This window comes from Acinetobacter sp. (assembly GCF_045628685.1).
In the GTDB taxonomy this organism is placed as follows: Bacteria; Pseudomonadota; Gammaproteobacteria; order Pseudomonadales; family Moraxellaceae; genus Acinetobacter.
Genome location: NZ_JAZQPV010000127.1, coordinates 1 through 91,966 on the forward strand (window position 1 = coordinate 1; position 91,966 = coordinate 91,966).

The following is a 91,966-nucleotide window of genomic DNA, read 5'->3' on the forward strand; positions in this document are numbered from 1 at the left end:
GACTGTACAACCTTATGGCAGCACTTTTATAATCATGAACGACCTCATATGTCAGTTGATGGTAGGCCACCCAATTTTAAACAATGATAAGGGCTTTGGATTTTCTACCTATTAACTCAATTAAAAACGGGGGTATTACCATCTCATTCATATCAAATTTAATATCAATTTGCTGAATAGTACTTTGATTATACATAAGTCCATTGTTATTCATTCCTGTGTATGTTTATGTTCAAATACATAAAATTCGAAAAGTATTGAATAGATCAGGAAGAAATCATGTCACAAGCTAACATGCAGCAAGTCATCATCACAGAACCGGGCGGGGTGGATAAACTTGCCTATGAAACTGTTGCTGTACCCACAGCACAAGCAGATGAAGTATTAGTCAAAGTGCATGCTTTTGGCATTAACCGCCCAGACATCTTGCAACGCCAAGGCTTGTATCCAATGCCTAAAGGCGTAACACCTGTACCAGGTTTGGAAGTGGCAGGTATTGTTGAATCGATAGGTAGCGATGTCACTAAATTTAAAGTGGGTGACAAGGTGTGTAGCTTAACCAACGGCGGCGGTTATGCAGAATATTGCGTTGTACCTGAAAGCCAAACATTGACCATTCCTGAAGGCGTAAGCTTTACTCAAGCGGCAGCCATTCCTGAAACCTTCTTTACCGTGTGGGCTAACGTGTTCCAGATGGGTAAAGCCAAAGCAGGGGAAACGGTACTGGTTCATGGTGGTGCAAGCGGGATTGGTACGACGGCATTAATGTTGTGCAAATCACTTGGTATCAAAACTTTTGCAACTGTGGGTACTGATAAAAAAGTTGCTGCCATTTCAGATTTAACCACAGCCATTAACTACAAGACTCAAGACTTTGAACAGGTCATTAATGAGAAAACCGACAATGGCGGTGTAGACGTTATTTTGGATATGGTTGGTGCACCATACTTGGAACGTAACCTGAATTTATTACGTCGTGATGGTCGTTTGGTCTATATCGCCTTCTTGGGTGGTGCAAAAGCCAAAGACGTGAAACTTGGTCAAATCATGATGAAACGTCTGACCATTACCGGCTCAACCATGCGTGCACGTACCACAGCTGAAAAAGCGGAGATCGCTCAAGGCTTGCAAGAAACCGTTGCACCCTTATGGACAAAAGGTGAATGTCTGCCAATGATCTATAAGACATTTAAGTTTGACCAGATTCAAGAAGCACATGCCGCTATGGATACTGGTGAGCATGTTGGAAAGATTGTGGTGGAAATCATCTAACTATTCCATCTTTGAATAAAGAAAAGCCAACAGATGTTGGCTTTTCTTTTGCATGAAATAAGATAAATAATTTAAATTAAGTGATTAAAAACAGTAAATAAGTTTTAAAAAATGGTAAAAGGTGCCAAGCATTTGACACAACCTGTCAAAACAAGAGAGTAAATTGGCACTTAAGTTAAATCTGACCAAATCATTTGGTTTTAATTGAAAAATCACGCAACAGAGGGAATGTATGATGAAAATATTGTCAGCTCCATATACCCATGCCCACAGCTTTCGTGCCTTAAAACGCCTACATAAAGCCATTATTCGTAATCAGGTGCTACGTTCTGATCTGCATAAGCTTTATCAAGCCATGCTTCATTTAGAACGCTATGTAGAACGCCTTAATCTTAAAAGTTATAAAAAATCATCCCGCACTTCGCGTTAAATCGTGAGTTACAATCACTCTCTATTAGCCTTAAGTAGAATTAAATATTTGAAACTTTGGTTTTGTTAGTCTGTATAATTTTTTCATAATTTAAAAGTTTTGAGCATTTTATGCACTGTGCTGTAAAAGCACAAAGAGGGGATTTATGAAGGTTAATCCTTCAACGCATGAGCGCCTTGCGGAACGGTTGGCATGTATTTTAACTAAATTAAATGTAGGGCATCAGTTAAGCGTACAAGAGCTGGCGCGTGAGTTTCAGGTCAGTAATCGGACTATTGAGCGTGATTTTGATCGACTAAATTCCTATCTTCCTTTAATGCAGGAGGCGAAAACAAAAAAATTCTATCTCGAGTCTTCTTATCTCGGGCGTTTCAAGTTACAGGATATTAAAAATTTTGCACAATTGTCGGGAATTAATGACCTTTATCCGTCTTTGGATATCTCGTTTTTAAGAGAGTTATTTGATAATCGTGCCAATCTGGTCTTTTCTGCCAAAGGCTACAACTTTGAAGATGCGACGCAGTATGCCGAACACTTTAAGGCGCTGACGGGCAGTATTCAAAAAAGACAGCAAATCGCGTTGTTTTACAGAGGTCAAATTCGGATTGTAAAACCGTATCGGTTGATTCATCACATGGGTAACTGGTATTTGGCAGCTGTACGCAAGCTAGAGCTGCGTGTTTACCGTCTGGGCCGTATTGAGAAAATTATCTGTAGCAATCGGCTTTCACAGTTTGAACACGATCAGGCTGTTCTGCAGCAATTAATAGATGAAGATGGCATCTGGTTTCAGCACGAAAAACAGGAAGTGATTTTATCTGTACATCCCGATGTCGCAATTTATTTTAAGCAACGCAGAATTTTTCCCGAACAGACGATTTTAGATGAATCGGAAACAGGGGGATTACTCATTAGCTGTCATATTCGGCATCAGAAACAGTTGAATCCATTGGTACGTTACTGGATTCCTTATCTGAAAATTGTTAAACCTAAACATTTACAGCAAGAGCTGGATGATAGCTTGCAAGGCTATTTGAAAGAAGCTCAGTAATAAATAACTGCAAAAATGAAATAGCAAGAAGTCTGGAAGAAATTCCAGACATAAAAAAACCAGCATTAAGCTGGGTTTTTTATTGCACCATTTTAAGAAGTATTAAAATGGTGCCCGAGGCCAGACTCGAACTGGCACGCTTTGTGGGCGGGGGATTTTAAATCCCCTGTGTCTACCGATTTCACCACTCGGGCATTTTACAAGATTGGAGGCGGAGGTCGGAATCGAACCGGCGTACACGGAGTTGCAGTCCGCTGCATGACCACTCTGCCACCCCGCCATCTCTTGGTGATGCACATATTAGCAATCTTTGAAAAAAAAACAATACTATAAATAGTGTATATGCACATAAAAACGGCATATAGAATAAAATTGGCTAAATAATCATGTATTATTTGCAAAATTGATTCATATCAACACTTGGAGATGTGCCGTGGCATTAGTTTTAGATGGTCGTGCATTGGCGAAGCAAATTGAAGCTGACTTGTTAACTCGCGTTGAAGCGTTAAAAGCGAAAACAAATCGTACCCCTATTCTTGCGACTATTTTGGTAGGTGACGATGGTGCATCTGCAACTTATGTACGGATGAAAGGCAATGCTTGCCGCCGTGTCGGTATGGATTCGTTAAAAGTTGAATTAGGCAAAGAAACCACGACTGAACAGTTGCTGGCTGAAATTGAAAAATTAAATGCCAATCCAGATGTTCACGGTATTTTGTTGCAACACCCGGTACCCGAACAAATTGATGAACGTGCATGTTTTGATGCAATTTCTCTTGCTAAAGATGTTGACGGTGTCACTTGCCTTGGCTTTGGCCGTATGGCAATGGGTGAAGTAGCTTATGGTTCCGCTACTCCTGCAGGCATCATGACCATTCTTAAAGAAAACAATATCGAAATCGCGGGTAAACATGCAGTTGTTGTGGGGCGTTCTGCAATTTTGGGCAAACCAATGGCTGCAATGCTTCTTGAAGCAAATGCAACAGTAACAATCTGTCATTCACGCACGCAAAACTTAGCTGACTTTGTTAAACAAGCGGACATTATTGTGGGTGCGGTAGGTAAAGCTGAATTGATCCAAAAAGACTGGATTAAACAAGGTGCCGTGGTTGTTGATGCCGGTTTTCATCCACGTGATGGTGGCGGTGTGGGTGATATTCAATTGGGGGGCATTGAAGACGTTGCTTCTGCTTATACCCCAGTTCCAGGTGGTGTAGGTCCAATGACCATTACCACTTTGATTCGTCAAACTGTTGAAGCTGCTGAAAAAGCTTTAGGTTGATTCATATGGATGTTCCTTCTCCCTCAGGGAGAAGGTTAGGATGAGGGGGCTTTTAAAAATGATCCTCTCCCTAACCCTCTCCTTTTAAAGGAGAGGGAGTTTTCATTATGATTTAAGACTCATTTTAGAAGATTGTATTTCTTCATATCTCAATTTTAAAACGAATAAAAAGTCTAATGAGCTGTACTTTTCAATTTCCTAAAGCGCCTGAGCATCTTCTTCAAGCTTTGCATGATGTGATTCCTGGTTGTGAGCTGCTGGTGCAGCAATTGCCTGAAACACCTATTTCACTTTGGCTGATTCCACCTGTATTTCCAACCGATCGTCTAGATGATGAAGTTATTCGTCGCATCTGGAACGATACACCGTACTGGATTTTCTGTTGGGCATCTGGGCTTGCGATGGCACAGTGGCTGCTTGCAGAGCCGCATCAGGTCAAAGACAAGGTCGTACTCGACTTTGGTGCAGGATCGGGTGTGGTCGCGATTGCAGCGAAAATGGCAGGGGCTAAACGCGTGATCTGTTGTGATATCGATAAAGTCAGCTTGGATGCCTGTCGCGCCAATGCTGAGTTAAATGAAGTAGAGCTTGAATATCTGGATGATTTGTATAAAGCAGAACAGGTTGATGTGCTGCTTGCAGCGGATGTTTTATATGACCAGTGCAATCGTTTTTTCCTGGATGAGTTTTTAAAATTTTCATCTGAGGTGTGGGTTGCAGACAGTCGAGTGAAAAATTTCAGTCATCCAAAATATCAAAAATTAGATGAACGAAGTGCCACGACTTGGCCAGACTTGGATGAATCTAAAGAATTTAGAAATGTCAGTTTTTATAAGACGCTGTAAATAACGTCTTTTTATTTAACCCTTCATTTAAAGCAATTAAGAGCAAGTATAACGAACTACGCTTAAAGTGGTTGGACGGGCTTCTAGAGCTTCGCGAGTCGCCAGATCTTCCGTGTTGTGTAGGTCAGGGGTATTGCTTAAGCTCACACTGGTGCGACTTTGGCCGAGTTGACGACTAAATTGTGGCGTTTGTATAACTGGATTAGCAATTTCACTAATGCTTAGAATATCAAGTTTATACTGTTTGTCTGAACCCAATACTTTTTGACAAGCACGTTGTAATTTTCTTTCGTCCACTTGTTGGTTTTGACGACCTGCTAAAGTATAAGCCAGAGTTGCTGAGTTGGATGACTGGCTTTCAATCTGATAACCAACATTTCCATTGTATTCACTCGGTGTACTTTGACAGGCAGTAAGTCCAAGCGTTATAAAACCTAAGCCAAGTAATTTATAGGTATTGTTCATCTTTAAAAGTTCCCAGCGTTATTATTGTATTCAGTATGCCATAAGCCTGCTTTTTTAACGATGTGATCAAGCCGTATATCCAATAAAAAAGCTTTCCAATTGTGACAATTTAGAACGCTTTTTAAAATAACTATTTAACTCAGTATAATGGGCTTAGTCATTGGTAAGCATGTTGTATTTTTTGGTGTCTTTGATAAATACATAGGTAATGAGAGACAAGCCAGTCATGAAGCTAATGGAGTAAAAAAGTAGTTTTTCTGCCCTGCATTTTAAAGCTCAGCGCAACAAGTTCTGCTGTACCATCATCAAGTTGTGGTGCTGCAACCTGTGAAGATGAGCCTGTCACAACATTTTTCCAAACCATGTAGGCAAAAACACATCCTGTTAAAATTGTGCGAGACGAAAAAAAATTAAAAAAATATATTTTGGTGTGGGATATAGAAATGAATTTTTTATAAGTACGTACTACGCCCACGTTTTGACATGTTTATTCGACTTTTAGGCTAGATGCTGGGTTGTTTCGACTATTTAATTCATTTAATTTATTATTTTTAATAAATTAAATAGAAAAACAAAAAAGCCTTTTTGTAGTAGAAAGGCTTTTAAAAGTGACTTTAGATTAATGTTCTTTAATTTCTGAATAGTGTTTTGTATCTTTCATAAAGATATAAACAATCAATGAGATAAAAATTAAAATAGTGACATAAATAAAGTACCAAGACTCATGTCCTGCTTCTTTAAAGCTGAGTGCAAAAAATTCTGCTGTTCCGCCAAAGAGCGTATTGGCCAAGGCATAGGGAAGCGCAACCCCTAATGCACGGATATGTGCAGGAAATAGTTCGGCTTTCACTACAGCATTAATAGAGGTATAGCCTGTAACAATCACTAATCCGGCTAAACAGATCCAGAATGCAGACCAGTAGTCTTGGGTTTGGCCTAATTTATCAAACAGGAAATAGGTAAATAAGACACCGAGTACCCCAAAGGAAATCATCAGCGGTTTGCGTCCAATTCTATCCGACAAAGCACCTGCAAAGGGTTGTAAACACATGAAAAGAAACAGGGCCAATGTGGTGATTTGCGTGGCTTCAGGCTTGCTAAACCCAGAAGTATTGACCAGATATTTTTGCAGATAAGTGGTGTAGGTATAGAAGGCCACCGTACCGCCAGCGGTTAAAAATAACACCGTAAATGCCTGTTTGGGGTAATGCTTAAATAGCGCAAACATACTCGATTGAGGCTGGGTTTTATCTTGTTGTGCATTTTTAAAAGATTGGGTTTCGAGCAGTCCACGACGAATATAAAACACGACAATCGCTAAACACGCCCCGATAAAGAATGGAATGCGCCACCCCCAATCATGTAGTTGTTCTTCAGTCAGTAAAAATTGCAAAATTAGTAGTACGCATAGTGCGGTAAGCTGACCGGCAATTAAAGTTACATACTGAAAACTTGAAAAAAAACCACGTCGGTTTCTTTCTGCCATTTCACTTAAATAGGTGGCACTGGCACCATATTCTCCACCCACGCTTAAGCCCTGAATGAGTCGGGCAACCACTAAAATAATGGGTGCAAATATCCCGATTTGATCATGGGTAGGGGAGACCGCAATCATGAGGGAACCAATACACATGAGCGTTACAGAAAGAGTAAGACCTGATTTTCGTCCTTTTTTATCCGAGTAAATCCCCATGATCCAGGCACCAATCGGACGCATTAAAAAGCCGACCGCAAAAATTGCGGCAGCTTGAAGTAATTGTGCAGTTTGACTGCCTGCGGGAAAGAAGGCGTGAGCAAAATATAAGGTAAAGGCGGCATAGACATACCAGTCATACCATTCCACCAGATTACCTGCTGAACCACCTAAAATGGATTTGACCCTCGTTTTGGTATCCAGAGTTACTTGAGGCGTATTTTGTTCAATCATATGTGCAAGTCCATTTTGTTATTGTTGATAAATGTTAGACCTATTGTTTTAACGGTATAAGCGTAGGAGTTTTTAGTTTTGTATGAAAAGTGTGCAAAATTTAAATAATTGAAAGTGAAGTAATTGGATTAATAGTTGGATTGATGACTTGAATCTTAAGTTTATTTTTATGTTTATACCCCCGGTTGTTATTTTATATTCATCCTACTCACCCCTGATTTCTAAGTGTCATTTCATTTTAAATGGTGTTAAGTTGCCTAGAACAACAAATTTAAGTCAGCTGTTTTATAAGATTAGAGGAGGTGGTCATGCAAGTGAATCATCCGGTCTATGATGTGGTTGTGGTGGGTGGAGGTATCAATGGTGTGGGTATTGCGGTCGATGCTGTGGGGCGAGGATTATCTGTATTTTTATGTGAAAAGGATGATCTAGCCAGCCACACTTCCTCTGCGAGCAGTAAGCTTATTCATGGCGGTTTGCGTTATCTTGAGTATAAGGAATTTCGTTTAGTTCATGAAGCGCTGGTTGAACGCGAAGTTTTGTTAGCTAAAGCCCCGCACATTATTCGTCCCTTACGGTTTGTCATGCCACATCAGCCGCATTTGCGTCCTGCATGGCTGATTCGGACCGGATTATTTGTTTATGATCATTTGGGTAAACGAGAAAAATTAGCCCGGTCAAAGCATATTACCTTTGATGCAGCAACCAGCCCTTTAAAAGAGGAAGTGACCCAGGGTTTTGAATATTCGGATTGTGCTGTAGATGATGCGCGTTTGGTGGTTTTGAATGCGATGCACGCCTCTGAGCTGGGTGCGCGTATTGTTACTGAAACACGGTGTATATCTGCATACCGTGAAAATGGATTGTGGGTGATTCAACTGGAAAATGCACAAGATACTTACCAAGTTCAAGCTAAAGCACTGGTAAATGCGGCAGGGCCGTGGGTCGCACAATTTATTCAGCAGAACTTAAAACAAAAATCACCGTATGGGCTTCGACTTGTTCAAGGTAGCCATATTGTCGTGCCGAGAATATATGAAGGGAATAAGGCTTTTATTCTGCAAAATGATGATCAGCGGATTGTTTTTGCGATTCCTTATCTGGATCAATATACCTTGATTGGGACCACAGATCATGAGTACCAAGGCAATTTAGATCGGGTTGAGATTACCCAGCCAGAAATTGATTATTTGCTGGATGTTTATAACGATTATTTTAAGCATCAGTTAGGTTCAGAAGATATTTTGTGGACCTATTCAGGGGTCCGGTCTTTATGTGACGATGAGTCTGATAATCCATCAGCAATCACCCGTGACTATACTTTGGCCGTATCTCGGGAGCAGCAAAATGATGCACCGTTGCTTTCGGTATTTGGGGGAAAGCTGACGACCTATAGAAAGCTGGCAGAATCCGCAATTGCGCATTTGCAACCTTTCTTTCCCAAACTGAGCAAGCCTTGGACTGAAAAAGCCTTATTGCCAGGAGCAGAGAATCTGGTTTCGGTTGAGTGCTTAATTCAGGAAATCATGCAGAATATTGAGGATGTAACATTTCAATTGGCTTCGCGCTGGGCACATGCCTATGGTTCACGGGTATGGAAATTTTTAAAGGGGATTACCAAGACGGATGAACTGGGTGAAGACTTTGGACATGGTTTATTTGCCAAAGAAGTGGACTATCTTGTAGATCAAGAGTGGGCAAGAATTAGTCAAGATATTTTATGGCGTAGAAGTAAACTGGGTTTTCAATTTACGCATGACGAGATTCAGTTATTAGAGCAATATCTTTTAAAATTGCATCTTAAAAGATCGCAGGATACTGCCGCTTAAATTTTTAAACATGAAATAAAAGACCGTCTAAGCGGCCTTTTATTTCAATCCAATTGCAGTGTTGATCTTCAATTAAATTTTTATTTAATTTTCTGTTTAAATTTCGATGCCGCCCATTGCTGTACAGTTCACAGGCGTATTCCATTTAACTGCAGTACCCAAAATTACTGGACGTACCATGCGCCAAGGCCAGAAACCAAATCGTTGGCTGGCATTGTAATTAATTACCACGTTACCGCCTACCTGATGTGCACGTTCTGCAAAGCGTGAATATAACTCTTCTACGCTACCATAAGTACCTTTGGCAACTTTAATGCGTTTTTTGACTTGAAATTGGCTTGAGTCAGGCGTGCCTTTGATGGCACAGATGTGAAGAGCAGATTGTTCTGTAGTCTCTTGAGCCATGGTTAGGCCAGATAAACCGAGTAAGCAAGCTGTAAGTGTGAATGCTTTTAACATGAGATTTTCTTCTTTTATTGTTATGGAGTTATTTGCGGGCTTATATTAGCGTAAAAAAAGGCCACCGAAGTGACCTTTTATCAATTAATTCAAAAAATTAAGCAGATTTTTTAACAGCTTCTAAAAGCTCGTTTTGACGTGCTTTAAGTGCAGCTGGTAAACGTTCACCCAATTTAGTGAACAATTCAGTGTGGCTTTCCAGCTCTTTGATCCATTGATCTTTGTCTTGTGCTGTAACAGTTTCGAATTGCTCTTTAGAGAAGTCGATACCTGTCCAGTTCAATTGTTCATAAGTAGGAACCAAGCCGATTGGAGTTTCAGTCGCTTCAGCGCGGCCTTCACAACGATCAATCATCCACTCAAGAACACGCATGTTTTGACCGAAACCAGGCCATACGAAGTTGCCTTCAGCATCACGACGGAACCAGTTTACGTTAAAGATTTTAGGAAGCTTGTTGCCAGCAGCTGCAGCTTTAGCACCAACTTCTTCACCCAATTCTAACCAGTGAGAGAAGTAGTCAGCCATGTTGTAACCAGCAAATGGAAGCATCGCAAATGGATCGCGACGAACAACGCCTTGTTGACCAACAGCAGCAGCAGTAGTTTCAGAACCCATAGTTGCCGCTTTATAAACGCCATCCACCCAGTCGAAAGCTTCAGAAACTAAAGGCACTGTATCTGCACGGCGACCACCGAAGATGAACGCAGAGATTGGCACGCCAGCTGGATTTTCCCAGTCAGCGTCAATAGAAGGGCATTGACCCGCAGCAACGGTGAAACGTGCATTTGGATGAGCAGCTTTTTCACCAGCAACGTGTGGTTGGCCTTTCCAGTTGGTCAGGTTGGCAGGCGCTTCTTTAGTCAGACCTTCCCACCAAACTTCGCCGTTATCAGTCACAGCAACGTTGGTATAAATTACGTCTCTGTTTAGCGTAGCCATACAGTTCGGGTTGGTCTTGGTATTTGTACCAGGCGCTACACCGAAGAAACCAGCTTCAGGGTTGATTGCATATAAGCGACCGTCTTCACCTGGTTTGATCCAGGCAATATCGTCACCTACAGTTTCAATTTTCCAGCCTTCGTAGCCTGCTGGTGGAATCAACATTGCAAAGTTGGTTTTACCACAAGCAGAAGGGAATGCAGCTGCGATGTAGTGTTTTTCACCTTGTGGATTAGTCACACCAAGGATCAGCATGTGTTCAGCTAACCAGCCTTGTTGACGACCCATTGAAGATGCAATACGTAAAGCGAGGCATTTTTTACCCAATAATGCGTTGCCGCCGTAACCAGAACCGTAAGACCAGATTTCACGGGTTTCTGGGTAATGCACGATGTATTTTTCAGGGTTGCAAGGCCATGCAACGTCTTTTTGACCTTGTTCTAGCGGAGCACCCACAGTGTGCACGCAAGGAACGTATTCGCCGTCAGTACCTAGAACGTCATAAACAGCTTTACCCATACGAGCCATTTTAGACATGCTTACAGCAACGTAAGGAGAGTCAGTTAATTCGATACCGATATGTGCAATATGACTACCTAAAGGACCCATAGAGAAAGGAACAACATATAAGGTACGACCTTTCATTGAGCCATCAAACAAACCGCTTAAACGCGTACGCATTTCAGCAGGTGCTTCCCAGTTGTTTGTCGCGCCTGCATCTTCTTGTTTTTCTGAGCAGATATATGTGCGACCTTCAACACGAGCAACGTCAGAAGGATCAGAATTAGCTAAGTAAGAACCAGGATGCTTTTCCGCATTAAGCGCTTGCATAGTGCCGTTAGCGATCATCAAGTCGATATAACGTTGATATTCTTCTGCGCTACCGTCACACCATTCAATTTTCGCTGGCTTCGTTAATTTTGCAATGTCTTCAACCCATGCAATAAGCTTAGGGTGACGAACGAATTCTGGTGCGTTCACTTGGGTCATGGTGAGGCCTATCTCAAATGTGTACATATTTGAATGTACAAAGTACAATCCAAGCAATGGGATACATTGCCTGAATGAAAATATAAAAAAAAGTGGCTGTATTAAAGCATAAAATGGAAAAAAAAATAAGACTAAAGACGGATTAAAATAGGGTGGAAGATTATGTTTAATTCAACTAAAGTCTTATAAAAACAATAGCTTATTATATTTATATTTTCTTGTTGTTAGTATTTTTTATTTTTATGGGTATTATTTATTTTTGTTATATGTATTAAAAACAGTAACTTGGTATTATTTTTATTATGAGAGTTATTATTGATTAAATAAATGCTGGTAATTCGAATTTTACATAAACGTGCTTTTAATTGCCGATAAATTGGACGAGATTAGAGTAATTGCTTCAAAAAAGTATATAAAATGTCACCACCTTTAAAGCCATTGTCGCTTATTTATAATGAAAAGTCAGGATTTCACGCTGCGAATAAAGATGAAGTTTATGAAAAGCTTATGACGTGTCTAACAGCTTATGGCTATGAAATTCAAGCTTTTGAAATTAGTGCAGAAGCAAATTTTAATGATGTGATGAAAAAAATTATTTTACGGCATCAACAGGGGAGTGAAGCTGGGGTTGTGGTTGCAGCGGGTGGAGATGGAACCTTAAATGCTGTTGCAACACAGCTTATGGGGGCGGATATCCCAATGGGGATTTTTCCTCTGGGGACCTTTAATTATGTAGCGCGATTGCTCAATATTCCCCTGGATTTATTAAAAGCCGCTGAAACAATTGCCACAGGCAAAATCCGTGAAGTGCATGTTGCGCAAATCAATGATCATATTTATTTAAACAATGCTAGTTTGGGGCTATATCCTTTATTTATTCAAAAACGTGAATTATATAATCAGCGCTTGGGTCGTTTTGCTTTAAATGCTTATACATCGGGTCTTGATGTGTTGATTCGTGACCGTAAAGAATTGAAACTTGAAATAGAGGTCGATGGGAGAAAGTATCCTGTAAAAACGCCCTTGATTTTCTTTGGCAATAACCAGCTGCAACTGGCTGAGATGAATCTGCAGATTGCTGAATCTGCTGAAAAGGGAAAGGTAGCTGGCATAGTGGTCGCCAAAAGTGATAAACGCACATTGTTTAAAATTTTATGGCAATTAATAAAAGGAAACCTAGACAAAGCGCCAGATGTGTATAGTTTTACTGGAGATGAAGTCAAAGTACATTCAAAACGAAAAAAATTGACTGTTGCTTTGGATGGTGAAATTGTTTACATGCAGCCACCGCTTAAGATTTCAGTGCGTAAAAATGCATTGAAAATATTGGTTCCTCATGATTCTGCATCTGTCTGATCTACATTTTGGGACGGAAAAGTCTGCCTGTATGGCTGCAATTCGTCTTTTTTGCCAACAACACCTTATAGAAGCAGTCGTGGTGAGTGGAGACTTAACCCAGCGTGCGCGTTATACCCAGTTTTATGATTGTAAACAGTTTTTAGAAAGTTTAAACCTTCCTTATTTGGTGGTGCCAGGTAATCACGATATTCCGTTGTATCATGTGTGGAATCGCATCTTTAGTCCATTTACCCGCTATAAACTATTTTTTGGTCAGATGGAAACCACCTTGGAAACTGCACATTTTTATATTGTGGGGGTAAACAGTATTCGACGTCGCTATCACACCCGTGGACATATCTCTTTGCAACAAATCCAGCAGATTGATCAGTCCTTGATGATCGCACCTGCAGATAAAATCAAACTGATCGTGGCACATCAACCTTTTTATACCCCACCGAATGATCCGCATGGGGTGAAAGATTGTCCTATGCTAGGACGGATGGCTTTGGAGTCCTGGAGTCAAAGTGGTTTAAATGGTTTATTGCATGGACATCTGCATCAATCGGCAGTTTATGATTTAAACCAGATTTATCATTTAGGCGCAGCACATCCCGTGCTGGATATTCATGCCGGAACAGCAACTTCATATCGGCTACATCATGGCTTGCCGAATAGTTTTAACGTCATTTATGCGAATGCCGATGTGGAACATTATTATTTTGATCAGCAGCAAAAAGAATTTGTATTAAAAGAAGAAAATGCCGAATAAATACAGAAATATTTGAGATTGAATAAAAAACATACAAAAAACAGCATTTTTTTTTGCCTTCCCCCTTGAAGCGTTTTTTTCCATCCCCACAAAAGTGACATCGAAATTATTTTGATGATGACCGATGGAATAACAAAGTCATCATTACTTCACTAATAAAAGACTTAGTCTGATGGAGTTTCCAATGAGCAATATTCGTCCATTACATGATCGCGTAGTTATTCGTCGTGTTGAAGAAGAAACTAAAACTGCTGGCGGTATTTTACTTCCAGGTTCTGCTGCTGAAAAACCAGCTCAAGGTGAAATCATTGCAGTAGGGAATGGCCAGATTACTGACCAGGGCGTACGTGCTTTAGACGTTAAAGTAGGCGACAAAGTATTGTTCGGTACTTATGCAGGAACCACTGTGAAAGTACAAGGCGAAGAACTTCTTATTATGAAAGAGTCTGATATTTTAGCCGTTTTAGAAGACTAATTCAGACCTGTTTCAGTTAATCAAATTTTTGAAAATTAAAATATTTGGAGTAAGACATGTCAGCTAAAGACGTAAAATTTGGTGATTCAGCTCGCAGCAAAATGATTGCAGGCGTGAATGTACTTGCAGATGCAGTAAAAGTAACTTTAGGCCCTAAAGGTCGTAACGTTGTCATTGACCGTTCTTTTGGTTCACCACACATCACTAAAGATGGTGTAACTGTTGCGAAAGAAATTACGCTTAAAGACAAGTTTGAAAACATGGGCGCACAATTGGTTCGTGAAGTTTCTTCAAAAACCAATGACATTGCAGGTGACGGTACAACAACTGCAACTGTATTGGCTCAAGCAATTTTGAACGAAGGGATCAAATCAGTAACTGCGGGTATGAACCCAATGGATTTGAAACGTGGTATCGATCTTGCGGTTCGCGCTGTTGTTGAAAACATTAAAGCAACAGCTAAACCTGCTTCTGATACGAAAGCGATTGAACAAGTCGGTTCGATTTCTGCTAACTCTGACACCACTGTGGGTAAACTTATTGCGCAAGCAATGGAACGCGTGGGTAAAGAAGGCGTGATCACTGTTGAAGAAGGCTCAGGCTTTGAAGATTCGCTTGACGTTGTTGAAGGTATGCAGTTTGACCGTGGTTATATCAGCCCGTACTTTGCAAACAAACAAGACACTTTAACAGCTGAACTTGAAAACCCGTTCATTCTTCTTGTTGATAAAAAAATCGGCAACATCCGTGAATTGATCAGTGTATTGGAAGCTGTTGCTAAAACAGGTAAACCACTGCTTATCATCGCTGAAGATGTTGAAGGCGAAGCGTTGGCAACTCTTGTAGTGAACAACATGCGCGGTATTATCAAAGTATGTGCGGTTAAAGCCCCTGGTTTTGGTGACCGTCGTAAAGCGATGCTTCAAGACATCGCGATCTTGACTGGTGGTACTGTAATTTCTGAAGAAATTGGCATGTCACTTGAACAGGCAACTCTAGAAAACTTGGGTACAGCACATAAAGTGACTGTTTCTAAAGAAAACACAGTACTTGTTGATGGTGCTGGAAATGCAGCTCAAATTTCAGACCGCGTTCAACAAATTCGTGCGCAAATTGAAGAATCAACTTCTGAATACGACAAAGAAAAACTTCAAGAACGTGTTGCTAAATTGGCAGGCGGTGTTGCAGTGATCAAAATCGGTGCTGCAACTGAAGTTGAAATGAAAGAGAAAAAAGACCGTGTTGATGATGCACTTCATGCAACTCGCGCTGCGGTTGAAGAAGGTGTTGTGGCAGGTGGCGGTGTTGCGCTAGTACGTGCAGCTAAAGCACTTGATGGTATTGTTGGTGCAAACGATGATCAAAATGTCGGTATCAACATTTTACGTCGTGCGATTGAAGCACCGCTTCGTCAAATCGTTGCAAATGCAGGTGATGAGCCTTCAGTTGTAATTAACGCTGTAAAAAATGGCGAAGGTAACTTCGGTTATAACGCTGCGACTGGCGAATATGGCGACATGCTTGAAATGGGTATTCTTGACCCAGCAAAAGTAACGCGTTCTGCACTTGAGCACGCTGCTTCTGTTGCTGCATTGATGCTTACAACTGAATGCATGATCACTGACATTCCAGAAGACAAACCTGCAATGCCTGATATGGGCGGCATGGGTGGTATGGGCGGTATGATGTAATTCATACTGGTCATTCGATCTAAAAAATCCCTGCTATATGTAGGGATTTTTTATTCAGTCTATGTTTTTTTAGAATTCTTGTTCAAATTAAACTATTGATAAATAATATATTTAATATTGAAAAATAGAAGTTAGTTATTATACGAAGGTATATTTGTGTTGTTTTTTTGTTGGTTTATTATTAAAAGTAGTTTATGATTTAATCAAATATTGATTTATTACTTTAAATATGGAACAGATAAAAAAGGCATGTCTAGGGGCTTGTTATGATCCTGTCGATTCAGTAGTTATTAAGAAAAACGAGCTTAAGAGATTATATGCGACAATAAGAGAATATGAAGAGTTGCTTGAGATCTACAAGAAGGAAAACCAACATTATACGAAGCTTCTGCATAATAAACTAACCTAGAATTTCATCTATCAGTGAAGTAATCAGTTTTTTTTGTGACTTGCTTAGACGCTTAAATTTAAAAAAGAAATCGAGGTCAGTTGAATCTGAAGAATTTACGTTCAGTATTGGGGTTTGATCACTATCTCCAAAACGTAACCATTGACTAGATACATTTAACCATAAAGCCAATATAGCCAGCTTGTCCTGATTAGGGATTGCTTTACCTAATAACCAGTTATTGGCTGATTGGACACTAATAGGCTGACCATCATAACGATTGTTAAATTCGTTTGATAGGTATGTAGGACCAATAGGGTGCTTTGCTTCCCTTAAAGCTTTATTTAGTCGTTCAGCAAACAGCTTTTTTTCTTGTTGATTACTCATAATCTAAAATAAACCTAATACATATTAGTATTTTATACTTTTTGTACAATTATTTGTTTATTAAATTGTATTTTCTTTAAGTTAAATTAATTAAAAAAGAAGAAAAGTGTCAAATAAAAAATTAAATTCGTGATCCGTATCAAAGGTCTCAGCCGCTGTTTAGTAGCGGCTTTCTAGGGTTAAAAGAATTATTTAGGCACTTTATTTATTAATTTAACTTAATTATTCAAATTTTTCAGCAACTTTAATCAACTTTTAATTTGTATATATTTTTTATTTTGGTTTATTTATTTTAAGTTATTGAATTTACTAAGTATTAATAATAAATTAGAATTTTAATTAATTATCACTTTAAAATTAAATCAAATATTGATTGATATTATTGTTTCTTTTTGTTTATTATTGCTGCAGAACCGCTATGGCAGCGGTTTTGTATTGGATGGCAGTCTCCAGAACAACCAGACATTCAAATCAGTTTTGCTGGTTTACATCAATCCTAGGGTAGACCAGTCTTTTTATAAAAATTGAAGGAAATTTGTATGAAATTTCAAAAAACTCTATTAGCAGTTGCACTTGCATTTTCAGCAGTAGCAGTAAATGCAGCACCTCAACCTGTAGAGGGTAAAACCCCAGTTTATCAATACGGCAAATCTACTGATTATTCGGCTACTGACGTGATCTACAAAATCAATGGTATTGCTTATTCTCTAGAAGATACCGGTTTTGTTAAGTTTGAAGGTGATGCTTCTAAATACACCAACCTTTTACGTGGTGGGTTGGTTGATTCAGTAGAGCTCCTTGGTCAAGAATATGAAGAAACTTATACTGGAAGTTGGAGCGACGAGACTATTTTCGCTGAGAAATGGTCGGATACTGTAGTATTTGGTGAAGAAAGTAATACTTCTCTTGGTGGTACCATCACAGGACCAGCAGCAGGCACAGAACAAGGTATCGATGCGGATATCTATGTTCCAGGCTATGCATATTTAAAAGAGACTGTACAACAAGACTTCGTTGCTGGTGATATTAGTGAAAATAGTGTTGGCGTTCGAGTTAGCGATTTAACTGCAACTTATGATAAAGATAATAAAGTATTATCTTCAGTTACATCTGGTACAGCATTAACTTCAAAAGGTTTAGGCTTAGTTGGTAATGCCAATACTGCTAATCCTAACGTTAAGGTTGACTTTGAAAAAGGTCTGGTAACTGAAACTGTTAATTTTGGTGGTATTGCAACCCCTAACCAAGAGGTGAAAGCTTATGGTAAAGATAATACGGTTGAAGTAATTGAAGTAGCTGGTAATTTCTATTCAGTTGCTGAAAATGGTACTGATCTTACAGCTTATAAGGGTGATACAACTAAATTAGCATTAATCGGTGCTGGTGCTGCAAATGGTTTGAATGATTCAAAAACTGAAAGCAAAACTACTCAAGCATTTGTAGGGGCTGACAAGGTAACTTATGGTGAGTCTACATTGTCGTATGACAATGCTAATACTCTTACTGTGGGTAATGCGGATGTTGGGAGCGTTCTAGAGGCTGGTAAACAGTATAATTTAGGTGGTGCTGAGAATAAGCCTGTTGAAACTGCTCAATCAGTAACTACTGGTATTGTAAAAACTGATGAAGATGGTAAAAATACTTATGGTGTACTTGTTTCTCAAAAAGAAACTGGTAAAGCAGATAAGTTCACAGAAGTAAATGCTGAAGGTATTACCACTACTGGTGTGATCAATGCTGCTGACTTCCAGATCGGTGGTGTAAGCATCGTTCAAAATATTCAGACTTCTGTAGGGGAAGCAACTCAGGAAGTTGTGGCACAAGTTGAAACTCAATTGGCTGCAAATCAAACATTCGTAACTGAAGCTGTAGCTGCAGTTGATGCAGGTTTAACAGCAGCAGCAACAGATCGCCAAGCGATTCGTGTTGCGGCTGTAGAGGGTGATGCAGCAACTTTAGCATCTGCAAATGCTTATACTGATAATGCAGTTTCAGGATTCAATAGCCGTGTTGGTCAATTGAACAGCCGTATTGATGATGTAGAGAAAACTTCTTATCGTGGTATCGCTATCGCGTTAGCGGCTCAACAACAAATTCCTAACATCGGTGCTGGTCAGTTCGCAGTATTTGGTGGTGTAGGTCACTATGAAGGTGAATCTGCAGCTGCTTTAGGTGTTGCAAGTGTATTTGCTGATGGCCGTACTTCTGTAAGTGCAGCACTTGGTTTTGCTGGGGGTAGTGAAGTTGGTGGTCGTGTAGGTGTATCATACGTTTTTGGCGGTAAATAATTACCTGTTAAAAAGTATGGATTAAACAAAAAAATACCCGCATTTTGCGGGGATTTTTTTATCAATTTTTAAATTACTTAATGTTGATATAAGCCGCTTGATAGGATTCAGGATAAATAAACGATACCAGTTCATATTGAGTTTTATTCACTTTAATCGGTAAAACCGGATTGTTTTCAAGTGTAGAAATATGCTCGTTATTTTTTGTATCTATTAAAACAATATCAGTGTCACGTAATTTGAGCGGTCGATCTGAGTGGTTATTAATTTCAAAAAAATACGTCAATTTGGTGCTTTCAACACCATTCAATTGTATTTTTTCCGATTTAAATAAATCAGCGTGTATATCTACATATTTGAGTGCATTATTGACTTCAATATTTTGCACTTGAGGAATTTGGTATTGCTGAAAATCTTTAAAGGGTTTTTTATTCTGATCAAGTACTTCTATTGAATGATCGAGCAAAGAAAAATAACGATTTTTCTTGGTTTTAGCATCGATTAATTGTAATAAATTTACATTTTTCTCATCGAAAGTGAATGCACCTGCAGATTCTTTCTGTTTCATCTTTTGCTTAAAAAAACGTGCTTCTTTTAGCGTGTAGCTTTTGTCTTGATGGAGTCGGAGGGAAACGAGTTTTTTTTCACACGTATCACAAGGAATAAAGGCTTTGTAATGGCCCACCCAATCTGGAATTTGAACCTGTATTGGTTGTGAAGGTTGTTCAGATGGTTTGACTTTTTCATTCAGCAATGATGGGCTCGTATTGTCGCAGCCATTTGAAACTAACATGGCAAAAAAACTAAGTGCAATCATTGCTTGTTTCATAATGATCATTTAATTAAAAAGATATTTTTCTCACCATAAGCGTAGCTAATTAATCTCGCCAGTATTAAACTGCTAAATAAATGATTTATTTGTAGCAAATCGTGACGAATATATAAAAATACAGGAACTAAAAAAGCCCGATTTTCAGGCTTTTGTGCAGAGAAGAAAGAAGCTAAATTAATTAAGATCTTTTTGTAATTTGTAATTCAGCTTTGAATCAATCACTTTCCCCGTGTTGATATCACGGGCTTCAACAAAATTTTCCCCTATAAAAAATTTACGATTTTCACCTGCTTTATCCAGGCGAATGATAGATGGATGATCGGGATCGAAGCTAAAAGTGCCTTTTACTTTAAATTCTTTATTTTTTCCTTTACCTAAATATTCTTGTGTTAATTCATAGGTCTTATCTGCTTTTAACTCAAGTTCGGTCTCAATGCCAGGGCAATCCGCACAGGGGAAAACACCCTTGTATTCACCCGCCCAATCCAGTGCAGTTTCTGCAGTAGCGCCCATCGCTGTTGCAGGTGAAGTATTGCTGGGTTTTATAGTTTGAGTAACCGTATTTTCAGGTGCTCGATTACTTTCATGCGTATCTGTATTGGGTTTGCTGCAGGCAGTTAGAGTGATAGTGATAAGAGGCAAGATTAATATTGTTGTTTTCACGATTTATTTCCTTTTATCAGGCAACGTAACTTTTAAAACTACGTAGGAAAGTCCGTTTATTAAAGAGTGATATTGTTCGTGCTTTGTTATTATCCGCATGGGGTCTTATGAAAGATATAACTGTTTTTATTTAAGAACTAATATGTAAATTTTTTGCACTTTTAAAAAATAAGTTTTTTGATGATGTATAGATGAATAATATACCTATTTCTTTTAAATTTTAAATCTACATTTATATATTAATTGATCATTAATTATGCGTATTAAACTATCTTATTTCAGCGACCTTGTTAAAATTTGCGCACTTTATTAAGGTGTGGTGTTTTTGTGTTCGAAAAATTAGCTGAACAAAGTTTGGAAATGATGGGCTGGGAAATTGATAATCATTGGCCACTTAATTTAGATCAATGCGTAATGATTGCTGCACCACATACCAGTAATTGGGATGCTTTATATGCCCGTTTAGCCCTAAAAGCTTTGGGGGTGAATGTTCGTTTAACCATTAAAGACAGCTATATGAAGTTTCCATTTGGACCCTTCGTGCGTGCATTGGGGGGTATCGGCATTGACCGCACACCTAAAAAACAAGGGGAGCCACGACCAAGTATGGTGGAGGTCATGACCGATTTATTCAAACACCATCCAAAGCTGGTAATGCTGGTGACACCTGAAGCCACACGTGCAAAACAACAACAATGGAAAACGGGGTTTTATCATGTGGCAACTGCTGCAGGTGTTCCGATTGCCTTGGCTTATATGGATTATGCCAAGAAAAAAACGGGTGTAGGAAAAATTGTATATCCTACTGGGGATTATGGAAAAGACATGGCTGAAATTATGGATTTTTATTCGCAAATTAACGCTAAATTTCCAGAAAACTTTAGTGTCGATAAGCGTTATTATACTGAAGCATAATATTTATAAGACAGGGAATAGCTCCCTGTCTTGCTTTAAAATACGAACTAGACTTATAAATCACAAAAGCCTTAGCTCGACGTTTCAGCATTTACCAGTCCATTTGTGATTAAGTATTCTTACTCAGATCCATGGACCATTCAATCACTGAGAGAAATAAGCTTATTTATTGGGGGGTTGGACTAATACCACCTAAATGCTGGCAAGCTTCCTGGTAAATGCCATATTGTTCCTTAATTACCTCGCTTAATGGAACATCAAATAACTCTTCACCCTCTTTATAACTTTGCACATAAGATTCAGCTTTTTGACGGCTAGAAGCCAGGGATTGTTGATGATATGAGGTGATGGAAGTATGTGCCATCTGGGTAATTTCAATTTTCTTGCACTGAAAGTATGAAAGCATTTTTTCGGCATGTCTGACATCGCCAGATGTGCCTAAGCTACAGCCTGTTAGCGGCATTATCCCTGCTAATAAAATCAAGGTTTTCATTTTTAGAAAAACTAGTGGAGAGGGTAAGTTATTGTATAAAACTTTCTCTTGCATTAATGGCATATCAAATATCAAGTGGATGTTTTTTGATTAAATGATATTTATCTCATTTTTTTTGAATATCTTTCAGGAAAAAATACTCCAGATCTTGACATGTGAGTTTCAAATATTTCATGTTGGATAAGTCCAGAGCAGGGTGCTAAAAATTAAAAAGCCTCCCGAAGCAAATAACAAACTTAACACGCTATGTTTAAATTGCCGCTCTGAAATTTTATAAAATAATTTTGCTCCCCATATTGCCGGGAAACTGACGCTGATCAGCAAGATGGCCATATAAGGCAGCAGTTGTGTTTCGAGTGTGCCTTGAAGTAGATAGGCTACCAGGGTGAACAGCTGAATGCCGAAATTAAAATGCCGTAAAACATAGCGTTGCTCTTGTTTGGATAAGTTTTTCAGCATGACCCAAGCCGAAGGGAGTGACCCGCAAAATCCACCTAAACCACCCAGTATTCCACCGATAAATCCAACCAGACTATCCGCAAATTTGCCTGATTGTTGTAGTTTTGAAAATTGTGGATTGAAGAAAATGATCGGACACCACAGCACTAAAAATAAGCCTAAAACCAATTTAAAAGTATCGGGTTGAATAATTTGCAATAAATAAGTGCCTAAAGGCACGCCAATCAGTCCTGCAATTAAATAGGGAAAAAACAGTGATTTATTGAGATGAGAATGCTTTTGCTCATTAGATAATGAAACCATGTGGCTCCATACCGAAGCAAACACCACCAGAGGTGCAGCAATTTGCGGAGGTAATATCCAGACCCAGAATGACATGGCAATAAGGGCAAAAGCAAAGCCGGTAAGCCCTTGTACAAAACCTGCGACCATTGCGCCGACAATAAATAACAACCAGATCATATAGAGGTCAGTACAAATGAAAAGTCAATAGTATTCAAAAGATAGCTAAAAAAGCCAAGCTTAAATTTAGCTGTATTTATGCAAATCTAAGTATAAATTTAACTAAACAAAGAGAAAGATGTGTATTGCAATTTTTGGACTAGGAAAAATACAGAATAAACCAATACAAGAATCCAACAGGGAGTTTCTGAATTCCCAATCAAATTGCCTGATACTGAAAGCTGTACAGCAAGAGGTAATGGACATGATGAAAAAAGTAATATTGCTTTCTGTATTGGCAGTCTCATTAACTGGTTGTGTTATGGATCCTCATGATGGTGATTATCGTGGCCATAAAGACCGAGATAAACATCACGATCAACAACGTGGTGACCGGGACTGGAACAACAAAGACCGCCCTGACTGGAACAACAACAAAGACCGTCCTGACTGGAATCCTGGCAGAAACGATCGGAATCCGCCTCCACCCCCTCCGAATCGTTAATTGGTCAGTCACCCAATCTTTAATGTGTAAACTCTATTATTTGACCTCAAAAGGATTTCTTAAAGGAATCCTTTTTAATTGTGGTCTTCATGATGCATTTTTTTGATACAGTCCCGCGCGGACCGTGCCGGCTTTGGTCTGTTTAATCTGTTGCCAAGAAGAGGGAAGTTTGAGCTGATTCAACTCAAGATCTGCTTCCACATAGATAAAAGCCTTATCCTTGATTAAAGGATCGGCGAGTTGAGCCAGTTCCTCCCACAAGTTCAAGCTATAGGGCGGATCCAGAAAAACCAGATTAAATTGTTCTTTGAGTAGAGGCAAGACTTGCTGAGCGGTGGCAACTTTTAATTTTGCATGTTGATTGGTCACTTTAAGTAGCTGCAAGTTATCGGTTAAAAAAGCCGCTTGAGTTCGATTCGGTTCAATCATTACCACTTGAGCTGCACCACGTGACAATGCTTCAAAACTCAAGGCGCCAGAGCCCGCACACACATCTAGGACATTGGAATTTTGAATGTCCCACATCAACCAGTTAAACAAAGTTTCACGGACACGATCTGGTGTCGGACGTAAACCATCAATATTGGCAAAAGCAAGTTGGCGACGTTTCCATTCCCCACCAATAATACGAAGTTGGTTTTTCATAAATCACTCACTTTCTACAGGTTGAAGAGGGGTTGCTGCTGCTGTAGTTGGCACAGACTCGGTGGCAGGCGACGCTGATTGAGGATTATTCGCATCTGCTGTTACTGGGGCGGTGCCACTGGGTAATTCTCCCGGCTTAATGCCTGCCGTCATTAAGCCACCACTAATTTGATGACCGGATGGACGGATTGGATTTTTTTTACGTTTGAGCAGCCAGTAATCAAACATAGGGCGTGCCAATTGGGCTGCTGACCCCCCATGTTTACCATTTTCCCAAACGATGGCAACGGCAATTTCTGGATTCTCAGCTGGAGCAAAACCGACAAATAAACCATGGTCAAGTTGACGCTCGGTTAATAATGATTCGTTATATTTTTTACCCTGGGCAATACTTTTAACCTGCGCGGTACCGGTTTTACCTGCAATGTGATACATCGGGGTGCGGATACCACGACCGGTACCACTTTCGACTACATCTACCATGGCGTCACGCATTTTAATCCAGTCTTCGGGTTTACCATTAAACTGAATTACTCCATCTGGAGCATTGTGAGCTTCATACGGTTTTGCACCATGACTTTCACGCAGCACGTGTGGGGTAATATGCGCGCCCTGATTTGCGGTAATGGCAGTGGCCATGGCGAGTTGTAGAGGCGTTGCAGTAAAGGCACCTTGGCCAATACTCACGGAAATGGTTTCACCTTTCATCCATTTGGTTTTACGGGTGCGCATTTTCCAGTCCGGATTTGGATACAAACCGGTACTTTCGCTCGGTAAATCCACGCCAGTTTTTTCACTAAAACCAAATTGGCGCATCCAGGCATTCATTTTTTCTATACCCATACGATAAGACAGGACATAAAAGTAAGTATCACAAGATACCACTTGCGCTTTATGGAGGTTTACAGCACCGTGACCGGTTTTTTTATGGTCACGGAAACGGTGACTGTCACCTGGTAAAGTAAAATAGCCCGGGTCAGAGATAGCAGTTGCCCAGTCGACATAACCATAATGGATGCCGCCTAACCCGAACATTGGCTTAATGGTGGAGCCGGGAGGATAGGCCCCTTGCACTGCACGGTTATAAAGCGGTTGGTCAAGATTGTCCCGCAGCGCACTATAGTCGGTATTACTAATTCCGGTCACAAACAGATTCGGGTTGAAACTTGGGCTTGAAACCAGCGCTAAAATTTCACCCGTTTTGGGATTCAGTGCCACAATTGCGCCACGACGACCCGCCAGCTGTTCTGTGGCGATGACTTGTAAACCATAATCAATTGAAAGATATAAATCATTACCTCGAACAGGATCTTTACGGCCTAAATTACGCAGCACATTACCGTGCGCATCAGCTTCAACCGATTCATTGCCGGGTACACCGTGTAAAAGGTCTTCATAAGATTTTTCCACCCCGATTTTCCCGATCAGGTTGGTGCCGGCATATAAATCTTTATCAATCGATTTTAATTCTTTGTCATTGATCCGGCCGACATAACCAATCACATGCGCAAACAATTCACCATGCGGGTAATAACGGGTCATTTGGGTTTGTATATTGACCCCCGGAAACTGAAATTTCACTTCACTAAATCTGGCAATATCTGTTTCAGTTAAATTTAATTTAAGTGAAACACGTTCGGTTTTTTTGGAAGTTTTGATTCGACTGCTGAAACGGTCTATATCTTCTTCAGTTAAGGCTAAAATGGGAGTTAAACGCTTAACGGTATCATCAATATCTTGAACATCAGCACGTGACATGGTTGCTGAAAACACCGGATAATTGTCGGCCAGTAAAATACCATTCCGGTCATAGATATAGCCACGTGCAGGCGCTAAAGGTTGTAGCCGAATGCGGTTCTGATCTGAGGCCGTTGAAAATTCGTCGTAATGTGCAATTTGCAAATACGCATAACGGGCAATCAGCAATAAAAGAAAGAATACAACAATCCCGACCGCGATAAACACCCGATTGCGATAAATGCGCTTTTCTTGTTGGACATTTTTTAAAGGAAAGTGCTGCTTCATACGTGATCGACTTACATACAGGAGAGTGGGAAAAACGGGTGGTGTATTCTAACGCATGTCATGATTTTTTGATATTTGTTCAGGAGAAGTGTTGCACTGGTTTAGCTTAAACTTTGACTTTACAGACATTAAAATTGTAAAGTGCAGTATATAAGAGTTCTGCTAATTCTGCTAAAGTCAAAATTGAAAAAAGGACTGTATTAAAAATAAAATTAGGGACAACGATGAAAATAATCACAAAAGCATCTTCTTTGTTGGCATTTTTTGTGCTCGCAAATGTAGCTCATGCACAAGATAATCCGTATTTACCAGAAGCAAAATTAACGCCTGAAAGTGCAAAAGCCTGGAATGTTGGGGCTGGTTTTACACAAAAATTAGTTCATGTAAATGCAGAATGGGTCAATCCGTATGGAATCGCCTATGCAAAAGCTGGAGTCTTCCTGAATGATGACAAAAATCCAGGGGCACAAGTGGGCTTTCGTTATCCCTATCACCTGACAGGTAAGGATAAAAATGGTTATTATTTAGGTGTTTATGCTGGACATATTGAAAGTAGATCTGTAGATAATGAATACGAAGGAAGACTGGGTGCAGGTGTAGATCTCGCCTATGTTCTGTTAAGCAAGGAACGGATTAGTAGTTTTAGTATCGGCATTGGTGCCGGTGAAGAGCTAGAAGATAGAAATGGCAAGGTGGTCGCTGAAACAGAGCCGAGAATACAATTCTCCTATACTCTAAGCATCGGTTTATAGTGAAAATGTTCAGTTTTATACGATTTAGTATTGGGTGATTAAAAATTAAAATGGATATTATGCATGCTTGAGTACGTCAACGAATTGTGGCAAACCTTCTTGAAACGCCCAGATTTCTGGGCAGTACTTAGCATTATTCCTGTAACTGCTTTTGTCACTTGGGCACATGTGTGGATGGCGCTTAAAATGGTCTTTTATCCCATTACATTTTGGGGATTCTATTTAGGTTCATTACCCATTGGGTGGCAGGGCATTGTGCCGCGGAAAGCCGGGCGTATTTCAGGGATTATCACTGATAATACCTTATCTAAACTAGGTTCATTGCGTGAGTTTTTGGATGCGATGGATCCCGAAGATATGGCGCGGATCATTGGTGAACAGGTTGGATTTGAACTTGAACACATCATTGATGAGATGATGATTGACCGCAATGCAGTGTTTTGGGAAAATTTACCTTATTCGATTAAACGCCGTATTTATGCTCAGGCACACAAGCAGTTGCCAGGTATCTTAAGAGAACTTGTGACCGAACTGACCATGAACGTCGAGTCACTTGTGGATATGCGGGAAATGGTGGTGCGCCAAATGGAAGGTGATCGCCGATTAATGGTGAATATGTTTCTGAAAGTAGGTCAGAAAGAGATCAACTTTATTTGGCATATTAGTGCGTTAATCGGGATGTTCTTTGGTATCATTCAGATGATTGTCTGGTTTGTTGTACCTTGGCATTGGACTGTACCATTTTGGGCAGCGATTTGGGGTTTTTTGACCAACTGGATTGCGATCTGGATGGTATTTAATCCACTTGAGCCGCATTATGTCCGTTATCCGCAATTCTTTGAATTGACCAAGAATCGCAAGTTCCCTTGGGTGAAACCTGTAATTCCACGTATTGGCACCTACAATATTCAGGGCGCGTTTATGAAACGCCAGGAAGAAGTGTCAGATGTATTTGCACGTGTAGTCACGGAAGACCTAATTACGTTAAAATCGATCATGACTGAGATGATGTATGGGGGGAAAAAAAATAAAACTCGCCGTATTGTTAAACGTCATATTAACGAAATTATGGAAACACCTTTGGTTAGAACGTCTTTACAGCTCTCATTAGGGCCAAAAGAGTACGCAAAACTCAAGACGGACTTGATCGATCGCTCAATTGAAATTACGATGGTACCTGTATGCGACCCTGCCTTTAATGCGAGCCGTGCACAGAAAATCTATCAAATGTTTAAAGACCGTATTCTAGAACTCACCCCAAGAGAGTTTCAGAATTTATTACGTCCTGCTTTTCAGGAAGACGAATGGATTTTGATTGTCCTGGGTGGCGTAACTGGATTTATAGCGGGTACAATCCATTTGTTTGTGGCTTTCTTATAATTAGATGCTGGACTGAATGTTGAATCAATAGATTTGACCTGAACAAAGTGTCATATACATTGTTAAATGAGGATGTTTTTTTATGCGCATTATATTACTCGGACCACCTGGAGCAGGTAAAGGTACACAGGCTCAGTTGATCTGTAAGCGCTACAATGTCCCACAAATTTCAACCGGTGATATGCTCCGTGCTGCAATTCGTGAAGGAACTGAATTAGGTCTACAAGCTAAATCTGTCATGGACAATGGCGGCTTGGTATCTGATGAGTTAATCATTGGTTTGGTTAAAGAACGTATTGCTCAGCCTGATTGTGTAAACGGCTGCATTTTTGATGGTTTCCCACGCACCATTCCTCAAGCAGAAGCTTTGGAAAGTGAAGGTATTAATATCGACCACGTGATCGAAATTGATGTGCCTGATGAAGAAATCGTGCAACGCCTTTCAGGTCGTCGTCAGCACGCAGCTTCTGGTCGCATTTATCATACTGTTTACAACCCACCTAAAGTGGAAGGTAAAGATGATGAAACTGGCGAAGATTTGGTTCAGCGTCCAGATGACCAGGAAGAAACGATTCGTAAACGTTTGGGTTCATATCACACTGAAACTGAACAATTGGTCGGTTTCTATCAAGGTCGTGCAGTGTCTGGTGAAAATGCACCGACTTATAACAAATTGAATGGTCTTCGTCCGATTGAAGAAGTTCAAGCCGATTTGTTCGCGATTTTAGATCAATCAAAATAATTCGTATGCCTAGTGCAGCGAATGTTTTGACATTAAAAGAGTCCTAAGTCATATTAGGGCTCTTTTAATTTGTACGCTTTTTTTGAGGACCAACACTTGCTAAAAATTGGCTTAATTGCATTGATGATTTTTTTTGGTATTGTAGTATTGGCTTTAATGGTGCAAAGTTTTAAATTCTTGCGCCGCGTAGAAAAACAGGAAGCTACAGAAAAGAAAAATAGCCAACCCGAGCGTCAGCTACATCCTAAACTACAACAGAAAAATAAAGACAAACACTGAATTTAGATTTTATCTTCAATCATTTTTACCGGAATACTTTTCGCTGCGCCAAATTCAAAACGGTCTGGCCATTGGCATACATCTGCGACCACACATTCATAGCATTTCGGCTTGCGGGCAACACAGGTATAACGACCATGTAAAATCAGCCAGTGATGCGAGTCAATCATAAATTCTTTAGGAATTACCTTGACCAGTCGATGTTCAACTTCTAGCACATTTTTGCCAATGGCCAGACCCGTCCGGTTGCTTACGCGAAAAATATGGGTATCTACGGCCATAGTCGGCTGACCAAAGGCCGTATTCAGTACTACGTTTGCGGTTTTACGTCCAACACCGGGCAGGGCTTCCAGATCAGTACGGTTATTCGGTACGACACTGTTATGCTTCTCTATCAGTATTTTGCAGGCCTTGATGATATTTTCAGCTTTGGCGTTATATAGGCCAATGGTTTTAATATATTGCTTCAAGCTATCAACACCAAGTGCATAAACGGCTTCAGGTGTATTGGCAACAGGGAACAATTTGTCCGTGGCTTTATTCACGCTGACATCGGTTGCTTGCGCAGAAAGTGTTACAGCCACTAAAAGTTCAAAAGGGCTGGTGTAATTCAGTTCGGTTTTCGGGTGGGGTCTTTGTTCACGTAATCGCTCAAAAAATACCTGAATTTGTTTTTTAGTCATATTCTTTACAGGCATTCTTTAGGCTCCTTGCAAAACATTAAGCTGTTGGTTAAGTTCATCTAATTGTAGACGTTTTTTTGTATCTTCACGCACACTAAGCTGTTTTTCCAATTTTTTGATTTGTGTACGAATTTTTGCAAGTTCGATGGTAGATTTGGCATCTAAATGGACTGTTGGTTTGGCTTCAGTCTGGGTAATTACAATATCTGGAACACTGTCATTTTGTGCAGAAAACTGAGCAAATAATGCAGTATCGATATTGGCACGCACCACTGGACCTTTACGGTTTAAACCTCGTTTTTCTTCACGATGAATATGTGAATAGTAACGATTTCGCAAGTCATTTTGTTCCACAATCCGCATGGTTTCATCAGGCACTGCATGATGGTCTGCAATCAGATCAATACAGTCGACCGGGCAAGGGGGAATGCACAATTCGCAACCTGTACACAGGTCGGTCAAAATGCTGTGCATGAGTTTACCCGAGCCAATAATGGCATCCACAGGGCAGGCACTAATACATTTGGTACAACCGATACATTCATCTTCGCGAATAATGGCTTTCATGCGTTGCGGACGGCCATCACTTTGAATTGGCCAAATGCTTTCTTCGGCTTTTAGCTTGGCACGACCCAATAAACTGGCTAAGGCATCGGCAACGGGCTGACCGCCAGGGACACATTTATTTGCTTCTTCACCCTCGCTGACTGCTTTTGCATAAGGTAGACATCCATCCCGATGACCACATAAGCCACATTGGGTTTGAGGAAGGAGAGCATCAATATTTTGGATGAGAGCAAGTTGCGAATTCATGAGTAGACCATGCCTGCTGAAGAACATAGCAGCATACAGAAAAGAGAATTAAAACGATGGGAACGATTTTAGCATGATTTCTGTGTTTAATCTTATGCCCGAAATTGGAGCGATAAGCGCATTATTATTGGGCGAAAAAAAGAAAAAACAGTAACATTACATCACTCTAGCGACAAGATAAAAATTAGTTATAATTAAAATAAATATATGTTATTAAATATTATTTAAGTTTTTTTAAAAAAAGGTATTGTGCTATGGTTACAAAAGCTATTTAATATTTTGCGCCAAAAATTATCATTTATTGAAAATTTGACCAATTTTGATCCATCTTTCTGCTGAGGATTAAGTGTTGAAATATAACAGCCTTAACGACTTTCTAGATTACGTTAAATCACGTGATGCACATCAACCTGAATTTCTACAAGCTGTAGAAGAAGTAATGACTAGCCTTTGGCCGTTCATTGAAAAGAACCCAGAGTATGCTGATCATGGTTTACTTGAACGCTTGGTTGAGCCAGAACGTGCGATTCAATTCCGTGTTTCTTGGGTTGATGACAAAGGCCAAACACATGTCAACCGTGCATTCCGTGTACAGTACAATTCAGCAATCGGTCCATTCAAAGGTGGAATGCGTTTCCACCCATCGGTGAACCTTTCAATTCTTAAATTCTTAGGTTTTGAACAGACGTTTAAAAATGCCTTAACTACACTCCCTATGGGTGGTGGTAAAGGTGGTTCAGACTTCGACCCTAAAGGGAAGTCTGAAGGCGAAATCATGCGTTTTTGCCAAGCGCTGATGATTGAACTTTATCGTCACCTCGGTTCAAATACCGATATTCCTGCTGGTGATATTGGTGTAGGTGGCCGTGAAGTGGGTTACATGGCTGGCATGATGAAAAAGTTGAGTAATGACACTGCTTGTGTATTCACAGGTAAAGGTCTGACCTTCGGTGGTTCATTGGCTCGTCCGGAAGCAACCGGCTTTGGTACTGTATATTTCGCTGAGGAAATGCTGAAAACTCGTGGCGAAAGCTTCAAAGATAAAGTGGTAACGATTTCAGGTTCTGGTAACGTCGCTCAATATGCTGCTGAAAAAGCAATGTATTTGGGTGCAAAAGTAGTTTCACTTTCTGACTCTGCCGGTACTGTTTATGTGAAAGATGGTTTCACTGAAGCGCTTCTTGCTGAAGTCATGGAACTTAAAAACGTTAAACGTGGTCGTATTTCGGAATTTGCCTCTAAACACGGTTTTGAATACTTTGAAGGCAAGCGCCCTTGGTCAATCAAATGTGATATCGCACTTCCATGTGCAACTCAAAATGAGTTAGAGGGTGATGATGCGGCTGCTCTTCTTGCAAACGGTGTAATTTGTGTTGCTGAAGGTGCAAACATGCCATCTACTTTAGAAGCTGTTGAGAAATTCGTTGAAGCGAAAATTCTTTATGCGCCAGGTAAAGCATCAAATGCCGGTGGTGTTGCAACCTCAGGTCTTGAAATGTCTCAAAATGCGATTCGTTTAGGTTGGACTTTTGAAGAAGTTGACGAACGTCTACATGCAATCATGAAAGAAATTCACCGCAACTGTGTTAAATACGGTACTAAAGAAGATGGTTCGGTAAACTATGTTGATGGTGCAAACATTGCGGGCTTCGTAAAAGTTGCTGATGCGATGTTGGCTCAAGGCGTATTCTAAGAATATATTTTCAGATATAAAAAAACCGAGGCGATGGCCTCGGTTTTTTTATATCTGAAACAAGCAAAATTATTTTACAGTTGCACGTTCTACAGTCATGTCATGTACATACGCATATTTAGACTGATCGGCTGCCGGATTTTTAATTTCATAACGCTTCACACGAATCACCTGGCGTTCAGCTGGATTATGTTCAAAACCTTCAATCTTGTCGTAGAATAAAGTCCAGTCTTTATCCACTTGGGTTTTTATACCACTGTCGTTGTATTTGATTTCCCGGACGAGTAAACATGTTTGCGCGATTACACCCGTACATGCTTTAGTTTCAGGTGAAATTTCCAGAAAAATGATTTCCGCCTGAGCATTATATTTTGTTTCTGGAGTCATTTTTCCAGTAAAGACATATTTTTGACCTGTGGCTGAAATGATCGTCAATGTTGGATTTTGTGAATCTTTTAAATCTAATACAAAAGGTGCTTTGCGATTATCGAATAAATCTTTAGCTACTCTTTCTTGTTCCATGGCATTGGTTTCACATGCCATTTGGGTGGCCATTAAATTATCTGTCACTATTTGATTATTTTCTATCTTCCAGCTGGCTCCCATACCATTGCAGCTGGTAGCAATGCCAAGACGCCCCTTATCATCAAAATTGAGTACCAACGGTTTAGGTGCAGTACCAGTAGGAGTACTCCATTGATAAGAGGCAAGGGTCTTGTCTGCATTTTGTTGTAATACGGACACAGCAACATCTCCAACTTTGTGGATATCACCAGATTGACAGGCTGCAAGCGTAAGTGGGAAAAGGGCAATCGCTAAAAATTTAAGTTTCATTTAAAAGTACTTGGTTTTGAAGAATTTTTAGTAGAATACCGGATAAAGCTTCAAACAATATGGATACATTCTGATGCATTAAGTATCAAAATGTATCCATAACTATTTTTTGTTAATTATGAATGAAAATTCATGAATTAGTCGAAACGATAAATATCCATACCGAGGGAACCCATACTGAAACTGCTGTGCACGATACTAAATCGATGACCTGTTCCCATGGCAAAGAAGAGTGGTGCGAAGTGTTCTAAGCTTGGATGATTACGTTCTATATAAGGAATATTTGGCCAATCCAGTATTGCTTCATAATCGTCATGGTTTAGTTTGCTGACTACATAATTGCGAAAGGTGGATGCCCATTCAGGTACTTCAGCAGATTCGCCACGCCAAGCCAGCTCTGCAAGGTTATGGGTAATGCTACCCGAACCAATAATCAACACCTGTTTTTCACGCAAGGGAGCCAGTGTTTGACCAATTTTATAAATATCTTCAGCAGACATGTTGATGGGTAACGAGATTTCTACTACCGGAATAGCTGCATCTGGATACATATGCAGCAATGGCATCCAGACCCCATGATCACGTGGGCGAGTACTATTGGCATGTGCAGCCAAGCCTGCATTGGCTAAAAGATGCAGAATTTCTTCAGCCAGCTCGGGCTGTCCTGGCGCAGGGTAGCGCATTTCATAAAGTTCAGCGGGAAAGCCACGGAAGTCATGCCAGGTTTCAGGACGTACACTGCTACTGACTTCTAGCGCATTACTTTCCCAGTGTGCCGACATCACCACAATCGCTTCAGGTTTAGGTAAATTCACACTTAAGCGCTCTAAAGCCGGCCCTACTTGCTCTGGATTAAGCGCAAGCATGGGAGATCCATGTGAAATAAATAAACCGGGTAAAGTTTGTAAATTCATGATGATGCGCCTAATTCAAATAATATTGACTGGAATGATGATACTTATGATGCCAAAAAGGAGATATAGAATAAATGGATTTTATTTCAACATGTTGTTGCATAAATGCAACGATGAGAAAATACATTCGATCATCTTCTCATCAAGATTAAACACTGACAATGACGCTATTTCAGTTTTGTGAAAACTAAAATGAATCATTTGAGCTGTTGATTTAACCTGCACGATGGTAAGGATGATTATTGTTAATGCTCATTGCGCGGTATAGCTGCTCAATCAGCATCACTCGTACCATCGGGTGAGGCAGGGTCAGCTTCGATAATGACCAGTGCCATGCAGCGGCTTTACGCACTGCCTCAGAGTGGCCATCTGGACCGCCAATCGCTAAAACTACATCGTTGCCTTCAAGCATCCATCCTTTCATGGTTTCAGCCAGTTTTTCGGTACTGAATTCCTTGCCGCCGACTTCAAGTGCAATCAGGATTTCATTGTGCTTAAGTGCGTTCAGAATGCTGTCACCTTCAATCTGACGATATTTTAAAATATCTGCTTCCGAATCATTTTTCCCGCGTTTTGCCATGGGTAATTCAATAATCTGGGTTTGCACAAAAGGCTGGATACGTTTGAAGTAATCTTCAAAACCAGTGAGGACCCAAGCTGGCATTTTTTGACCGATGGTAATAATACGGATTTTCATAAGATTCGATGATTTTAAAGTCGTCTTTATTATAAACGTTAAAACGGATTTTACTTATTTTGCGCAACAAATTGAAATTGAAAAGTCGTACGAGATGCTGCTTTAATCTTCAGCAATGGATTAAAGACCAATAATAAAAAGGAATAAATAATTAAATGAGATTAAAAAATGGTCTAAATTTAAGCTTATTGTTGAGTACATTCCTTTGCATTATTTTTTTTAATTCTTCATCTTGGGCAGTATCTAACGTGACACTGGCGAGTACCGATAATTTAAAAGTCTATCTGGAGCAAATTATCGGTCAGCAGGGGTATCGGAATTATAAGAATACCGCAGAATTACACCGTGTTTCTGCATGGATCAAAGAACAGATGCGTCTGTTTGGTATTCCATGCCAGTATCAAAACTATTCGGTGAATGGTTTGGGGTATCGTAATGTGGTGTGTACTTTAAGGTCCGGTCATTCTGGTAAAGTGATTGTCGGGGCGCATTATGACGTATTTGGTGAGCAGCAAGGCGCTGATGATAATGCTTCCGGTGTTGCGGGGGTGATTGAAACTGCACGTATTCTGGCACAGCAAAAATCTCAGCTCACCAATAATGTGGATTTTGTATTTTATACCTTGCAAGAACGGCCATTTTTCAAAACCGAGCATATGGGAAGTTATGTACATGCCAAATCGGTAAAAGCACAAAAGAATAAAATTCACGGGGTCTATATTTTAGAAATGATTGGCTACTATGATGAAAATTTGGTGCAGCAATATCCGTTGGGTTTAAAGTGGTTGTATCCAAGCCATGGCAATTTTATTGCAGCTGTAGGTAATCTAAAGTCTTATGGTTTGGGGGCAAAGTATTGTCAATCGATGCAGATGTTGAATCGTTTAGAGTGCCAAAGAATGGTTAAACTTTGGTTTGTTTCAGCAATGGAATTTTCTGATCATGTAAATTATTGGAAGTTCGGAATTCCGGCAATAATGATTACGGATACGGCTTCTTTTCGAAATAAGTATTACCATAGCAAGAGAGATACTTTAAAAACACTGAATATTGAAAAAATGGCCAATGTAGTCGATGGGCTGGTGTATAGCCTGAGGTTTTAATCTGAGTAATAAAAAACTAATTAATAAAAAACGCAGCCCCTAATGAAGACTGGGACTGCGATCAAAAGGTCATCCACCTGGAGATGTAGATGACCATTCACATAACTTGTTAATCAGAAACATACAGTGCATCTGTGTCTATCTAATAATAATTGAGGGCTCGAGCTACATTTTTCAAGCATATGCTTTATTAATATAATAAAACTTTTCATCATAAAAAAAGAGAGCCGAAGCTCTCTTTTTTGTATCGAAATGCGATTAATGACGCGCAGCTTTGCTTTCTTCAACCGGTTTTACAATCGGATTTTTAGGTAAAGGTTTTGGCGTTTCGGTTAAAGCCAATGGCAAGATATCATCGATACTCTTCACTGCTTTAATTTCAAGGCCTGCTTTCACGTTGTCTGGAATTTCCACCAAGTCACGGACGTTTTCTTGAGGGATAAACACCAGTTTAATGCCACCGCGATGTGCTGCTAAAAGTTTCTCTTTTAAGCCACCAATACGCATTGCACGACCGCTCAGATTGGTTTCACCTGTCATGGCGATATCTGCGCGAACTGGAATGCCAGTGAAGGCAGAAATCAAGGCAGTTGTTAATGCCAAACCTGCAGATGGACCATCTTTCGGGGTTGCGCCCTCAGGTAAATGCACATGGATGTCGGTTTCTTCAAATCTTGAAGCCTCAATCCCCAGTGCATCTGCACGGGTACGAACCACAGTCATTGCTGCAGTAATAGATTCTTTCATAACATCACCGAGTGAACCGGTGGTAATGAACTTACCTTTACCTTTAACCGCTGCAACCTCAATGGAAAGCAATTCACCACCGACCGATGTCCACGCCAAGCCATTTACACGACCTACTTGCGGCTCTTCTTCTGCCATACCGAAGTCGAACTTATGTACACCCAGATAATCAGGCAAGTTTTCAGCCGTCACATCGATATGCAAGTTTTTGGCTTTTTTACTTACCGCTTCTTTCACAACTTTACGTGCAATTTTTGAGACTTCACGCTCAAGGCTACGTACACCTGCTTCACGCGTGTAGCGACGTACGATGTCACGAATTGCCTCTTCATGAATAGTCAATTCTTTAGCACGTAAACCGTTGTCCTTAATGGCTTTAGGAACCAGGTAACGCTCAGCAATATTGACTTTTTCCTCTTCGGTGTAACCTGGTAGACGAATCACTTCCATACGGTCAAGCAATGCTTCAGGAATATTCATGCTGTTTGCAGTACAGATGAACATCACTTCAGAAAGGTCAAGATCAAGATCTAAATAGTGATCATTAAACTTACTGTTTTGTGATGGATCAAGTACTTCAAGCAAAGCAGAAGCAGGGTCGCCACGGTAGTCTTGTGCCATCTTGTCAATTTCATCGAGCAAGAACAGAGGGTTCTTCACGCCTACTTTTGTCAATGACTGTACTATTTTACCCGGCATCGCACCGATATAAGTACGACGGTGACCACGGATTTCCGCTTCGTCACGCACACCACCTAAAGCCATACGTACAAATTCACGACCTGTGGCTTTGGCAATCGATTCACCGAGTGAAGTTTTACCTACCCCTGGAGGACCAACCAGGCAAAGAATCGGACCTTTAAGTTTTTTAACGCGCGATTGAACAGCCAGGTATTCAACAATACGTTGTTTAACTTCATCCAGACCATAGTGGTCAGCATCCAATATCTCTTGTGCCTTGTTCAGGTTAATGCTGACTTTGCTGGCTTTATTCCAAGGCGTATCTAAAATCGCCTCAATATAATTGCGCACCACAGCAGCTTCACTTGAAGCAGGTTGCATTGCTTTAAGCTTACGGAATTCAGATTCCGCTTTTTTACGCACGTGTTCTGGTAAATCAGCTTCTTCAAGACGACGTTCAATTTCTACAACATCATCTTCAGCACCGCCATTCATGTCAGAAAGTTCGCGCTGAATCACCTTCATTTTTTCATTCAGGAAATATTCGCGCTGGTTTTTCTCCATTTGGCGTTTTACTGAATCATGCAAAGTTTGTTCAATCTGTTGTTCTTCAGATTGTTGTAACAAATAAGTCATGAGCTCAGTCAAATGTGCTTCAAAGTCATCATGTTCCAAGAACTTTTGTTTTACATCAATGTTCAATGGGACACGAGTAGCGACGAAGAACAACAGTTGCAATAAATCATCAATTTTATTTGCAGCAGTAATCAATTCACGTGCATTACGTAATTTTGCTTCTGCATATTGGGCAAATAAAACGCGAAGTTCTTGCACACGTGTTTCTTGAGAGTCAGCTTCAATATTAACCGTCATTGGGCTAATTGCATGTTCAGCTGATAAATAATCATCATTATCAATGATTTTTACCAGTTTAGAACGCTGTAAACCCTCGATTAATACTTTGATACAGTTTTCATCATTTTCATGATTCACAACTTGCACAATCTTCGCGACAGTACCATATTGATATAAGTTGTCGTGATCAATTTCTTCTGTAAGAGAATCTTGTTGTGCAACTACAAATACAAGATTGTCACTGTTACGAGCCACGTCAACTGCTTTGATCGATTTTTCACGACCTACAAATAACGCAATTTGCATGTGTGGATAAACCACCACATCTCGTAGCGCTAAAAGTGGTAATACGCTTGGAACCTGTGTAGCTAAGGTTTCTTGATTCATAATAATTTCAGACATGGGCACTCCTAATGAGTAACAATGGTGTTGCCATATTTTTATAGTGAAGTGTATTTCAAAAATTACAAGGGCCGGGTCAATGAAAATGTATAAAAAATGAGTAAATATTTGATTTTAAAGTATTCCTAGAGGTTAAAAATACCAGTTTAACGTTTGAAATGTAAATATTTTGAAGGTGTGATTAAAGCATCTAGCGGTTGATCCCAGGTTTCACGATGTAAACGTTGCTCCATCAACTGAAAGTCATGCGCAATCCCTAAACGAAAAGGTTTCTTGCCCGCACTGGCCAAGGTTTTATCATAGAAACCGCCACCCATACCGATGCGTGTGCCATAGATGTCACAAGCGAGTAAGGGCATGATTAACAGGTCGAGTTTAGACACATGTAAGCCGCGACCAGCCATGGGTTCTTTCATACCCAAAGGGTGATATGAGAATCGATTATTTCGATATTGCTGGGGGGTAATTTTAACCCACTGCAATTGCTGGTTCATAGTGCAAATCGTCGGCAGATAAACTTGTTTATGCTGTTTAAAACAATATTCAATGATGTGTTTGGTCTCAATTTCCCCAAAAGCATGCAAGTAAACGCCAATTTTTTTTGAGTGTTGAAATGCTTTAAGGCGTATTAGCTGGTTCAATACCTGTTGTTGCGCTTGCTTTTGTGCAAAAGGGGAAACAGCTCTACGTTGATGTCTAAGTTGTTCGCGTAAAATTTTTAAATCCACTGACATTGCTTATTTGTCCCCAAAAAATATAAAAATATTCATCGTGGATGCAGTTTAACTGTTTTTGAGTTCTTTCAAAATTGGACAACCGCTTTGATTTGTTGTTTTACATTCGTTGATCCAACTGTTTAAACGGGATTTTAACGCCTGCAATTCCTGAATTCTTTGATCAATTTTCTCTAATCGTTGTTCAATGACATGCCGAACTTGTTCGCGATCATCGAGTTGAAGCTGCAGTAATTCCTGTATTTCACTAAGCTGCAAACCTGCATCTTTACCTTTTTGAATAAAGCTTAATGTTTCAATGTCTTTGTCATTGTAATAACGGTAACTCTGGGTAGTTTCAGGCACACGCATTAAACCGATGCGTTGATAATAGCGAATGGTTTCCACATTGACATGACACTGTTTGGCCAGTTTTCCTATGGTGAGCATAAAACATCCTCAATATGACTTGACTCTGTACCTGGGTACAGACTTTATGCTAACACAATGAAATAATAAAACAGGTGAGTCGGATGAATGAGCAACAAAAATCTTCCTGCTGTGCAAAACAGGATTCAGCCTTTGAATTAGTGAAAGTTGATCCGGTCTGTGGAATGAATGTTTCGGAAAGTTCAGAACATTCTTTTAAATATTGTGGGAAAAAATATTTATTTTGTTGTGAGGGCTGCAAACAAAAGTTTATTAAAAATCCTGAAGCTTACCTTCAAGAAACCAAGCCTGGATCAGGCTGTGGCTGTTCCAGTAAAGCCAAAGTAGCAGCACCATCTTCATGGGGTGGTAGTCAAAAAGCTGAAGCACAGCAATATATTGATCCGGTTTGTGAGATGACCGTGACAGATTTGTTCAAACCGCATACTGAATATTCAGGACAACTTTATTATTTTTGTTGTCAGGGCTGTTTGAATAAATTTCGGGCCAATCCTGAACAGTATTTAGTAAAAGAATCCTCTAAAACTTCGGGCTGCGGTTGGGCGTCGAACTCAAAAGTAGACGAAAAGAAGAGTTGTTGTAAAGAAGCAGATCAAATCTCTGGATCAAATCCGCAAACAGTCACAGACCCAGTCTGTGGCATGCAGGTTAAAACGGATTCGAAATATCATCACCAATATGAAGAACAGGACTATTACTTCTGTTCGGAAAGCTGTCTGAATAAATTTAATCAGCAGCCTGAGCAATATCTGCAAAGCAATCAGAAAACCTCTGGTTGTTGTGGTTCACAAGTAAAAGCGGAAGTAGAGGAAGACAAAAAATCCAACTGTTGTGGCGGAGCACATCCTTCATCATCTGGTTCAGAGAGCGACCCCGTGTGTGGCATGTCGGTAGATACTTCTACCGATTTAAAAACACAGTATCAGGGTAAAACTTATTATTTCTGTAATCCTTCCTGCCTAGACAAGTTTAAGGCTGATCCTGAATTTTATTTGATTCCAGCCGATCAGCGACCTGTATCTGAAGGAATGGCGGACATGGATTATACCTGTCCCATGGACCCTGAAATTGTACAAAAAGGACCGGGAACCTGTCCCATCTGCGGGATGGCTTTAGAACCGATGCAACCGAGTTTAAATGATGCACCGAATCCTGAACTGGTCGATTTTAGTCATCGTTTCTGGATGACTTTGCCGCTTACTTTAATCGTTTTTGTATTGGCGATGGGTTCGCATATTCATGCCTTTATTCCGCAGCATATTCAGCAGTGGATTGAACTGGTATTGTCCATTCCTGTCATCCTTTGGGCGGGGAAACCTTTCATTGAGCGTTGCTGGACATCTTATAAAACACGCAACCTGAACATGTGGAGTTTAATTGGTGTCGGGGTACTGGCAGCCTTTATTTACAGTGTGATTGCGACCGTTTTTCCATCCCTGATTCCTATGCAAGCCAAAACGGGTCATGGGGTAGCTGTCTATTTTGAAGCGGCGTGCATGATTGTGTCCTTGAGTTTGCTTGGGCAAATCATGGAATTAAAAGCACGTGCCAAAACTGCGGATTCGTTAAAATCATTGCTAAAATTGCAACCGCATACTGCAAAGTTGGTGCAGCATGACCAAGTGGTTGAAGTTGATATCGCTAGTGTCAAGCAGGGGGATATTCTACAAATTTCTTCAGGTGATCACATTCCACTGGATGGTATTGTAGTGGAAGGCAAAACCTATGTGGATGAAGCGATGATGACCGGTGAGCCTGTACCGGTCAAAAAAGAAGTGGGTGACCGTGTGATTGGTGGTACGGTCAATCAGCAGGGCAGTATTCGCATTCAAACTACGGCAGTCGGTGTCAATACGACCTTGGCTAAAATGATTCAAATTGTGGCGGAGGCGCAACGTTCCAGAGCGCCGTTGCAACGTCTCGCCGATGTATTTGCCAAGTATTTTGTTATTGTCGTTTTAGCCATCAGTATTTTGACCTTTATTGCCTGGATGGTCTTTGGCCAAGCACAGTTTGACTTGGCGTTGATGTGCGCAGTGACTGTACTTATTATTGCCTGTCCATGTGCTTTAGGTTTGGCAACGCCCATGTCGGTTATGGCAACCACAGGTCGTGCAGCACAAAATGGCGTATTGTTTAAAGATGCTGAAGCGATTGAAGCCTTAAGCAAAATCACCACTCTAATTATTGATAAAACCGGAACCTTGACCGAAGGTAGACCGAGTCTGAAAGAAATTAAATTGTTTGCAGATACAGTACAACAGGCGCAAGTGGAACAATGGATTGCCTCAATCGAACAGTACTCTACTCATCCGATTGCACAGACTTTGACCAAATTGGTTCCTCATCATCAACTGATTAAAGTTAATGATTTTGAAGATGTCACAGGCTTTGGGGTTAAAGGGCAGATTGAAAATCAAATCCTCTATGTGGGCAGTCAAAAACTGCTTGATCAACTGGGATTAAAACTGAATACAACTATTCAGGCACAACTTGATCAGCAACGATCTAAAGGTAATGTGATTAGTTTCTTGGCCAATGAGCACGAAGTTTTGGCCTATATCTCGATTCATGATGCGATTAAACATAATGCACACCAAGTAATTGACCAACTGATTGCCGATGGTATTGATGTGGTAATGGCAACAGGTGACCATGAACAGAATGCCAAACTAGTCGCGGCAGAATTGGGTATTCAGCATGTTTATGGCAACTGTACCCCGACTGAAAAGTTAGACATTGTGAAAAAATATCAAGCTCAAGGGAAAGTTGTGGCAATGGCCGGGGATGGCATTAATGATGCACCTGCACTTGCGCAGGCCAATGTCGGAATTGCGATGGGGAATGGAACCGATATTGCCAAACAAACGGCACAAGTGACTTTGGTCAAAGGCGATATTCGCGGTGTGGCCGATGCCATTCATATGGCGAAACTGGGGGTGAAAAACATGAAGCAGAACCTTGCGTTCTCTTTTGTATATAACGGTTTGGGCGTTCCTGTTGCGGCAGGTATTTTCTACCCTTTGACCGGATTATTATTGACCCCGATGTTTGCAGCATTGGCCATGTCCCTCAGTTCTTTATCTGTGGTGATTAATGCCCTACGTTTGCAAAAGTCTGAATAATTAAAATTGAATTGTTAAGAGTATACCCAAGATGAAAATCTTGGGTACTTTCATATATTATATTGAAAGTTCAGGCTTTTGATCAGATGTGTGCCATACTGCGGGCTGAAAAAATATTCAAAGGTTAAAATGCCCAATACCAACTCATTGATAGCGATAGAACAAATTTATAATTTTTTAAAAGTAACGCCTAATTATAAGATGAATAACCAGTTTGATAAATTGAAAGATTTTTTCTTCGAACTTAATGATCATAGCATTGGCGATTTTGAATCTACTCAGCCATTAAAATTTATATTTAATTTTAATAAATCATGGATATCAATGGACGCAATAGCAGCTCCGGACTTCAACAATAAAAGATTATTTCTAAATTGGGTTGCGGTAAGATTAAATATTATTGTTTGAAAAATGCCTTTCTAAGATGAACGCTCTGATTCTTGTAACTCAGTTATATTGTTTTCAGTACATGAAAAACTCACATTTGAATCTACGGAAATAAAAGAAGATCAGTATCTTCACACTAAAGTTGATGATCAGGAAATAAAAAATTAATTTGGTCGTATATCAGTTTAGTAGAGGATAAAGATATATTACCTAGAGCTTTAACGAACCATGAGTAAATAACGGGTTATGATGTAAAGTTATTGTTACTAAATATTCTGATTGAAATTTTACCAAACCGCTATTATCACAATGGCGGTTTTTTTATATTATAAGATTTTGGCTAATACAGTAATTGAGTACCGGATAGTCATCAGGGAAAGAGTCAGAGTTTAAGTGTACCCTGAACACCGAGCTGCATTGGATGACTGCCAAAGTAATTTTTCATAATTATTGATAAATGGAGTGCATATGACTAATCAGCAAAAGAATGAATCAAATCCACAAAAAGAATCTAATCGGGATAAAGGTAAAAAAGATCCCAGCCAGCATTCTGTTCCTCCGAAAAAACCAAATGAAGAACCGGAAAATCCGCTCAAAGAGCAAAAATAAATTTTTATAGATACAATAGGCTCTAATTCAGATTGGAGTCTATATTTTTGAATATATTATTTTGAACTTTAAAAAATAGATTCTGGTCTTTAATTTGCAGGTTAATAAAAACCATAAGTAAGTTGAATCTTTACGGTACAGAAAGATAGAACTATTTATATAGGTTGTATAAAGGTGAGAATATATTTTGAAAAAATAAGTAATAAGTTTTTTATAAATTGTTCAAGTTCTAATAAATTATTATTTTTAAATTAAATAAAACACTCCGAAGATGCCGCTGCATGTCATTACCCTTGAACCCTAAAGTTCAAGGTGGACGCGGCGCATACTTGCTGGGTTTCCTACACGAAGGTAGGCATACACTCTAAATATACAGAACGCATCCGGGGATGTAGATATCGGCTCAGGGGAATCTGACTCGCTGGCGAACATCTCAGAGATGGAATAAGTATAACCAATAATCACGTATTGGCAAATCATCCATGTGCAGGAACTGTAAACTTAGATTTCAACTGCTGATACTTTGTCCAATTTTAAGAAAAATTAAGCCAAATCATCCACATCTTCTAAAATAGTCGCGAGTAAGCGTTCGCAGTGAGCATACTCTTGCAACGATTTATTCATCGCCAATACTTCTTGCATCAGCTCCAATGCCACCATAATAATTAGTTTAGTGGGTTCTAGACGTGGGGCTTTACGGCGGAAATCATCATATTTTTCATTTAATAATTCAGCCGCACGTTCTAGATCCCCTTTTTCGCTTTCCGTGGTGGCTAAACGAAAATTATGTCCTAATACACGCAACTCAACAGCAATTTGTTCACTCATGCTTAAATGTCCTCATTGGCTTCTGTTGGGTGAGCAAGTTGTTGAATCTCTTGCGCATGCTGATCTTGAGCAGTGCCTAAAATTGACAGGCGTTGAATAATCGCTTCAACCTTGGCCTTGGCATGTTCATTTTTTTGTAACAATCTTTCTCGTTCCTGCTGCAAACCTTGAATTTCCTGCTGAGCAAGACGTTGTTCATTTTGCATTTTTTCTTTGATGATACGTAATTCATTACGTTCAGCCAGAATTTCCTGAAAACGATTTTTAAGATCGGTACAACTTTTTTCCAAACGGCTATAACGGTCTGCTAACGCAGTTGCATCAGTATTCAATTGCTTGAATTGGGACCGCGCATCGCTTAATTGCTCGCTAAGATCGTCTATTTCTTCTTGTTTCTTTGTGATAATGCCGTTCTTTTGCACAATTTGGGCATGATGATGCTCGGCAGAATTTTCTTTTGCCGCGTTGAGTGCACTATTTTCACTTTCATAATGCGCAAGTCGCGTTTTCAAAACGCCAAGATGCGCCTGTAGACGCTGTAATTCTTCTAACATATCGTAGTCGCACAGTATTGCAAACAAAGGTAATATATACGAAGTATAGAGATTGGATAAACGAATGCAAGACGATATTTCAGGTTGGTCGGAATGGCACCACAATTTTTCAAAAATTGAAGAAATTTCAAGCCCTAGTGAGTTACATGGCTTACTTACAGGTATTGTTTGTGTTACCCAGGCACCCACCAGTGATGAATGGCAACAAATTTTAGCAACCCTTGAAATCCCAGCACTGGATGAACAAGTGTTGAATTTGCTTGCAGATGAGGCTGAAGATATTTCGCATGCTTTATCGGACGATGAGCTCGACTATTTACCATTGCTACCCGATGATGAACACGTTCTTGCGGATCGTGTCCAAGCGTTGGCAGATTGGTGTGCAGGAGTTGTACTTGGTTTTGGTTTGGCTTCAGGTCATATCCGTCAAGATGAAGTTGAATGGATTGAACATCTTCAAGATGTTGCTGCAGTCGAGTTTGAAGAATCTGACGATGACGAAGAAGGTGAAGCAAGCTATGAGGAGCTTTATGAATTTGTGCGCTTGATTCCTGTGAGTCTGTCATTGGGACGCAAGAAAGTAGAAATTGCAGAAACCCCATTGCTGAAAAAGCTTCAACCTCAATTGAAAAGTGCAGCTTCAACAGATGCAAGCAGTGTTGTAGAAATGTTTACGCCACATCGTCCGAGCTAATTCGGGTGATTCTACTTCAACAACAGGCAATTTAAAAAGTTATAAACTCCACTCATAAAAGACAAAAGTAAATTCAATGATGAAACTGACTCAAGCAGATTTTCAGGAACGTCGCGACCGCCTGGCAGAAGAAATGGGTCCGCACAGTATTGCGATTATTGCCACCAGTCCGGTTGCCATGCGTAACCGTGATGCAGATTATAAATTCCGTGCGGACAGCAGCTTTTTCTACCTGACGGGATTTGCAGAACCTGAAGCAGTGGCTATCATTGAGACCTTTGAGTCGATTGATGAAGGTTATACCTATAGCTTGTTCTGCCGCGAACGTAACCGTGAAATGGAGATATGGAACGGTTACCGTGCCGGTGTAGATGGTGCGGTAGATGATTATGAGGCTGATGAAGCCTATGCAATCGATTTACTTGATGAAGAAATTATCGAGAAATTGCTCGATAAACAAAAACTGTTCTATCGTATTGGCCAGCAGGCAGATTTTGATGCGCGTGTAGCGAAGTGGATTGCTGAGGCAAATGGCGAATCACGTCGAGGTACCTCTGCACCTGCACATGTGATTCAGCTGGATCGTATTTTAGATGAAATGCGTTTGCACAAATCTGAACAAGAAATTAAATTGATGCAACTTGCGTCGGACATCAGTGCTGAAGCACATACCCGTGCCATGCAAACTGTGCATCCGGGCATGATGGAATATGCACTTGAAGCAGAAATCAATTACATCTTTGGTAAAAATGGTTGCGTGCCTTCATATAACAGTATTGTCGGTGGCGGAGCAAATGGCTGCATTTTGCATTATGTGGAAAATGACAAAGCGCTAAAAGATGGAGATTTAGTCCTGATTGATGCAGCTTGTGAATATCAACTGTATGCATCGGACATTACCCGCACTTTTCCTGTCAATGGTAAATTTAGCCCTGAACAGAAAGCTTTATATGAAGTTATATTAAAAGCACAACTTGCAGCGATTGATGCTGTACGTATCGGCAATTCTTACAAAGAACCACATAATATTGCTGTTCGCATTATGGTTGAAGGTCTGCTTGAACTTGGTTTAATGCAGGGCAACATTGACGACATTATCCGGACCGAGTCTTTCCGTCAGTTCTACATGCATGGTACTGGTCACTGGCTGGGTATGGACGTGCATGATGTCGGTTCATATAAAATTGATGGTGAATGGCGTGTCTATGAAGAAGGCATGATCGTCACCGTTGAGCCGGGGCTTTACATTGCACCAGATGATGAAACTGTCGATGCGAAGTGGCGTGGCATTGGTATCCGTATTGAAGATGATGTTGTCGCAACTGCAAATGGTCCATTGGTACTGACCAAAAATGTAGTGAAAACGGTAGAGGACATTGAAATGCTAATGGCAAAAGCAAAAGTAGCCTAAGCGAAAGTTCATGTTAAAAGCCGGTCAGATGATCGGCTTTTTTATTTAAGAACTGACCTCCTGGGAGTAAAGTCTTTAAATATTTGAATAAAAATCAATCTTATCGTTTCAGTATATATGTTGCATGCACCTATTCATCGTTATAAGCATTTCTAAATCAATCAGGTTGTTTGATAGATAGTTCATTCTTTTGCAGGAGATTAACGAAAAAATTTCAATATTTAATGTACTCGAGTTGATATTCATTAAATTCAAAAGACGATTTGGTTTACGTTTATCTCGAATAACTTAAATAAAACCAACCCCATTAAAATTTAGAGCTTAAAAATTGACATGAATTCAACATAGAAAATCACTTTTTAGCATCAAAGCAACATATTAAATCTATTTTCTTTCTCATACTTTCCCTCAAAGAAACTTAAAAACAGTGGGAGAAAAATTATGAGATTAAATACCTTAGACTGGATTGCTTATGCTTTAACCATTATTGGTGGTATTAACTGGGGCTTAATTGGTGCATTTGACTTCAATTTGGTCGCCGCAATCTTTGGTGAGATGAGCATGCTATCTCGAATTATTTATATCTTGGTTGGTTTATCTGCCCTGTACCTGATTTATACAGGCACAAAATTAGGCAAAAATGTACATCATACCGATTCTCCAAATATTGTGCGTTAATGGCTAATAATCAAATAGAGAGTCACATAACCTTATGAGTGGATTGTTCGGTCATTCATATAGTCGGCTTATTTGAATGAGGTATCATTGTCCTACTCGACAAAAACGGAGCTTAAGCTCCGTTTTGTTGTGATGATGCATAAAAAATAGAGCTGTTCCTATTTTGGATGTTTTGTATAGATATAGAGTTTTTAGCTCCCATGGCTTCCTTATTCTTTTATGGTTGAAATTTTAAGCTTATCTATACGTTATTCTAAATATTTAAAATTCTCTGAAATTTACCCAACACCCAGATCACTGAGGGGCAAAGCTCTAATTCATTATAAAAATAAAATTTTTTGAGCTAATATAAAATTAATCAAGATTAGACGTATCTAGACTGAGTAGATACCATAGATAAGGATCAAAGCATGCAACAAGAAGTCATCATTGTCGGTGGTGGTATGGTGGGGTTGAGCCTCGCTTTGATGTTAGCCAAAGCAAATATTGCAGTCAAACTGCTCGAAGCCATCAAATACCCAAATTATGATGATGCCAGCCTTGCGCCGTATCACTCCAGTTTTGATGCGCGAAACAGTGCATTGTCACGCCGTAGCGTACAGATCTATCAGGAGCTTGGGCTTTGGAATACCTTGCAAGAACATGCTACGCCAATTCTTGAGGTACATATTACAGAACAGGGCAGTTTTGGTAAGGCACGACTAAAAGCTGAACAGGAAAAAGTCGAAAGTTTTGGACAAGTTATTGAAAATTCTTGGCTTGGGCGTGTATTACTCACAGCAGTTCGAACGCAGTCATTAATTGAATTAATTGATGGTGTACAAGTTACTGCACTTACTCAAGATGCTGATCATGCCCATATTGAAGCTGTACGCGGTGAAGAAAGCTTATCTTTACAATCAAAACTGGTGATTGCTGCCGATGGTCGTGATTCATTCTGCCGTAAAGCCTTGGGCATTGGCGCAGAGGAGCATGATTATGATCAAGTCGCTATTGTCACGACGGTACAAACCTCAAAACCACATCATCATGTCGGTTTTGAGCGTTTTAGTCCGCTTGGGCCTTTAGCGCTTTTACCCTTACCGGGAGAGTATCGTCGTTCAGTAGTTTGGCCGGTGAAAAAAGGGACTGAAACTAAATGGCTCGGTGAAGAAAATGATCAATATTTTTTAAATGCCTTACAAGAAACTTATGGTGATCGTGCTGGTAAATTCCAGAAAACCGGTCGCCGTTTTAGTTTTCCTTTGTCACAAGTATTGGCAGAGAAACAAGCCGTTGGCCGTGTAGTCCTGATGGGTAATGCGGCACACACGATTCACCCTGTTGCCGGGCAGGGGTTTAACCTGTGTATGCGTGATGCCTATGTTCTGGTTCGTTCACTTAAAGAGCAACTATCCAAATCTGCAGATATTGGTGAGCCAGACATGCTACTTGCTTACGAGCAGGCACGATTAAACGATCAACAGCGTGTGATCAAGTTCTGCGACACTGTAGTACGTGGCTTTAGTAATCAAAACCCGTTGCTTAAACTGGTTCGTAATACTGGATTACTTGCTTTTGATATGATTCCGGGCGTGAAGCCATTGGTGGCAAATTACGCTATGGGGTTAAAAGCATGAGTGATGTTCTGGATGTTGTTGTTATCGGTGGTGGCTTGGTCGGTGGTTTAACCGCATTGCTGCTTGCTCAAGGTGGGGTTCAAGCAACGGTACTCGATGCCGCACCTGTTTTAAATGAAGAAAAAGTTCTTTCGGTCGCAAATCCACGGGTTTTGGCCCTTAGCCAAGCCACCATTCATTTGCTCAAAACAGTGAATGTTTGGGAAAAGCTTGCTCGTCAGATGCCCTATAGCGGCATGCAGGTATGGAATAAAAATGGTTATGGTGAAATCAATTTTGGTCATTCCAGCCAAAATGCGCCTAGCGCTGAACATACTTTAGGTTCGATGGTGGAACCGAGTGTACTGAATCTCGCCATTCAGAAAAAAATGCTGGAACAGCTGCAAGATTATCGCACTCAAGTTAAGGTCACAGGTGTAGAGCAAGGGGTCGGTGTTTGGCATATTCACTTGGCGGATGGTACCCAGCTTAAAACCAAACTGGTGATTGGGGCAGATGGCGCAAATTCATTTGTCCGTGAACAAGCTTTCATTGATTTAGATATTTTGGATTACAAGCAAGCAGGTTTAACTTGCGCAATTCGAACTGCACAGCCACATCAACATGTGGCGCGTCAGATTTTCCTGGAAACCGGCCCTTTGGCCTTTTTACCGATGGCCAGTTTAAAGCCAGAACAAGATGGCTATTGGCAATCAATTGTCTGGACATTGCCTGAGGATTACGCAGAACAATATGCAGTACTTGATGATACTGCTTTTACTGCACTGTTAACGCGTGAAAGTCATCACATGTTGGGTAAAGTATTAGAAGCTACACCACGGGCACAATTTCCGCTTAAAGCACGTGCTGCACAGCAATATGTGAAAGCTGGTCTAGCCTTGATTGGTGATGCTGCACATGTGATTCATCCTCTCGCTGGGCAAGGGGTGAATATTGGCTGTTTAGATGCTGCCATTTTATGTGATGTTCTGCTGCATGACAAAAAGCGTGGCGTATGGGCACATGAGCAAACTTTACAGCGCTATGAACATCGTCGCAAAGGACAAAACGATGCAATGATGCACAGTATGTCTGCGATTGGCTGGATACAAACCACACCACTTTTCCCTGTAGTTTTGGCGCGAAATTTCGGCTTAAAACAAGTCGAACAGCACATTGCCTTGAAAGATGCCTTTATGTCTCAAGCCAACGGATTACAGGTCTTAAAAGACACGTGTTATGCAGTTTGAAACTGAACAGCTGCTTTTTGTACAAATATTCATATAAGTTTACTTTTTTGATTAAAAAAGATACGATTTTTTCGCATTTAACTCTATGCGAAACGATCAGAGATTGCTAAATTTCTTCCTAATTCAAAACCAATTCACATTGGAATGATAGAAGTCATTTGGTGGGGAGAAATAGAGATGACAGATATGAATGACTACGATGAAGTAGAAGAATCAGCAGTAGATGAAGATGAAGCGAAAGCTGCTGAAAAAGGGGCATCTGTCAGTGAAGCTGCACCAACTGATGGAGATGTGGCTGAAGCAGAAACTTTAACCATAACTGCTAAACTCAAACAGCGTCAGGCCTTGGAAGATGAAGTTGCTGCATTCCTGGCACGTGGTGGTCGTATTGTTGAAGTTCCAGCGGATGAGTCTATAAAAGATTAATCAACCCTTTACTCAGTTTTTGTAAGGGATATAAAAAGCATCACAGAAGTGATGCTTTTTTGCTTTCTACTGGCTTATTTTTTAATCTTGATTGGTGAGTTCCAAAGCACGTTGATAGGCCACTTTCTTTTTGATGCCTGTTAAATCAGCTACTAATTGTGAGGCTGCTTTTACTGATAAATCTTGCAATAAACGAGTCAATAACTGATCCAGTTTTTCTTGATCTAAATCCTTTTCTACCGTTGCACCACCAATGACTAAAACAATTTCACCTTTTTGCTGGTTATGATCAGATTCAATCAACTGAATCAAATCGGCCAAAGTCATTTTTTTGATGGTTTCAAATGTTTTGGTAATTTCCCGGGCAAAACCAACCGGACGGTCTGCACCAAAAATATCCGCTATATCTTTAACGGAATCTAAAATGCGATGCGGGGCTTCATAAAAAATTAAAGTTTGAGTTTCATCTTTTAATTTTTCCAACTGACTTCGGCGCTGAGACTGGCGAGAAGGCAGAAAACCTTCAAAGCTGAAACGATCACTCGGCAAGCCTACAGAACTGAGTGCAGCAATCGCAGCACAGGCACCTGGTACAGGCACTACGCGAATATTATGCTCTTGTGCGGCACGAACCAGTTTAAAACCCGGGTCACTAATCAGCGGCGTACCGGCATCACTAATCAAGGCCATATTTTCGCCGTTCAGTAACCTCTGGATCAATATATCAATTTTGTTACTTTCATTATGCTCATGACACGCAGTCAGTGGAGTTGATATATTATGGTGCTTTAATAATTGAGCAGAAGTACGCGTATCTTCTGCCGCAATAATACTGACTGATTTTAAAACATCAATCGCACGATAAGTGATGTCATCTAAGTGCCCAATTGGGGTTGCTACAACAAATAACTGAGCACTCATAAGGTTTCTCCAATGTTGAATAATAAAAATAATTTAATGGGCTTCATGCGGTATTGCATTTTTAACCACGCACAAGCTGAAGTATTAGTCATTTTACCTGAATCGGGTCCTATGGCGCGAGCCGGATTAAGCATCAAACAAGGTTTTATGAGTGCTTATCAAGCATCAGGCCAGAAAACCCCGATTAAATTTGTAAACTCGAATAAAAAACAAATTGCCCAGCGGTTAAAAATAAATGTCAATAAAAAAAACCAAATGGTGATTGGATCTTTAGCACACAATGAAGTAGAAAACTTAATCAAGAGAAAGCCCAAAATTTGTGTTTTGGCTTTAAATGAAGTGACCAGCCTAGCAGATAATGTCTGGCAATTTAGTCTGTCCAAGAAAGATGAGGCTTATGCGCTGAACAAAATCCTGCAGAAAGATAAAATTAAACAACTTTACGTTTTTCATCAGCCGGGAGCAGAAGTCGAAAGTGAATTTTTTCTCATGTCTTTGGTTTTACAAATGGATTATCCCTTAACTTTTGTTGAGGAAGTGCCTAAAAAGTTGAATAAAAAAAGCAGTTTATTGCTGCTTGGAAATAATCAATGGATCAATAGTCTGGCCAAGCCAACAGCTAAAAATGCTTATATAGGGGCGAATGCCATTGAACAGCAGCAACTGATCCCGAAAGGGGGGAGTTTTGTGATGCGCCGGCTTTATATGATCTGGTATGGCCGGATGTAATCAGAGCCTAACAGAATCCTGTTTCCATGCCGTATCAACGGCTACTGGCCTTTGATGGTGATGCCTGGCATATTGCTCAACAATATTTAGATGTACCGAATTTGAAAAGTGTTGAATTTCAGGGGCGTATCGGGCTGATTCAAATCAGTAATAATCATATCCAGGGTATTCCACATTGTTTTGAGAGTACCCAAAAAGGCATTAAAAGCTTGTAAAGGCAATGAATATGAAAGCAAATTTAAATTTAGGACAATGGGCTGAACAGCAGGCTTTAGAACTTTTACAAGTTCAGGGTTTTGTACTGATTGCCATGAATTATCATTGTCGATATGGGGAAATTGACCTGATTGTGCAAAAGAATCAAGAATTGATCTTTGTGGAGGTGAAAGCACGCTCTGCAACTCAATATGCACAATCATGTGAAACAATTTTACTCTCTAAACAAAAGAAAATTATGAAATCAGCATTATGCTTTTTAAATAATCACCCACAATTCCAACATTTTTATTGCCGTTTTGATGTGATTTGTTTTGATTTTTTTCAACAATTTGCAAAAACAATACAGCAAGATTTTTCCAAATTCACTTATGATCAACAATGGATTGAAAATGCTTTTACTTTTGAGCAAGAGTTCATTAATCTTTGAACAAAATCACAGCATAAATGCTGAAATACAATAGAATTGAAATTAACGATTAGGAGTCTTGCTGAGTGTTGAACCGTATTGCAATGACGTTAGTGTGTGTAGCAAGTTTATCTGGTTGTGCAAGTTTCATCTCTGGTGGCACAGGATCCGCCCCAGTCGGAACAGAAAGTGGTGCTCGTTCACTTGGACAGGTATTTATTGACTCTTCTATAGAACGCACCGCTAAAATTAATTTATATAAATTGGATTCACGTTTTAAACAAGCCCGGGTCAATATTGAAAGTTTTCATGGAAATGTTTTATTGACTGGTCAAGTCCCAGATGCCCATCTTAAGCAATTGGCCGAAGATAATGTTCGTGCCATGAGTGATGTCAAAACGGTACATAATTACATTACCGTCGGCAATCAGATCGGTTATGCCACTATTATGCAAGACACCACTGTGACAGCCAACACACGCGGACTGATTATGAAAGCCGTGGTGGTCGCAGACAGTAAAGTCCGTATACATACTGAAGACGGTATTTTATATGTGATGGGACGTTTAAATAATGCAGAAATTAACGACCTTAATCAGGTGCTTCAACAAGTGGGTAATGTGACTAAAATTATTACCCTGATTGATAATGTTGAACAGTCGCGTGCAGTGGCTTCAAGTTTTAGCAGTCCTGTGGTGTATGCACAACCGATTGAACAAACGCCTGTAGCCATTGACCCTGATCAAGCTGAGCCTACGAATGCTCAATAATGTTACGCAAGTAGTCAAAAATAAACTGGAACAAAATCTCGCATTGGTGAAAATGTTTTACAAGGATTTTCGCCTTTACGATTTTGCTAGCTATGCACTCAATCGTTTAACCCCTAAAAAAGGTTATTCGGTTGTTGAAAACCTTGCTTATGGCTTAAAAGCACGGCAACGCCTTGATATTTTTAATGCTGAAACACCACGTGAACAACGTCCTTTAATTGTATTTGTACATGGTGGGGCATGGTTACATGGCGATAAAAAAGATTATCGCTTTGTCGGTGAAGCTTTTGCGAAAGAGGGTTATGACGTAGCGATAATCAATTATCATCTGGCACCTGAACATGTATTTCCTAGCTATATTGATGACCTGAGCCTGGCCTTGAACTATCTGAATCAGCATCAATCCAAACTGAATATCCGGACTGAAAAAATCGTGTTGATGGGGCATTCAGCCGGTGCATTTAATGTCATGTCGGCACTGTATCATCCAAAACCGTATACCTTACAGTGCCGTGCTCAAATTCAAGCGATTATTGGGTTGTCTGGACCTTATCATTTTGATTATAAAGATGATCCTTTATGTGCCGATGCCTTTGATCAGAGCATCCCTTATCAACAGGTAATGCCCTATTATTTTATTGAATCGAATACGGTAAAACACTACCTGTTTTTGGCAGCCAATGATCAAATTGTAAGTCATAGCAATTCAAGAGATTTGCATCGCATGTTGCAGGAAAAAGGCAATCATAGCCAGATGATTACCATCCCGGGTACAGGTCATGTTTCGATAATGGGATCGGTTTCGAGTTTGTTTAGTGGTTATTTCCAGACCAAGAAACAAATTTTGGCGGTTTTGGAGGATGCCCTAAAACCCTGGTTTATAGCCATTCCAGTGTGTCATCGGCAACAGGATGACCTTCGATAATATGTTTAATCATGGCGTAAGCAATGCTGCCTTTAAACGGAATTTCGGGCAGTTGATCAAATTTAAAAAACTGCGCATCGCTAATTTCTTCTTCTTGAAGTTTGATCTCACCAGAGGCATATTCAGCGCGAAAAGCGAGCATTAAATTACTTGGAAAAGGCCAGGGCTGGCTGGCAAGATATTGCACATTTTTTAATTTTAATCCAACTTCCTCAAAAGTTTCACGGCGTACCGCTTCTTCCAGGGTTTCTCCAACTTCGACAAAACCAGCAATCAGACCATACATGTTGGTTTTGTTTTTAGCATTTTTAGCCAGTAAAATTTCGTCATTACCGCGCGTGATAACCGTGATTACACAAGGTTGTACCCGCGGATATTGATGATAACGGCAAGCCGGGCAAATCATGGCATATTCAGTGGGATGTACTTCTGTCTGATGGCCACAGTGACTGCAGAATTTATGGTTTTTACGCCATTCTAAAAGTTGAATTGCGCGACTGGCATGTTCAAATTGTCTGGTATCCCAAAGTGTCAATAACTGACGGATAGGAACCAGTTGTAAGCCTTGAGGAATAGGTTCATGTTCGAGAAGATCACGGGCAATCACTTGATCACCCGTGTTGAAGTGCAGATCACTTGCTAAACCTTCTACTTGAGGAAGTTGAAAATTTTTATCCACTAACAGTTGATGTTGATGAAAGATATAAGCAAGTGATAATTCAGACATTAGGCAACAGTTTTCAGTTTTTCGCTACTTTGCAATGCTACATTAAACATCGACTGCAATACAGGCTGTTTATATTTTAAATTATCAATCATCATATCGGCACAGGCTAAAGTGTCGAGGGTATGATTGATTTGTTCAGCATTAATCACTGCCGAACTTTCAATTTGTTGCTGAATAAAGTCTGCTGCGGCTTTTAATGCAGTTTGACCCGTTTCAGCATTTAAGAACAAGAGTGCGCCACCAATTTCACGTAATTGGGTCGGTGTACTTTCTAGCGTAGTCAAATTGTTGTCTTTTAAATATTGCATCAGGGTTTGGCTAACAAGATCAATTACAGCTTTCGACTCATTCAGCAAAGCAGCATGCGCTTCATCTAAACGGTCTAAAGAAATATGCATATTATGCACACGAAGCTGTAAACGGCTAGAGGTGTGATGACGTTCCAATACACCAATTGAATTCATCGCAGATAAAATGCAATTCATCAATTGTTGTGCAAAACCTTCATCTTTAAGCACTTCAGCACTGCTAAGTAAACTTGCTTGGCGCGACAAGTCATTAAAGGCTTCATTCAGATTTAACACTTTGAAAATATTAGCAAGACTGATTAATTTGTCTTGTAACTCTTGTATTTTTTCTGGCGTCATATTCTGATAGTGGTATTCGATGTCATTACGGATTTGTGCCATTTCTGTGGTGACAAGTTCACTAATCGTATGCATGGTATCGAAGTCAGGACCATACAGATGACGGCTAAATACTTGTAACTGCGTATCGGTCAGATGGTCTTCACCCAGATTAAGCTGGCTGCGGATATGCTCTGAAGTCTCATCTTCCTGGCTAATACACAAACTTAAAATATTGGCTAAGTCGGCAAGGCTTGGCTTGAAGCGATCCGGGGTATTGAAGTACTGCGCCATATTGCGTTCAATGCTGACTAAAGTGCGTAAACGCGGGTCATTCAAGAACAAGTGATCAATCTGGTTAAATGCAACATGCACCAGATTCCAATATTGCTTGCTGGGTGTATTTTCGGCAAGACCGGCTAAATATGCACCGACCAATTTTATGGCTTGCAGATCAAATTCAGTTTCTTCCTGCTTAATCAGCTTGTTTAAAGACAATTTATACAGGCGATGCACATATTTGGATTTCTCTAAGCTCGGTGCATTAGGAAGCTGAAAGTCAGGAGTAATGTTATCAATTAATGACTCGATATGCTGGCCTTCATGGGTAATGGGCTTGCCCAATACAATCTCAAGACGATTCAGCGTATCGAGCAAGAATTGCGGAATTTTAACTTCACGCAAGCAAATGAATTCGATATAGCGCTTCATCATGGTGGTGCCTTCACTTAAGGCGATTACCTCTTGGGTATTAATTTGTGCAGGATTACCCATGATTTTTCGCATTAGTTCGGCAGAATATTGAGCAATTTGAGCCAAGGTAGATATGTTAATCAGCGCCAGTACCTGGGCACATTGCTCAAATTGATTCAGTGCATCATCAATACCAAAAGGTAAAGTTTGATCTTCTGCTAAGCTGCTAACCGCTGATTCGACTAGTTTAATTGAGTTATCAACCTCATTTTTTATTATCAGCAATGCAGTTGGGTCAAAATGAATAGAGGTTTGGTAAGACATGTATCTGCACCTATCCTAGTGTTTTATCTGTTTATGAGCAGCCTGTTAAGGGCGAAACTTCTTTACATTCAACTATAACTTAACTGTTAAATGTTTAAATACAAAAAACCACTAGAAATGTAGATTTTATTTTGCAAAAAGACAAGCTGTTCCATGTTTTTCTTCAAATTCTTTGACCCATGTCTCATGTGCTTCAAGTTCCTGTTCTGAAGGCAAGATGACAGGAAGCTCGATTTGTACGCTTAGACGTGCTGTCTGCGCCTCTTGTTGTTCACTCTCGGTCAAGGTATCCATGTCGAAGGAAACTTGACCACCGGTCATGGCTAAATAGACATCGGATAAAATTTCAGCATCGAGTAATGCACCGTGGTAAGTACGGTCTCGTTGCGGAATTTCGTAACGTCGGACCAAAGCATCGAGAGAATTTTTTTGTCCCGGATGTTTGCTCTTTGCCATGGCCAAAGTATCGGTGACCTTGCAAACTTCAGACAAAGCCACAAAGCCAGCACGTTTGAACTCCATGTTGAGGAAGTTCATGTCGAAGGTGGCGTTATGCGCAATAATTTCTGCACCTTTTAAATACTCGAAAAGTACATCGGCAATTTCTGCATAAACCGGTTTGTCTTTTAAGAAAATATCTGAAATACCATGAATATTTTCAGAATCACCGACTGGTTTATTTGGATTGATATAAATGTGAATGGAGCTACCGGTCAGTTTGCGGTTGACCATTTCAATGGCACCAACCTCGATAATACGGTCAGTGTCCTGGAAGTAGAAACCGGTGGTCTCTGTATCCAGAATCAGTTGGCGCGGACCATGAACTTGTTTGGTTCGTGGTGTAATTACAATATGTGGATGGTCTATATTTGACAGGTCAGGTGCAACACTTTCTACAACTTTATCTTGTACTTCATTTGCATCATTCATGTCTTCAGACTGAATCATTTCTTGTTCTAAACTCTCTAAAGCTTCGCTGTCATCCTGCGATTCCAGGAAATCAAATCCAAAAGGATCATCTAGCAACCAATCCTTTTCCACTTTTTTTTTATCTAAAACCGTAGCTTCTGCTGATGGTTGTTCTACTTTTAATAATGGAGTTTTCATGGCTTTTAATGTTTGGTCTGCGCCCAAGTTGGCGAGTTGATCCGCCATTTCATTGCCGGGATGTCCGGCATGACCTTTAATCCAGTTCCATTCAATGTCGCGGCCCTGGCAGGTTGTATCCAGTAGTTTCCACAGGTCCGGATTTTTAACATCTTTCCAGTTTTTCTTTTTCCAGCCATGAATCCACTCGGTAATACCTTGTTTTACATAGTTGGAGTCGGTCCAGATAATCAGTTTGGCATCGGTAGGGCAGAATTTAATCCCTTCAATTGCAGCGGTGAGTTCCATTCGGTTATTGGTGGTCTCAGCTACACCGCCATACAGTTTATGCTCTTCAGTTTCAGTAATGACATATGCACCCCAACCGCCTAAACCTGGATTGCCGCGACAGGCGCCATCGACATAGAGTGTGATTGTTTGAGTCATATAAACCAAATCCGAACGAGTGAGAGTCAAATAGAAGCATGTGAATGGTGTATTGTATAACGCAAATGTACTTTTGAACTGTAAAGATGCTTATTTTTTAATTTCTTGTAACATTTACAGTGAAATCACGCTAAATTAATCTCTTGTGTCGACGACGTGCTTCACTACAATGGCATATCTAAAAAATAAATTTTATACGAGTTGTCTGGATTTTCTTTATGTATAAACCAACCGCAATTTTGTGGCAGCCTTTATTACCCAGTTTTTTTAAAATTACAGTATTGGGCTCAGCTTTAGCTGCGCTAGGTTTGACGGGGTGTTCCTCGGGGCAAAGTGCAAAACACGGATCAAAATCGAAACTGGTGGGTTCTGCATATCTGGATTCCAACAGCTTAGACTCTTTGGAAGATTTACTTTCTGCAACAGATATGCGTGCGGTAGAAGGCGATCGTCTGCTCATTTTAAAACACGGTGATGTCTGGAAGCGTATGACCGTGGGTTTTAAAATGAATCAAACTCATTGGGACTCTCGTATTGAAGCACAGCGCGGCTGGTTTATTTCGCGTCAACCCTATTTGGACCGTTTGAGTGCACGCGCTTCACGTTATCTTTACCATACTGTGAAAGAGGCAGAACGCCGTGGTTTGCCGACTGAACTGGCTTTATTGCCCATTATTGAAAGCTCCTATGACCCTGCAGCCACCAGTAGTGCAGCAGCAGCAGGGATGTGGCAATTCATTCCAAGTACCGGACGTATTTATGGTTTGAAACAAACCAGTTTATATGATGGCCGCCGTGATGTGGTCGAATCAACGCGTGCAGCGTATGAATTTTTAGGTGGATTGTACAATCAGTTTGGTTCGTGGGAACTGGCTTTGGCAGCCTATAATGCAGGCCCAGGGCGTATCCAGCAAGCGATTAACCGCAATAAAGCGGCAGGCTTGCCGACAGATTACTGGTCACTCAAATTGCCACAAGAGACCATGAACTATGTGCCGCGTTTTTTGGCGGTTGCACAAATTATTAAAAATCCGGCTGCATATGGCGTGTCTTTGCCTCCTATTGCCAACCGTCCGCACTTTAGAGAAGTGTCTGTTGGTCCAGTAAGCTTAAATGAAATTGCTTCGATTACCGGCTTGAGCCGTGCTGAGCTATATCAGTTAAATCCAGGGCATCGTGGAGATTTGATTGATAGTGAAAGCCCAATGCGGATTATTATTCCTGCAGACCTCAGTCCATCGATTGATGCTCGACTTAAAAAATTATCACCAAACTCGGGTGGTTTATGGACAAATACTGCCAAACCTTTCACGCCAGAAAAATCTAATCCGCCTGAATTAAATACTCGATTGATGAGTCCCGTAAAAACAGTACCTCCTGTATTAACCACAACAACCAAGAAAACACCTCAACCTGCAATTAAACCTGCTAACCCTGTAAACACAAACGCAGCTTCGAATACGCGTATCTCTACGCCTTTAGGTTCAGCCGCATTGGCGTCGTTTGCATCAAATAGTGATATTCCGAGTGCGCCACGTATTCCGGTTGCAGTAACGCCTGTTGCCAATGTTAAACCTGTGACGGTTGAGCCACCATTATCTAAAGTGGAGCGTGAGCAAATTTTGGCTGCAGTAAAAGCTGAAGGTGAAAATAAAACAGTCGAGCAAGTGCTGCAACCTGTAGCCAGCAAAGCTGAACAAGACAAAGTGGTTGCAGAACTTAAAGCCATTGCACCGCAAGGCACAGAAATTACCGATCCATTTGACGGTAAAATTAAATTAACCGCGATTCAAACCAGTCAGTCGATTGCAGAACAGCAAGGTAAAGAGTTGACCAAAGGCTTCTCTTATCCAAAAGGTGTGGCGGAAAATACCAAAGCGGATTCTGACGAAGCACAACGTAACCAAGGTAAAAATTACGTTAAGACGGATTCAGAAGTTGTGGTGGTTGCCCCTAAAGGAAAACGAAGTACTTATACTGTTCTTCCAGGTGATACCTTAACCGTTATTGCAATGAAAAATGGTTTGAGCTGGCGTGATGTGGCAAAGTGGAACCAGATTGATCCTAACTCGCCACTGTATGTGGGAACCAGTATTTATCTATACGATGCCAAACCGCAAAGTACAGAAACATCTGCAATAAGCAAGGTAAAAGCACAGCCTGAAACCTACGTGGTGCAAGCCAATGACAATTTGACCGGGGTAGCTAGCCAGTTTGGTCTGTCAGTTAAACAACTTGCGGATTACAATAATTTATCCGTCAGCAGCGGTTTGCGCGTTGGGCAAAAATTATGGTTAAAAGAAACTGCCCTAAGCAATTCCAATACTGCGGATACCAAGAGCAATAATGCAACATCAGCTGCTAAAGTGAAAACCAAATCCTATGTGGTCAAACGTGGCGAATATTTAAAACTGATTGCTGACCGCTATGCCTTGTCTAATCAGGAGCTGGCAGATTTAACCGCCGGTTTAACTTCGGGCAGTAACTTGCTGGTGGGGCAAAAAATCAATGTTCCATTACATGAAGTTGAAAGCAAAGTAGAGACGAAACAGGAAGAAAAAACCACTTCTGCTAAAACAGAAACAGCAGTGCTGGAATCTTCGTATAAAACTGAAAATTATCGGGTACAACGTGGGGATACCTTATCCAGTATTGCTGCACAGTCGAAAATTTCGTTAACTGAATTGGCCCAACTCAATAAATTATCTAATAGCAATGGCTTGCAAGTGGGTCAAACGCTTAAAATTCCGGCAAATTCAACTGTTCCAGAGAGTTATACCGTGCAATCCGGCGACAGTTTGTCGGCTATTTCGGCCAAATATAATTTAGGTATAGATTATATTGCCAATATTAACGGCATTAACCGTAATACAGGTTTGCGTGTTGGACAGCATTTAAAACTCAGTGGTGAAGCTGCACCTGCGGTTCAGTCTGTAAATGAAATAATCTTAGATAAAGCTGAAAAAGCAGTCAAAGGTGTGAAGCCAAGTGTGCACGTGGTGAAATCGGGTGAAACTTTAAGTTCGATTGCACGTCAGCATTATTTACAGCTTCAGTATCTGGCCGATCTCAATCAAATCCGTAACAACAGCACGGTACGTGTCGGACAGCAGCTAAAAATTGGTTTACCAGCTGAAGTTGAAGAGAGAGCCAATAGTATTCGTCCTGTCGTTGCAAGCCCGTTAGAGGCTAAATTCTCCTCTAAAAGCACTGAGAGCTATACGGTGAAACCCGGTGAGTCTTTAAATGCAATTGCCAATCGGGTAGGTATGTCGGTTGCTGAATTGGCAAGCATGAATAAACTCAGTACCAGTGCCGGTTTACGCGTGGGTCAACGAATTGTGCTGCCTAAAACAGTGACTGAGTACAAAATCAAGCGCGGTGACACTCTGATCGGTTTAGCTAACCGTTATGGACTGGATACAGATAAATTGGCGGAAATGAACGCGATCAAACCGAATACTCAATTGCGTATTGGTGAAGTGATTAAAGTTCCAAACTTATAATAATAGCCAGCAGGGAGTCAGTGTAGATGTCATTTGCTATCGCAAAATGCTTGAGTTTTGCCTACGGGATGAGTCTCTTGACACAAGCGCTATGTGCCGCCGTGCAGACCACACCGTATATTGCGCTGCATAGCCAGCCGAAATATGCTGGCTTAGCCGTCATGCCTTATGCCAATGCCAATGCACCAAAAGGTGGTTATTTAAGTACTGCCAGCAACGGCACATTTGACAATCTGAATAGTATGAATGGTAAAGGTAGCTCAACTGAGGGTGCTGAGCATCTGTTTGATTCGTTGATGTCGAGTTCACTGGATGAGCCGGGGGTAATGTATCCCTTGCTGGCAGAAAAAGTGACCTTTGATCCGGATCAAACCCAATATGTCATTTTCCATTTAAATCCCAAAGCACGCTTTAGTGACGGCAGTGCAGTGACTGCCGAAGATGTAAAATTCAGTTTTGACACTTATCAGACCAAGTCTAATCCGGGTCTGCAGATGTATCTGGCCGATTTAGATAAAACCGAAGTGTTGTCCAGATATGTAGTAAAGATGAGTTTTAAGTCTGACAATAATGCTGAAATGCCGCTGATCCTGTCGCAAATGCCGATTTATTCGAAACAGGATTGGAAAAACAAAGATTTTACCCGGGTCACCATGCAACCGATTTTAGGTTCAGGACCGTATCTGATTGATCGCATTGATGCCGGTCGCAGTATTACTTATAAACGTAACCCGAACTATTGGGGTAAGGATTTACCGGTCAATAAAGGGCGTTATAACTTTGACCGTTTGAAGTATGTGTATTACCGCAGTCTGGATATTGCTTTTGAAGGCTTTAAGTCCGGGCAATATACCCTGCATGAAGAGTTTACCGCGCGTAAATGGGTCACTGAATATCATTTTCCTGCGGTAAAAACCGGAATGGTGGTGAAATACAAGTTTCAGCACAAAAATCCGATTCCGACCCAAAGTTTTGTTTTCAATACCCGTCGTACGCCTTTTCAAGACATCAAGTTTCGCCAGGCTATCACCTATGCCTATGATTTTGAATGGCAAAACAAGGCGCTGTTCTATGGTCAATATCAACGATTACAAAGTTATTTTGCCAATAGTGAATTGGAAGCCAAAAGTGTTCCAAGTCCTGCAGAACTGGCAGTTTTAAAACCATATTTAGCCAAACTTAATCCGATTCAACGTCAAGGTGTCCTGAAAGCCTGGAAATATCCAGTTTCTAATACCAGTGGTTTTAATCGTAATAATCTGCTGATTGCACGTCAATTACTCATCAAAGCAGGCTATACCTTTAACAATGGCCGTTTGCTCGATACCCAAGGTAAGCCGATTCGGATTGAATTTTTAATTCATCAAGATGGTTTACAACGTACCCTGATGCCGTTTGTCCGCAATATGAAACGTCTGGGGGTAGATGTTGCCATTCGTCATGTCGATGTGCCGCAGTACATTGAGCGTATGCGTAGCAAAGACTTTGACATGACCACCAATGTTATGCCGCAGTCTTTAAACCCGGGCAATGAACAGGCACAATTCTGGGGCAGTGCATCGGCTGATCAGCCGGGAAATTATAATTATGCCGGCATCAAAAACCCCGTGATTGATGATGTGATTCAGCAGATCATTCGTGCACCCGATCGTGAGCAATTGGTCATCAGAACCAAGGTGCTGGATCGTTTATTGCGTGCCGGCTATTATCAAATTCCGACCTATGGTAAAGGGGAAAACTGGTTTGCCTACTGGAACATGTATCATCAACCCAGGGTTAAACCCAAGCTTTCAACAGGAATTGACTATTGGTGGAGTGATGCCGGAAAAGCCAAAAAAGTCACCCATTATTTAGGTCAACAATAAGCAAGAGCACAGGCACAAGGAATGTCGTTTCGATGGGCATATATATACTAAAAAGACTGCTGCTGATTATTCCGACACTGTTTTTCATTTTATTGATTAACTTTGTGGTGATTCAAATCGCACCCGGGGGTCCTGTCGAGCAAGCTATTCAACAGGCGGAAGCTTTTCAGGGCATGGGTGCCACGGGAGGTGAAACCGCGTCAGCTAAAAGCAATTATCAGGGTGCAAAAGGCTTAAGCGAAGAAATGGTCGAGAAGATCAAAGCACAATATGGTTTTGATCAGCCTGCACCTGAACGTTTCTGGATGATGCTGAAAAGTTATGTGACTTTCGATTTTGGCACCAGTTTTTTTAAAGATAAGCCTGTGACCCAATTGCTTTGGGAGAAAATACCGGTGTCCTTGTCATTAGGACTATGGAGCACTTTGCTGATTTATCTGGTCTCTATTCCTTTAGGCATTAAAAAAGCCCGGCAACATGGCATGCTATTTGATAAATCCACCTCCATGCTATTAGCGATCGGTTATGCCGTACCGTCTTTTGTCTTTGCAGTTTTGCTGATTGTGTTCTTTGCTGGCGGTTCATATTTTCAGTGGTTTCCGCTACAGGGACTGGTTTCAGAAAACTTTAGTGAACTAAGCATGTTAGGAAAAATTAAAGATTATTTCTGGCATATGACCTTGCCTTTGCTTGCAATGGTGATTGGCGGTTTTGCCAGCCTCACCTATTTAACCAAATATTCGTTTATGGAAGAGTTGAGTAAGCAGTATGTGCTGGCGGCACGTTCTAAAGGTTTAACTGAATTGCGGGTGTTATATGGTCATGTCTTTCGTAATGCAATGCTGATTGTGATTGCGGGTTTGCCTGAAGCCTTGATTGGAATTTTCTTTGTGGGTAACCTGTTTATTGAAATCATTTTTAATCTGGATGGTTTGGGATTGCTTGGTTTTGAAGCCATTCAACAGCGTGATTATCCCGTGATTTTTGGTACATTGTTCCTGTTTACCTTAATGGGTTTGATTCTGCGTTTAATCAGTGATGTGTTGTATCAGGTGATTGACCCGCGTATTAATTTTGATTCGCGAGGTGCTGAATAATGTCACCTTTAATGCAGACACGCCTGAAACGTTTTAAGGAAAATAAACTCGGCTTTGGTTGTCTGATCATTTTTGCCTTCATTTTTATTTTATCACTTGCAGCCGAATTGATTGCCAACGATAAACCGCTTTTGGTGAAATACGATCATTCACTCTATGTACCAGTTTTTAAAGCTTACCCGGAAACGGCTTTTGGCGGGGTATTTGAAACCGAAGCCGATTATAAAGATCCTGTGGTACAGCAACTCATCAACGATAAAGGCTGGGCCGTTTGGCCAGTGATCAAATATTCCTATCAAACGCCTAATCTGGAACTTGCAGTTCCTGTACCGTCTGCACCTACTTCACAAAACTGGTTGGGTACCGATGACCAAGGGCGTGATGTGCTGGCGCGTATCCTTTATGGTTTGCGCGTATCGCTGCTGTTTGGTTTTGCTTTGACTATAGCTTCGGCCATTCTTGGAATCGCTGTCGGGGCGATTCAGGGCTACTACGGTGGATGGGTTGATCTGCTGGGTCAGCGCATTCTGGAAGTGTGGGGTGGTCTGCCCATGTTATTCATGGTGATGATCCTGGTTAGTATGTTTACCCCGAATGTGTACTGGTTATTTTTGATTATGCTGCTGTTCGGTTGGACCACTTTGGTAGGTTTGGTTCGTGCTGAATTTTTAAAGGCACGCAATCTGGATTATGTCCGTGCTGCACGCAGTCTGGGTGTGGAAGACCGAACCATTATGCTGCGTCATATCTTGCCCAACGCCATGAGTTCCAGTTTGTCGCAGTTGCCTTTTATGCTAACGGCCAATATTACTGCCCTGACAGCTCTGGACTTTTTAGGTTACGGCTTGCCGCCAGATGCTGCATCATTGGGTGAATTATTATTACAAGGCAAATCAAATCTGAATGCACCTTGGTTAGCGCTTTCGGGCTTCTTCACTTTGGCAATTGTCCTATCTTTATTGATTTATATCGGGGAGGCGACACGTGATGCATTCGATCCAAGACGCCAATAATCCACAAGCGGTATTAAGCGTAGAACATTTAAATATTCAGCACGAACAGCAGGTTTTGTTAGATGACCTGAATTTTCAGTTGCATGCAGGTGAAACCGTTGCCATTGTCGGTGAAAGTGGTTCAGGTAAATCGATTAGTAGTTTGGCTTTACTTGGCTTATTACCGAGTAGCTTAAAAATAAAAGGGCAGGCTTGGTTTGGGCAGCAAGATTTACTGACATTCAAAACTGAACAGCTCAGACAAATCCGTGGCCATAAAATTGCCATGATTTTTCAGGAGCCGATGATGGCTTTAAATCCGTTGCATCGGGTCGAGAAAATTATCGGTGAAACTTTATTGTTGCAAGGCTGGTCAAAGCAAAAGACTCAGGCGCGCATTATTGAATTGCTGAATGACGTCGGGATTAGTGAGCCTGAAGAGAAATTGCGCCGTTATCCGCATGAGCTTTCCGGTGGGCAGCGTCAACGGGTGATGATTGCCATGGCCTTGGCTTTAGATCCGGATATTCTGATTGCCGATGAGCCAACCACCGCTTTGGATGTGACTTTGCAGGCACAAATCTTACATCTGCTTAAATCATTACAACAAAGCCGAAATATGGCCATGATTCTAATCAGCCATGATTTAAATCTGGTGCATCGCTATGCCGATCAGGTGATTGTAATGAATAAAGGTATGGTTGAAGAACAGGGTAGCGTTACAGAAATTTTTAAAAACCCGAAACAAGCCTATACCCGGGATTTACTGAATCATGATTTTGGTGAAGCGATTCAAATTGCAGACAGTCCCAATATATTGGCTTTACACAATGTCGCGGTGAAGTTTCCCATTAAGCAAGGTTTGTTAAATCGGGTCAAAGACTACTTTATAGCGGTTGAACCCTTAGACTTAGCGTTGGCACAAGGGGAATCGATCGGCATTGTCGGTGAAAGCGGTTCGGGCAAAAGTTCGCTGGCTTTAGCCATTACCCGCTTGATTAAAAGTGACGGTAAAATCGTTCTGCTTGGCACAGATTTAAACCAATGCAATGAAAAGCAGTTACGGCCTTTACGTGCCGAATTTCAGATTGTATTCCAAGATCCGTTTAGCAGTTTAAATCCACGGCTGAATGTCGAGCAAACCATTGGTGAAGGCTTAGGCTTAAAAAAACTGGCTACCGCGGAAATATCACAGCGGATCGATGAAGCCTTGGAAAAAGTCGAATTGCCGGTTTCTTTTCGAACGCGTTATCCGCATGAACTTTCCGGTGGGCAACGTCAGCGTGTTGCATTGGCACGTGCATTGGTATTACGGCCTAAATTGCTTATTCTGGATGAACCGACCTCGGCACTGGATCGTACCACCCAGCGGGCGATTGTGAAATTGCTCAGACGCTTACAACAGGAACATCAGATCAGCTATGTATTTATCAGCCATGACTTGCAGGTGGTGAAAGCCCTATGTCAGAAAGTGCTGGTGTTACGTCGTGCTCAAGTCATGGAATTCCAGAGCACGGAACAATTATTTTTAAATCCACAAACTGAATATACCCGGCAACTGATTGAAGCAAGTCAGTATGTTTAAAATTACTGACAAGTCATATTGTCAGAATAGCCATTGACGGATTACAGAATAAGGTTAGGGTATTAACTCTAAATAAATACAAATAAACCAGGATTGAAATATGAGCCATCTTGCTGAAGCCATTTCCATTCGAAATATCACCTTTAAAAATAGAATTATCAAAGCCGCGATGAGTGAGGCCTTGGCAAATGATGCAGGTCAGCCAAGCCAGCTACACTTTAATCTTTATGAAGCCTGGGCCAAAGGTGGCTTGGGCTGCGCGATTACCGGCAATGTGATGGTGGATTTTCGTGCCAAAAATGAACCGGGCGTGGTGGTGATTGAGTCGGAACGCGATTTGGCCAAGCTACAGCAATGGGCAGAGATTGGTAAACAACATGGCATGGTGCAACTGATTCAATTATCTCATCCAGGTCGTCAGTGTCCTAAGGGCTTAAACAAGGAAACTGTTGCACCATCGGCGGTTCCTTTTAGTCCAGTGCTTGCCACCACGTTTGGTACACCGCGTGAATTACGTGAAGATGAAATTCTCGACATTATTCAACGTTTTGCAACTTCAGCGAAAATCTGTGAAAAAGCCGGTTTCGAAGGCGTGCAGCTGCATGGTGCGCATGGTTATCTGATCAGCCAGTTTTTATCGCCCTTGACCAATAAACGTCAGGATCAATGGGGTGGCTCGATTGAAAACCGCATGCGTTTCTTGCTGGAAACTTATAAGGCAGTTCGTACGGCGACGTCGGAACAATTTATCATTTCCGTGAAACTGAACTCGGCAGATTTTCAGCGTGGCGGAATTACAGAAGATGAAGTTATTGCAGTATTTAAAGCAATTGATGAAGCTGGAATTGACTTGATTGAAATTTCAGGCGGAACTTATGAAGCCCCGGCAATGGCTGGAGCGAAAGCAGATAAACGTAAAGTCAGCACCATTGCGCGTGAAGCGTATTTCCTCGATTTTGCCGAGAACATTCGTAAACAAGTCAAATGCCATCTGATGGTGACAGGAGGTTTTCGTACGGTTGCAGGGATGAATGCTGCACTGGACAGTGGTGCATGTGAATTTATCGGAATCGCACGTCCGTTGGCGGTGGAAACCGATTTAACTGATCGTTTGATTGAAGGACAGGATGTACGTTACGCGATAGATAAAATAAAAACCGGTATTCCTATGGTCGATAAAATGGCGATCATGGAAATTATCTGGTACGCCGCACAGTTTAAAGCGGTCGCGCAAGGCAAACGTCCCAATCCGAAACTGTCACCACTAAAAGTTTTCTTTAAATATGCCAAAGGCAATATCACTGCAATAATTAAAGGCCAGATTAATTCACGTCGTAGTGCTTAAGCTGCAACCCCTTATAAACTACGAAGACCAAAGCAGACCTACCTTTCTCTCATACGTATAGAAAGGCGGGTCTGCTTTTTTTAGAGGGTGTTCTAGACAGTTTGCTCTTTTTAAAAAAATGTTGAGAGAAAAATAATGAAGGTTTTACGATCTCGAAAGTATAAAAGGGGAAGTGATTTCAGATTTAAGAATATTTAAAAACAAAAAAGCCTGAGTCATGATGCTCAGGCTTTTTTGTGAGATTTTTCAATCTCGAATATGGCGACCCTACGGGGATTCGAACCCCGGTTACCGCCGTGAAAGGGCGATGTCCTAGGCCTCTAGACGATAGGGTCATCTATATGAATTGGCGTCCCCACGGGGATTCGAACCCCGGTTACCGCCGTGAAAGGGCGATGTCCTAGGCCTCTAGACGATGGGGACGTTTCAGAGGTGGGCGTATAATAGGGTGGATATTAAAACCTGTCAAACCTTTTTCAGCGATAATCTTTAAAAAGCAAATCAAGTGCATAAAAATAAAACAAATGGGTGAAATATACTGTGAAATTCGCTATTTTTTCATTTTAAGGCTTCCAGTATGCTTTGGATGACAGCAGGATGCTGTAAATAGCCGGTAATACTGTGAGGATTATCAAGAGAGGTTGTAATTGCTTGATTAATAATTGGAGGGGTGAGATTGAATGGAGTTTTACACAAAGGAAAGGCAGTTAAAAAATCATCAGGTGAATAAAAATTGAACCAATCGCCATAAAGTTGAGGTGGTCTGGAAATAGGGGTGACAAGTTTTTCCTGAATGACTTTAAAGGCTAAAGGGGAGCCTAAAGTGATAAAGCGCTGAATTTGAAAATGGGGATATTGATGTAGCAGGTTATAAGTAATAACCGAACCGAGAGAGTGCGCCACAATAATATGATCTAGCTCGGGATGAAGATAAGATATGATCCGCTGATGAACTTCCTGCATAAAATCCGGGTTGGATAAGTATAAATAAGTTTCAATTAAGAATTTATGAATTAACGTTTCATGTAGCTTGGGATAATGGTTGAGAAACAGAACTAGCTCTTTAAAGGCATGATCTCGGGTTAATGCGCTAATAAGGGCTAAATGCCGGGTCAGGGACTTGGCATATGCCGGATTGAAACTCGGTAATACGCTGATACAGGGATGATGTTCTGGAGCGATGGTACTGTTATGCCTTAAATGGAAGGGCAGATGTAAATGCGCAATAGATTTCGGTAATAAAGTCTGTAAATCCAGATTGTTATATAATTTATGCTTGCTGAGCAAGTCCCCATAAAAGGGTAACTGGATATCCAGTGAGCTTAGCTCAATTTCAAGAGGTGAATGTTTTAAACCTGCCTGAAAGGCATTTAACCAATGTTGTCTTAATGAATTTGCATCATAGGCTTGCTGATTCATGCCGTGAATAAAAATGATTTTCATACCGGGTCAGACTTTTTATAGCAGTTATTGTCTTTATTGAGCTTAAAAAAAGGAGCGGTACTTGACCACTCCTTTTATGTGTCAGTTTTGCTTTCGATAGAAAACATAGTAACTGAGATAACACGCTGCAATAAAGATTAAGCAACCAATAAAGCCCGGTAGCATTTCAGGGTCGGTTGCCATACTGATACAGGTAATAAAACAGAATACAAAACCTAAGATCGGCACGATTGGAAACAACGGGGCAGCAAAGCCCAATTCTTTTGCAGTGTGACCCGCTTTATACCACTGACGACGGAAATTGAACTGGCTTAAGCAAATGCTCATCCACACCACAACCATGGTAAATGCAGCCACACCCAGCAAATTTTTAAAGATGGTTTCAGGTGCAAATTGTTCTGACAATAAACCCGGTAATGCACCTAGCATGGTGACCATGATCGCAATAAATGGAATACCGCGATGATTCACTTTAGAGAACACAGCAGGGAGTTGTTTTTTATCAGATAAAGACCACATCATACGTGAAGCGGCATATAAACCCGAGTTGGCTGCAGATAACAGCGCCGTAATAATTACAAAGCGAATAATATCTTCTGCATGTGGAATACCAATATAGGTAAATACAGTTACGAATGGGCTGCTACTTACACCTTCAGCACCCAAGCCTGCCAGCTGATGTGGCAACAGCGCACTAATCACGACAATGGTACCGACAAAGAAGATTAACAATCGCCAGATTGCTGCATTGATTGCTTTAGGAACATTCTTAGCAGGGTCTTTGGTCTCACCGGCAGCAACACCAATCAGTTCAGTACCCGAGAAGGCAAAGTTCACAATTAGCATGGTTGCAAAAATAGGAAACAGGCCTTGAGGGAACCATCCTTGAGCGGTCAGGTTGCTAAATAAAGGCGCAGATGAGTAACCTTGGAATGAAAGTATCCCAAAGATTGCCAATAGACCTAAAATAATAAAGCTGATCACCGTAATTACTTTGACGAATGACAGCCAAAATTCAGATTCTGCAAATAATTTGGTTGAACTCATGTTGAGTCCAAAAACAATGGCTGCAAAACCAATGGTCCAGATCCAGACCGAAATTTGAGGAAACCATTCCTGCATCAGCAATGCTGCAGCAGTAAATTCAGTTCCCAAAGTGGCTGTCCAGGTTAGCCAATACAACCAGGTAATCATATAACCCGTGCCCGGACCAATGAATTTATGTGCATAGGTACCAAAAGAACCTGATTCGGGCATATGTACCGCAAGCTCGCCCAGGCAAAGCATGACTGCATAGGCAATTAAACCGCCTAATACATAGGAGATGATGGCACCTACAGGCCCCGTTTGTGCAATGACTTCACCCGAACCTAAAAACAAGCCTGTTCCGATTGCGCCACCAAGCGAAATCATGACCAGGTGTCGAGTACTCATAGCGCGTTTTAAAGGCGCAGAATTGCCCTGATGCGAAGCATCATTCGGAGTATGAGATGACTGCATAAGAGAAAAACAAAAAAAGAAATGAAGCGAGCTATTGTAGTGAAAAACTACAAATCTGCAATGTAATAATGATATGTATTGAAGCTTGAATGATCGTATAGCACGATATATGGCGACCCTACGGGGATTCGAACCCCGGTTACCGCCGTGAAAGGGCGATGTCCTAGGCCTCTAGACGATAGGGTCGTTAGGAGGTGATGCGTATATTATGGATTTTTAAGGGGACTGTCAAACCTGTAATTGCATTATTTTTAAAATATTGAATTGATTGCATAAAAAATGACAAATCTCTATAAAAAAGCGCAGTTTTAAACTGCGCTTTTTTATAGGACACTCATTAACTAATTTCTATTGTGATATAACCAATAATAGCTGGCATAGCAGCCTGCCATAAACAGTAGGCAACCAATAAAACCAGAAATCATTTCAGGGTCAGCAGCCATACTTAAACCTGTTGCTGTACAGCAAACAAAACCCAGAATGGGTACCAGCGGAAACCAGGGTGTACGAAATTTAAGTTCCGCAACATTATGACCTTGTTTGAGCCATTGACGACGGAAATTAAACTGGCTCCAGCAAATACTCATCCAGACAATCACCATGGTAAATGCAGCCACACCCAACAAGTTTTTAAAGATGACATCTGCACCGAATTGTTCGGAAAGCAAGCCCGGTAAACCACCAATCATGGTTACCAATACCGCCAACACAGGAATTCCTGATTTACTGACTTTGGCAAATACGCGAGGCAGCTGGTTTTGTGCAGCCAAAGCCCACATCATGCGGGAAGCAGCATATAGCCCGGAGTTTGCAGTGGAGAGTAATGCGGTAATAATGACAAAGCGAATGATATCAACTGCATAAGGAATGCCCATCAGGTTGAAAACCGATACAAATGGGCTGCTACTTAAACCGTGACCTGCATTTAAACCTGCATCCTGATAAGGAAGCAGAGAGCTAATCACGATAATGGTTCCCACAAAAAAAATGATCAGGCGCCAGACAGCCGCATGAATGGCTTTGGGTACATTCTTCTCAGGATTTTGAGTTTCACCCGCCGCAATCCCAATCATTTCCGTCCCATTAAAGGCAAAATTGACAATCAGCATGGTGGCAAAAATAGGGAAGATGCCATTGGGTAACCAGCCCTGTTCAGTTAAATTTGCAAACAGTGGGGCAGATTCATATCCTTGAAAAGGAATAAGACCAAAAATAGCGCCAAATCCTAAAACAATGAAAACCAGAACAGTCGCCACTTTAATCATGGAAAGCCAAAATTCAGATTCGGCAAACGTTCGGGTAGAACTCAAGTTAGATAGCAGTACACCACTGGCGAAAATCAGCGTCCAGATCCAGATTGAGGTGCTTGGAAACCATTCCTGCATCAGTAATGCAGCGGCAGTAAATTCCGTACCTAAGGTTGCTGACCAGCCAAGCCAGTACATCCATGACACCATATAGCCTGTACCGGGTCCAATATAATTGGAGGCAAATGCACCGAATGAGCCAGATACAGGTAAGTGAACTGCAAGCTCACCTAAGCAAAGCATCACCAGGTACGCAATTAAACCGCCAATAATATAGGCAATGACTGCACCCAGTGGTCCAGCTTGTGAAATGACTTCACCAGAACCCAGAAATAAACCGGTACCGATTGCACCACCGAGGGAGAGCATAATGAGATGACGCTTGGTCATGGCTCTTTTTAACGAACTGGTTTGTCCCTCGGCAGCTGAGTGCTGCGAAGGTTGAATAGGAGATTGCATAATCTAGAAAAAGAGTTGAAAGAATTATTTTAATTGTTGAGTACGTGAATATTCATATAAATCGTTTTTTTCTGATTCATTCCTAGGTTTAATAAGAAAACTAGATGAATCAAAAGAATCACTTAAACCATCCTTTAGTGATCGGGTGTCTGATATTTTTGTGATTGTTGCGCAAGTGCTTGTTGTGGTGCTGGAGAGGAAGATTCTTTGGCAGGTTCTACATCTTTGTTGACAAGATATAAATAGACAGCAGAAGGCAGCAGAATCATGAAAACAATAAAAACTTTTTTCAACATCATGGAGATAGTATTGGGTGGAAGATACTCACGTTAGCATGTAAACGGACATAAAAAAAGAGCACCGAAGTGCCCAGGAGTTAAACTTTTAAAATTAGAACTTAAAAGTGATATCGGGTATGAATTGGCGGCTGATTTCAGAGTTGAGAGTTCCATCATGATTTACATAGCTATTATGTCGGTTTGTCACATTGTTAATAGTTAGACCTAAGATGGAATCCAGATTTTTAGAAAGTAAAATAGGGTAAGTGGTCCGAATATCCCAATTCAATACATTTTTTGTTTCAACAGGCGTAAATAGGTCATATTGATGACCATTGTGATCTGTATAGCCTAATGTTTTCCGCTTCATCGCATCCATTTTTGCCCGATAACTCAAGAAATTACTGATTCGTAATGGTGTGTTACTGAATTGGATATCCCATCCTAGGCGTGCTGTACATGGGGTATTGTAATTGGATACTGAAATCTCTCGCATTCATCAGTTTCCCAGCATAATAGACTTCAGATGTTCCGTTATAGCTCGTGGTGTAATCTGTAAAGTTACGGGTGGTATCCGTGTAATCTGTAGCTAAGCACAAATACTGTAAAGTATTTTTAAGTTCAATAGGGGTTGATATTCTTGATCGTGAAAGTATAGATATTTGATTCTGAGCGTCCAGAATTATCATAAATCGATGCTTCATCGGCATTATTTCGTATTTCTTTGTTTTGTAAAGATCCTTGCGATCTTGAAGCTCATTAAAAAAAGCATTTAATCCATAATAACGATTCCATCCTGTTGTCATGATTATGTGATCATTGCCCCATGGTTTAAATATAAAAGCTGTTCGCGGTGCGATATTATTGTTCTTGGTTAAACTGTCGTAGTCTGTTCTAAAACCCAAAGTAGCTGTAGTGAATTTACCCTACTGGATTTTATTTTCTAACAAAGCATGCCAACGGTCGGTCTTGTTGAAAATCAATAGTACCTTTACGGTAGGAAAAACGATTTTTTAGGAATTGCCCTGGATAATTGCTGAATGTGGTTAGACCTTTATCACAGGCATCATAATGAGTACCCTCCGGTGCCGTGCCGTTATTACTCTTTAAATTTGAAAATTCTGTATACCAGTATGTATTAACGGGTCTGGTCCGATATGCATCATAATGACCATAACCCGCGTCTATTTTAAAAGTATGGTTAAAATTGTTGGTCTGTATAGGCTCAAAGTGTGCCTTGACAGAATATTCTAGTTTTTGTTCTTACTGTTCCGTGCTGCCAAAAGCACCTTCATTTTGAGCACTTTTTTCTGATCAGTTTTTTGTAGTAGATTTTGTCCAGGTATAGGCATCTTGTTTACTATCACGTGCCGCAGTTTGGGTCTGATAATTTAAATGTTGTTCAATGTCGACATAGTTCAGTTGGTTTTTAAGATTAAGGTAGAAATTTTGGCTGTCGGAAGTGTGATTGGAATCTGAGTTGAATGAATTGGATTGGAAATATAATCCTTCCGATTCAAAAAACTGGGTACTAAATTTCAGACTGGTTTGCTCGTTAGGTGTATAGAAAGCTTCAAAACCGGCATTGCTTGATTCTCGTTTTTGATCAAATTTAGGGGGTTCAAGCAATTCTGTTTGTAATGGGAGGTCGGAACGGCGATATGAACCAAAGACATTTAAACCTAAGCTTTTAGTTAAATTGCCATATGCAGCAGTTGCCCTTATGCCTTGTTTATTAAAGTAACGCTGATAATCTTTACGGGTTGAATTTTCAAATTTATCTTGTTCGGTTGTATTTATATAATTAATTCTAGACCAGTGATCGGAAGTATAGTCATAACTCAGAGAGCTATGAATCTTGCCAAGGACAGTTTTAGGGGCGAATATGGTATCGGCACTGACTACACCCCAGACTCACCATATTCAGCGCCAATATTGCTATCCAAAACAGTTAAATTGCAAATTAAGTCAGTATTTACTGCTACAGTTTGAGAACTGCCCATCAGATCCATATTGGCGTTGTTGTTAGAGCCTCCATCTGGATTAATAGTATTATTGATGCTTAATCCATTAATTAAAAATTTGTTCTCATAATGCAGGCTGCCATTAATACTGATTTCAGCAGGGGATAATTCACCTTGCTGTTTTCCACTTCGATAGCCTTGATCAAACTGCACATTTAGATTGACCTTTAGGAAGTCGTTAATATTCTTTGAGCTATTTGGGGATTTGTCTAAATCTTCTTTTGTATAGACAGTGGTTCCAACTTCAACTGTTTTTTCTACCTGCATCACAGGGCGGAGGAGAGGAATAGAGTAATTAATTTGTTCTAAGATTACGTTTTGCGAAAGGTCATTAGCATAGTTAAGGCAACGAAGCTGAGAGAAGAGTCGTTAAATCGAACACTTAATGTTTATAAAAATGGAAAAGATGGTGATGATCATTAACTAATATAAACTAAGAAATGGAAATAAGAATCATTTTCAATAGATGTTTTAATAGAAATTAAGGCAATCAATAGGATTGATAGGGGGTTCAGAAATATAGCGAAATCTAAACAATAGAAATGCGTTTAAGACATTAAATGAAACAGCAGAAAAATAATAGATGGCGTCCCTACGGGGATTCGAACCCCGGTTACCGCCGTGAAAGGGCGATGTCCTAGGCCTCTAGACGATAGGGACGTTTAGAAGATGGCGGTATCTTATTGATCCGCCACCAGAGTGTCAAGTAGATGAGGTGCGAGTTTGTTTAAAATATAGCAAAACAGTTCAGCAGTCTTTTGAGTGTCGTATAAAGCAGAGTGTGCTTCCTTGCCATCGAACTCAATTCCAGCGTGAATACACGATTTTGCCAGTACAGTTTGACCAAACATGACTGCACTTAAAGTCACGGTATCGAACACAGAAAAACTGTGGAATGGATTTTGATTTTTAGTTCCAGTACGCGCAATTGCTGCTTGTAAAAAACCTAAATCAAAATGTGCATTATGACCGACCAAAACAGCATGGGTACAATTCTGCTGGCGACGAACTTCATTTACAGATTTAAAAATACGTTTTAAGGCACTTTTTTCATCTTCAGCCATGGCCATGCGCATTGGATTAAATGGGTCAACCCCAATAAAATCGAGTGAACGACGGTCTAAATTGGCTCCTTCAAAAGGATTAATATGCGCATGATGAGCTTCACCTGGCACAAACTGACCTTCTTCATTATAAATGATGGGGATTGCTGCAATTTCCAATAAGGCATCGGTCTGTGAGTTAAAACCTGCTGTCTCGACATCGACAACAACAGGTAGAAATCCACGGAAACGCTGACCAATTATGGGTTGAGTTTCATCTGTCACACTTTTCTCCATTGGATGGTATTACCCGCATATAGGGGGATAATTGTTTCACCATCCAAGTAGTCTAAACTTGTCGGAATAACTTGCTCTTCTTTAACCAAGGTAATGGTGTTGGTATTACGCGGAAGACCATAGAAGTCAGCACCGAAGTGGCTGGCAAAACCTTCCAGGCGGTCAATTTTACCGACTTGGTCAAAAGCTTGAGCATATAATTCAATTGCGGTAGGCGCACTATAACAACCAGCACAGCCACATGCATTTTCTTTGGCATTTTTTGAATGCGGCGCACTGTCTGTACCCAAGAAAAATTTAGGATTCGAGCTGGTCGCCACTTCAAGCAAAGTTTGCTGATGGGTTTGACGTTTTAAAATCGGCAAACAATAGAAATGCGGTTTTACCCCACCCACCAACATATCATTGCGGTTAAACAATAAATGCTGAGGTGTGATTGTAGCAGCTACATTGCGGTCTTGTTCTAATACAAAATGTGCAGCTTCACTGGTCGTGATATGTTCAAGCACCAGTTTAAGCTTAGGGAACTGTTTTAAAAGTGGAGAAAGCACTTCATCCAAGAAGCGTTTTTCACGATCAAAAATATCGACATGGTTATGCGTCACTTCACCATGTAACAATAAAGGCACTTGATGCTCTTCAAGTTGCTCGATCACAGCATAGACTTTACGAATATCACTGACACCATTGTCTGAATTTGTCGTTGCACCAGCAGGATAAAGCTTGATGGCATTGACATGTTCAGATTCTTTAATTTTTTTAACTTCGCTCGGTTGAGTGTAGTCCGTAAAGTAAAGCACCATGCGTGGATCAAAAGAGATACTTTCAGGTACATGTGCCAAAATACGTTCACGATAAGCAATCGCTTCTTCCACTGTTTTTACAGGAGGAACAGTATTTGGCATACAGATTGCGCGTGCAAACTGTCTGGCTAAATCGGGAACTGTACGTTTTAAAGCAAGACCATCACGAAGGTGAGCATGCCAATCATCTGGCTGGAGGAGAGTGATTGTATTCAAGGCCATTTCAATCGAGGAAATAAAACAAATGATAATCCATAAAGTGTGAAAAGGGTAACGAGAATTAAGGACAAATGGTGATATATATTTAAATATTAATCATAAAATTGTGCTATTTTTAACTAACTAAAAAGAATTACCAAATGCTTGCGAATGGAATACAAGTATAATCTAGCTAAATTACAGTATGATAAAGAAAAAGTGGAAGAACTCATTACGCAGCAAAGTCGCCGTGTAGGACAAGTTTTTCCAAAAAAATTAGAACAGGAATTTTGGTCTAAAAATTTAGAGCGTGCGCGTAAACATATTGAAAAATACTTCTGGAGTGGTGTTTTAAGCTATTTTATTTTTATGGTGGTCATGATTCCAAGTGACTACTGGATTATCGACCAGCAATATCTCGTTCATGATTTTGTGCAATGCATGTTGGGAACAATCAACGGTGGCGTATGTTTGCTGATTTTATACTTGTTTGCTCATTCCGCTAAAATGCGTCCCTATTTTGCCTATGCTGCGATGGGAATCAATTTTTGGGCCATTGTTACCATGTCGTGGTTAAACATAACCGTTGAAACGGTGGTGCTACAGCATCAGGCTATGGCTATATTATGTATTATTTATATTCTTGGTTATATTCTGACCGGAGTAAAACCATTACACATGTTGCTGACAGGCATGGCGGCAGCAATATTCACAATTGTGCTATTTTTAGGATTGCATGTTAAGTTTGATGCGATGGTACTGGGACGTATCCTTGCTGGAAGCTCTATATTAGGTTATGTGATTAGTCATATGATTTTTGCACGTGAACGGATGATTTATCTGTATTCAATGCGGGCCAGAATTAGTGAAAAAATTCACCGTATCCATAATTCGGAATTATTGCATTTGAGTCAGCATGATGAACTGACAAAAATTTCAAATCGGCGTACTTTTGATGGAATGATGGAAGTTTTTTATCAGCAGACTCGCCTGGATCATAGCTCTTTATCCATTTTGTTTATTGATGTAGATTTCTTTAAAAACTATAACGATTTTTATGGGCATCAAAAGGGCGATGATGTCATTTTTTCCATTGCTAAATCCATTAAAAATGCCATTCGGCATATGGATTTTGTCGCGCGCTATGGCGGCGAAGAGTTTGTGGTGTTATTGCCAGAAACGGATGCCCATGGTGCCTATGCGGTTGCATCGAATATTTTTAAAGCCATAGAGCGTTTGGAAATTCCCCATGCCCAATCATTGGTGTCGAGCTATATTACGATTAGTTTGGGAATTACGGTGTATCGTGGAGAAAATGAGCTCAGTATAGAAGCATTACTCAAGATTGCCGATCAAGCCTTGTATCGAGCTAAAAAGCTTGGACGAAACCAAATTTATTATCAATCTATTCGTGCGGAAAATATTGCTTAAAAACTCAAACTACAATTATAAAAAAAACCGCCATTTAGGCGGTTTTTTGACATTCAACAAACTTATTTGTTTTTGTCTTTTAATTGAGGCACTGCAGAACCTGTACCCACAGCAAGGAGACCTGCATTGGTATAGATGCTCAGTTTCGCACGGGTATCAGTAATGTCCAGGTTACGCATGGTTAACTGACCAATACGGTCCATAGGCGTAAACATAGAATCACCTTTCTCCATCGTCAAACGCTCAGCTTCATAAGTGAGGTTTTCAGATTCAGTGTTCATGATGGTGAAGTCATTACCACGACGAAGTTCTAAAGTTACTGTACCCGTCACTGCTTTAGCCACCCAACGTTGAGCAGTTTCACGAAGCATCAGCGCTTGAGAATCAAACCAGCGACCTTGATAAAGTAGACGGCCTAAACGTAAACCGTTAATACGGTACTGTTCGATGGTATCTTCGTTATGAATACCGGTTACAAGGCGTTCGTAAGTGATATGAAGAAGCGCCATACCTGGTGCTTCATAGATGCCACGAGATTTCGCTTCGATGATACGGTTTTCGATTTGATCCGACATCCCTAGACCATGACGACCGCCGATACGGTTGGCTTCAAGAATCAATTCAACTGGATTGTCAAAACGTTGGCCGTTCAATGCAACGGGTGTACCTTCTTCGAAAGTCACGGATACCAGTTCAGGTTTAACCTCAACTTCGTCTTTCCAAAAGGCAACGCCCATGATTGGATCTACGATTTTGATACCGGCATTCAGGTATTCAAGATCTTTCGCTTCATGAGTCGCACCCAACATGTTTGAATCAGTTGAGTAAGCTTTCTCTTTTGACATTTTATAGTCAAAGCCGTTGTCGATTAAGAATTGCGACATTTCGGCACGGCCACCCAATTCATCAATAAACGTTTGGTCTAACCAAGGTTTATAGATTTTAAGGTTTGGATTGGTGAGTAAACCATAACGGTAAAAACGTTCAATGTCGTTACCTTTATAAGTTGAACCGTCACCCCAGATGTTTACGTCGTCTTCTTTCATGGCGGTAACAAGCATCGTACCTGTTACTGCACGACCCAATGGAGTCGTATTGAAATAAGGAACACCGCCAGTGCTAATGTGGAACGCACCACATTGAATAGCAGCAATACCTTCAAGTGCAAGCTGTAAACGGCAGTCAACTAAACGAGCTTTTACTGCGCCATAAGCTTCAGCTTTCTTAGGAATCGCATCGTAGTCTTCTTCATCTGGCTGGCCTAAGTTTGCTGTATAAGCATAAGGTTCAGCACCTTTTTGTTTCATCCACAATAAAGCAGCTGAGGTATCAAGGCCACCAGAGAAGGCAATCCCGACTTTTTTGCCTACTGGTACATTCTGCAAGATAGTTGCATTGTCAGTCATTGTAAGTCCTAACGATATAAAATAGGCACCACGATAATTGGTAGCCGAGGAGAATCTATAGTTGCTTCAATTGTAGCACTTTTAGGTAAAAATTTTTTCGTAAAAATAGACAATCAAAAAAATATCTGTAGTTTTTGAGCTAAAAGTCTAGTGAAAAATCATCAACAGGGGGATGAAGCAATAAAGAAAATGAATTTCATTAAATAATTTAAATTATAAATGTGTGAAGTAAAGGGTTTGAGCCTAATAATCCATTATAATCTTGATAGGACATAAAGCTAAGAAGAATTGAGTAAAGTCAGATTTTCTTTACTCAATTGCAAGCACTTTCTAAGCAATAAAAAAATTCAGACCAATTTTTTGATGAATGAAATGAATTAATGTATGCCCCGTTGAAAATCTTGATCAAGAGATGGAGCAGGTTGTTTTGAGGGTTAAATATATAATATGGAACAGTAAGTTAGGGGGATTAGACTAAAGTTGCATACATATATAGAGGTCAAAATATAATTTAAAAAAATTAAATAAAAACAAAGCTAAAGTTTCTGTTGAATCATGTTTAGCGCATTTTAAAAAACAGTCTCTGATTTAAATTCCTGTATTTATTGGTCTGACCAATATTATTTTATTCAGACCGCTATTGATCTTTAATTAAACAAAAACTAGTATATTTGCTTAAATGTGAATTATTTTTTTGTTTTATTTGTTATTGGTCATACCAATATTAATTTAATTTTTTAAATAATCAGACCAATTCTAATAGCGCCGTGAGCATTTCAAGGAGATGACAATGCTTCAATCTTGGCAACAGATTTACGATCCTATGGGGAATATCTGGATTTCCAGTGCAATTGCCCTTATTCCAATTATCTTTTTCTTCCTCGCATTGGCGATTTTCCGCTTAAAAGGTAGTGTGGCGGGAACCATTACAGTTATTTTAGCACTGCTGGTTTCTCTTTTTGCTTATCAGATGCCTGTTGCAGTCGCTTTTGCCTCCATGATTTATGGTTTTTTCTATGGTTTGTGGCCGATTGCCTGGATTATTATTGGGGCAGTGTTTTTATATAAAATTTCAGTAAAAACCGGACAATTTAATATTATCCGTTCTTCGATTTTATCGATTACTGAAGACCAGCGTTTGCAAATGCTGCTGGTGGGATTTGCTTTCGGTACCTTTCTTGAGGGGGCGGCAGGTTTTGGTGCACCGGTTGCCATTACTGCTGCATTGCTGGTTGGCTTGGGCTTTAAACCATTATATGCAGCAGGCTTATGTTTAATTGTAAATACCGCACCCGTTGCCTTTGGTGCAATGGGGATTCCCATTATTGTCGCAGGGCAGGTGTCTGGTGTGGATACCATGGAAATTAGCCAGATGGTGGGTCGTCAGTTACCGTTCATGGTGCCGATCGTCTTGTTCTGGATCATGGGCATTATGGATGGCTGGCGTGGTATTAAAGAAACCTGGCCTGCCGTGATTGTGGGTGGTGGCTCTTTTGCAATTGCACAATATTTAACCTCTAATTTTGTTGGTCCAGAACTGCCGGATATTACTGCAGCCATTGCATCTTTAGTGACCTTGACGATTTTACTTAAATTCTGGAAACCTAAACACATCTTCCGTTTTAGCAATGAAGACGGCAATGTAGATGAGAGCTTACAAGCCGATAAGCAAAAAAAATACACACTGGCACAGATTGCAAAAGCTTGGTCTCCATTCATGATTTTGACCGTGATGGTGACTATTTGGAGTATCAAGCCCTTTAAGGATTTGTTCACCAAAGACGGTGCATTGCATGACTGGGTGTTTTCAATCAAGGTGCCGTATTTGCATCAACTGGTGCAGAAAATGCCGCCGGTGGTTTCACAAGTTAAAGACTACGATGCTATTTTTAAATTTGACTGGCTCTCTGCCACAGGGACAGCCATTTTTATTGCCGCTATCATTACCATCATTTTCCTAAAAATGAAGCCAAAAGAAGCGGTTGTGACTTTTGGTGAAACTCTCAATGAATTAAAAACCCCGATTTATTCCATTGGTATGGTGTTGGCCTTTGCGTTCATTGCTAATTATTCAGGCATGTCGGCAACATTGGCATTGGCGCTGGCACATAGCGGCAAAGCCTTTACTTTCTTCTCGCCATTCTTGGGCTGGATCGGGGTATTTTTAACCGGTTCCGATACTTCAGCCAATGCATTGTTTGCAGCGCTGCAAGCCACCACTGCTCAACAGATTGGGGTGCCGGAAGTGCTGTTGGTTGCCGCCAATACCAGTGGCGGGGTCACCGGAAAAATGATTTCGCCGCAATCCATTGCAATTGCCTGTGCTGCGGTAGGACTTGTAGGTAAAGAATCTGATCTGTTCCGTTTTACCGTTAAACACAGTATCGTCTTTACCATCATGATGGGTATTATTATTACCTTACAAGCTTATGTGTTCCCGTGGATGATTCCATAACACGCAATTGAGGTCAGCAAATGAAAGTCTCCGACAAAGTCGTACAAAGCCTGCGCATATTGATTGAGCAAAACAATATGAAAGTTGGAGATCGTTTGCCTGCTGAACGGAAATTATGTGGACAACTGGGCGTATCTCGTTCCTCTTTACGCGAAGCCATTCAGCAACTGACCAGTCGAGGAATGTTACTGAGTAAAGTGGGAGCAGGTACTTTTTTGCAGCAATTGCCGACCAATTGGTCGCAACATCAAATCGTGCAGCCTTTAAGTGATTTGATTGATCAAGATCCTGCTTACCGTTTTGATGTGCAGGAAGCACGAACTATTCTGGAAGGTGGGACAGCGTGGTATGCCGCAGAGCGTGCCACCCCTGAAGACCTGCAAAATATTCGTGATTGCTATGCCCAGATTAGCCATTTTCAAGCCATCGGTGATGATGATCAGGCAGCACAGGCCGATGCCAGATTTCATCTTGCCATTGCTGAAGCCTCGCATAATTTGGTGCTGATCCAGATGATGCGTGGCTTATTTGATTTGTTGCAATTCAACGTAGTTCTGGGGCGCCGAAAAGTGTATTCCGAACCGCATCGTTTTGATCAGTTGCATTTACAGCATCAACAAGTGATAGATGCGATTGAACGTCGAGATCCAGAAGCTGCCAGACAGGCAGTGTGTGGACATATTGAGTTTGTTATTCAACAAGTGCGCTCGATTGATGAGGAAGATGCCCGTCGTCAGCGTGCGAGTCGATTAAATAGGATTTAACCATGATTATTTCTTCTGCTAATGATTACCGCGAAGCCGCTAGACGTCGCTTGCCGCCCTTTTTGTTTCATTATATTGATGGGGGAGCATATGCGGAATATACGCTCAAGCGTAATGTAGAAGACTTATCCAAAATTGCCTTAAGACAGCGTGTTCTGAACGATATGTCGTCTTTAAGGCTGGAAACCAGATTGTTTGATGAAACCTTGTCGATGCCTGTGGCTTTATCGCCGGTCGGATTGACAGGGATGTACGCGCGTCGCGGTGAAGTGCAGGCGGCAGTCGCGGCAGATAAAAAAGGCATTCCTTTTACTTTATCGACAGTTTCAGTGTGTCCGATTGAAGAAGTGGCACCGGCCATTCAGCGCCCAATGTGGTTTCAGCTTTATGTGCTACGTGACCGCGGTTTTATGAAAAATGCCTTGGAGCGTGCCAAAGCGGCAGGTTGTTCAACTTTAATTTTTACTGTGGATATGCCTGTTCCAGGTGCGCGCTACCGCGATGCCCATTCCGGCATGAGTGGCGCCAATGCCGCCATGCGCCGTTATTTGCAATCGGTATTGCATCCGCAATGGGCATGGGATGTGGGATTGCATGGCCGTCCGCATGACTTGGGCAATATTTCAAAATACTTGGGTAAGCCGACTGGACTTGAAGATTATATTGGCTGGTTAGGCAATAATTTCGATCCGTCTATTTCATGGAAAGATCTGGAATGGATTCGGGAATACTGGGATGGACCCATGGTCATCAAGGGTATTCTGGACCCTGAAGATGCCAAGGATGCAGTACGTTTTGGGGCAGATGGTATTGTGGTGTCGAATCATGGTGGACGTCAGCTGGACGGCGTTTTATCCAGTGCCCGCGCTTTACCGCCGATTGCCGATGCAGTCAAAGGCGAGATTAAAATTCTGGCCGATTCCGGTATCCGTAATGGTTTAGACGTGGTACGTATGCTGGCTTTGGGAGCAGATACCTGCATGCTCGGCCGTGCCTTTATTTATGCTTTAGGGGCAGCAGGTGGAGCAGGTGTAAGTAACTTACTTGAGCTGATTGAGAAAGAAATGCGTGTGGCGATGACTTTAACCGGTGCTAGAACGATTCAAGATATTACTTCAGACTGTTTGGTGAAGTTAAATAAAGTGTTGGCTGAGTGATTTTTAATTAATTTTCTTCGGATGATTTATATAGGAATGCTCCTTCTCTTACGCCAAAAATGGCTCAGGGAGAAGGTTGGAATGAGGGTGTTTTAAATTTAAATCTTTTTTTGTCAACATCTCTCTCTAACCCTCTCCTAGGAGGAGAGGGAACTTCCATGACATATTAATCCGCTCATTTTTAGAATTGAAATGTTTTGGATCTCAAAAGATCACTTTATGAATGAAAAAATCCAAATCCATAAAGTATGACGTTAAAAAAATTATCGTTTAGATATTTACAAATGGAAAAATGCCGAACATGAATTCTTCAATAAATTCACCGCAAACCATTCAAAACCTCATCACGATTGTCGGCAAGCAACATGTATTGACTGATGCCAATGACACCCGTTTATATCGTCAAGGTCGACGTTATGGATCCGGTCAGGTTCTGGCAGTAGTGGTGCCCGGTTCTTTGGTTGAGCAATGGCAGGTATTACAAATTGCTGTTCAGGCAGATTCTATTGTCATTATGCAGGCTGCCAATACTGGACTCACCGGAGGATCAACGCCTTTTGGTGATGATTATGATCGACCTGTTATTTTAATCAATACCCGCCGTTTAACCGGTATTCAAGTGATTAATGATGCAAAACAAGTCATTTGCTTGCCTGGTGCAACCCTAGACAAACTTGAAAAGGAACTTGCTCCTTTTAATCGTGAACCGCATTCCGTGATTGGTTCTTCCTGTATTGGAGCTTCGGTGTTAGGTGGAATTTGCAATAATTCGGGTGGAGCTTTGGTTCGTCGTGGACCTGCTTATACCGAACTGGCACTGTATGCGCGGGTAAATGAGTCTGGGCAACTCGAACTGATCAATCATTTAGGTGTAAATTTAGGCTCAACACCAGAAGAAATTTTATCCAAACTTGAAAGTAAGCAATATCAGATGAATGATATTCAGCATGATTCTAATTGTTGTGCTTCAGATCATCATTATGCACATGATGTAACACAGGTCGATGAAGATACTCCGGCACGATTCAATGCAGATCCATCACGTTTGTTTGAAGCTTCCGGTTCTGCAGGTAAAGTTTGTGTTTTTGCGGTACGTCTGGATACTTTTGAAAAAATTCCGAGTCAGGTGTTTTATGTCGGAACCAATACTCAGCAAGATTTAACCGAAATTCGACGTTTCCTTTTGAAAGATTTGGCACGCTTGCCGATTGCGGGGGAGTATATTCACCAGGTCGCTTATGATATTGGCGCCGAATATGGTAAAGATACTTTCATGTTTATCGAGAAATTTGGGACTGCCAGAGTGCCTGCTGCTTTTGCCATGAAAGATAAAGTCGATGGCTACTTGGAAAAAATCGGCATGAAAGGGCTGTCAGATAAATTGCTGCAAATGGTAACCAAGTTTTTACCATCGCACTTGCCGAAACGCATGAGTGAATTTCGTGATCTTTATGAGCATCATTTGATGCTGCGTATCGAAAATCAGGACGTACAACAGGTTCAGCAATTTTTAAAACAATATTTTTCATCCCATCCCACGGGAGATTATTTTCTCTGTACCGACGAAGAAGGTCGAAAAGCCTTTTTACACCGTTTTGCCGTTGCTGGTGCCGCCATTCGTTATCGCGATACCCACCGTAGTGAAGTGGAAGATATTGTGGCGCTGGACATTGCCTTACGCCGTAATGACCGTGAATGGGTCGAAACTTTGCCTCAGGAAATGGATGACTTGATTATTCATAAACTGTATTACGGCCACTTTTTATGTCATGTTTTTCATCAGGACTATATTGTCAAAAAAGGCGTAGATCCTGTGGCTATGGAGCATCAAATGTGGCATTTGTTGGATCAGCGTGGTGCAGAATACCCCGCCGAGCATAATGTCGGACATTTATATGTCGCCAAACCGACTTTAAAAAATCATTATCAAAAGCTCGATCCAACCAACAGTTTTAATGTCGGGATTGGTCATACTTCCAAATTAAAACATTGGAATTAAACCGCTGTAATTAAAATAAAAAATAATCATGCGTTTTATCTCTGGTGCAGCTTAACAACTGCACCTTATTTGGCAAATTGACTGTTTCGTCAGATAATGCTGAAAAGATGTCATAAACAAATAAATAAAAATAGGTAAAGTAGTATGCAACAAGTTGCAAAGCCAATAAATTAAGGATTCATCATGACAACAAGCTATGCAAATATTTTAAAACCGCTACATTTGGGCTTTACGACCATTAAAAATCGTGTCGTGATGGGTTCTATGCATACCGGTCTGGAAGACCGTTTTTATAACTATCCAAAACTGGCGGCATATTTTGGAGAGCGTGCTAAAGGTGGTGTTGGCCTGATTATCACGGGTGGGATTTCACCAAACCGCCAAGGCTGGTTACTGCCAGTTGGTGGTACCATGAATAATTTGGGTGATGTGGCACCGCATCGTTTAGTGACCCATGCGGTACATAAGCATGGTGCAAAAATTTTGATGCAAATTCTGCATTCTGGCCGTTATGGTTATCAACCCTTTGTGGTTTCTGCCAGTCCAATCAAATCGCCGATTTCACCTTTTAAACCTCGGCAGATGAGTGAAAAGCAGATTCTCGATACCATTGATGATTATGCCCATACTGCCAGCATTGCCAAAAAAGCTGGCTATGACGGTGTAGAAATTATGGGTTCAGAAGGCTATTTGCTGAACCAGTTTTTAAGCCGTCATGTTAATCAGCGCGAGGATCGTTGGGGGGGGGATATCCTAAACCGCATGCGTTTTGCCGTTGAAATTGTACGAGCAATCCGTGAGAAAGTCGGTGAAAAATTTATTATCTGTTTCCGCCTGTCGATGCTGGATCTGGTTCATGATGGCAATACTATGCAGGAAGTGATTACTGTGGCTCAAGCTTTGGAAAAGGCAGGGGTAACTTTGCTGAATACCGGTATAGGCTGGCATGAGGCACGTATTCCGACCATTGTGACTTCAGTCCCGCGTGCTGCATTTGCAGACTACACGGCAGAAGTGAAAAAGCATGTCGCAATTCCAGTGATTGCCTCCAACCGTATTAACATGCCTGAAACAGCCGAAGCCATTTTGGCGGCTGGAAAAGCAGATATGATACAAATGGCACGACCGCTGTTGGCAGATGCTTTCTGGGTCAATAAAACTGCGACCAATCGGGTCGATGAAATTAATACCTGTATTGCCTGTAACCAAGCCTGTCTGGATCATACTTTTAAAAATAAACGGGCCACCTGTCTGGTCAATCCACGCGCTGCTTATGAAACGGAACTGGTGTATTTAAAAACCAAAAATCCTAAAAAGATTGCCGTTATTGGCGGTGGTGTGGCAGGAATGTCTGCTGCAACAGTGGCTGCCAGTCGGGGGCATAAGGTCACTTTATTTGAAGCTGCCACTGAGGTGGGTGGGCAATTCAATTTAGCCAAAGTCGTTCCGGGTAAAGAAGAATTTCATGAAACCATTCGTTATTTTAAAGTCCAGATTGAAAAAACTGGGGTAGATCTTCGATTAAATACCAATGTGAACCGTGAACAACTTGAGCGTGAAGGTTTTGATGAAGTGATTGTGGCAACTGGTGTTATACCGCGTGCATTAAAAATTGACGGTAGCGATGCACCGCAAGTGTTGTCTTATGCAGAAGTATTACGCGGAGCATCCGTCGGTCATAAAGTGGCGGTGATTGGAGCAGGCGGTATTGGTTTTGATGTATCGGAATTTTTATTAAAACCTGAACATCAGCCACAACCGCAGCCGTTGGCAGACTGGCAACGCGAGTGGGGCATTGACCCAAATCCGAACTATATTTCTGAAGGCGGCATGCAGCCTGCCGAAGTAGATCCACCTGTCCGCGAAATTTATTTATTACAACGTAAAACCACGCCGCTGGGTATGGGTTTAGGCAAGACCACTGGTTGGGTACATCGTGCGCAATTGAAAAAGCATGCAGTGAAGATGCTACGTGGTGTGCAATATAAATCCATTAGCAATGAAGGCTTATGGATTGAAACCAATGGTTATGACCAACTTTTACGTGTAGATACCGTTGTCGTTTGTGCAGGACAAGAGTCAGTAAAAGACATTATGCCAACCGAAGAGGAATTTACCTTGGCAAATTACCATATTATTGGGGGTGCCAAGCTGGCGGCAGAGCTTGATGCGAAGCGTGCCATCCGTGAAGGTGCTGAATTAGCAGCCAGATTATGATTTTTTAAGGTAATTTGGCGAAACAATATTCATTTGAATGGTTTGGTTGTAATTTTTGCTTGTCAGTTTTTAAAAAGATCCGTATTATGGCGCACATGGAAGCGTGGCAGAGCGGTTTAATGCACCGGTCTTGAAAACCGACGAGGGTGTGAGTCCTCCGTGAGTTCGAATCTCACCGCTTCCGCCAAATTACAATCACAAAGCCTTGATCAATGATCAGGGCTTTGTTGTTTTTAGGGTTATGCAACGTAAGCCTGTAGTAAGCAATAAAGATAATTAGGGGGTAAATGGCATTAAATGAAAATTATATTCTTGAGGACTCAGATGCCTTGGGCAGTTTCGGTTTTATAACTTATACAGTTTCCTTAAAGGCTAAGGATAGAAGCTTCCTAATGGGGTTGAGGAATAAAGAAGACTTAGCAAATTTTGAAGAATCGCTAACGACCTATTCTACAGCTATTCATGAGTATAGACATTATTACGACATGACCCATACTACTTATGGGATAGAGTATTTTTATAATTTAGATCAAGCACTTAGACAAAGATTTAAGCACGAAAATGGTGATGAATATCATTTTTATAAAATTAAAAAGTTTGCAAATGAACTAAAAAAAAATTAGATATCCTTCTTATTACAACCAACTTTGGCAAGATGATGATAGTAAAAAATGGGACTTAATACCTTCTATTGGTAAAGTTTTTGATTCATATGGAAATGTATCAGACAGACCAATTTTATTTGCATGTTATTTTAATGCTCAAGGTGAACGTTTAGCTAGACATCCTTTCTCTATGGTGAGTTTACTTGAATGCTCAGCAACAATTGATGAATATATTAACTCAATGGGGAATATCGTTGGTTTACTTAAAAATGATGAAACTCAACGAAATTTTTTAGCGACTAGGTTCAAAAAAAATAGTTTAGATTATATCTATAATATTTATTTAACAGAATATTCAACTTGTTTTCATCTAATAGCAAACCATTTTAGAATTGAAAATTTAGATGATCTTTTTGATATAGCTAGAGTGTTACTAGATATCTGTTTGAACTTTACAGAAAAACATTTTGATTTATTTAATGATAGTAACATTGTAGATAAATTATTTAAGCCATCAGCAGGATTTACGACAGAGCAGTTAAATGATTATATTTATTTTAATACTTCATTAAAAAATGGTCTTAAATTTTCAGAAAGACCAATTTTATTCTATGTTTTGTTACAGCTAATGGAAAAGAAAAAATTTAAAAATAAACAAGAAGTAATTCTAGAAATTGATAGGATATTAAGCTCATGTGGTTTAAGTTGTAAAAATATTATTACTGATGCAAGAAAATTAGTTAAAGATAAAGTAAATTTAATTATTCACTCAGATATAAATTATTTTGCAAAAATATCTCAAACAATTGGTTCTAACTTGGACAGGATTAGCAGGGCAGAAAATATTGATTCAGGATTTAATTTTCTATTGAAATTTATTCAACATTTAGATTTACCTCTTTTAGAAACGGAATCTGGTTTTGAAATCTTACTTCCTAGAGAAGGTAATATATTGGCAGAGGTTAATTATCGTCAGGAAATAAAAGCTATCTTACTACTAAAAAATTGGGTGGATCAGTATGATGATGCCTGTATTTTTTAAAAACTAAAGAAAGATAAACTTTTAATTCCTAGGGCGTGTCCTCATTTGGCTTTGCACCAAATAAACAAGCAAGCTAAGAACAACATGGATTTATAATTACGAGCTAACTTTTCAAAACGAGTGGCAATACCACGAAAGTGCTTTAATCTGGCAAAGGCATTTTCAACAAG

At 40.6% G+C, this 91,966-nt stretch carries 83 protein-coding genes, 7 tRNA genes, 1 other RNA gene and 1 pseudogene; 48 read left to right on the forward strand and 44 right to left on the reverse strand.

What is annotated here, in order from left to right:
* Positions 1 to 279 precede the first annotated feature (279 nt).
* From ACKI4H_RS16185 to ACKI4H_RS16195, 3 genes are all read left to right on the forward strand, one after another.
* Positions 280 to 1,272, forward strand: a complete 993-nt coding sequence (locus tag ACKI4H_RS16185) for an NAD(P)H-quinone oxidoreductase (protein ID WP_407307532.1) — start codon at positions 280 to 282, stop codon at positions 1,270 to 1,272.
* A gap of 235 nt (positions 1,273 to 1,507) precedes the next feature.
* Entirely contained in the window at positions 1,508 to 1,702 is a 195-nt protein-coding gene (locus ACKI4H_RS16190; protein ID WP_407307693.1) for a hypothetical protein, read from the forward strand.
* A gap of 145 nt (positions 1,703 to 1,847) precedes the next feature.
* The gene (locus ACKI4H_RS16195; protein WP_407307534.1) at positions 1,848 to 2,753 is read left to right on the forward strand and encodes a helix-turn-helix transcriptional regulator; all 906 of its coding nucleotides are present in this window, start codon (positions 1,848 to 1,850) and stop codon (positions 2,751 to 2,753) included.
* A gap of 108 nt (positions 2,754 to 2,861) precedes the next feature.
* On the opposite strand, the gene ACKI4H_RS16200 is transcribed toward ACKI4H_RS16195, so the two are convergent.
* Both ACKI4H_RS16200 and ACKI4H_RS16205 read right to left on the reverse strand, forming a co-directional pair.
* A tRNA-Leu gene (locus ACKI4H_RS16200) sits at positions 2,862 to 2,947 on the reverse strand.
* Positions 2,948 to 2,959: 12 nt separating this feature from the next.
* Positions 2,960 to 3,033, reverse strand: a tRNA-Cys gene (locus ACKI4H_RS16205).
* 153 nt (positions 3,034 to 3,186) lie between these two features.
* On the opposite strand from ACKI4H_RS16205, the gene folD reads away from it, so the two are divergent.
* Both folD and ACKI4H_RS16215 read left to right on the forward strand, forming a co-directional pair.
* Positions 3,187 to 4,035, forward strand: coding sequence for a bifunctional methylenetetrahydrofolate dehydrogenase/methenyltetrahydrofolate cyclohydrolase FolD (folD, locus tag ACKI4H_RS16210; protein ID WP_407307536.1), 849 nt, complete (start codon positions 3,187 to 3,189; stop codon positions 4,033 to 4,035).
* Positions 4,036 to 4,211: 176 nt separating this feature from the next.
* Positions 4,212 to 4,880 carry a class I SAM-dependent methyltransferase gene (locus ACKI4H_RS16215; RefSeq protein WP_407307538.1) on the forward strand — a complete coding sequence of 223 codons (669 nt, stop codon included), beginning with the start codon at positions 4,212 to 4,214 and terminating at the stop codon, positions 4,878 to 4,880.
* A gap of 36 nt (positions 4,881 to 4,916) precedes the next feature.
* Here the strand turns inward: ACKI4H_RS16215 and ACKI4H_RS16220 are convergent, their stop codons facing one another.
* The 3 genes from ACKI4H_RS16220 to ACKI4H_RS16230 all read right to left on the reverse strand — a co-directional run bounded on the left by ACKI4H_RS16220 (position 4,917) and on the right by ACKI4H_RS16230 (position 7,272).
* Positions 4,917 to 5,345, reverse strand: a complete 429-nt coding sequence (locus ACKI4H_RS16220; protein WP_407307539.1) for a hypothetical protein — start codon at positions 5,343 to 5,345, stop codon at positions 4,917 to 4,919.
* A 232-nt stretch (positions 5,346 to 5,577) separates the two neighbouring features.
* Positions 5,578 to 5,709, reverse strand: coding sequence for a hypothetical protein (locus ACKI4H_RS16225; protein WP_407307541.1), 132 nt, complete (start codon positions 5,707 to 5,709; stop codon positions 5,578 to 5,580).
* A gap of 255 nt (positions 5,710 to 5,964) precedes the next feature.
* Positions 5,965 to 7,272 (reverse strand): MFS transporter, encoded by a 1,308-nt coding sequence (locus tag ACKI4H_RS16230; RefSeq protein ID WP_407307543.1) that lies wholly within the window; start codon positions 7,270 to 7,272, stop codon positions 5,965 to 5,967.
* A gap of 308 nt (positions 7,273 to 7,580) precedes the next feature.
* On the opposite strand from ACKI4H_RS16230, the gene glpD reads away from it, so the two are divergent.
* Positions 7,581 to 9,101, forward strand: a complete 1,521-nt coding sequence (gene glpD / locus ACKI4H_RS16235) for a glycerol-3-phosphate dehydrogenase (RefSeq protein ID WP_407307545.1) — start codon at positions 7,581 to 7,583, stop codon at positions 9,099 to 9,101.
* A gap of 96 nt (positions 9,102 to 9,197) precedes the next feature.
* Here the strand turns inward: glpD and ACKI4H_RS16240 are convergent, their stop codons facing one another.
* Together ACKI4H_RS16240 and ACKI4H_RS16245 are read right to left on the reverse strand one after the other, a co-directional pair.
* Entirely contained in the window at positions 9,198 to 9,560 is a 363-nt protein-coding gene (locus ACKI4H_RS16240; RefSeq protein WP_407307547.1) for a hypothetical protein, read from the reverse strand.
* Between the two features lie 97 nt (positions 9,561 to 9,657).
* On the reverse strand, positions 9,658 to 11,490 hold the full coding sequence (locus ACKI4H_RS16245) for a phosphoenolpyruvate carboxykinase (GTP) (RefSeq protein ID WP_407307549.1): 1,833 nt from the start codon (positions 11,488 to 11,490) through the stop codon (positions 9,658 to 9,660).
* A 417-nt stretch (positions 11,491 to 11,907) separates the two neighbouring features.
* Here ACKI4H_RS16245 and ACKI4H_RS16250 point away from each other — a divergent pair, with 417 nt between their 5' ends.
* The 4 genes from ACKI4H_RS16250 to groL all read left to right on the forward strand — a co-directional run bounded on the left by ACKI4H_RS16250 (position 11,908) and on the right by groL (position 15,766).
* The gene (locus ACKI4H_RS16250; RefSeq protein WP_407307551.1) at positions 11,908 to 12,846 is read left to right on the forward strand and encodes a diacylglycerol/lipid kinase family protein; all 939 of its coding nucleotides are present in this window, start codon (positions 11,908 to 11,910) and stop codon (positions 12,844 to 12,846) included.
* On the forward strand, positions 12,827 to 13,600 hold the full coding sequence (locus ACKI4H_RS16255; protein ID WP_407307553.1) for a metallophosphoesterase family protein: 774 nt from the start codon (positions 12,827 to 12,829) through the stop codon (positions 13,598 to 13,600). Before ACKI4H_RS16250 ends, ACKI4H_RS16255 begins: the two co-directional genes overlap by 20 nt.
* A 184-nt stretch (positions 13,601 to 13,784) precedes the next feature.
* The gene (groES, locus tag ACKI4H_RS16260) at positions 13,785 to 14,075 is read left to right on the forward strand and encodes a co-chaperone GroES (RefSeq protein WP_407307555.1); all 291 of its coding nucleotides are present in this window, start codon (positions 13,785 to 13,787) and stop codon (positions 14,073 to 14,075) included.
* A gap of 56 nt (positions 14,076 to 14,131) precedes the next feature.
* Entirely contained in the window at positions 14,132 to 15,766 is a 1,635-nt protein-coding gene (gene groL / locus ACKI4H_RS16265; RefSeq protein WP_407307557.1) for a chaperonin GroEL, read from the forward strand.
* Positions 15,767 to 16,166: 400 nt separating this feature from the next.
* On the opposite strand, the gene ACKI4H_RS16270 is transcribed toward groL, so the two are convergent.
* Entirely contained in the window at positions 16,167 to 16,541 is a 375-nt protein-coding gene (locus ACKI4H_RS16270; protein WP_407307559.1) for a hypothetical protein, read from the reverse strand.
* A gap of 539 nt (positions 16,542 to 17,080) precedes the next feature.
* On the opposite strand from ACKI4H_RS16270, the gene ACKI4H_RS16275 reads away from it, so the two are divergent.
* A complete protein-coding gene (locus ACKI4H_RS16275) occupies positions 17,081 to 18,829 on the forward strand; it encodes a YadA C-terminal domain-containing protein (RefSeq protein WP_407307561.1) in 1,749 nt (582 codons plus the stop codon).
* Between the two features lie 73 nt (positions 18,830 to 18,902).
* Here the strand turns inward: ACKI4H_RS16275 and ACKI4H_RS16280 are convergent, their stop codons facing one another.
* A complete protein-coding gene (locus ACKI4H_RS16280; RefSeq protein WP_407307563.1) occupies positions 18,903 to 19,646 on the reverse strand; it encodes a copper resistance protein NlpE N-terminal domain-containing protein in 744 nt (247 codons plus the stop codon).
* 189 nt (positions 19,647 to 19,835) lie between these two features.
* Positions 19,836 to 20,324, reverse strand: a complete 489-nt coding sequence (locus ACKI4H_RS16285) for a copper resistance protein NlpE (protein ID WP_407307565.1) — start codon at positions 20,322 to 20,324, stop codon at positions 19,836 to 19,838.
* Positions 20,325 to 20,651: 327 nt separating this feature from the next.
* Between ACKI4H_RS16285 and ACKI4H_RS16290 the strand changes: the two genes are divergently transcribed.
* Positions 20,652 to 21,239: a 1-acyl-sn-glycerol-3-phosphate acyltransferase gene (locus tag ACKI4H_RS16290; RefSeq protein ID WP_407307567.1), complete on the forward strand. Its 588-nt coding sequence runs from the start codon at positions 20,652 to 20,654 to the stop codon at positions 21,237 to 21,239.
* Between the two features lie 166 nt (positions 21,240 to 21,405).
* Here the strand turns inward: ACKI4H_RS16290 and ACKI4H_RS16295 are convergent, their stop codons facing one another.
* Together ACKI4H_RS16295 and ACKI4H_RS16300 are read right to left on the reverse strand one after the other, a co-directional pair.
* Complete coding sequence (locus ACKI4H_RS16295) at positions 21,406 to 21,732, reverse strand: hypothetical protein (RefSeq protein ID WP_407307695.1); 327 nt, start codon at positions 21,730 to 21,732, stop codon at positions 21,406 to 21,408.
* Positions 21,733 to 21,903: 171 nt separating this feature from the next.
* Positions 21,904 to 22,653 (reverse strand): sulfite exporter TauE/SafE family protein, encoded by a 750-nt coding sequence (locus tag ACKI4H_RS16300; RefSeq protein ID WP_407307569.1) that lies wholly within the window; start codon positions 22,651 to 22,653, stop codon positions 21,904 to 21,906.
* A 244-nt stretch (positions 22,654 to 22,897) separates the two neighbouring features.
* On the opposite strand from ACKI4H_RS16300, the gene ACKI4H_RS16305 reads away from it, so the two are divergent.
* Positions 22,898 to 23,137 (forward strand): hypothetical protein, encoded by a 240-nt coding sequence (locus tag ACKI4H_RS16305; protein ID WP_407307571.1) that lies wholly within the window; start codon positions 22,898 to 22,900, stop codon positions 23,135 to 23,137.
* A gap of 87 nt (positions 23,138 to 23,224) precedes the next feature.
* On the opposite strand, the gene rsmD is transcribed toward ACKI4H_RS16305, so the two are convergent.
* Positions 23,225 to 23,782: a 16S rRNA (guanine(966)-N(2))-methyltransferase RsmD gene (rsmD, locus tag ACKI4H_RS16310; RefSeq protein ID WP_407307573.1), complete on the reverse strand. Its 558-nt coding sequence runs from the start codon at positions 23,780 to 23,782 to the stop codon at positions 23,225 to 23,227.
* Between the two features lie 3 nt (positions 23,783 to 23,785).
* A complete protein-coding gene (gene mrdA, locus ACKI4H_RS16315; protein WP_407307575.1) occupies positions 23,786 to 25,807 on the reverse strand; it encodes a penicillin-binding protein 2 in 2,022 nt (673 codons plus the stop codon).
* Positions 25,808 to 26,040: 233 nt separating this feature from the next.
* Here mrdA and ACKI4H_RS16320 point away from each other — a divergent pair, with 233 nt between their 5' ends.
* The 4 genes from ACKI4H_RS16320 (at position 26,041) to ACKI4H_RS16335 (ending at position 28,960) form a co-directional block, all read left to right on the forward strand.
* Positions 26,041 to 26,559 (forward strand): hypothetical protein, encoded by a 519-nt coding sequence (locus ACKI4H_RS16320; protein WP_407307698.1) that lies wholly within the window; start codon positions 26,041 to 26,043, stop codon positions 26,557 to 26,559.
* Between the two features lie 63 nt (positions 26,560 to 26,622).
* Positions 26,623 to 27,939 carry a hypothetical protein gene (locus ACKI4H_RS16325; RefSeq protein WP_407307577.1) on the forward strand — a complete coding sequence of 439 codons (1,317 nt, stop codon included), beginning with the start codon at positions 26,623 to 26,625 and terminating at the stop codon, positions 27,937 to 27,939.
* A gap of 82 nt (positions 27,940 to 28,021) precedes the next feature.
* Positions 28,022 to 28,681: an adenylate kinase gene (gene adk / locus ACKI4H_RS16330; protein WP_407307579.1), complete on the forward strand. Its 660-nt coding sequence runs from the start codon at positions 28,022 to 28,024 to the stop codon at positions 28,679 to 28,681.
* A 96-nt stretch (positions 28,682 to 28,777) separates the two neighbouring features.
* Positions 28,778 to 28,960 (forward strand): hypothetical protein, encoded by a 183-nt coding sequence (locus ACKI4H_RS16335; protein ID WP_407307581.1) that lies wholly within the window; start codon positions 28,778 to 28,780, stop codon positions 28,958 to 28,960.
* Positions 28,961 to 28,962: 2 nt separating this feature from the next.
* Here ACKI4H_RS16335 and nth read toward each other — a convergent pair whose 3' ends face one another.
* On the reverse strand, positions 28,963 to 29,658 hold the full coding sequence (nth, locus tag ACKI4H_RS16340) for an endonuclease III (RefSeq protein ID WP_407307583.1): 696 nt from the start codon (positions 29,656 to 29,658) through the stop codon (positions 28,963 to 28,965).
* 3 nt (positions 29,659 to 29,661) lie between these two features.
* Positions 29,662 to 30,456, reverse strand: a complete 795-nt coding sequence (locus ACKI4H_RS16345; protein ID WP_407307585.1) for an RnfABCDGE type electron transport complex subunit B — start codon at positions 30,454 to 30,456, stop codon at positions 29,662 to 29,664.
* A 346-nt stretch (positions 30,457 to 30,802) separates the two neighbouring features.
* Here ACKI4H_RS16345 and gdhA point away from each other — a divergent pair, with 346 nt between their 5' ends.
* Positions 30,803 to 32,149, forward strand: a complete 1,347-nt coding sequence (gene gdhA, locus ACKI4H_RS16350) for an NADP-specific glutamate dehydrogenase (RefSeq protein ID WP_407307587.1) — start codon at positions 30,803 to 30,805, stop codon at positions 32,147 to 32,149.
* 69 nt (positions 32,150 to 32,218) lie between these two features.
* Here the strand turns inward: gdhA and ACKI4H_RS16355 are convergent, their stop codons facing one another.
* The 3 genes from ACKI4H_RS16355 to rlmH all read right to left on the reverse strand — a co-directional run bounded on the left by ACKI4H_RS16355 (position 32,219) and on the right by rlmH (position 34,594).
* Complete coding sequence (locus ACKI4H_RS16355; RefSeq protein ID WP_407307589.1) at positions 32,219 to 32,983, reverse strand: DUF4377 domain-containing protein; 765 nt, start codon at positions 32,981 to 32,983, stop codon at positions 32,219 to 32,221.
* A gap of 137 nt (positions 32,984 to 33,120) precedes the next feature.
* Complete coding sequence (locus tag ACKI4H_RS16360; RefSeq protein WP_407307591.1) at positions 33,121 to 33,897, reverse strand: dioxygenase; 777 nt, start codon at positions 33,895 to 33,897, stop codon at positions 33,121 to 33,123.
* Between the two features lie 214 nt (positions 33,898 to 34,111).
* Positions 34,112 to 34,594 carry a 23S rRNA (pseudouridine(1915)-N(3))-methyltransferase RlmH gene (gene rlmH, locus ACKI4H_RS16365; RefSeq protein ID WP_407307593.1) on the reverse strand — a complete coding sequence of 161 codons (483 nt, stop codon included), beginning with the start codon at positions 34,592 to 34,594 and terminating at the stop codon, positions 34,112 to 34,114.
* Between the two features lie 155 nt (positions 34,595 to 34,749).
* Between rlmH and ACKI4H_RS16370 the strand changes: the two genes are divergently transcribed.
* Positions 34,750 to 35,697 carry a M28 family peptidase gene (locus ACKI4H_RS16370; RefSeq protein ID WP_407307595.1) on the forward strand — a complete coding sequence of 316 codons (948 nt, stop codon included), beginning with the start codon at positions 34,750 to 34,752 and terminating at the stop codon, positions 35,695 to 35,697.
* Between the two features lie 258 nt (positions 35,698 to 35,955).
* On the opposite strand, the gene lon is transcribed toward ACKI4H_RS16370, so the two are convergent.
* From lon to ACKI4H_RS16385, 3 genes are all read right to left on the reverse strand, one after another.
* Complete coding sequence (gene lon, locus ACKI4H_RS16375; RefSeq protein WP_407307597.1) at positions 35,956 to 38,382, reverse strand: endopeptidase La; 2,427 nt, start codon at positions 38,380 to 38,382, stop codon at positions 35,956 to 35,958.
* 146 nt (positions 38,383 to 38,528) lie between these two features.
* The gene (locus ACKI4H_RS16380; RefSeq protein ID WP_407307599.1) at positions 38,529 to 39,116 is read right to left on the reverse strand and encodes a 5-formyltetrahydrofolate cyclo-ligase; all 588 of its coding nucleotides are present in this window, start codon (positions 39,114 to 39,116) and stop codon (positions 38,529 to 38,531) included.
* 48 nt (positions 39,117 to 39,164) lie between these two features.
* A complete protein-coding gene (locus ACKI4H_RS16385; protein WP_407307601.1) occupies positions 39,165 to 39,545 on the reverse strand; it encodes a MerR family transcriptional regulator in 381 nt (126 codons plus the stop codon).
* An 83-nt stretch (positions 39,546 to 39,628) separates the two neighbouring features.
* Here ACKI4H_RS16385 and ACKI4H_RS16390 point away from each other — a divergent pair, with 83 nt between their 5' ends.
* From ACKI4H_RS16390 to ACKI4H_RS16400, 3 genes are all read left to right on the forward strand, one after another.
* Positions 39,629 to 42,670, forward strand: a complete 3,042-nt coding sequence (locus ACKI4H_RS16390; protein ID WP_407307603.1) for a heavy metal translocating P-type ATPase — start codon at positions 39,629 to 39,631, stop codon at positions 42,668 to 42,670.
* Positions 42,671 to 42,799: 129 nt separating this feature from the next.
* Positions 42,800 to 43,078, forward strand: coding sequence for a hypothetical protein (locus ACKI4H_RS16395; protein WP_407307605.1), 279 nt, complete (start codon positions 42,800 to 42,802; stop codon positions 43,076 to 43,078).
* A gap of 447 nt (positions 43,079 to 43,525) precedes the next feature.
* The gene (locus tag ACKI4H_RS16400) at positions 43,526 to 43,666 is read left to right on the forward strand and encodes a hypothetical protein (RefSeq protein ID WP_165493507.1); all 141 of its coding nucleotides are present in this window, start codon (positions 43,526 to 43,528) and stop codon (positions 43,664 to 43,666) included.
* A gap of 259 nt (positions 43,667 to 43,925) precedes the next feature.
* Here ACKI4H_RS16400 and ssrS read toward each other — a convergent pair.
* The 3 genes from ssrS to ACKI4H_RS16415 form a co-directional block, all read right to left on the reverse strand.
* Positions 43,926 to 44,109: non-coding RNA, 6S RNA (ssrS, locus tag ACKI4H_RS16405), on the reverse strand.
* 100 nt (positions 44,110 to 44,209) lie between these two features.
* Positions 44,210 to 44,494: a cell division protein ZapA gene (locus ACKI4H_RS16410; protein WP_407307607.1), complete on the reverse strand. Its 285-nt coding sequence runs from the start codon at positions 44,492 to 44,494 to the stop codon at positions 44,210 to 44,212.
* 2 nt (positions 44,495 to 44,496) lie between these two features.
* Positions 44,497 to 45,048, reverse strand: coding sequence for a hypothetical protein (locus tag ACKI4H_RS16415; protein WP_407307609.1), 552 nt, complete (start codon positions 45,046 to 45,048; stop codon positions 44,497 to 44,499).
* Positions 45,049 to 45,112: 64 nt separating this feature from the next.
* Here ACKI4H_RS16415 and ACKI4H_RS16420 point away from each other — a divergent pair, with 64 nt between their 5' ends.
* From ACKI4H_RS16420 to ACKI4H_RS16445, 6 genes are all read left to right on the forward strand, one after another.
* Positions 45,113 to 45,742, forward strand: coding sequence for a UPF0149 family protein (locus tag ACKI4H_RS16420; protein ID WP_407307611.1), 630 nt, complete (start codon positions 45,113 to 45,115; stop codon positions 45,740 to 45,742).
* Positions 45,743 to 45,821: 79 nt separating this feature from the next.
* Positions 45,822 to 47,153: a Xaa-Pro aminopeptidase gene (gene pepP, locus ACKI4H_RS16425; RefSeq protein ID WP_407307700.1), complete on the forward strand. Its 1,332-nt coding sequence runs from the start codon at positions 45,822 to 45,824 to the stop codon at positions 47,151 to 47,153.
* A gap of 441 nt (positions 47,154 to 47,594) precedes the next feature.
* Complete coding sequence (locus tag ACKI4H_RS16430; RefSeq protein ID WP_407307613.1) at positions 47,595 to 47,831, forward strand: DUF378 domain-containing protein; 237 nt, start codon at positions 47,595 to 47,597, stop codon at positions 47,829 to 47,831.
* Between the two features lie 410 nt (positions 47,832 to 48,241).
* The gene (ubiH, locus tag ACKI4H_RS16435; protein WP_407307615.1) at positions 48,242 to 49,450 is read left to right on the forward strand and encodes a 2-octaprenyl-6-methoxyphenyl hydroxylase; all 1,209 of its coding nucleotides are present in this window, start codon (positions 48,242 to 48,244) and stop codon (positions 49,448 to 49,450) included.
* Positions 49,447 to 50,679 (forward strand): FAD-dependent monooxygenase, encoded by a 1,233-nt coding sequence (locus tag ACKI4H_RS16440; RefSeq protein WP_407307617.1) that lies wholly within the window; start codon positions 49,447 to 49,449, stop codon positions 50,677 to 50,679. Before ubiH ends, ACKI4H_RS16440 begins: the two co-directional genes overlap by 4 nt.
* Positions 50,680 to 50,856: 177 nt before the next feature.
* On the forward strand, positions 50,857 to 51,105 hold the full coding sequence (locus tag ACKI4H_RS16445; RefSeq protein ID WP_407307619.1) for a hypothetical protein: 249 nt from the start codon (positions 50,857 to 50,859) through the stop codon (positions 51,103 to 51,105).
* 81 nt (positions 51,106 to 51,186) lie between these two features.
* Here the strand turns inward: ACKI4H_RS16445 and rsmI are convergent, their stop codons facing one another.
* Positions 51,187 to 52,026: a 16S rRNA (cytidine(1402)-2'-O)-methyltransferase gene (rsmI, locus tag ACKI4H_RS16450; RefSeq protein WP_407307622.1), complete on the reverse strand. Its 840-nt coding sequence runs from the start codon at positions 52,024 to 52,026 to the stop codon at positions 51,187 to 51,189.
* Between the two features lie 12 nt (positions 52,027 to 52,038).
* On the opposite strand from rsmI, the gene ACKI4H_RS16455 reads away from it, so the two are divergent.
* From ACKI4H_RS16455 to ACKI4H_RS16475, 5 genes are all read left to right on the forward strand, one after another.
* Positions 52,039 to 52,755 (forward strand): penicillin-binding protein activator, encoded by a 717-nt coding sequence (locus ACKI4H_RS16455; RefSeq protein ID WP_407307624.1) that lies wholly within the window; start codon positions 52,039 to 52,041, stop codon positions 52,753 to 52,755.
* 26 nt (positions 52,756 to 52,781) lie between these two features.
* Positions 52,782 to 52,970: a hypothetical protein gene (locus tag ACKI4H_RS16460; RefSeq protein WP_407307627.1), complete on the forward strand. Its 189-nt coding sequence runs from the start codon at positions 52,782 to 52,784 to the stop codon at positions 52,968 to 52,970.
* An 11-nt stretch (positions 52,971 to 52,981) separates the two neighbouring features.
* Complete coding sequence (locus tag ACKI4H_RS16465; protein WP_407307629.1) at positions 52,982 to 53,401, forward strand: YraN family protein; 420 nt, start codon at positions 52,982 to 52,984, stop codon at positions 53,399 to 53,401.
* Positions 53,402 to 53,466: 65 nt separating this feature from the next.
* Positions 53,467 to 54,150 carry a BON domain-containing protein gene (locus ACKI4H_RS16470; RefSeq protein WP_407307632.1) on the forward strand — a complete coding sequence of 228 codons (684 nt, stop codon included), beginning with the start codon at positions 53,467 to 53,469 and terminating at the stop codon, positions 54,148 to 54,150.
* On the forward strand, positions 54,140 to 55,075 hold the full coding sequence (locus ACKI4H_RS16475) for an alpha/beta hydrolase (RefSeq protein WP_407307634.1): 936 nt from the start codon (positions 54,140 to 54,142) through the stop codon (positions 55,073 to 55,075). The genes ACKI4H_RS16470 and ACKI4H_RS16475 overlap by 11 nt, the downstream gene beginning before the upstream one ends.
* Here ACKI4H_RS16475 and nudC read toward each other — a convergent pair.
* From nudC to dnaQ, 3 genes are all read right to left on the reverse strand, one after another.
* Positions 55,029 to 55,802 (reverse strand): NAD(+) diphosphatase, encoded by a 774-nt coding sequence (gene nudC, locus ACKI4H_RS16480; RefSeq protein ID WP_407307636.1) that lies wholly within the window; start codon positions 55,800 to 55,802, stop codon positions 55,029 to 55,031. The genes ACKI4H_RS16475 and nudC overlap by 47 nt on opposite strands.
* Positions 55,802 to 57,445, reverse strand: coding sequence for a chemotaxis protein (locus ACKI4H_RS16485; protein WP_407307638.1), 1,644 nt, complete (start codon positions 57,443 to 57,445; stop codon positions 55,802 to 55,804). Before ACKI4H_RS16485 ends, nudC begins: the two co-directional genes overlap by 1 nt.
* A gap of 126 nt (positions 57,446 to 57,571) precedes the next feature.
* Positions 57,572 to 58,978: a DNA polymerase III subunit epsilon gene (dnaQ, locus tag ACKI4H_RS16490; RefSeq protein WP_407307641.1), complete on the reverse strand. Its 1,407-nt coding sequence runs from the start codon at positions 58,976 to 58,978 to the stop codon at positions 57,572 to 57,574.
* A 218-nt stretch (positions 58,979 to 59,196) separates the two neighbouring features.
* Here dnaQ and ACKI4H_RS16495 point away from each other — a divergent pair, with 218 nt between their 5' ends.
* From ACKI4H_RS16495 to ACKI4H_RS16520, 6 genes are all read left to right on the forward strand, one after another.
* Positions 59,197 to 62,484: a LysM peptidoglycan-binding domain-containing protein gene (locus tag ACKI4H_RS16495; RefSeq protein WP_407307643.1), complete on the forward strand. Its 3,288-nt coding sequence runs from the start codon at positions 59,197 to 59,199 to the stop codon at positions 62,482 to 62,484.
* A gap of 26 nt (positions 62,485 to 62,510) precedes the next feature.
* Positions 62,511 to 64,349, forward strand: coding sequence for an extracellular solute-binding protein (locus tag ACKI4H_RS16500; protein ID WP_407307645.1), 1,839 nt, complete (start codon positions 62,511 to 62,513; stop codon positions 64,347 to 64,349).
* 32 nt (positions 64,350 to 64,381) lie between these two features.
* Complete coding sequence (locus tag ACKI4H_RS16505; protein WP_407307648.1) at positions 64,382 to 65,446, forward strand: microcin C ABC transporter permease YejB; 1,065 nt, start codon at positions 64,382 to 64,384, stop codon at positions 65,444 to 65,446.
* Entirely contained in the window at positions 65,446 to 66,459 is a 1,014-nt protein-coding gene (locus ACKI4H_RS16510; protein WP_407307650.1) for an ABC transporter permease, read from the forward strand. Before ACKI4H_RS16505 ends, ACKI4H_RS16510 begins: the two co-directional genes overlap by 1 nt.
* On the forward strand, positions 66,434 to 68,023 hold the full coding sequence (locus ACKI4H_RS16515) for an ABC transporter ATP-binding protein (protein WP_407307702.1): 1,590 nt from the start codon (positions 66,434 to 66,436) through the stop codon (positions 68,021 to 68,023). Before ACKI4H_RS16510 ends, ACKI4H_RS16515 begins: the two co-directional genes overlap by 26 nt.
* Before the next feature lie 100 nt (positions 68,024 to 68,123).
* Complete coding sequence (locus ACKI4H_RS16520; RefSeq protein ID WP_407307652.1) at positions 68,124 to 69,368, forward strand: NADH:flavin oxidoreductase/NADH oxidase family protein; 1,245 nt, start codon at positions 68,124 to 68,126, stop codon at positions 69,366 to 69,368.
* Positions 69,369 to 69,627: 259 nt separating this feature from the next.
* On the opposite strand, the gene ACKI4H_RS16525 is transcribed toward ACKI4H_RS16520, so the two are convergent.
* From ACKI4H_RS16525 to pyrC, 13 genes are all read right to left on the reverse strand, one after another.
* Positions 69,628 to 69,703 (reverse strand) — tRNA-Glu (locus ACKI4H_RS16525).
* Positions 69,704 to 69,715: 12 nt separating this feature from the next.
* Positions 69,716 to 69,791, reverse strand: a tRNA-Glu gene (locus tag ACKI4H_RS16530).
* Between the two features lie 135 nt (positions 69,792 to 69,926).
* Entirely contained in the window at positions 69,927 to 70,811 is an 885-nt protein-coding gene (locus tag ACKI4H_RS16535; protein ID WP_407307654.1) for a hypothetical protein, read from the reverse strand.
* A gap of 81 nt (positions 70,812 to 70,892) precedes the next feature.
* Positions 70,893 to 72,311, reverse strand: a complete 1,419-nt coding sequence (locus tag ACKI4H_RS16540) for an amino acid permease (RefSeq protein ID WP_407307657.1) — start codon at positions 72,309 to 72,311, stop codon at positions 70,893 to 70,895.
* A gap of 110 nt (positions 72,312 to 72,421) precedes the next feature.
* Positions 72,422 to 72,497 (reverse strand) — tRNA-Glu (locus ACKI4H_RS16545).
* Positions 72,498 to 72,652: 155 nt separating this feature from the next.
* Complete coding sequence (locus tag ACKI4H_RS16550; RefSeq protein WP_407307659.1) at positions 72,653 to 74,077, reverse strand: amino acid permease; 1,425 nt, start codon at positions 74,075 to 74,077, stop codon at positions 72,653 to 72,655.
* Between the two features lie 134 nt (positions 74,078 to 74,211).
* On the reverse strand, positions 74,212 to 74,376 hold the full coding sequence (locus tag ACKI4H_RS16555; protein ID WP_407307661.1) for a hypothetical protein: 165 nt from the start codon (positions 74,374 to 74,376) through the stop codon (positions 74,212 to 74,214).
* Positions 74,377 to 74,777: 401 nt separating this feature from the next.
* Positions 74,778 to 75,161 (reverse strand): hypothetical protein, encoded by a 384-nt coding sequence (locus tag ACKI4H_RS16560; protein WP_407307663.1) that lies wholly within the window; start codon positions 75,159 to 75,161, stop codon positions 74,778 to 74,780.
* A 508-nt stretch (positions 75,162 to 75,669) separates the two neighbouring features.
* Positions 75,670 to 75,984 carry a hypothetical protein gene (locus ACKI4H_RS16565; protein WP_407307665.1) on the reverse strand — a complete coding sequence of 105 codons (315 nt, stop codon included), beginning with the start codon at positions 75,982 to 75,984 and terminating at the stop codon, positions 75,670 to 75,672.
* A 272-nt stretch (positions 75,985 to 76,256) separates the two neighbouring features.
* The gene (locus tag ACKI4H_RS16570; RefSeq protein ID WP_407307667.1) at positions 76,257 to 76,646 is read right to left on the reverse strand and encodes a TonB-dependent receptor plug domain-containing protein; all 390 of its coding nucleotides are present in this window, start codon (positions 76,644 to 76,646) and stop codon (positions 76,257 to 76,259) included.
* Between the two features lie 317 nt (positions 76,647 to 76,963).
* Positions 76,964 to 77,039: transfer RNA gene (locus ACKI4H_RS16575), tRNA-Glu, on the reverse strand.
* A gap of 20 nt (positions 77,040 to 77,059) precedes the next feature.
* The gene (rnt, locus tag ACKI4H_RS16580; protein ID WP_407307669.1) at positions 77,060 to 77,719 is read right to left on the reverse strand and encodes a ribonuclease T; all 660 of its coding nucleotides are present in this window, start codon (positions 77,717 to 77,719) and stop codon (positions 77,060 to 77,062) included.
* Positions 77,704 to 78,738: a dihydroorotase gene (gene pyrC / locus ACKI4H_RS16585; RefSeq protein ID WP_407307671.1), complete on the reverse strand. Its 1,035-nt coding sequence runs from the start codon at positions 78,736 to 78,738 to the stop codon at positions 77,704 to 77,706. The genes rnt and pyrC overlap by 16 nt, the downstream gene beginning before the upstream one ends.
* Before the next feature lie 153 nt (positions 78,739 to 78,891).
* Between pyrC and ACKI4H_RS16590 the strand changes: the two genes are divergently transcribed.
* The gene (locus ACKI4H_RS16590; protein ID WP_407307673.1) at positions 78,892 to 80,151 is read left to right on the forward strand and encodes a GGDEF domain-containing protein; all 1,260 of its coding nucleotides are present in this window, start codon (positions 78,892 to 78,894) and stop codon (positions 80,149 to 80,151) included.
* Between the two features lie 62 nt (positions 80,152 to 80,213).
* Here ACKI4H_RS16590 and argG read toward each other — a convergent pair whose 3' ends face one another.
* Positions 80,214 to 81,557, reverse strand: a complete 1,344-nt coding sequence (argG, locus tag ACKI4H_RS16595; protein WP_407307675.1) for an argininosuccinate synthase — start codon at positions 81,555 to 81,557, stop codon at positions 80,214 to 80,216.
* Between the two features lie 784 nt (positions 81,558 to 82,341).
* Between argG and lldP the strand changes: the two genes are divergently transcribed.
* The 8 genes from lldP to ACKI4H_RS16635 all read left to right on the forward strand — a co-directional run bounded on the left by lldP (position 82,342) and on the right by ACKI4H_RS16635 (position 91,796).
* The gene (gene lldP, locus ACKI4H_RS16600; RefSeq protein WP_407307677.1) at positions 82,342 to 84,012 is read left to right on the forward strand and encodes an L-lactate permease; all 1,671 of its coding nucleotides are present in this window, start codon (positions 82,342 to 82,344) and stop codon (positions 84,010 to 84,012) included.
* A 20-nt stretch (positions 84,013 to 84,032) separates the two neighbouring features.
* Positions 84,033 to 84,776, forward strand: a complete 744-nt coding sequence (gene lldR / locus ACKI4H_RS16605) for a transcriptional regulator LldR (protein ID WP_407307679.1) — start codon at positions 84,033 to 84,035, stop codon at positions 84,774 to 84,776.
* Between the two features lie 2 nt (positions 84,777 to 84,778).
* Complete coding sequence (lldD, locus tag ACKI4H_RS16610) at positions 84,779 to 85,933, forward strand: FMN-dependent L-lactate dehydrogenase LldD (protein ID WP_407307682.1); 1,155 nt, start codon at positions 84,779 to 84,781, stop codon at positions 85,931 to 85,933.
* Between the two features lie 301 nt (positions 85,934 to 86,234).
* A complete protein-coding gene (dld, locus tag ACKI4H_RS16615; RefSeq protein ID WP_407307685.1) occupies positions 86,235 to 87,932 on the forward strand; it encodes a D-lactate dehydrogenase in 1,698 nt (565 codons plus the stop codon).
* Between the two features lie 183 nt (positions 87,933 to 88,115).
* A complete protein-coding gene (locus ACKI4H_RS16620) occupies positions 88,116 to 90,149 on the forward strand; it encodes an FAD-dependent oxidoreductase (protein ID WP_407307687.1) in 2,034 nt (677 codons plus the stop codon).
* 97 nt (positions 90,150 to 90,246) lie between these two features.
* A tRNA-Ser gene (locus tag ACKI4H_RS16625) sits at positions 90,247 to 90,336 on the forward strand.
* Positions 90,337 to 90,436: 100 nt separating this feature from the next.
* Positions 90,437 to 90,772, forward strand: a complete 336-nt coding sequence (locus ACKI4H_RS16630) for a hypothetical protein (RefSeq protein ID WP_407307689.1) — start codon at positions 90,437 to 90,439, stop codon at positions 90,770 to 90,772.
* A 172-nt stretch (positions 90,773 to 90,944) separates the two neighbouring features.
* Positions 90,945 to 91,796 (forward strand): hypothetical protein, encoded by an 852-nt coding sequence (locus ACKI4H_RS16635; RefSeq protein WP_407307691.1) that lies wholly within the window; start codon positions 90,945 to 90,947, stop codon positions 91,794 to 91,796.
* Positions 91,797 to 91,837: 41 nt separating this feature from the next.
* Here the strand turns inward: ACKI4H_RS16635 and ACKI4H_RS16640 are convergent.
* A pseudogene (locus tag ACKI4H_RS16640) lies at positions 91,838 to 91,966 on the reverse strand (IS5/IS1182 family transposase); the annotation flags it as partial.

Coding starts and splice junctions, on each gene's coding strand:
- rnt (WP_407307669.1), bottom strand. CDS start 77,719: ATGGAGAAAAGTGTGACAGATGAAACTCAACCCATAATTGGTCAGCGT.
- groL (WP_407307557.1), top strand. CDS start 14,132: ATGTCAGCTAAAGACGTAAAATTTGGTGATTCAGCTCGCAGCAAAATG.
- ubiH (WP_407307615.1), top strand. CDS start 48,242: ATGCAACAAGAAGTCATCATTGTCGGTGGTGGTATGGTGGGGTTGAGC.
- ACKI4H_RS16240 (WP_407307547.1), bottom strand. CDS start 9,560: ATGTTAAAAGCATTCACACTTACAGCTTGCTTACTCGGTTTATCTGGC.
- lldP (WP_407307677.1), top strand. CDS start 82,342: ATGACAATGCTTCAATCTTGGCAACAGATTTACGATCCTATGGGGAAT.
- pepP (WP_407307700.1), top strand. CDS start 45,822: ATGAAACTGACTCAAGCAGATTTTCAGGAACGTCGCGACCGCCTGGCA.
- ACKI4H_RS16325 (WP_407307577.1), top strand. CDS start 26,623: ATGCTTGAGTACGTCAACGAATTGTGGCAAACCTTCTTGAAACGCCCA.
- ACKI4H_RS16550 (WP_407307659.1), bottom strand. CDS start 74,077: ATGCAATCTCCTATTCAACCTTCGCAGCACTCAGCTGCCGAGGGACAA.
- ACKI4H_RS16255 (WP_407307553.1), top strand. CDS start 12,827: ATGATTCTGCATCTGTCTGATCTACATTTTGGGACGGAAAAGTCTGCC.
- ACKI4H_RS16230 (WP_407307543.1), bottom strand. CDS start 7,272: ATGATTGAACAAAATACGCCTCAAGTAACTCTGGATACCAAAACGAGG.
- ACKI4H_RS16440 (WP_407307617.1), top strand. CDS start 49,447: ATGAGTGATGTTCTGGATGTTGTTGTTATCGGTGGTGGCTTGGTCGGT.
- ACKI4H_RS16390 (WP_407307603.1), top strand. CDS start 39,629: ATGAATGAGCAACAAAAATCTTCCTGCTGTGCAAAACAGGATTCAGCC.
- lldR (WP_407307679.1), top strand. CDS start 84,033: ATGAAAGTCTCCGACAAAGTCGTACAAAGCCTGCGCATATTGATTGAG.
- ACKI4H_RS16225 (WP_407307541.1), bottom strand. CDS start 5,709: ATGGTTTGGAAAAATGTTGTGACAGGCTCATCTTCACAGGTTGCAGCA.
- ACKI4H_RS16485 (WP_407307638.1), bottom strand. CDS start 57,445: ATGTCTTACCAAACCTCTATTCATTTTGACCCAACTGCATTGCTGATA.
- ACKI4H_RS16445 (WP_407307619.1), top strand. CDS start 50,857: ATGACAGATATGAATGACTACGATGAAGTAGAAGAATCAGCAGTAGAT.
- ACKI4H_RS16185 (WP_407307532.1), top strand. CDS start 280: ATGTCACAAGCTAACATGCAGCAAGTCATCATCACAGAACCGGGCGGG.
- ACKI4H_RS16635 (WP_407307691.1), top strand. CDS start 90,945: ATGGTGAGTTTACTTGAATGCTCAGCAACAATTGATGAATATATTAAC.
- ACKI4H_RS16380 (WP_407307599.1), bottom strand. CDS start 39,116: ATGTCAGTGGATTTAAAAATTTTACGCGAACAACTTAGACATCAACGT.
- mrdA (WP_407307575.1), bottom strand. CDS start 25,807: ATGAAGCAGCACTTTCCTTTAAAAAATGTCCAACAAGAAAAGCGCATT.
- glpD (WP_407307545.1), top strand. CDS start 7,581: ATGCAAGTGAATCATCCGGTCTATGATGTGGTTGTGGTGGGTGGAGGT.
- ACKI4H_RS16305 (WP_407307571.1), top strand. CDS start 22,898: ATGATGAAAAAAGTAATATTGCTTTCTGTATTGGCAGTCTCATTAACT.
- ACKI4H_RS16400 (WP_165493507.1), top strand. CDS start 43,526: ATGACTAATCAGCAAAAGAATGAATCAAATCCACAAAAAGAATCTAAT.
- rsmI (WP_407307622.1), bottom strand. CDS start 52,026: ATGAGTGCTCAGTTATTTGTTGTAGCAACCCCAATTGGGCACTTAGAT.
- nudC (WP_407307636.1), bottom strand. CDS start 55,802: ATGTCTGAATTATCACTTGCTTATATCTTTCATCAACATCAACTGTTA.
- ACKI4H_RS16250 (WP_407307551.1), top strand. CDS start 11,908: ATGTCACCACCTTTAAAGCCATTGTCGCTTATTTATAATGAAAAGTCA.
- ACKI4H_RS16430 (WP_407307613.1), top strand. CDS start 47,595: ATGAGATTAAATACCTTAGACTGGATTGCTTATGCTTTAACCATTATT.
- nth (WP_407307583.1), bottom strand. CDS start 29,658: ATGCCTGTAAAGAATATGACTAAAAAACAAATTCAGGTATTTTTTGAG.
- ACKI4H_RS16395 (WP_407307605.1), top strand. CDS start 42,800: ATGCCCAATACCAACTCATTGATAGCGATAGAACAAATTTATAATTTT.
- ACKI4H_RS16270 (WP_407307559.1), bottom strand. CDS start 16,541: ATGAGTAATCAACAAGAAAAAAAGCTGTTTGCTGAACGACTAAATAAA.
- ACKI4H_RS16295 (WP_407307695.1), bottom strand. CDS start 21,732: ATGAAAACCTTGATTTTATTAGCAGGGATAATGCCGCTAACAGGCTGT.
- dnaQ (WP_407307641.1), bottom strand. CDS start 58,978: ATGACTCAAACAATCACACTCTATGTCGATGGCGCCTGTCGCGGCAAT.
- ACKI4H_RS16570 (WP_407307667.1), bottom strand. CDS start 76,646: ATGCAGGTAGAAAAAACAGTTGAAGTTGGAACCACTGTCTATACAAAA.
- ACKI4H_RS16360 (WP_407307591.1), bottom strand. CDS start 33,897: ATGAATTTACAAACTTTACCCGGTTTATTTATTTCACATGGATCTCCC.
- ACKI4H_RS16555 (WP_407307661.1), bottom strand. CDS start 74,376: ATGATGTTGAAAAAAGTTTTTATTGTTTTCATGATTCTGCTGCCTTCT.
- argG (WP_407307675.1), bottom strand. CDS start 81,557: ATGACTGACAATGCAACTATCTTGCAGAATGTACCAGTAGGCAAAAAA.
- ACKI4H_RS16620 (WP_407307687.1), top strand. CDS start 88,116: ATGACAACAAGCTATGCAAATATTTTAAAACCGCTACATTTGGGCTTT.
- groES (WP_407307555.1), top strand. CDS start 13,785: ATGAGCAATATTCGTCCATTACATGATCGCGTAGTTATTCGTCGTGTT.
- ACKI4H_RS16215 (WP_407307538.1), top strand. CDS start 4,212: ATGAGCTGTACTTTTCAATTTCCTAAAGCGCCTGAGCATCTTCTTCAA.
- ACKI4H_RS16510 (WP_407307650.1), top strand. CDS start 65,446: ATGTCACCTTTAATGCAGACACGCCTGAAACGTTTTAAGGAAAATAAA.
- ACKI4H_RS16190 (WP_407307693.1), top strand. CDS start 1,508: ATGAAAATATTGTCAGCTCCATATACCCATGCCCACAGCTTTCGTGCC.
- ACKI4H_RS16465 (WP_407307629.1), top strand. CDS start 52,982: ATGAAAGCAAATTTAAATTTAGGACAATGGGCTGAACAGCAGGCTTTA.
- rsmD (WP_407307573.1), bottom strand. CDS start 23,782: ATGAAAAACCAACTTCGTATTATTGGTGGGGAATGGAAACGTCGCCAA.
- ACKI4H_RS16540 (WP_407307657.1), bottom strand. CDS start 72,311: ATGCAGTCATCTCATACTCCGAATGATGCTTCGCATCAGGGCAATTCT.
- ACKI4H_RS16460 (WP_407307627.1), top strand. CDS start 52,782: ATGCCGTATCAACGGCTACTGGCCTTTGATGGTGATGCCTGGCATATT.
- ACKI4H_RS16420 (WP_407307611.1), top strand. CDS start 45,113: ATGCAAGACGATATTTCAGGTTGGTCGGAATGGCACCACAATTTTTCA.
- ACKI4H_RS16415 (WP_407307609.1), bottom strand. CDS start 45,048: ATGTTAGAAGAATTACAGCGTCTACAGGCGCATCTTGGCGTTTTGAAA.
- ACKI4H_RS16520 (WP_407307652.1), top strand. CDS start 68,124: ATGAGCCATCTTGCTGAAGCCATTTCCATTCGAAATATCACCTTTAAA.
- ACKI4H_RS16220 (WP_407307539.1), bottom strand. CDS start 5,345: ATGAACAATACCTATAAATTACTTGGCTTAGGTTTTATAACGCTTGGA.
- ACKI4H_RS16345 (WP_407307585.1), bottom strand. CDS start 30,456: ATGAATTCGCAACTTGCTCTCATCCAAAATATTGATGCTCTCCTTCCT.
- adk (WP_407307579.1), top strand. CDS start 28,022: ATGCGCATTATATTACTCGGACCACCTGGAGCAGGTAAAGGTACACAG.
- rlmH (WP_407307593.1), bottom strand. CDS start 34,594: ATGAAAATCCGTATTATTACCATCGGTCAAAAAATGCCAGCTTGGGTC.
- ACKI4H_RS16245 (WP_407307549.1), bottom strand. CDS start 11,490: ATGACCCAAGTGAACGCACCAGAATTCGTTCGTCACCCTAAGCTTATT.
- ACKI4H_RS16500 (WP_407307645.1), top strand. CDS start 62,511: ATGTCATTTGCTATCGCAAAATGCTTGAGTTTTGCCTACGGGATGAGT.
- ACKI4H_RS16280 (WP_407307563.1), bottom strand. CDS start 19,646: ATGATTGCACTTAGTTTTTTTGCCATGTTAGTTTCAAATGGCTGCGAC.
- dld (WP_407307685.1), top strand. CDS start 86,235: ATGAATTCTTCAATAAATTCACCGCAAACCATTCAAAACCTCATCACG.
- ACKI4H_RS16385 (WP_407307601.1), bottom strand. CDS start 39,545: ATGCTCACCATAGGAAAACTGGCCAAACAGTGTCATGTCAATGTGGAA.
- ACKI4H_RS16275 (WP_407307561.1), top strand. CDS start 17,081: ATGAAATTTCAAAAAACTCTATTAGCAGTTGCACTTGCATTTTCAGCA.
- ACKI4H_RS16535 (WP_407307654.1), bottom strand. CDS start 70,811: ATGAAAATCATTTTTATTCACGGCATGAATCAGCAAGCCTATGATGCA.
- lon (WP_407307597.1), bottom strand. CDS start 38,382: ATGTCTGAAATTATTATGAATCAAGAAACCTTAGCTACACAGGTTCCA.
- ACKI4H_RS16455 (WP_407307624.1), top strand. CDS start 52,039: ATGTTGAATAATAAAAATAATTTAATGGGCTTCATGCGGTATTGCATT.
- ACKI4H_RS16505 (WP_407307648.1), top strand. CDS start 64,382: ATGGGCATATATATACTAAAAAGACTGCTGCTGATTATTCCGACACTG.
- ACKI4H_RS16370 (WP_407307595.1), top strand. CDS start 34,750: ATGAGATTAAAAAATGGTCTAAATTTAAGCTTATTGTTGAGTACATTC.
- ACKI4H_RS16560 (WP_407307663.1), bottom strand. CDS start 75,161: ATGACAACAGGATGGAATCGTTATTATGGATTAAATGCTTTTTTTAAT.
- ACKI4H_RS16495 (WP_407307643.1), top strand. CDS start 59,197: ATGTATAAACCAACCGCAATTTTGTGGCAGCCTTTATTACCCAGTTTT.
- ACKI4H_RS16515 (WP_407307702.1), top strand. CDS start 66,434: ATGCATTCGATCCAAGACGCCAATAATCCACAAGCGGTATTAAGCGTA.
- ACKI4H_RS16630 (WP_407307689.1), top strand. CDS start 90,437: ATGGCATTAAATGAAAATTATATTCTTGAGGACTCAGATGCCTTGGGC.
- ACKI4H_RS16475 (WP_407307634.1), top strand. CDS start 54,140: ATGCTCAATAATGTTACGCAAGTAGTCAAAAATAAACTGGAACAAAAT.
- ACKI4H_RS16300 (WP_407307569.1), bottom strand. CDS start 22,653: ATGATCTGGTTGTTATTTATTGTCGGCGCAATGGTCGCAGGTTTTGTA.
- lldD (WP_407307682.1), top strand. CDS start 84,779: ATGATTATTTCTTCTGCTAATGATTACCGCGAAGCCGCTAGACGTCGC.
- ACKI4H_RS16355 (WP_407307589.1), bottom strand. CDS start 32,983: ATGAAACTTAAATTTTTAGCGATTGCCCTTTTCCCACTTACGCTTGCA.
- ACKI4H_RS16195 (WP_407307534.1), top strand. CDS start 1,848: ATGAAGGTTAATCCTTCAACGCATGAGCGCCTTGCGGAACGGTTGGCA.
- ACKI4H_RS16590 (WP_407307673.1), top strand. CDS start 78,892: ATGGAATACAAGTATAATCTAGCTAAATTACAGTATGATAAAGAAAAA.
- ACKI4H_RS16410 (WP_407307607.1), bottom strand. CDS start 44,494: ATGAGTGAACAAATTGCTGTTGAGTTGCGTGTATTAGGACATAATTTT.